This is a genomic window from Rheinheimera maricola (genome assembly GCF_016918075.2).
In the GTDB taxonomy this organism is placed as follows: Bacteria; Pseudomonadota; Gammaproteobacteria; order Enterobacterales; family Alteromonadaceae; genus Alishewanella; species Alishewanella maricola_A.
Map to the genome: position 1 here is coordinate 114865 of NZ_JAERPS020000007.1, position 115343 is coordinate 230207.

Annotated in this window: 101 protein-coding genes and 1 tRNA gene (2 of these 102 only partly in view); 61 read left to right on the plus strand and 41 right to left on the minus strand. The window is 46.6% G+C overall.

Going from position 1 to position 115343, the window contains the following annotated elements; all coding sequences use genetic code 11:
* The 8 genes in view from tssA to I4W93_RS17630 are tightly spaced (at most 44 nt apart) and all read left to right on the plus strand, a layout consistent with a single transcriptional unit that may run on beyond the window.
* Positions 1-820: the 3' portion of a type VI secretion system protein TssA gene (gene tssA, locus I4W93_RS17595; protein WP_205312154.1), read on the plus strand. Its footprint begins 764 nt before the window's first position; only the last 820 of its 1584 coding nucleotides appear in the window; the start codon falls outside the window, past its left edge; the stop codon is at positions 818-820.
* Positions 821-833: 13 nt separating this feature from the next.
* Entirely contained in the window at positions 834-1322 is a 489-nt protein-coding gene (gene tssB / locus I4W93_RS17600) for a type VI secretion system contractile sheath small subunit (protein ID WP_205312153.1), read from the plus strand.
* A gap of 12 nt (positions 1323-1334) precedes the next feature.
* On the plus strand, positions 1335-2816 hold the full coding sequence (gene tssC, locus I4W93_RS17605) for a type VI secretion system contractile sheath large subunit (RefSeq protein WP_205312152.1): 1482 nt from the start codon (positions 1335-1337) through the stop codon (positions 2814-2816).
* Positions 2817-2824: 8 nt separating this feature from the next.
* Entirely contained in the window at positions 2825-3256 is a 432-nt protein-coding gene (gene tssE / locus I4W93_RS17610; protein ID WP_205312151.1) for a type VI secretion system baseplate subunit TssE, read from the plus strand.
* 4 nt (positions 3257-3260) lie between these two features.
* Complete coding sequence (gene tssF / locus I4W93_RS17615) at positions 3261-5045, plus strand: type VI secretion system baseplate subunit TssF (RefSeq protein WP_205312150.1); 1785 nt, start codon at positions 3261-3263, stop codon at positions 5043-5045.
* Positions 5009-6289: a type VI secretion system baseplate subunit TssG gene (locus I4W93_RS17620; RefSeq protein WP_205312149.1), complete on the plus strand. Its 1281-nt coding sequence runs from the start codon at positions 5009-5011 to the stop codon at positions 6287-6289. The genes tssF and I4W93_RS17620 overlap by 37 nt, the downstream gene beginning before the upstream one ends.
* 31 nt (positions 6290-6320) lie before the next feature.
* Positions 6321-8945, plus strand: a complete 2625-nt coding sequence (tssH, locus tag I4W93_RS17625) for a type VI secretion system ATPase TssH (RefSeq protein ID WP_205312148.1) — start codon at positions 6321-6323, stop codon at positions 8943-8945.
* Between the two features lie 44 nt (positions 8946-8989).
* A complete protein-coding gene (locus I4W93_RS17630; RefSeq protein ID WP_205312147.1) occupies positions 8990-10624 on the plus strand; it encodes a sigma-54-dependent Fis family transcriptional regulator in 1635 nt (544 codons plus the stop codon).
* 6 nt (positions 10625-10630) lie between these two features.
* Here the strand turns inward: I4W93_RS17630 and I4W93_RS17635 are convergent, their stop codons facing one another.
* The gene (locus I4W93_RS17635; RefSeq protein WP_205312146.1) at positions 10631-10870 is read right to left on the minus strand and encodes a hypothetical protein; all 240 of its coding nucleotides are present in this window, start codon (positions 10868-10870) and stop codon (positions 10631-10633) included.
* A 304-nt stretch (positions 10871-11174) separates the two neighbouring features.
* On the opposite strand from I4W93_RS17635, the gene I4W93_RS17640 reads away from it, so the two are divergent.
* From I4W93_RS17640 to I4W93_RS17690, 11 genes are all read left to right on the plus strand, one after another.
* Complete coding sequence (locus I4W93_RS17640; RefSeq protein WP_205312145.1) at positions 11175-11690, plus strand: Hcp family type VI secretion system effector; 516 nt, start codon at positions 11175-11177, stop codon at positions 11688-11690.
* Positions 11691-11910: 220 nt separating this feature from the next.
* Complete coding sequence (locus I4W93_RS17645; RefSeq protein WP_205312144.1) at positions 11911-14133, plus strand: type VI secretion system Vgr family protein; 2223 nt, start codon at positions 11911-11913, stop codon at positions 14131-14133.
* Between the two features lies 1 nt (position 14134).
* On the plus strand, positions 14135-14707 hold the full coding sequence (locus tag I4W93_RS17650; protein ID WP_205312143.1) for a DUF4123 domain-containing protein: 573 nt from the start codon (positions 14135-14137) through the stop codon (positions 14705-14707).
* On the plus strand, positions 14682-15071 hold the full coding sequence (locus I4W93_RS17655; protein ID WP_205312142.1) for a hypothetical protein: 390 nt from the start codon (positions 14682-14684) through the stop codon (positions 15069-15071). Before I4W93_RS17650 ends, I4W93_RS17655 begins: the two co-directional genes overlap by 26 nt.
* Positions 15072-16394, plus strand: coding sequence for a Tle-like phospholipase domain-containing protein (locus tag I4W93_RS17660; RefSeq protein ID WP_205312141.1), 1323 nt, complete (start codon positions 15072-15074; stop codon positions 16392-16394).
* Positions 16395-16400: 6 nt separating this feature from the next.
* Entirely contained in the window at positions 16401-17183 is a 783-nt protein-coding gene (locus tag I4W93_RS17665) for an ankyrin repeat domain-containing protein (RefSeq protein WP_205312140.1), read from the plus strand.
* Positions 17184-17196: 13 nt separating this feature from the next.
* A complete protein-coding gene (locus I4W93_RS17670) occupies positions 17197-17586 on the plus strand; it encodes a hypothetical protein (protein WP_205312139.1) in 390 nt (129 codons plus the stop codon).
* A 3-nt stretch (positions 17587-17589) separates the two neighbouring features.
* Positions 17590-18978, plus strand: a complete 1389-nt coding sequence (locus I4W93_RS17675) for a hypothetical protein (protein WP_205312138.1) — start codon at positions 17590-17592, stop codon at positions 18976-18978.
* Positions 18979-18985: 7 nt separating this feature from the next.
* Positions 18986-19756: a hypothetical protein gene (locus I4W93_RS17680; protein WP_205312137.1), complete on the plus strand. Its 771-nt coding sequence runs from the start codon at positions 18986-18988 to the stop codon at positions 19754-19756.
* A gap of 1 nt (position 19757) precedes the next feature.
* The gene (locus I4W93_RS17685) at positions 19758-20519 is read left to right on the plus strand and encodes a hypothetical protein (RefSeq protein WP_205312136.1); all 762 of its coding nucleotides are present in this window, start codon (positions 19758-19760) and stop codon (positions 20517-20519) included.
* Positions 20516-20986: a hypothetical protein gene (locus I4W93_RS17690; protein WP_224673533.1), complete on the plus strand. Its 471-nt coding sequence runs from the start codon at positions 20516-20518 to the stop codon at positions 20984-20986. Before I4W93_RS17685 ends, I4W93_RS17690 begins: the two co-directional genes overlap by 4 nt.
* An 80-nt stretch (positions 20987-21066) precedes the next feature.
* On the opposite strand, the gene I4W93_RS17695 is transcribed toward I4W93_RS17690, so the two are convergent.
* The 3 genes from I4W93_RS17695 to I4W93_RS17705 all read right to left on the minus strand — a co-directional run bounded on the left by I4W93_RS17695 (position 21067) and on the right by I4W93_RS17705 (position 23127).
* Positions 21067-21834, minus strand: coding sequence for a hypothetical protein (locus tag I4W93_RS17695; protein ID WP_205312134.1), 768 nt, complete (start codon positions 21832-21834; stop codon positions 21067-21069).
* Between the two features lie 31 nt (positions 21835-21865).
* Positions 21866-22612 carry a hypothetical protein gene (locus I4W93_RS17700; protein ID WP_205312133.1) on the minus strand — a complete coding sequence of 249 codons (747 nt, stop codon included), beginning with the start codon at positions 22610-22612 and terminating at the stop codon, positions 21866-21868.
* A 215-nt stretch (positions 22613-22827) separates the two neighbouring features.
* The gene (locus I4W93_RS17705) at positions 22828-23127 is read right to left on the minus strand and encodes a PAAR domain-containing protein (RefSeq protein WP_205312132.1); all 300 of its coding nucleotides are present in this window, start codon (positions 23125-23127) and stop codon (positions 22828-22830) included.
* Between the two features lie 192 nt (positions 23128-23319).
* On the opposite strand from I4W93_RS17705, the gene tssJ reads away from it, so the two are divergent.
* From tssJ to I4W93_RS17745, 8 genes are read left to right on the plus strand one after another with little or no spacing between them, the layout of a single operon-like run.
* Complete coding sequence (tssJ, locus tag I4W93_RS17710) at positions 23320-23823, plus strand: type VI secretion system lipoprotein TssJ (RefSeq protein ID WP_205312131.1); 504 nt, start codon at positions 23320-23322, stop codon at positions 23821-23823.
* Positions 23824-23843: 20 nt separating this feature from the next.
* A complete protein-coding gene (gene tssK, locus I4W93_RS17715; protein WP_205312130.1) occupies positions 23844-25187 on the plus strand; it encodes a type VI secretion system baseplate subunit TssK in 1344 nt (447 codons plus the stop codon).
* Between the two features lie 31 nt (positions 25188-25218).
* On the plus strand, positions 25219-26616 hold the full coding sequence (icmH, locus tag I4W93_RS17720; protein WP_205312129.1) for a type IVB secretion system protein IcmH/DotU: 1398 nt from the start codon (positions 25219-25221) through the stop codon (positions 26614-26616).
* 15 nt (positions 26617-26631) lie between these two features.
* Positions 26632-30189 carry a type VI secretion system membrane subunit TssM gene (gene tssM, locus I4W93_RS17725; RefSeq protein WP_205312128.1) on the plus strand — a complete coding sequence of 1186 codons (3558 nt, stop codon included), beginning with the start codon at positions 26632-26634 and terminating at the stop codon, positions 30187-30189.
* Between the two features lie 2 nt (positions 30190-30191).
* The gene (tagF, locus tag I4W93_RS17730; RefSeq protein ID WP_205312127.1) at positions 30192-30998 is read left to right on the plus strand and encodes a type VI secretion system-associated protein TagF; all 807 of its coding nucleotides are present in this window, start codon (positions 30192-30194) and stop codon (positions 30996-30998) included.
* Positions 30995-31768: a PP2C family protein-serine/threonine phosphatase gene (locus I4W93_RS17735; protein ID WP_205312126.1), complete on the plus strand. Its 774-nt coding sequence runs from the start codon at positions 30995-30997 to the stop codon at positions 31766-31768. Before tagF ends, I4W93_RS17735 begins: the two co-directional genes overlap by 4 nt.
* A gap of 8 nt (positions 31769-31776) precedes the next feature.
* On the plus strand, positions 31777-36162 hold the full coding sequence (locus I4W93_RS17740; RefSeq protein ID WP_205312125.1) for a protein kinase domain-containing protein: 4386 nt from the start codon (positions 31777-31779) through the stop codon (positions 36160-36162).
* A 1-nt stretch (position 36163) separates the two neighbouring features.
* The gene (locus I4W93_RS17745; protein WP_205312124.1) at positions 36164-36787 is read left to right on the plus strand and encodes a hypothetical protein; all 624 of its coding nucleotides are present in this window, start codon (positions 36164-36166) and stop codon (positions 36785-36787) included.
* Here I4W93_RS17745 and tagH read toward each other — a convergent pair whose 3' ends face one another.
* Positions 36788-38053, minus strand: a complete 1266-nt coding sequence (tagH, locus tag I4W93_RS17750) for a type VI secretion system-associated FHA domain protein TagH (RefSeq protein ID WP_205312123.1) — start codon at positions 38051-38053, stop codon at positions 36788-36790.
* A 61-nt stretch (positions 38054-38114) separates the two neighbouring features.
* A complete protein-coding gene (locus I4W93_RS17755) occupies positions 38115-38330 on the minus strand; it encodes a DUF4102 domain-containing protein (protein WP_205312122.1) in 216 nt (71 codons plus the stop codon).
* A gap of 260 nt (positions 38331-38590) precedes the next feature.
* Between I4W93_RS17755 and I4W93_RS17760 the strand changes: the two genes are divergently transcribed.
* From I4W93_RS17760 to I4W93_RS17775, 4 genes are all read left to right on the plus strand, one after another.
* The gene (locus I4W93_RS17760; protein WP_205312121.1) at positions 38591-40357 is read left to right on the plus strand and encodes a coiled-coil domain-containing protein; all 1767 of its coding nucleotides are present in this window, start codon (positions 38591-38593) and stop codon (positions 40355-40357) included.
* Positions 40347-40931 carry a hypothetical protein gene (locus I4W93_RS17765; RefSeq protein WP_205312120.1) on the plus strand — a complete coding sequence of 195 codons (585 nt, stop codon included), beginning with the start codon at positions 40347-40349 and terminating at the stop codon, positions 40929-40931. The genes I4W93_RS17760 and I4W93_RS17765 overlap by 11 nt, the downstream gene beginning before the upstream one ends.
* 462 nt (positions 40932-41393) lie before the next feature.
* Positions 41394-41807, plus strand: coding sequence for a hypothetical protein (locus tag I4W93_RS17770; RefSeq protein ID WP_205312119.1), 414 nt, complete (start codon positions 41394-41396; stop codon positions 41805-41807).
* A gap of 26 nt (positions 41808-41833) precedes the next feature.
* Positions 41834-42232: a hypothetical protein gene (locus tag I4W93_RS17775; protein WP_205312118.1), complete on the plus strand. Its 399-nt coding sequence runs from the start codon at positions 41834-41836 to the stop codon at positions 42230-42232.
* A 92-nt stretch (positions 42233-42324) separates the two neighbouring features.
* On the opposite strand, the gene I4W93_RS17780 is transcribed toward I4W93_RS17775, so the two are convergent.
* From I4W93_RS17780 to I4W93_RS17790, 3 genes are all read right to left on the minus strand, one after another.
* Entirely contained in the window at positions 42325-42498 is a 174-nt protein-coding gene (locus tag I4W93_RS17780; RefSeq protein ID WP_224673536.1) for a DUF4113 domain-containing protein, read from the minus strand.
* Between the two features lie 177 nt (positions 42499-42675).
* Complete coding sequence (locus I4W93_RS17785; RefSeq protein ID WP_205312117.1) at positions 42676-43422, minus strand: PEP-CTERM sorting domain-containing protein; 747 nt, start codon at positions 43420-43422, stop codon at positions 42676-42678.
* Positions 43423-44408: 986 nt separating this feature from the next.
* Positions 44409-44495, minus strand: a tRNA-Leu gene (locus I4W93_RS17790).
* Between the two features lie 253 nt (positions 44496-44748).
* Between I4W93_RS17790 and I4W93_RS17795 the strand changes: the two genes are divergently transcribed.
* From I4W93_RS17795 to I4W93_RS20460, 8 genes are all read left to right on the plus strand, one after another.
* On the plus strand, positions 44749-46683 hold the full coding sequence (locus I4W93_RS17795) for a methyl-accepting chemotaxis protein (protein WP_205312116.1): 1935 nt from the start codon (positions 44749-44751) through the stop codon (positions 46681-46683).
* Positions 46684-46686: 3 nt separating this feature from the next.
* The gene (locus I4W93_RS17800) at positions 46687-47409 is read left to right on the plus strand and encodes an outer membrane protein OmpK (RefSeq protein WP_205312115.1); all 723 of its coding nucleotides are present in this window, start codon (positions 46687-46689) and stop codon (positions 47407-47409) included.
* 288 nt (positions 47410-47697) lie between these two features.
* The gene (gene leuA / locus I4W93_RS17805; RefSeq protein ID WP_205312114.1) at positions 47698-49275 is read left to right on the plus strand and encodes a 2-isopropylmalate synthase; all 1578 of its coding nucleotides are present in this window, start codon (positions 47698-47700) and stop codon (positions 49273-49275) included.
* Between the two features lie 2 nt (positions 49276-49277).
* A complete protein-coding gene (gene leuB / locus I4W93_RS17810) occupies positions 49278-50366 on the plus strand; it encodes a 3-isopropylmalate dehydrogenase (RefSeq protein WP_205312113.1) in 1089 nt (362 codons plus the stop codon).
* Complete coding sequence (gene leuC, locus I4W93_RS17815; protein ID WP_205312112.1) at positions 50366-51811, plus strand: 3-isopropylmalate dehydratase large subunit; 1446 nt, start codon at positions 50366-50368, stop codon at positions 51809-51811. The genes leuB and leuC overlap by 1 nt, the downstream gene beginning before the upstream one ends.
* Positions 51808-52410: a 3-isopropylmalate dehydratase small subunit gene (gene leuD, locus I4W93_RS17820; protein WP_205312111.1), complete on the plus strand. Its 603-nt coding sequence runs from the start codon at positions 51808-51810 to the stop codon at positions 52408-52410. The genes leuC and leuD overlap by 4 nt, the downstream gene beginning before the upstream one ends.
* Before the next feature lie 59 nt (positions 52411-52469).
* Positions 52470-52841 (plus strand): gamma-glutamylcyclotransferase family protein, encoded by a 372-nt coding sequence (locus I4W93_RS17825; RefSeq protein ID WP_205312110.1) that lies wholly within the window; start codon positions 52470-52472, stop codon positions 52839-52841.
* Positions 52842-52968: 127 nt separating this feature from the next.
* On the plus strand, positions 52969-54531 hold the full coding sequence (locus I4W93_RS20460; protein WP_205312109.1) for an HD domain-containing phosphohydrolase: 1563 nt from the start codon (positions 52969-52971) through the stop codon (positions 54529-54531).
* Here the strand turns inward: I4W93_RS20460 and cpdA are convergent.
* Complete coding sequence (gene cpdA, locus I4W93_RS17840; protein ID WP_224673538.1) at positions 54528-55325, minus strand: 3',5'-cyclic-AMP phosphodiesterase; 798 nt, start codon at positions 55323-55325, stop codon at positions 54528-54530. The two genes, I4W93_RS20460 and cpdA, sit on opposite strands and share 4 nt — an antisense overlap.
* A gap of 33 nt (positions 55326-55358) precedes the next feature.
* Positions 55359-56309 carry an aq_1923 C-terminal domain gene (locus I4W93_RS17845; protein WP_205312107.1) on the minus strand — a complete coding sequence of 317 codons (951 nt, stop codon included), beginning with the start codon at positions 56307-56309 and terminating at the stop codon, positions 55359-55361.
* A 162-nt stretch (positions 56310-56471) separates the two neighbouring features.
* Here I4W93_RS17845 and I4W93_RS17850 point away from each other — a divergent pair, with 162 nt between their 5' ends.
* Complete coding sequence (locus I4W93_RS17850; RefSeq protein ID WP_205312106.1) at positions 56472-57104, plus strand: trimeric intracellular cation channel family protein; 633 nt, start codon at positions 56472-56474, stop codon at positions 57102-57104.
* A gap of 18 nt (positions 57105-57122) precedes the next feature.
* Here I4W93_RS17850 and I4W93_RS17855 read toward each other — a convergent pair whose 3' ends face one another.
* From I4W93_RS17855 to I4W93_RS17880, 6 genes are all read right to left on the minus strand, one after another.
* Positions 57123-57833, minus strand: coding sequence for a response regulator (locus I4W93_RS17855; protein WP_205312105.1), 711 nt, complete (start codon positions 57831-57833; stop codon positions 57123-57125).
* A complete protein-coding gene (locus I4W93_RS17860) occupies positions 57830-59428 on the minus strand; it encodes an ATP-binding protein (RefSeq protein WP_205312104.1) in 1599 nt (532 codons plus the stop codon). The genes I4W93_RS17855 and I4W93_RS17860 overlap by 4 nt, the downstream gene beginning before the upstream one ends.
* Positions 59429-59515: 87 nt before the next feature.
* Complete coding sequence (locus tag I4W93_RS17865; RefSeq protein WP_205312103.1) at positions 59516-61018, minus strand: tripartite tricarboxylate transporter permease; 1503 nt, start codon at positions 61016-61018, stop codon at positions 59516-59518.
* Between the two features lie 3 nt (positions 61019-61021).
* Positions 61022-61492 (minus strand): tripartite tricarboxylate transporter TctB family protein, encoded by a 471-nt coding sequence (locus I4W93_RS17870; protein ID WP_205312102.1) that lies wholly within the window; start codon positions 61490-61492, stop codon positions 61022-61024.
* Positions 61493-61507: 15 nt separating this feature from the next.
* The gene (locus I4W93_RS17875) at positions 61508-62473 is read right to left on the minus strand and encodes a tripartite tricarboxylate transporter substrate binding protein (protein ID WP_205312101.1); all 966 of its coding nucleotides are present in this window, start codon (positions 62471-62473) and stop codon (positions 61508-61510) included.
* A gap of 11 nt (positions 62474-62484) precedes the next feature.
* Positions 62485-63729 carry an OprO/OprP family phosphate-selective porin gene (locus I4W93_RS17880; RefSeq protein ID WP_205312100.1) on the minus strand — a complete coding sequence of 415 codons (1245 nt, stop codon included), beginning with the start codon at positions 63727-63729 and terminating at the stop codon, positions 62485-62487.
* A 291-nt stretch (positions 63730-64020) separates the two neighbouring features.
* Here I4W93_RS17880 and I4W93_RS17885 point away from each other — a divergent pair, with 291 nt between their 5' ends.
* From I4W93_RS17885 to I4W93_RS17910, 6 genes are all read left to right on the plus strand, one after another.
* Positions 64021-67686, plus strand: coding sequence for an ATP-binding protein (locus I4W93_RS17885; RefSeq protein WP_205312099.1), 3666 nt, complete (start codon positions 64021-64023; stop codon positions 67684-67686).
* Positions 67686-68306, plus strand: a complete 621-nt coding sequence (locus I4W93_RS17890) for a condensin complex protein MksE (RefSeq protein WP_205312098.1) — start codon at positions 67686-67688, stop codon at positions 68304-68306. The genes I4W93_RS17885 and I4W93_RS17890 overlap by 1 nt, the downstream gene beginning before the upstream one ends.
* Positions 68306-69553, plus strand: a complete 1248-nt coding sequence (locus I4W93_RS17895; RefSeq protein ID WP_205312097.1) for a hypothetical protein — start codon at positions 68306-68308, stop codon at positions 69551-69553. The genes I4W93_RS17890 and I4W93_RS17895 overlap by 1 nt, the downstream gene beginning before the upstream one ends.
* Complete coding sequence (locus tag I4W93_RS17900) at positions 69553-70419, plus strand: DUF7281 domain-containing protein (RefSeq protein ID WP_205312096.1); 867 nt, start codon at positions 69553-69555, stop codon at positions 70417-70419. The genes I4W93_RS17895 and I4W93_RS17900 overlap by 1 nt, the downstream gene beginning before the upstream one ends.
* A 146-nt stretch (positions 70420-70565) precedes the next feature.
* Positions 70566-71255, plus strand: a complete 690-nt coding sequence (locus I4W93_RS17905) for a hypothetical protein (protein WP_205312095.1) — start codon at positions 70566-70568, stop codon at positions 71253-71255.
* A gap of 127 nt (positions 71256-71382) precedes the next feature.
* A complete protein-coding gene (locus tag I4W93_RS17910; protein WP_205312094.1) occupies positions 71383-71955 on the plus strand; it encodes a hypothetical protein in 573 nt (190 codons plus the stop codon).
* 31 nt (positions 71956-71986) lie between these two features.
* On the opposite strand, the gene I4W93_RS17915 is transcribed toward I4W93_RS17910, so the two are convergent.
* Entirely contained in the window at positions 71987-72310 is a 324-nt protein-coding gene (locus I4W93_RS17915; RefSeq protein ID WP_205312093.1) for a YceK/YidQ family lipoprotein, read from the minus strand.
* A gap of 386 nt (positions 72311-72696) precedes the next feature.
* Between I4W93_RS17915 and I4W93_RS17920 the strand changes: the two genes are divergently transcribed.
* The 3 genes from I4W93_RS17920 (at position 72697) to I4W93_RS17930 (ending at position 75280) form a co-directional block, all read left to right on the plus strand.
* Positions 72697-73731, plus strand: coding sequence for an alpha/beta fold hydrolase (locus tag I4W93_RS17920; RefSeq protein WP_205312092.1), 1035 nt, complete (start codon positions 72697-72699; stop codon positions 73729-73731).
* Between the two features lie 206 nt (positions 73732-73937).
* Entirely contained in the window at positions 73938-74462 is a 525-nt protein-coding gene (locus I4W93_RS17925; RefSeq protein WP_205312091.1) for a helix-turn-helix domain-containing protein, read from the plus strand.
* 107 nt (positions 74463-74569) lie between these two features.
* Positions 74570-75280 carry a polysaccharide deacetylase family protein gene (locus I4W93_RS17930; protein ID WP_205312090.1) on the plus strand — a complete coding sequence of 237 codons (711 nt, stop codon included), beginning with the start codon at positions 74570-74572 and terminating at the stop codon, positions 75278-75280.
* Here the strand turns inward: I4W93_RS17930 and I4W93_RS17935 are convergent.
* A complete protein-coding gene (locus I4W93_RS17935) occupies positions 75246-76463 on the minus strand; it encodes an acyltransferase family protein (protein ID WP_205312089.1) in 1218 nt (405 codons plus the stop codon). The two genes, I4W93_RS17930 and I4W93_RS17935, sit on opposite strands and share 35 nt — an antisense overlap.
* 111 nt (positions 76464-76574) lie before the next feature.
* Here I4W93_RS17935 and I4W93_RS17940 point away from each other — a divergent pair, with 111 nt between their 5' ends.
* Positions 76575-77462, plus strand: a complete 888-nt coding sequence (locus tag I4W93_RS17940; RefSeq protein WP_224673539.1) for a LytR/AlgR family response regulator transcription factor — start codon at positions 76575-76577, stop codon at positions 77460-77462.
* 23 nt (positions 77463-77485) lie between these two features.
* On the opposite strand, the gene I4W93_RS17945 is transcribed toward I4W93_RS17940, so the two are convergent.
* Positions 77486-80680, minus strand: a complete 3195-nt coding sequence (locus I4W93_RS17945; RefSeq protein ID WP_205312087.1) for a M1 family aminopeptidase — start codon at positions 80678-80680, stop codon at positions 77486-77488.
* Positions 80667-81533, minus strand: coding sequence for an ABC transporter ATP-binding protein (locus I4W93_RS17950; protein ID WP_205312086.1), 867 nt, complete (start codon positions 81531-81533; stop codon positions 80667-80669). Before I4W93_RS17950 ends, I4W93_RS17945 begins: the two co-directional genes overlap by 14 nt.
* Positions 81534-81753: 220 nt before the next feature.
* Here I4W93_RS17950 and I4W93_RS17955 point away from each other — a divergent pair, with 220 nt between their 5' ends.
* Positions 81754-83268 (plus strand): sensor histidine kinase, encoded by a 1515-nt coding sequence (locus I4W93_RS17955; protein ID WP_205312085.1) that lies wholly within the window; start codon positions 81754-81756, stop codon positions 83266-83268.
* Positions 83262-83939, plus strand: a complete 678-nt coding sequence (locus tag I4W93_RS17960) for a LytR/AlgR family response regulator transcription factor (protein WP_205312084.1) — start codon at positions 83262-83264, stop codon at positions 83937-83939. Before I4W93_RS17955 ends, I4W93_RS17960 begins: the two co-directional genes overlap by 7 nt.
* Before the next feature lie 21 nt (positions 83940-83960).
* Here I4W93_RS17960 and I4W93_RS17965 read toward each other — a convergent pair whose 3' ends face one another.
* The 4 genes from I4W93_RS17965 to I4W93_RS17980 all read right to left on the minus strand — a co-directional run bounded on the left by I4W93_RS17965 (position 83961) and on the right by I4W93_RS17980 (position 87664).
* Entirely contained in the window at positions 83961-84761 is an 801-nt protein-coding gene (locus tag I4W93_RS17965) for a substrate-binding periplasmic protein (RefSeq protein ID WP_205312083.1), read from the minus strand.
* 96 nt (positions 84762-84857) lie between these two features.
* Positions 84858-85691: a hypothetical protein gene (locus I4W93_RS17970; protein WP_205312082.1), complete on the minus strand. Its 834-nt coding sequence runs from the start codon at positions 85689-85691 to the stop codon at positions 84858-84860.
* A 260-nt stretch (positions 85692-85951) separates the two neighbouring features.
* Complete coding sequence (locus tag I4W93_RS17975) at positions 85952-86614, minus strand: DUF4097 family beta strand repeat-containing protein (RefSeq protein ID WP_205312081.1); 663 nt, start codon at positions 86612-86614, stop codon at positions 85952-85954.
* A gap of 192 nt (positions 86615-86806) precedes the next feature.
* On the minus strand, positions 86807-87664 hold the full coding sequence (locus I4W93_RS17980) for a PA4780 family RIO1-like protein kinase (protein ID WP_205312080.1): 858 nt from the start codon (positions 87662-87664) through the stop codon (positions 86807-86809).
* 172 nt (positions 87665-87836) lie between these two features.
* Between I4W93_RS17980 and I4W93_RS17985 the strand changes: the two genes are divergently transcribed.
* Complete coding sequence (locus I4W93_RS17985; protein ID WP_205312079.1) at positions 87837-89894, plus strand: tetratricopeptide repeat-containing diguanylate cyclase; 2058 nt, start codon at positions 87837-87839, stop codon at positions 89892-89894.
* Between the two features lie 8 nt (positions 89895-89902).
* Here the strand turns inward: I4W93_RS17985 and I4W93_RS17990 are convergent, their stop codons facing one another.
* Positions 89903-90295: an MAPEG family protein gene (locus I4W93_RS17990; RefSeq protein ID WP_205312078.1), complete on the minus strand. Its 393-nt coding sequence runs from the start codon at positions 90293-90295 to the stop codon at positions 89903-89905.
* Between the two features lie 204 nt (positions 90296-90499).
* On the opposite strand from I4W93_RS17990, the gene I4W93_RS17995 reads away from it, so the two are divergent.
* The gene (locus tag I4W93_RS17995; protein ID WP_205312077.1) at positions 90500-91243 is read left to right on the plus strand and encodes a substrate-binding periplasmic protein; all 744 of its coding nucleotides are present in this window, start codon (positions 90500-90502) and stop codon (positions 91241-91243) included.
* A 79-nt stretch (positions 91244-91322) separates the two neighbouring features.
* Here the strand turns inward: I4W93_RS17995 and I4W93_RS18000 are convergent, their stop codons facing one another.
* The 3 genes from I4W93_RS18000 to I4W93_RS18010 form a co-directional block, all read right to left on the minus strand.
* The gene (locus I4W93_RS18000; protein WP_205312076.1) at positions 91323-91550 is read right to left on the minus strand and encodes a hypothetical protein; all 228 of its coding nucleotides are present in this window, start codon (positions 91548-91550) and stop codon (positions 91323-91325) included.
* Positions 91551-91716: 166 nt separating this feature from the next.
* A complete protein-coding gene (locus tag I4W93_RS18005) occupies positions 91717-92454 on the minus strand; it encodes an endonuclease (RefSeq protein WP_205312075.1) in 738 nt (245 codons plus the stop codon).
* A 71-nt stretch (positions 92455-92525) separates the two neighbouring features.
* Positions 92526-93026, minus strand: a complete 501-nt coding sequence (locus I4W93_RS18010; protein ID WP_205312074.1) for an Mpo1 family 2-hydroxy fatty acid dioxygenase — start codon at positions 93024-93026, stop codon at positions 92526-92528.
* Positions 93027-93285: 259 nt separating this feature from the next.
* Here I4W93_RS18010 and I4W93_RS18015 point away from each other — a divergent pair, with 259 nt between their 5' ends.
* On the plus strand, positions 93286-94710 hold the full coding sequence (locus I4W93_RS18015) for an alpha-amylase family glycosyl hydrolase (RefSeq protein ID WP_205312073.1): 1425 nt from the start codon (positions 93286-93288) through the stop codon (positions 94708-94710).
* Between the two features lie 16 nt (positions 94711-94726).
* Here the strand turns inward: I4W93_RS18015 and I4W93_RS18020 are convergent, their stop codons facing one another.
* A complete protein-coding gene (locus I4W93_RS18020; protein WP_205312072.1) occupies positions 94727-97930 on the minus strand; it encodes a DEAD/DEAH box helicase in 3204 nt (1067 codons plus the stop codon).
* Positions 97931-98030: 100 nt separating this feature from the next.
* Positions 98031-98783, minus strand: a complete 753-nt coding sequence (locus I4W93_RS18025) for a DUF4097 family beta strand repeat-containing protein (RefSeq protein WP_205312071.1) — start codon at positions 98781-98783, stop codon at positions 98031-98033.
* Positions 98784-99062: 279 nt separating this feature from the next.
* On the opposite strand from I4W93_RS18025, the gene I4W93_RS18030 reads away from it, so the two are divergent.
* Positions 99063-99629 (plus strand): SRPBCC family protein, encoded by a 567-nt coding sequence (locus tag I4W93_RS18030; protein WP_205312070.1) that lies wholly within the window; start codon positions 99063-99065, stop codon positions 99627-99629.
* Positions 99630-99631: 2 nt separating this feature from the next.
* Here the strand turns inward: I4W93_RS18030 and I4W93_RS18035 are convergent, their stop codons facing one another.
* From I4W93_RS18035 to I4W93_RS18045, 3 genes are read right to left on the minus strand one after another with little or no spacing between them, the layout of a single operon-like run.
* A complete protein-coding gene (locus tag I4W93_RS18035; RefSeq protein WP_224673541.1) occupies positions 99632-101296 on the minus strand; it encodes a type IV pilus assembly protein FimV in 1665 nt (554 codons plus the stop codon).
* Positions 101297-101311: 15 nt separating this feature from the next.
* Positions 101312-102097, minus strand: coding sequence for an outer membrane lipoprotein-sorting protein (locus I4W93_RS18040; protein ID WP_205312068.1), 786 nt, complete (start codon positions 102095-102097; stop codon positions 101312-101314).
* Positions 102090-104384 (minus strand): efflux RND transporter permease subunit, encoded by a 2295-nt coding sequence (locus I4W93_RS18045; protein ID WP_205312067.1) that lies wholly within the window; start codon positions 104382-104384, stop codon positions 102090-102092. The genes I4W93_RS18040 and I4W93_RS18045 overlap by 8 nt, the downstream gene beginning before the upstream one ends.
* Positions 104385-104567: 183 nt before the next feature.
* Between I4W93_RS18045 and I4W93_RS18050 the strand changes: the two genes are divergently transcribed.
* Entirely contained in the window at positions 104568-106070 is a 1503-nt protein-coding gene (locus I4W93_RS18050) for a YifB family Mg chelatase-like AAA ATPase (RefSeq protein WP_205312066.1), read from the plus strand.
* Here the strand turns inward: I4W93_RS18050 and pyrC are convergent.
* Positions 106067-107098 carry a dihydroorotase gene (gene pyrC, locus I4W93_RS18055; protein WP_205312065.1) on the minus strand — a complete coding sequence of 344 codons (1032 nt, stop codon included), beginning with the start codon at positions 107096-107098 and terminating at the stop codon, positions 106067-106069. The two genes, I4W93_RS18050 and pyrC, sit on opposite strands and share 4 nt — an antisense overlap.
* A gap of 141 nt (positions 107099-107239) precedes the next feature.
* Here pyrC and I4W93_RS18060 point away from each other — a divergent pair, with 141 nt between their 5' ends.
* Complete coding sequence (locus I4W93_RS18060; protein WP_205312064.1) at positions 107240-107392, plus strand: hypothetical protein; 153 nt, start codon at positions 107240-107242, stop codon at positions 107390-107392.
* On the opposite strand, the gene I4W93_RS18065 is transcribed toward I4W93_RS18060, so the two are convergent.
* Entirely contained in the window at positions 107389-108579 is a 1191-nt protein-coding gene (locus I4W93_RS18065) for a Bcr/CflA family multidrug efflux MFS transporter (protein WP_205312063.1), read from the minus strand. The two genes, I4W93_RS18060 and I4W93_RS18065, sit on opposite strands and share 4 nt — an antisense overlap.
* Before the next feature lie 215 nt (positions 108580-108794).
* Here I4W93_RS18065 and I4W93_RS18070 point away from each other — a divergent pair, with 215 nt between their 5' ends.
* Together I4W93_RS18070 and I4W93_RS18075 are read left to right on the plus strand one after the other, a co-directional pair.
* Positions 108795-109499 (plus strand): substrate-binding periplasmic protein, encoded by a 705-nt coding sequence (locus I4W93_RS18070; RefSeq protein ID WP_205312062.1) that lies wholly within the window; start codon positions 108795-108797, stop codon positions 109497-109499.
* A 56-nt stretch (positions 109500-109555) separates the two neighbouring features.
* The gene (locus I4W93_RS18075) at positions 109556-110230 is read left to right on the plus strand and encodes a DUF3334 family protein (protein ID WP_205312061.1); all 675 of its coding nucleotides are present in this window, start codon (positions 109556-109558) and stop codon (positions 110228-110230) included.
* On the opposite strand, the gene I4W93_RS18080 is transcribed toward I4W93_RS18075, so the two are convergent.
* From I4W93_RS18080 to I4W93_RS18095, 4 genes are read right to left on the minus strand one after another with little or no spacing between them, the layout of a single operon-like run.
* Complete coding sequence (locus I4W93_RS18080; protein WP_205312060.1) at positions 110225-111451, minus strand: ATP-binding protein; 1227 nt, start codon at positions 111449-111451, stop codon at positions 110225-110227. The two genes, I4W93_RS18075 and I4W93_RS18080, sit on opposite strands and share 6 nt — an antisense overlap.
* 14 nt (positions 111452-111465) lie before the next feature.
* Positions 111466-112155 carry a winged helix-turn-helix domain-containing protein gene (locus I4W93_RS18085; protein ID WP_280848287.1) on the minus strand — a complete coding sequence of 230 codons (690 nt, stop codon included), beginning with the start codon at positions 112153-112155 and terminating at the stop codon, positions 111466-111468.
* The gene (locus tag I4W93_RS18090) at positions 112155-112508 is read right to left on the minus strand and encodes a DUF3019 domain-containing protein (RefSeq protein ID WP_205312058.1); all 354 of its coding nucleotides are present in this window, start codon (positions 112506-112508) and stop codon (positions 112155-112157) included. The genes I4W93_RS18085 and I4W93_RS18090 overlap by 1 nt, the downstream gene beginning before the upstream one ends.
* Positions 112509-112534: 26 nt before the next feature.
* Positions 112535-113386 (minus strand): MipA/OmpV family protein, encoded by an 852-nt coding sequence (locus I4W93_RS18095; protein ID WP_224673544.1) that lies wholly within the window; start codon positions 113384-113386, stop codon positions 112535-112537.
* A gap of 262 nt (positions 113387-113648) precedes the next feature.
* Here I4W93_RS18095 and I4W93_RS18100 point away from each other — a divergent pair, with 262 nt between their 5' ends.
* The gene (locus tag I4W93_RS18100) at positions 113649-114677 is read left to right on the plus strand and encodes a LacI family DNA-binding transcriptional regulator (protein ID WP_205312057.1); all 1029 of its coding nucleotides are present in this window, start codon (positions 113649-113651) and stop codon (positions 114675-114677) included.
* On the opposite strand, the gene dauA is transcribed toward I4W93_RS18100, so the two are convergent.
* Positions 114653-115343 carry the final stretch of a C4-dicarboxylic acid transporter DauA gene (dauA, locus tag I4W93_RS18105; protein ID WP_205312056.1) on the minus strand. Its footprint extends 1043 nt past the window's final position, so 691 of the gene's 1734 nt are visible here — the last part of the coding sequence; the start codon falls outside the window, past its right edge; the stop codon is at positions 114653-114655. The two genes, I4W93_RS18100 and dauA, sit on opposite strands and share 25 nt — an antisense overlap.

A 115343-nucleotide genomic window follows, 5' to 3' on the forward strand; every position in this document is an offset into this window, starting at 1 on the left:
TGTTTTATATTTAAACCGCACAGCGAAGTGGATTTTAATACAGCAACTACCTGGCGCTGGTGTGTTAGAGCAGCAACCTAATGAGCAAGTACTTAACAAGCTAGCTTCACTTGAATCGAACAAAAACTACGCTGAGCTTTTTGATGCTGCTGAACGTGAATTCAACAATGGAGCAATATTCTGTCTATTACTACATAGATACGTCTATAATGCTCTAGTTGCACTTAATCAAGAATTGTGTGCAAAGGTCGTACTCACAACAACTACAAACTTCATTTCTCGTTTTCCCGATATTTTTGATGCTAAGTTTAGAAACGGTCAGCCTTTTATTGATGATTTAACAAGGACCTGGTTGGAGTCTAAGTCAACTAAAGATTCATCATCTAGTGATGAAGATAGTGTCGACTCTGCTTTAACACCGTGGCTTGACGCAAGTTTTAAAGCTACATCTCTTTTAGCAGAAGGAAAATTGCAAGAAGCGTTTAAGCTATTCCAAAGTGGTTTAGATCAGGCAAAAGGAGTACGCGATTCATTGTATTGGCGCTATGAAATGGCAGCTTTAGTAGCAAAAACTGGTCACGACGATGTTGTGTTGCTTAAACTTAACCATATTTACCAGCTATTAAACGACACGAAAGTTTTAATTTGGCAGCCCGAACTTTCAATTAAGGTTCTTAAGTTGATGCTGACCTGCCATAAAAAAATACAGCAAAAAGTTAAATATGATCCCCCCATGCTTGAGTTAGTTAATATGTTGAAGCATGACTTAATAAAGTTGGCCCCTTCTGAGGCTTTAGCATTAATCGAATCTAAAACTTAAATGAGAGAATTATATGAGTAAAAGTAGCTCAATTGCTCCAAAGGAGCGTGTCAACATAACTTACACTGCCCATATCGGTGACGCGAAGCAAGAAGTCGAATTACCAAATAAGCTGCTTGTTGTTGGTGATTTTACGATGCGCGAAGACGAAGATGGGATTCAAGAAAGAGATACTGTCGAGGTTAACAAAAATAACTTTAATGACGTAATGGCAAAACAAAATTTGAAAGTCAGTATGGTAGTCGAAAATAAACTGACTGATGCCGAAGGTATTGATATGAATGTATCATTAGACTTTAGAAACATAAAAGATTTCGAGCCAGGAAATATAGTAAAGAAAGTACCTGAGCTCAATAGTTTACTAGAGTTAAGGGATGCATTAACCTTTTTGAAAGGGCCGTTAGGTAATATACCTGCGTTTAAAAAACAGCTTGAAAGACTACTTAATGACGAAGGCACGCGTGCTAAGCTAATGAATGAACTTGGCATAGATAAAGAGTAAGGTGTGATAAATATGACTAATGAAGAGAAAAAAATTCAGTCTGCTGAAGCCGTCCTCGAAGAAAGCGTGTCGTTGTTAGACCAAATTATGGAACACGCAAACATAGCTAAATCCGATGAGTCATATGATGTCGCAGCAAAAGGCGTACAAGCTTTCATGGCTGCTATGTTGAAAGCTGATAAGAAAGATGAGCGAGTTCGAAAAGCACTAATTGATGAAATGATTTCTGAGGTAGATAAGAAACTCAGTGTTCAGCTTGATACAATTCTCCATAATGGAGACTTTCAAAAATTGGAGTCTGCGTGGCGTGGGCTTCACTTTCTAGTTCAGCGCACTGATTTTAGAGAGAACAATAAAATTCATATCTTAAATGCTTCCAAAGAAGATTTGGCAATGGATTTTGAAGACGCTGCTGAAATCTCAGAGTCGGGATTTTATAAGAAAGTATATACTAGTGGCTACGGTACTTTTGGCGGAGAGCCTTACAGTAGTATTATTGCCAATTATGAATTTGATCACAGTTCTCCGGACATTAGTCTCATGCAGTCAATGTCTAGTGTCGGGGCAATGTCTCATGCCCCAGTTATTGCTGCTGCGAGTCCAAAATTTTTTGGCTGTGATGATATTCAAGACCTGGCAAAGTTAAATGATATCGCCTCCATTTTTGAAGGTCCCCAATATGCGAAATGGCGATCTCTTCGTGAATCAGAGGACTCTCGTTATCTCGGTTTAACTATGCCGCGATTTTTATTGCGCCTGCCTTATGACAGTAAGGAAAATCCGATTAAGGCATTCGATTACAATGAGTCTATTGAAGAAGACCACAACAGATATTGCTGGGGTAATACCGCTTTTGCGATGGCAACAAGATTAAATGACAGCTTTGCTAGCTATCGTTGGTGTCCAAATATCATCGGCCCGCAAAGTGGTGGTGCCATGACGGACCTACCTCTACATCATTACGAAACAATGGGGCAGCTTGAAACAAAAATACCTACAGAGGTATTGATTTCAGATCGGCGCGAGTTTGAGCTTGCAGAGGCTGGATTTATTCCATTAACCTTTAGGAAAGGTAGTGATAATGCAGCCTTTTTCTCAGCTAACTCGATACAAAAGCCGAAGACATTTGGCTTGAGTAAAGAAGGCAAGGCTGCGGAAACTAACTATAAACTGGGCACGCAACTTCCATATATGTATGTTGTGAACAGACTGGCCCATTACATTAAGGTTTTACAGCGTGAGAACGTTGGTACAACACTTGAGAGGCTTGATATTCAAGACCAACTGAACGTTTGGATACGCCAGTATGTTGCCGATCAGGACGGAGCAAGTGCTGACGTTAGGGCTCGCAGGCCTTTGCGGTCCGCCTCTATTACAGTTGATGACATAGAAGGCGAGCCGGGCTTCTATAAGGTTGGTATGCAGGTTAGGCCTCATTTTAAATACATGGGTGCCGATTTTACACTGTCTTTAATCGGTAAACTTGATAAGTAGTACCAAGCATGAGTAAAGTGCAAAAAAAAGAAAGTTATTTGATGCGGAGAGTCAAAACTGGGGTTGACGGTAAAACAACCAGCGTTGAGTTTGACCATCACGTATATAAACAAACGGTTTTTTTGCATCTACAGAAAATATTCAATATACGTCAGGGTAGCTGCTTAGCTAACCCTGACTATGGCCTTCCGGATTTCAACGATCTCGATATGAAGTACGGATTTAGTATTGCTGTAAAAGAAGTAGTAAAAGCTATTAAGGAGAATATTGAAAAATATGAATCAGGTTTGAAGCGAGTCCGTGTAAATTTTGTCAGGGATGAAACCAAGCCGCTTGAGCTTAGGTTTGAAATTGTCGGCGTTTTAACCGCAAGAGGTCTCTCTGAACGTGTTCGTCTTGAAACTAGAAAGTCTTCTTCCGGGATTTTAGAGGTAGTCTAATTACATGGCTCAAAATAAGTTTTTTCAAGACGAACTTAACTATTTACGCGAGCTTGGAGCTGCTTTTGCTGAACAGAACCCCAGCCTTGCCAATTTGCTCTCAGAAGAAGGTGAAGATCCCGATGTAGAGCGATTGTTTGAAGGCTTCGCATTCCTCACCGGGAGGATCCGCCAAAAGCTAGAGGATGAAATTCCGGAAATTTCACATTCGTTGATAGAGTTGCTCTGGCCAAATTATCTCCGGCCGGTGCCGGCGATGAGCATATTAGCTTTTACTCCAAGACTACATGTTTTATCAGAGCAAACCAAAATAGCTAAAGGTGCAGTTGTACAATCTGCAGAGGTTGACGGCACTGCCTGTATATTCAGAACCTGTTACGACGTAGATGTTAGCCCCATAGCTATAAGTGATGCGAAAATTACTCATAAAACTGATAGTACTGAGTTGAGTCTCCATTTTAGTCTTGAGTCTGGCGTTGCTAGTGCAGATTTAGGGCTGAAAAAAATCAGACTATTTCTTCATGATGAGCAGAAAATCCAAGTTGCTACCGTTCTATACTTGCATTTTTTTAGATACTTGCAGAATTTCGATGTAGCGTTGAATTTTTATGACGGAACGGTAAAGCTAGTCCAGGGGTTGTCAAAAGAATATGTTCATCCTGTTGGGTTCGCTGATAGCGAAAGCCTCTTACCAGCAGATAGCAGCATGTTCTCGGGTTATAGACTATTGCAAGAGTACTTTCAGTTTCAGAAGAAATTTCTTTTTATTGATATTAAAGGAATAGGAAATTTAATTTCTCTTCCGGATATAGAATCATTTTCTTTGAAATTTAGGTTTTCAAAATTTGATATTGATTCAATAAAGAAAGAGAATTTTCGTCTTTTTTGCACGCCGATAGTGAATCTTTTTGAGCATGATGGGTCGCCAATTCGAGTCAATAACCAGCGAATTGAATATTTTTTAAGACCAGACACTAAGTTTAGTAGCCACATAGAAATTTTCTCCGTCGACAGTGTTGAAGGAAAGGTCAAAGGTAAAATAGATCAAAATACCTACACAGCGTATGAAACATTCCAGCATCATGATCTACAATTATCAACGAGTAATTCTTTCTTTTACAAGTTAAGAAAAGTCCCTGCTACCATTTCTGATGGTGTTGATCATTACTTATACCTGCATAATAGCAGCGCTAATGAGTTTGCAGATCATGAAGAGATTATAAGTACAAGGTTAACCTGCACAAACAGAAATTTAGCTAGTGCGTTACAAGTTGGTCAAGTGGCTTATTATAGTGGTAACTCTCCAGATATAGTAACGTTCAAAAATATTATAAACACAACTGAAGCACTTCCGCCACCTTTCGAACGAAAGCTTCACTGGCGTCTAATCTCAAATTTAGCAATACAATACAACAGTCTGGCTTCGATAGACTCTTTAAGATTACTAATTAAGTACTATGACTTTGCAGCAATAGGCAATCGTCAGAAACAACGTTCTAATCAACAAATGCACGAAGGTATTGAATTTATAAACACAAGCACGTACGAAAGAATTGTTAAAGGACTACCAGTGTCAGGGTTGAAAACTACGCTACATTTAAGAGAAAGTAAATTCGGTGCAAAAGGGCTAATTGGTGAAGCCAATATGTTTATTTTTGCGTCAGTTCTAAACATTTTCTTTTCGCAGTATGCTCGCACAAACTCGTTTCACATTTTGGAAGTTATTGCTGTTGAATCTGGTGAGAATTATCAATGGAACATGCATCACGGAAAACGCGCCTTGTTTTAACTAGGAAATTAGTTCAGGAACCAAAGAAATACACCTTCTCTAAGGCGGCAGAACTTATTGAACGAGATTTTGAAAATGGTATCTCCAGTCTTAAGTCCGTTAATAGTGAGCCTTTTTTGTTCAGGGCTAATCCAAGTTTTGCGTTTCCATCGTCAGACATAGATGATATCTATCAATTGGATGACGGGCGTTTCGAAGTAGTCGTAAACTTTATGGGGCTCTACGGCCCTGCTTCTCCATTGCCTGATTATTTTACTCAAGAAGTTATTGATGAATTAGTTGAAGTAGAATCAGTCGAATTGTCTACATTTTATATTCATTCTCTCTCTGAATTAAAAGCCTATCAGGAGAAGCGATTGGATATGCTTAATGTTAGAAAACGTCTGAATCAAGATACTAAAGACATTGGGTCTAATATAGTAAAAAAAATTGTGCTTTCTCAACAACAAATCACTGCGATACAGAAAGGCGAAACTATAGATAAGGTTCTAACTAACCTGCAATATAATGAGTTGTTTGAAAAAAAAGCCTATCTACAAATGCATCACAGACTGAGCGCTAACCAACGTGATTTTTTAGATGTTTTCAATCATCGTCTCATCTATCTTTATTTGCAAGCAACTCGGAAATATCATCCTTATCGAACATCAAATTTAACGAACGACTATAATCTGAATATATTATACAGCCTTATTGGTGCGCCATCTGAGGCTGATCGCTTAGAGTCACCCGTTAAATGGCATAAGCTTTTGAAATTTTCAGGACTGTTGTCGCTCAAGCAAGGATCTGCCGAAGTAATTAAAAAAGTTATAGCCGGTTATTTTGATGTGTATTTGGAGAACGTTGAAGTTGAAGAATGTGTTTTCCGTGAAATTTCTATACCTTTAGATCAGGTCAGTTATCTGGGTTTCGCTAATAATGGACTAGGAGAAAGTTTCCTTTGTGGCCAACGTATTGGTGATTGCCAAGGTAAGTTCAGGGTTCATCTTTTTGGATTAGATGATGATACTTACTTTAGATTTATTCCAGAAAAAATAGGTCAACTAGTCGACAGTCATTATTACTTTGAATTAAAGGCACTGTTAGAGTTCCTAAAATCGCCGGAACAAATTGCAGACGTTGGATTGCACTTAGATAATAAGAGCAGATTGCAATTTAATCTTGATCCTGTTTCGCCAACTATATTGGGTTATTCTAGTTGGTTGAACCCATCAGACACACAATCACGTCATGTCGTTATTTGACTAAAGCTCATATATAAAGGAAGCAAGAACGATGGATAAGATAAAATTGAAGGCTTTTGTTGGAAAGCTAAATTCTCAGTGTACTCAGGCATTGGAAGGTGCTGCTGGCTTGTGTGTCACGAATGGGAATTATGAAATAAATGTTGAGCACCTCATTTTAAAGCTCCTTGAACAGCCTGGCGATTTTGCGTTGATATTGGCACACTATGATGTAAATATCATAAAATTTGTGAAAGTACTTCAAACTGCCATTGAAAGTGAAAGAAGTGGTAATACTCAGAAACCAGTTTTCTCAAAGACGCTTGTTGGATTGCTTGAAGATGCTTGGTTAATAGCATCATTAGAGCAAAACTTCGGTAGTATCAGGTCCGGGTCTATTCTTTTGGCGATTTTGGCTAATTCCCGTAGACATGGGTTATCGAGTTATATTGACGAGATTGAATGTATCCCTTATGACGAGCTCAAGCAGCAGTTTGATAAAGTGGTTATTGATTCAAAAGAAAGTAAAACTTCTCAAGATCCGGGAGGTTTAGGAACTGATACGCTGCCAACCAATACCGAACAAAGCCAAGCGCTTGAGAAATATTGTGTGAATTTTACGCAGCAAGCGCGCGATGGAAAAATTGACCCGGTCTTTTGCCGTGACAGAGAAATTAGGCAAATGGTCGATATTTTGGCCAGACGCCGCAAGAATAACCCAATTTGTGTTGGCGAGGCAGGTGTAGGCAAGACCTCAGTAGTTGAAGGGTTGGCACTCAAAATTGTAGAAGGAGATGTGCCATCAATTCTAAAAGACGTAGAAATATACGGCTTGGATCTTAGCTTGCTGCAAGCTGGGGCGTCGGTCAAAGGCGAGTTTGAAAAGCGTTTGACGGGTGTAATAGACGGCGTAAAACAATCCCCTAGATCAATAATATTATTCATAGACGAGGCCCATACCCTAATAGGTGCTGGCGGTGCTGCGGGAAGCGGCGATGCAGCAAATTTACTCAAGCCAGCCTTAGCGCGAGGTGAACTCAGAACTATAGCTGCGACAACTTGGTCTGAGTACAAGAAGTATTTTGAAAAAGACCCTGCGTTAGCGCGCCGTTTTCAATTGGTAAAACTTGATGAACCATCGCCCGAGCAAGCCGCAACTATTATTCGAGGATTAAGTTCTATTTACGAAAAATCACATGGTGTTTATATTCGTGACGATGCTGTTGTTGCGGCTGCACAAATGTCTGCCCGCTATATTAATGGCCGTCAGCTACCTGACAAAGCAGTTGATGTTTTAGATACTGCCGCCGCTAGGGTAAAGATTAGTATCGGTTCTAAACCTGAAGTTATTGATAATGTAGAACGCGATGTGAAAACTTTGCAGCGGGAACGCGCAGCGATCCAACGCGATGTTAAGGCTGACATCGTGGAAGAAGGCGATGCGCTTGTCAATCTTGATACTAAAATAGCTGAGTTAGAGAGTCTACATGCTGAACTTAGTAAAAAATGGCACGACGAAACTGCACTGGTTTCCCAGATTATTCAGTTACGCCAGTCACTTGCAGATGTTTCAGACGCTGATATCGAAATGCAAACCAAGGCGACTATTATAAAGCTCAAATCTGAATTGACAGAATTGCAAGCAGACGAGCCCCTAGTACATTATGAAGTGTCACCACAAGTAGTTGGTGAAGTTATCTCCAATTGGACGGGAATTCCGGTTGGCAAAATGGTTAAGGACGAAGCTTCAGCAGTGTTAACATTCAGGGAGGAGCTCGGCAAACGGATAAAAGGGCAGGATCATGCTATTGCGGCAATAGATAAAGGTATACGTGCTTCCAAGGCGGGTATCAACAATCCAGATACCCCGATGGGTGTTTTTTTATTCGTCGGCCCCAGTGGTGTAGGTAAAACAGAAACCTGTATCGGTGTTGCTGATTTATTATTTGGTGGTGAGCGCTATCTTACCTCGGTAAATATGTCAGAATTTCAGGAGAAGCATTCCGTCTCACGTCTTATTGGTTCTCCTCCTGGATATGTTGGCTTTGGTGAAGGCGGTATGTTGACAGAAGCGGTAAGACAAAAGCCTTACTCCGTTGTCTTGCTTGACGAGGTTGAAAAGGCAGATCTTGAAGTTCTTAACCTGTTTTATCAAGTGTTTGATAAAGGTGTGCTGTCAGACGGCGAAGGTCAACTAGTTGATTTTAAGAATACGATGATGTTTCTAACCAGCAATCTTGCTACAGATATAATAACTGATTTATATCTAAACAATGAAAAAATGCCATCAATCGAAGAAATATCAACAGCTATTCGTCCTGTATTGAGTGCTCACTTTAAGCCAGCGTTACTCGCCAGAATGCAAATTGTGCCATTTTTGCCTTTGAAGGCAAATGTGATTGAAGAAATTGTCAGATTGAAACTGAATAAAGTGAAACAACGTTTGGCACATAGTCAAAAATTAACGTTGGTATTTTCCGACAATGTTGTTGAAACTATCACTGCGAGATGTACCGATGTGGACTCCGGCGCTCGTAATGTCGACCACATATTGAATGGCTCGATTTTACCTGTGATTGCAACTGCCATACTGGAAACACTCAGTGATGAGGAAGAATATTCACAGATAGAGCTTAAAATAAACGCCGAAGGTAATTTTGAGACTGAATTTTCATAGCTAAAATAGTAGCCTTGAGAGTGAATGAACCAGGGAGAAGGTACATGAACAGCTTAGAAAATCCTTTGCTAACACTGGTTGATGTACTAAATGTCAGCCAGGCTATTGCCAAAACGCGCGATTTAGATTCGCAACTAAATATTATTGTCGAAACTGCACAAAAGCTAGCTTCCGCTGAGGCTAGTTGTATCTACTTATTAGATAAAACCCAACGCTTTCTTGTGCCTAAGGTTTGGCAGGGCAGCCTGCTAAATCATCCCAAAATCATGATGAGTAATATTCCACTAACGAGTTCTAGCCGAGATCATTTAACTGAAATCAGCGCCTACTGTGCTGTAACCGGGCAATTGGTTAGTGTGGAAGATATCTATAGTTATTCGGGTTTCAACTTTAAAGAGTTTTATAATAATGATTGCATTACAAACTTGCATACAAAATCTATTTTGGCGGTCCCATTAACTGATCGTGAGGGGATCAGCACAGGTGTGATGATGCTTTTCAATCATACTTTACGTGGCCCCGACCAAGTGGAAGGATTCCCGGTAGATCTTGAAAATCTGGTCCGAGGGGTTGCTGCAATTGCTGCTATTTCTATCTCTAACTCGCTACTACTCAACGAAAAGCAAACTTTACTTCGCCAACAAGATGAGCTTAATGCTTCACTTATTGTTGAAAATAAAGAGCTTAAAGGCAGAATTTCTAAGTCTTTACAGTCAGATCAGATTATTGGCCGAAGCCATGCCATGCAAACGGTATTTGCTTTAATTGAAAAAGTAGCTAGCTCAACAGCAACGGTGTTACTCAGTGGAGAAACAGGAACCGGCAAAGAATTATTTGCAGTGACGATTCATCAAAACAGCCCGGTAAAAAAGGGGAAGTTTATAGCACAAAATTGCGCGGCATTTCCTGCCGATTTACTTGAAAGTGAAATGTTTGGTTATCACAAAGGCGCCTTTAGTGGAGCAACTTGTAATAAAAAAGGACTATTTGAAGAAGCGCATAATGGTACTTTGTTTTTGGATGAGATTGGTGAGATGCCAATGTCGCTTCAATCTAAATTATTACGCGTGCTTCAGGAGGGAGAGGTTAGACCATTAGGTAGTACTACGACAGTAAAAGTTAATGTGAGAATTATTGCTGCCACTAATCGAGCACTACTTGATATGGTCAAAGAAGGCACGTTCCGAGAGGATTTGTACTATAGATTAAATGTTTTTCCAATCCGGTTACCAAGCTTGAGAGAGCGCGTGACGGATATTCCTACGTTAACCTATTACTTTGTAGATAAGTACGCGAAGCAGTATGGTAAAAAAATTAAACAAATTGAACCTAAAGTGTTGGATTTTTTACAGTCATATCCATTTCCGGGTAATGTTCGTGAATTGCAGAATGTTATAGAACGCGCAGTGATCCTCGCGGGTGACCGATGTGTTATTGCATTTGATAGTCTTCCAGTTGAGCTTAAGGAACGAAAGCCGGTAGAAAAGTTTGATAGTGCTATTAACTTAGAGAATAAAACATTGAAGGACGTAGTAGGTCAGTATGAAGCCGACATTTTAAGAAAAAAATTAGCGGAGAATAAGGGCAATCAGACAATAACAGCCAATCAACTGGGCCTTTCAAGACGCACATTAGTCGAAAAGCTTAGCCGTTATAGTCTTAGACGGTTAGATGATTAAAGAATATTAAAACTGAGATTTTATCAAATCATCAAGTCCAAATTTATCACATGCCTTATAAGAGACTGAACCTATGACAGCGCCTGCAACAGGTCCAAACGGTCCAAGGCCATAAGGAGGGGGGGCAGCCAAGGCATACCCACTAAGCGTACCTGTAAGAATTGCCAACCCCCCACAAAACTGATTTTCAAATACTTTACCGGATAGATTTACGGCATCTGATTTAAATTCCTCTATAACATCCATATTGGTTCCCCTTTCGGCTATTGTAACGAACTGGAAAATAGTAGTTACACTTTAAATTCCTGTCAAACCAGAGCATTCGTCTAACTCAACGCCGTTAGCTGGGAGATTTATTGCTCACCTGCGCAGCAATATGCATGCAGAAAATTACTCATACCACTTTGTATAGAATTAAAAGACTAGGCTTGTTTTTTACTTGATTGATTTCTATGTTATTTTTCGATTTTTTAAAGTTGGCATGTATTATGGATATTAAGTGCTGCAGGCCAAGCTTAGCTTTTATTAACTAGCATAAAGGAAAATTACTATGCCAACAGTTGCATACATTTCAATCGAAGGAACAAAATCAGGCAACCTTACTGAAGGTGCAAACACCGTCGAATCAATGGGTAATGCTTATCAGACCGATCATACTGATGAGGCAACAGTACAAGCGTTTAAACACGAAGTTATTATTCCGCGGGATCCACAAAGCGGTCAGCCAAGTGGTCAGCGAGTGCATCAGCCTTTTATACTAACCAAAGTTTATGACAAATCATCACCTAAGTTATTTGATGCACTGTGTAGCGGTGAGCGGTTAACCAAAGTTGTTTTGAAATGGTACCGTACGTCAATGACTGGCGTGCAGGAGCACTATTTTACACACGAATTAGAAGATGCGGTGATTGTTGATATTAAATCATATATGCCAAATGCACAGGATCCAGCTATGGCGCACTTTTCGCATATGGAAGATGTTGCGCTGACTTATCGTCGCATTACCTGGACCCACGAAGTTGCCGGAACTACGGGTTCTGATGACTGGAGAGCCCCTCGCGCCTAGTGAAGCTGCGTTAATTATGAAAGAAATGCTGCCGGTGCAGCATTTCTTTTAGTATGGTAGACAGGCTTTAATCTCTAACTGAATGTGTTTATGTATTTTGGGGTTGGTTTATCGAGTTAAGCTAGTATCTAAACATATTCGGCCAGATATATTATCCATGCGTTTTCGCTGTACAGCTATTATGTACTTGGAAAACAACAATGAATCTAGGGAGTAAGGGATGGGGTTTCACGCTAACGAGGAGTTTATGTTCTTCGAAATGGCAGATAAGACCATTGATTTCAGCGTTGCAAAACTCAACGGAGAAGAACAAATATCTGGGCTCTATAGTTTCAATCTGGAATTGTTGTCAGAAGACGCAGATATTACTTTTGAAGATATGGTAGGAAGAGCTTGCGTTATCACCATTCAAAGCATAAACCATCAGGAGGATGTTAACGCATTTTCTGACGAGCTTATCTATGATCGTTTTATTCACGGAGTTATTGCGGGATTCGAACTGGCTGATGAGGGCGAGAAATTTAGTACTTACAATGCAAGCGTTGTTCCTAAAATATGGCCAATGCTGCATCGCGTAAACAGTCGAATTTTTCAGTTAAAATCAGTGAAAGACATCATTACAGAACTGCTGGACGAATTAGGCATGGAAGGCGATGAATATCGCTGGACCTGTAGAGGCAGTTATTCGCCAATTGAATACTGTGTACAGTATCAAGAGTCCGATTTTGAATTTATATCCCGATTAATGGAGCATGAAGGGATATTTTATTACTTTGAGCACGATGACAATAAGCACGTTTTAGTTTTTAGTGATGATTCTTCAATCTGCGAAAAAATTGAAGAAGACTCCGTAGTTCCCTATGTTTCTGATTCAAAGGGGCTTGTGTCAAATCAGCAAATTAAGAAATTTGTTGTCAGGCAATCGCTGAAACCAGGTAAGGTCACACTTAGGGATTATAACTTTCTTAAGCCATCATTAAATCTTCAATCAGAGAAACAAGATGATCACGACAAAGAGCGTGAAATCTTTCAATACCCGGGTCTGTTTGATGCAAATTCACGCGGTGATACGTTAGCTAAAATAAAGCTTGAATCAATTAACACATTTCGCACCATTGGGGGCGGTTCTGGCAATGTTAATCGCCTGATTCCAGGATATGTATTTACACTCGACGATCAACGACGGGGTAGTTTCTCTGGTGACTACTTAGTCACGTCTATCTCTCATAAAGCCTCTCAAGCTCAAGCATATCAACAGTACGCTACTTTGGAAGGTAACAGCTATAACAACTCTTTTAATGTTATTCCTGTTGATACGCCCTATAGACCTCAGGCTGTAACCAGAAAACCTAAAGTATATGGCACGCAAACTGCCATCGTCAGTGGCCCACAAGGGGAAGAAATTTATACCGATGAACATGGGCGTATTAAAGTGCAGTTTCATTGGGATCGATACGGCAAAGCGGATGAAAATAGTTCTTGCTGGATCCGTGTCAGCCAGCTTTGGGCAGGGCAGGGATATGGTGGCTTTTCACTACCCCGGGTTGGCCAAGAGGTTATTATCGATTTTATTGATGGCAACCCAGATATGCCAATTGTTACTGGTCGTGTGCATCATGGTGACAACCGTAGTCCTTATAAATTGCCAGCAAAAAAAACCATCAGTACACTTAAAACCAATTCATCTAAAGGTGGTGAAGGTTTCAATGAGCTAAGATTTGAAGATAAAAAAGGCAAGGAACAGGTTTTTATCCACGCAGAGCGTAATAAAGACATTCGGGTTAAAAACGATGCTTTCGAATTTATTGGTAACGACAGTCATCAAAAAGTGCTTAACGACCAATTCAGTTCTATTGGTAACAATCAACATAGAATTGTTGGCAACGATGCCTTTACACACATAAAAGGCGACAGGCAGATCCTGGTCGATGGTGACTTAAACCAAGAAACCAAAGGGGCAGAAAGTTACACTGTCAGCGGAGATCGTAAAACAAAAATCAGTGCATCTGAAAACCTGAAAGCCAGTATGGATATTAAGCTGGAAGCGGGAATGAATTTTGGCCTTAAAAGTAGTATGAGTGTTGACATAAAGTCTGGCATGACTATTAACCTGCAGGCCGGTGCTACCATAAACCTTAAAGCCGGCCCCAGCTTTATTAGTATCGGGCCTGCAGGCGTGCAGATTTCTGGTCCAATGGTCATGATAAATAGTGGCGGGGCCGCTGCACCCGCTTCTCCAGCTGCGCCGGCACAGCCAGCCAGGGTAGCCAAGCCGATTGAGGCAAAAGAAGCCGATAAGGCAGAAGCTGGCAAAGTCGAAACTATCAAAGATAGATCAATACCTATACGACCTTCAAGCTACGGCCCCCAAGCACAAGCTATGAAACATGCAGCTGCATCCGGTACGCCATTCTGTGAACAATGTGAGGCGGCGAAGAAATAAAATGTTGACCACAAATCAAACCAATAATATTCAAGATATATTGTTTAGTGATGAAGAGCAGTATGTTTACGCGGTTGTAGACGGTGCTGCATGCCCTGAATTGCGTTTCAAACTTTACGAGTGGCAACCCTTCAGCAGCTGTTTGTGGAGTGGCACCCTTGAACCAGACCTGGAAGAAGTTGCCCCTTATATGGTAGTGCTGGAACGCGACAGTGCCTTTACTCTATGGCTAATAAAAGAGGGTTGGGACAACCACTGGAATATTTTCGTGCAGTCACCGCTGGAGCCAAAATCCTTTCGAAAACAAATTCGCAAGCTGCAACTGGTGAGATCGCCAGAGGCGAAGACTTTGATGTTTCGCTTTTACGATCCAAGGGTGATGCATGTTTTTTTACCGACCTGTGATTCAGAACAAAATCAAGAGCTATTCTCTGGTGTTAGCAGTTTGTATTATCCCCTAGCTCAGAATGGAGTTATAAAACAAGCGAGATTAAAGTCAGAAGACTTTACAGTCAGGTTCAACGATTGGATTGTAGAAGCCGAACCTGGTGAAAAAAACAATGTTGAAGCTTGATAGCTCGCAGTTAGCCAATATTTCGAAGCAGCTATATGCGACAAGAATGCGGGAATATCTTAATAGTGTTTTCGCAGAGAGCGTTGAAGTTGCCGATAGTGAGTTAGAAGCTGCGATATTAGCTCTTACCGATAGAGCTAGCTTATATAACATAACTGCAGAGTCTGATTTAGCGGCTTATATCACCTGTGCATGGTTAATGGGAAAAGACTTTGACGATAAGTTTGATGCCGCCAGAAACCTGCTTGACGACACTGCATTATCAGGTTTGGAAAAGGCTGAAGGCCTCTGGCTGTTTATTGAACAGAGCTTTGCAGTATTAGCGGAGGATGAACCGGAATTGCTAAAATTGGAGCAGGAATAAATGTTTGGTTCTGCCTTACAAAGCGCTTATGAGCAAGCGACTGATTCCGCAACGTCAGTCTTCGCTAATATTACCCAAGCAGCTGAGTCAGTTGGTCAGGCTTTTAAAGAAGGTGTGAGCGATGTCGCTTCAGCTTCGCAAAAGGCGGCAAGGAATGTTGCCACAAATGTTGTTATTCAGGTACACAAAGCTAAACAGAGCGTTAGTAAGTTTCTGGGTCCCAAGGCGGCGGGTGAAAAAATTCAGTTCTGCCCTAATCGTAGTAAAAAGGAGCGGGTGGCTTACCGACAAAATAAGATTGCCGCCGCTCAGGAGCATGCCAAAGATATGCCTCACGGGCCAGAGCGAGCTGCGCTTGAAAAAGCCACGGAGCGGTTTGAGTTCAATAATCGTGCAGTCGAACGTGCTCGACTGGCAAACGATGCTTACGGGATTGGTCAAAACAAACCTCCCGAAGGCTGGATTCGTCCAAGCGCAGATGAGCTCGTCGATTTGGGTCTGGATCCTCAAAGCTTTCCGGCACTGGAGCCGGACTTTAACCCCGACGAAAACCAAGATGGTTTTTTTGTGGATATTTATAAAACCGATCCGGACGTTTTTGGCGAAGAAAAGTATGTTATTTCTTATCGAGGCACTCAAGGTAAAGAAGATTGGAAAGTTAATGCAGTGCAGTCTGCGGGGGGAGAAACTGAACACTATTCTAAAGCGATGAACATCGCCCGTGATGCAAGCAAAGCATTAGGAGCACAATTGGAAGTCACTGGGCATTCACTTGGTGGCGGATTGGCTACGGCAGCGGGGATTGTTAGTGGTAGTAAAACTTATGCTTTCAATCCGGCGGGCGTGCATCCTGATACCTTGGAGCGAATGGGTGACTTCTCTCGGAATATTGCCATGACGACGATTGATGGCAAACCCTTAGTCGACAATGTTGTGGTGCCTGGCGATCCAGTGACTGGTTTACAAAACACCGCTATGCAAAGGGCTGTTGTGGCTGGAGGCATTGTAGCTGGAAACGCAATTGCTGGTCCACTAGGCGTGCTAGGTGCGAGCACACTAGCAATGCAAAACAGAGCCACTTCAGAGCAAGGTACCTTGACTTACGGCATGGCAGGTAAAAAGCATATTGTACCATTCATAGAAAATTCTAAGGAAGTAACTGAGGCCACGGCAAATGGGAAATCGATTCAGGCAATGGTACCTGGACCGCTTGCATCGATTGATCCGCGCACGTTGTTAGCCAGACACAGTATGGAGTCCGTAATAGCCGGAATAGAACAGCAAAAAACGGATGATCTAGGGCAGCTTGAACAACACGTATGAAACAGAATGAAATTATGGATATTATTTATCTTGGCCTACTTGATTCCTATTACCGGCTGCAGCGAGGGGGAAGTTACTTTGGACGATAGAGACTATCTTCAATACTTTAGTGAGCCGCATGAGCAGGCGGTGATAGCTGCCATTCTTGCCGAAGATAGTGGCAAGTTAAAGAGTCTGGCTGCCAGTGGGGTGGATCTCAATGCAACCGGTAAATTTGAAAACACTCCGTTGAGAGTGGCAATAAAAGTCGCGAAACCCGATATGCTTGAAACCTTGCTAACATTGGGCGCTAATCCTAATTTTCGCACATCTAAAGGTGTAGTTGCCGCAAAGTCTGCAGCAGAAGACGAGGATCCGATTTATATAAATATCTTGCTTGAAAGTGGATTAGATCCCAATTTACTGCATGACAAGCGACCAATACTGTTTTACGCATTGGAAAATGAAAGATGGGAGCAGTTTGATGCGCTGATAAAGGCAGGTGCCGAAGTTCTGACGACTAAAACTAGCAACAATACTACTATAGCGATCATGCTTGCGTCGATGTTCCAGTACGACCGATTAATGGCACATATTCAGGCAGGCGGAGATTATAAAACCGGTTCCAAAGCTGGAGTGTCCGTATTAGATATTCTAGCCGATGATCAGAAAAAATTTGGCGGCGACCCCGAACAAGATGCTTATCAGAAGCGGGGGGCGTTATTGCACCTGTTAAGGGCAAAAGGTCAGGAACTTCCCGACGGCATTCCAGGGGTAGATTATCCCAACCAGCAAATTGATACACATTAAACCGGGTGGCAAAGTGTTAATAATTGACTCCAGTCAAGAAAAAGTTGTCGAGCAACATAATTTCCAGTCCTATATAAAACGATTGGAAGCGTTCTTTTATGCCCATATAGAGTTTTCATATTTCACCAGTCAAATTTCTGCACAGCAGTTTAACCAGTTTATTTATGATGCTATACAGATCGCACAATCACAGGGATTTATTAGCGAACAAGATATTTTTAAATACATAGTTTCAACCATGATATTAGGTAGTGATTTCGAGCTATCACCTGAACATAAATTATTATCTAATAAATACAATGAACCTGAAGTACCTAACTACGAGAAGTTTGTTTTTACTTTTCATTATATTCATACTGTGCAATCGACGCCTGAGTCGATAGTTGAGTGGTTGTTGGAATAAATTATGTCTGAGACAACGATAAAACAGCTTTCAACTGCTGCAGTTAAAGCCGCAGATGAAAAATTTTTCGCAATGTACCCTGAAATGGTTGGCAAAAGCATTCGTCCGAACGATCCAAGCCACCGACAATATGTCCAAGCTTGGAATACATACTATCGTGCCGCTAACGCAGCTGAGGAAGCAAAAAAAGCAGCTATAATGAAAGCATTGGCTTTGAAACCTGTTACCACCAAAAAGTCTTCTGGTTTTACAGAAAAAGTAGCGGGCGCTACTGTGCAACCTTGTCCAAACGCTAAAGCCATCGTATCAGAACCAAAAAAACCTGAGCCTAAACAACCGCCGTGTAACCAAAACGTAAAACATTGTAAACCTAAAACCACTATTCAATGCCAACATGGTCGTACTGCATCTTCAAGCAATCAGCTAGAAGTAGTACCAGAACCTACCAGTAGTGAAAAACTGACATTAAGTGCAGATATTGATGGGGGATGCGGCGAGCCCGTTGAATGGGTAGTAAGTGGCTTTACAAATAAAACCATCAAAGGTAACAAGAGTATACTTGAAATTAAACCGCTAGCATTCAGACATGCAGCGATTAGTCCGCTGGGCCGATGGGCTATGAAGGCTGCACCAAATGTCTATCGTATCTCCCCACGAATTAAATGTGGTTCAGTTAGCTCACCTTTTACGATTAAGGTTTACCCTGGTGAACAGTGCAGCATAAAAATCAGCCCAGCTAGCTGGTCATTTTATAAAAAGCTAGAAGAGGGTATGAACACATTGTGCGATTTTGTCTTTGGCAAGAACCGCTTAAACTTCTTATTCCCTAAAGGAGAAATTTCAATTGCTGCGCAATGGAAAGAACATACTGATCATACAGCTTTTTATCAATATGACATTCAAATTGGCTTAAATCCTTTGTTTGGTTTAGAAAGCCGTATTCCTTTATTAGACGCTCTTCGTTCTCTTGCTGTACCAGCAAAAGTAGTCGACTGGACTAGGCGTTACTTAGGAGACATTTTATATATAGCGGCTCAAGGCAAACTAAGCACAAACGGCAATCTGACCAGAGTCGCGCCAGATCGCTATACTCATTGGACTGCCAGCGCAAATGGTGAGATAAGCATTGTGCTTGGTGCCGAGCTTGGTAGGTCAAAAGGAGTTTTAGCCTTTGAAGCAAGCGGTGAGTCAGGGGTAGCACTTAAAATGGTATTGGATCCAAAACCTCAAGACCCATCTAACAAAGTGTTTAAAGCTGATTTATTATTCTCTGGCTTAAAATCAAAAATAAGTATTAAAGTCGCCGGTGGCTTCTTGTCATTTGATGAGGAGTATCAAATTATTAGTAGTAAGCCACTTTTATCCAATCACCAGCTTTCAATATTCGATTAAGTTAACTATGAAAAAATATGCTATCTTGCTGGGAGCTAAAAATATTTTCGCTGCGATTAAGATAAATGATTTAGTCGTTTCCCAAATATACGATGCAGCCCCTACCTCGAAAAACCTTGATGTCACACAGCTGCTTATATCTGGTAATAATAATATAGTGATTGAGGTTTACCAAGACAAAGAAACCAAACAACAGCTCGTCATCCCCAACCTAAAGGTTAAAGTGGTTGAATCTACCGATAGCGATGTAGAAGGCCCTGCTATTTTTTCCTTTACTCTCAACCCGCAAGAAGTGAACATCGTAAATGAACGATTAATCGTTTGCAACGAAGGTTTTGATATACAACAAGATATGCCGGTCTGGTCCTGGCAACAGGCAAAACCCGCTGAGCTCACTCCGGCGAATAAAAAAAAGCTAGTTGAATTTGCGTATAAGCTTTACCAAAGTTTCCGTAATAAAGATACCCAATTGCTGATCGCTATACAGAAACCAAAGCTCAATGATATCGCGGTGCTAACCGAGCAAGAGTTAGCTGAAGTTGAGGAAGATGTCGAATGGCTCTATGGTTTCCTGTTTAATGATGACTGGGCGCTAAGAGAGCTCAACATGGCCGATATAAAAGTAGTAGCAAGTGGACATGGCAGAGTTTTTTCAGTGGTGAGGCTTGATAACTCCCCGTTAATTCGCACCATTCCACCAGCTCAGTCTTTCCATTTTGAAATCAATGTTAGTTTTTTTGGCTCAGCTTATGAGCATGAAATAGCGATTGTACTTTAAGATGAATGAGTTGAAAGTTATTGTATTATCCATCCATTGCAATTTAGCAAGCATCAACATTGTTGTGAATGATATTCCTATATACCAGTCGTCACTTTTAGAACATAAGCTATATGAATATTTTGTGTTGACTCCTCACCTGAAGAAAAATCGAAACAGTGTGTCATTGACTGTAAAAAACGACTGGAGCAAGCCTGAGCGATTAAACGCATTTTGCGATATAAAAGTAATAGAAAAAAATAATCATGCTTCTAAAACAATTGAAGCATGGCGTTGGGATGAGCGCACAACCCCAATTTATTTTAAACCATACACTAAGCATTTCACGTTCTCTTCAGATGCTGAGATTAATTTTGTCCAGCTCGAAAGCACACCATCAACAAGCATTAATGCCTTATTAGCCAACCTTGTATCAGCAATACAAAGCAGAGATATTGACTTACTTTTGAATGGGTACCTTATAACCGGACTCCATAAAAAATATCTTCACTCTGGCTTGCCGCCCTCAGAATGGATGGCAGTGGAAGCAGCTTTATGGCAACGATGGCTAAGCGAGCCCTTTGGCCTTGTTCAGACCCGAGATACCAGACTTGAATTCTCGCATGGCCATTACACCTGGGTTTCAGGCAAGCAAGGCCAAGCGCCGATTGCCATCGAGTTTGATTGGGGGCAAGTTGAGTTGGGATTTATTGTTACTATTCAGGATAATGGCTACCATATCATTCACGTTGATTACGCCGTCACAGAGGCCTGGCATAAATGACGACAAAATCACTAGCACTCATATTTTTAATAGTTATTATACTATTCGGTCTATATTATTGGGTGAATGCGAAAAGAAATGCGGTTGTGAACCTGGATGACTACAGCAAAACAAGCGCTATCATTATTTCCGCGAAGTTATATCAAGAAGCCATTCAGAATCGGCTTCGAGCTTTTAACAGTGGTATGGAGCAAGTCTCAACAACAAAGCATTGGAAGCTAACTGTAACTTATTCGTACAACGTCAACGGTGAGATTTTTTTCACAGTCAAAACCATAATGGCTAATGAGTTAACCAATGATTTGTTTAAAAAACTGCTGGGAAAACCTGATATTCAAGATCTACAGCAACTGATGTTGGAATATACACCGGGTTCAACAACTCGCATACACTATAGATCAAGCCGCATCGAAGAGTCTTATCTGCCGGGGATGGGGAAGCCCTCGTTAGCTAAAAATGTTACGTAGAGGCACAGAGAATTTTCTGTGCCTATATCTACTGAACCAACATTGCAAACTTGGTTAGCATGATTCGACAATAGTTTGCTCTAAAACACCCTTGAAACCCCCAACCTAATCGCTGATTCCTTTTCCGTCATTTTTACATCAATACCTGCATTCGAGGCTAAATCTGTTTGGTATCTATATTGATCAATAGAGATAGAATAACGTACGGTATCAGATAAAAAAGCTTGCCAAGCGACACCGTATTTTAAGCCGTTGCCATCACCATCTGCCGAAGGCAGCATACTGCCAAATAAGGTTTCGCTTAGGCTAGCATCGAGAAGTGCATAAGCGATATTGAAACTAATTACGCCGGTGTCTGTAACGGGGATTCCGTAGTTCGCTCCAACGTAAAAGCCGTCACTTTTAAACGCAAAATTCGAATTTAACTGGCCATCTGCCTTAAGCTCACCACTGCGATAGCCGGCGAAAACTGAACCTGACTCGAAAAGTTGGTAGCCAACTGTAATATTGATCTCTTCTCTGTCACCTGTCCATTTCTCCAATGCATCAAATTCCGGAATTAACTGAATGTCTGAGAAGTCACTGCTTACTGAACCGAGAATATCAAGGTAAAAGTCAGCATAGGCGATGGTAAGTCCGCCTCTGTAAATGAATACATTGTCACCCAGCTGCGACGAAACCTGCAATGCATTACCTGATGCATCTAACGGAACTATGCCATCGAATTTGAGCGAATAGGATGAAAACCCTGCTTCAGCTCTGGGGATAATAGCCACATCTTCCGCACAGACGGTTGAAGTAAAGACTGAAGTTAAACAAGCACCTGCAAACCATAGTTTATTGTTCATAGCTCTATTTCCTTTTTGTCCATGATTAGGTTTAAAACGAACCAATAAGTCGCTTTTTCTTTTTAGGCTTTTCAATCAAACTCTCATCGTACATCAGAGAAACCTTATATTGCATTGCAAGCTGTTGTATTTTGCTTTGAACCTCAGCTTGTAATTGTTGCTCAAGATTTTGCGTCAGTTTTTGCAGATCTTCATCCGATGGTATTTTCGTCAGTGCTCCTGAGACGCGCAACAGGTACATAACTGCGCCATCTTCGGAAAAAGACACGTCATAATTTGCCGTATACTTTAATTTCTGAAACTTTGTAAGAGTGAGACTGCCACTCTCAGGTATCTGAGTTGGCAGTTCAGGGATTTGATCTGCATTATCGACAAAAGCTAATATGGCCTTTTTAACAACAGTTAGAATTCCCCTTGTTAAACAATTTTCAAGGTCTTCATTTAACTGGCATTTATGTTTTAAATCATCATTAAAAGCGAATGTTTCGGTAAGATTATCAGCTTTAGATAAAAGATCTGAGGAGCTCTTTGCATTTATATCGGCTCGCAACGTACTGTACAACTTAGCCTTATCTAACTCTAGTTGCTTCAGTTTTTCATGAGTCAATTCTTTATCATTGTATGAAGTTTCGGCGAGATGATAGTGGCGAACCTGGATTTCTGCCTCAATTGCCGCAATCGCTTCGATCAACCGAGCGGAATTTTGACAGTAAGCTGCCGAGCAAAACAACCAGAACAGCAGGCAAAGTAGCAGCCATGCAATTTTAGGTTTTTTCATTTAAAAATCCGTTTAATGACAGGAAAAATATATTGTCATGGTCCCCTAAGAACGAGGTTTAAGTAAACATTATACGTTTGTGTTTTGCAAACTTTCCTAATGAATAAATCCCATTTGGTAATTAATCCGGGTGTTGTTGAAGTTCAACTAAAGTTTATCCAGCAACGCTCTTGTCGACCCCGTTTGGTCTCAGGGTTGCTATTATGGCTATAAATCTATCCACCGATCATGACTGTCGGTAGTCCCGAAACAACAACGCCACCATGCGCAGTATTGTCGCCCATCCTAACTGCGGGTTTGCCACCGATGATAACAGTTGAAGATCCTTTAACGATAGTATCTGACGGGCCGACACATACACACATATCACCGACTGTTGCGGCTGGCAATCCTCCCAATATAACTGTTGGAACGCATGGGCCTGAAACAGGTCCTCCAACATGTGGAATTGGTGGGGTACCCGGTGTAACCATTGGGCATGTGTGCATATCGCTAAGGCGTGCTGCTGGCGGCATAGTATTTCTCTATTTGCTTAACTTATGTACTTTTAGCATAATAATTCGGAAAATCAACACTGCTAATTGTTATTTGTTTGCGGCATATCGATAATATGCTAGGGTTTAATTCTACCGATAAAATCCTTTTACCAAGAACATTTCACAGTTAGAGACATATAAATGGTCTGAATATTCAAAGGAGTGTGCGCATTGGCCAGGTTGATACACGTAAAACACGTTCTGTTTATCTTATGTTGTGGATTCGCATTTTCAGGCTGTTCCAGCAATCCGCAGTTTGGTGCAGTGTTGGCTGAAGCGATTAGTACAGACTCATATGAAATAAAAGTATTTATTGATGTTGCTAACGATCTGAATCCGACTCACGATAGCCGCCCTTCCCCGTTAGTGTTAAAAATATTTCAGCTGAATGACGACGCAAAGTTTGTAAATTTGAGTATCGACGAATTGTTAGTATCCACCGAGGCAGTGTTGGGCGGCGAACTTGTAGGTATAGATCAGGCAATGATGTTTCCTGGTAAAAATCAAGAGCTTAAACTAGTCATTAATAAAGGCGCAGTATTCTTAGGTGTCATAGCGGCATTTCAAAAAGAAGACGGTGTAGCCAAAAGAGTTATTCCAATTAAAGGCCGATGGTCACGAGATATTTGTATTGAAATATCGAGTATATCCCTAACCAAAGCCGAACGTTGTTAGACAAAAAGCAGGACGTTAGCATGGACAACCAAGTCATATGGAAACAAGGGATTTTAGTACTGCCGCAACACTTTCAGCAGCAAGAGCGACATAATGCTGCCGAGTTGTTGCATAATACTCGCCAGATACAACCCCACTATTGGGGATTTAGTCAAATTCAAATCTCTACATCCGATTTAGCTTTTGGTAGTTTTTCACTATTGCAGTGCGCAGGCAGTTTTCAAGACGGGACTAGTTTTAACGCACCGCAAAACAACAATTTGCCAAAGTCGATCAAGTTAGAGGATGGTTTAACAAATGTTTTAATCTATCTGGTATTGCCTCAGCGACAAATCAATGTGAATGACGTTAATTTTGATTCGAGTGATGTAAATGTCATCACGCGTCTCAAACCAAGAGAATTAAACGTTAAAGACGTTGCGAGCTCTAATCATACTGTTTCCACAATCATAGTCGGCGATATCGACTATCGTATAATGATTAGTTCGGATAAAGCTGGCATTCCGGATGGAATGTTGAAGCTTGCAATCGCCCGGGTAAAAGAAGTGAGTAGTGGTCGGATTATTTTGTGTGAAGAGTTTATCCCAAACTTGGTAAATGCACTTGTATCGCCCAGATTAATGCGTTTTCTAACAGAGCTTCGCGGCATGTTAAGTGCGCGCGGAGATGCGCTTTCCACACAAGCGACAAATTCAGGTCGTACAACCGGCGTAACCGAATATTCTGATTTTTTGTTGCTTCAGTTAATAAATCGTTTAGAACCTTTGGTAAATCAATATATTGCAAACCCAATTATGCATCCCAGTGACTTGTACTTCAGTATGTTATCTGTCGCTGGTGAGCTATCCACATTTATGAAAAGCAACCGAAGACCTGCCAGCTTTCCATTGTATAATCATGATAATTTAACGTCGTGTTTTGAGGCCCTTATAAATGATATTGACAGTTCATTTAACGTCGTACTTGAACAAATAGCGAGTCAAATAGAGTTATCAAAGCCTAAAAATAATATTCGTGCAGCTAGATTATCTCATAAGGCCTTACTTGAAAACGGGGTCTTAATTTTAGCAGTCGCCGCAAATATCCCAGAAGAAACGCTCCGAACTGAGTTGCCTGCACAAATAAAAATTGGACCTGGTGAAAAAATATTCACTCTTGTTCAAAGTGCATTACCAGGAATTCCTATTCGTTTGTTGTCCCATGTTCCTTCAGAGATTCCATACAGATCAGGTTATTGCTATTTTGAGTTGGATAAGATGAGTTCATTATGGCCTGAGCTCCAACAATCAAAGGGACTAGCGCTTCATGTAAGTGGTAATCATCCGGGGCTGACAATGGAATTATGGGCAATAAATCGTAAATAGGGAGATTTATGAATACTCTGAGGCGCTGCATATGAATGATAGAACTATGATTCGGCCTGGAGGAAGCAGGGGCCGGGGTAATAAAGTTGAAAATGATGTCACGCAAATTGGTTATGAAGAGCGTAAAGTTCGAAGTAGAGTGAACCTTGCTAGCTTAGCCAGAGAGCAGAGCCGGCAGAATAAGGATGGCTTAACCAAAAATGCAGGAATAACAACGAGCGAAGGTAGCTTTCAAGCTGATAGAAATGTACTTTTTTCAATTTTGTCGCCCATTATTTTATTGGCTTCGAAAGTAAAAGCGTCGTCTTTTAATATGGATTTGGATGATCTTAAAAATCGTATAAAAGAGCAAATAGATTATTGTAGAAGCATTAATTTTGGCATGAACAGCAGCTTTACGTCCGCGGACAAAGTAAGTTATGGACTGTGCTGTTTGATAGATGAAATGGTTTTAAACACGCCTTGGGGAGCTAAAAGTAGTTGGGCTAATGAGAGTTTGCTAGTGATTTTTCATAAAGAGGCTTGGGGAGGTGAAAGGGTTTTTGAGATACTTGCAAGTATGAGTCTTAATCCTGCGGCCTACATCCATGTTATTGAATTTTACTACGCAATGTTGGAGCTGGGGTTTGAAGGTAAATACCGACATATGAACGATGGAATGCGAGCCCACCAAACTATAAAGAATAATACCTATTTATTGATTGAAAATTACAATAACTTTGACGCTATGCCATTGTCAGATAACTGGCAAAGTAACGTTGAACAAAAAAACTCACTGCTTAAAGTCTTGCCTCAGTGGGTGATATGGTCAGTCACCTTAGCGATGCTTGTTGTTACGTACTTCATTTTCAGTTTAATGCTCAGCAGTCAGGCTGACCCAATAAAGCGTAAGTTAGTTAATTTAAGGAGCGTTAGCCAAATTAGCCTGCCACAGCATAAATCTTTTGGACTACTCAACGCAGCGCCTAAGCAAGACGATTTGCGAAATAACATTAGTTCGTTATACCCGATCCTTACTTCAACTCTTGCCAATGAAATTGAACAAAACTTGGTTGTTGTAGAGCAGCAAAACTCTGTCGTCTCGGTCAGACTTACTAATGCGAATTTGTTTCGGTCAGGAAGCGACTCGTTGTCAGGACAATATATTGAGTTGGTCGACAAGATTGGGCTGGCACTATCTAAATTCAGAGTTGCAATTAATGTTACAGGTCATTCCGATGATATCCCTATACGAACAATTAAGTATGCAGATAATTGGGCGCTGTCAGAGGCTAGAGCAATCAGCGTAAAGAGAATCATTGAACAGAATTTAAGACCGGATAGTCAGGTGTTTGCCCGGGGGTTAGCCGATACCGTGAACCTAGTTCCAAACACTAGCGCAGCTAACCGAGCATTAAATCGACGAGTTGAAATACTTGTTAAAAGCTAGACAAAGGACTGTTGAATGAACTTTGCAAAAACTAAAAAAATAATCATGAGCAAATATTTCTTCCAGGCACTTGGAATATTTGTAATATCAACATTAGTTTGGTTTGTTGGTCCAGCAATTGCTATATCAGATTCATATATCCTTGAAACAATCTCCAGTCGTTTATTGACTATTTTTGTACTTATAGTTGGTTGGGTTAGTTATCAAGCAGCTAAAAATTACTTCGCTCGAAAAAATGATGCTCAATTTGCAGAAAATTTAACGTTGTTAAACGCCAAGCAAGACGAAGTAAATGCTATACAGGAGCGATTTAATAATGCAATTTCTACTTTAAAAACAGCAGGTTCAAAAAAAGGAGCGCTGCTTTTAAATTCTTTACCTTGGTATATTATCATTGGTCCTCCAGGGTCAGGCAAAACTACTGCTTTGGTCAATTCGGGGTTAGAGTTTCCGTTAAAAGATAAATTGGGGTCAGAGGCTGTGAAAGGTATTGGCGGCACGCGGCATTGTGACTGGTGGTTCACAAATGAAGCTGTGCTAATTGATACTGCAGGCCGTTTTACAACGCAAGATAGCGACGCTGAGATTGACAAAGTTGCATGGCAGAGCTTTATGCGAATGCTTAAAAAGCATCGTTCACAACGTCCAATAAATGGCGCTATTGTCACCATGAGCTTGTCAGACATGCTAGTCCTTTCTGAAGATGAATTGTCATTTTATGCAAAGACAATACGCCGGCGAATTGATGAGTTATCAGAGCAACTAGGCGTTAAATTTCCAGTCTATTTTATGTTTACTAAATGCGATCTGATTAGTGGCTTTGTACCTTTTTTTAATAATTTGTCATCAAAACAACGTAACCAGGTGTGGGGGGAGACATTCGAACTTAATAAGGACGGACAATCAGCTGTCGACATAAGCGACTATGATTTGCACTTTGATAAATTGCTTAACAGATTGCAATCTATTTTGCTGATGCATTTACATCAGCAAAATGACCCAACCAAAAAAGCTGATATGCTGACCTTCCCAGCTCAAATGGAATCAATGAAAGGATCTATCCATAATTTTTTAATAAATATTTTTGGCGAGAATAGTTTTCAAGATTCAGCCCTGTTGCGGGGGGTTTATTTTACATCGGGAACTCAGCAAGGAAGCCCATTTGACAGCTTGTTAGGATCAATTGCCCTGGATATGGGAATTTCACTTGACGATGATGTCAATTTCAGTGGGCGTGGGAAAAGTTTTTTTATCAATGACCTGCTGTCTAAAGTCATATTTTCAGAGTCAAACATTGCTGGCATGGATAGAAAACGTCAACGCTGGCTTAAGCGCCTGCAAATGGCCAGCGTTTCTGCGGCTGTCTGTGTGTTTTTTTTGGTTTCGAGCATTTGGTATCTAAGTTATCTCGACAATGTTGCACATATTCAAAGCTTAGAAGAATCAGTCGACAGCCGACAAGCTCTAATTTCTGCTAGTAACGAACACTATTCTGATTTTGAGAGTATATTGACTGAGTTAAATGAAGCGCGTAATGCTCGCAACATTTTTGAACAAAAAACATTTACTGATAATTTTGGTTTGAGTCAGAAAAATAGTTTCGACAGCCATGTTAACGCTGCCTACCTGTCAGCATTAGAGACCCGTTTGCTGCCTATGATAGCGCACAGAATTGAGGCGATAATGCTCACAATTTTGCGTGACGGAAATAAAGCAGATCTCTATAGCTTTCTCAAAGCTTATCTGATGTATTCAGGCCAACATACTGTTGCAGATGCCCCCTTTGAATCTGACTGGCTTAAAGCCTTGTCGCTGGCAGATTGGCAGACAACTTATCCTGGTAAACCTGAAGTTGTCGAGGCGCTAAGCGCACATTTAGACTACTTATTAACTCACAGTTTTACATATATAACCCCAGATGAATCACTTGTCGCACAAGCTCGAAACGGATTGAAGCAATTACCCTTGGAAGAACAGGTATATGCAAGTATTCGAGACTCACTTTTGGCATCACACCAGTATGACATGCTGTTCTCCGAAATTGTTGGAGCAAATGGAATACTCGCGTTCACAAGCCGTGACGGTCAACCTCTTGATAATCTGACAGTGCCAGGTATGTATACGAAGCAGGGGTTTATAAAAAGTTTCATGGTAAAAGCTTCTGTGATTTCCGACGAATATCTTGCAAACACGTGGATTATGGGGCCACAAAATAAGCTTGATAACTTACCCTCCAAGTCAGAATTACACGGTAAAGTATATAATTTGTATTATCGGGAATACATTAACACTTGGATGAGCTTTCTTCGCGGTTTGTCGTTGAAGACTGCCGGTGATTTGTCGCAGGGTGTATTTATGCTAAGGGCTTTTGCAGATACTAGTAGCCCATTAGATTTGTTAATTCGGAACGTATCTGAGCAAACAAACTTAGCAGAAATCGCTGGGGTTACACATGCTGTTCAAAGCGCAGCGGAAGTCGGCAGTGTCGTAAGCACACAAGCTCAACGTGTAATCAGTCAAACAAACCGTGCTGCAAGAGTGGCACAGAAATCAGGACTAATGGATCTGTCAGGTAAATTGGTGACGGATCAATTTGCTGCTTTTCATCGTTTAGTCTCTAATGAAACCGGTGATGCCCGTCTAGTACAATTAAATGCAAACATTGCTCAATATATTGATTTTTTGAATAAAATCTTGTCAGATTCTTTTTCAGAAACACCTGCATTTGATGCAGCATTAAATCGGATTAACAACGGAAGCCATTCCGACTTTGGCCGATTAGCGCTTAACAATATTGGCAATCCCCCAGAAGTTACAGCCATCCTCAATCAACTTTCCAACCTAGGCTGGCAACTTATCTTGTTCAAAGCGCATACTGAGATTCAACAGGCGTGGCGAAGGCAAGTTCTGAATGTATATCAAATGTCTATGTTAGGCCGATATCCATTTGACCGGAATGCTTCCGCTGAAGTTGAGTTGGCTGATTTTGCTCATTTTTTTGCGCCACAAGGTGTATTAAATAGCTTTATAACAAAATATGTTACGCCATTCATTGATACCTCAGGGTTTTGGCGGGCTAAATCTTATGGTGGAGTAGAATTAGCATTTAACGCGACAGCTCTGCAAAAACTTCAGCGTGGACGTAAAATAACAGAGAGTTTTTTTGCCAATAACGCGACTATGCCAAGCCTGAAGTTTTCACTTTTACCAGAATCGTTAAATACAAATGCAGCAAAATTTGTAATGACGTTGGGAACGCAGAAAATTGAATATGCGCATGGACCTCGAAGATATGCTAGCTTAAGTTGGCCTTCCGCTCTGACAAATGAAATTACAAAATTGGAGTTTATTCATCACGACGGCTCCTCCAGCTCAGTTTCTGAAATGGGGCCTTGGTCGCTTTTTAGAATTTTAGACGCACAAGTGATAAAAGCAAACCCTGGAAGTTCTAATTTCAGTGCTGTTTTTGCAGTTAATGAGCAATCTATAAACTATGAGCTCAGAGCAAGCAGCGAGTCTAATCCTATTGGTATCAAGCTTTTGCAAAATTTTACTTTGCCAGAGGAGCTATAGAAATGGCTGGTTATTATGGAAAGATAACTAAAAAAGGTGACTTTATTTCAAAGGGGTTGTCACATGCAACTATTAATACCTTGCATGATTTTTTTAGCGGTGGGCTAGAAAACTCGATTGATGAGCTTGGTAGTAAATGGCTTGAGCGCTACTCTGTAGCACCTGTTTGGTATTTTTATTTGCAGGCCGGTATTTTAGGTGACAGTCCGTTTATTGGTATCTGGGTATCAAGTGTCGATAGGGTTGGCAGGCATTTCCCAATGACTATATTGCAGCCCCTGCAACATGAAATCGTAAAGATCTCTGAACTGACAAAATATAAGGATTGGTATTGCGATGCGGAAAATTTGTTGTTTGATACATTAAACCCCTCTATTGACGAAAAAAACACTCTTGATGCGATAGAAGCCCTTAGTATTTACAATGTTGGCAACGTGAAAGGTATTGAAATTTTATTAAATTGCGATGGCATTACGGAGTTGCCGAAACCTCAGCCATCTACAGCATTAGAAAAATATTTATTAGAAAAAATTGCAGAGCTTGAGGGTGATGTCCTTGCACTAAAAATTAAAGTTGAAGAATTATCTCACCCTTTACAAAATGAATCCGTACCAGCAATTCTCTCTATTAATACTAACTATGCTTTAAAAGCAGAAAAAATTAATAATTTCAATTTTGCCGAAAGCTTTAATGGACATAGTATCTGGTTTAGTAGGGGGAACGATGACATAACATCTCAGCTCTTCTTTCAGCGTGGCTTTCCAGAAAGTAAATTGTTTACTCACTTCCTAACAGGGTGTCCAGCATGAAGGGATTCAACTCTAATGCGCTTATAGACAGCGCTTTCGGTTGGCGTTCGATAAGTGTAAGTAACACTGGAAAAGTTCGGAAGATAAACGAAGACAGCTGCATGGAGAATAAAGAGCAAGCGCATTGGGCTGTTGCCGATGGGATGGGCGGGCACCATGCAGGTGATTTAGCCAGCCAGATGATTATCAACAATCTTAGCTCATTGAGGCAATCTGCAGATTTAGCAAGTTTTATTGATCAGATTGAAGACACGTTACTTGGAGTAAATGAAAATTTATATCAGCTAGCAAAGTCGCGTAATACGGTTATAGGCTCTACTATAGTCGGCGCGGTTTTAAACAAGGCGCATATTCTGCTTTATTGGGCGGGTGATAGTCGGGGTTATGTTTTTAGAAATATGCATTTATCACAACTAACTAGAGACCATACACTGGTTCAGGACTTGCTCGATGAAAATAAAATCTCTTTAGAACAGGCTAGAAATCATCCAGAAAAAAATGTAATCACACGTGCGGTTGGTTCACATCAGAACTTATTTGTCGACTGTTACATGATGCCAATTAAAGAAGGCGATATTTTTATTATCTGCAGTGACGGTATAGAAAAAGAAATTGATGACATGAAACTTGAATCGATATTAAAGAATAGTCGAAGTTTAAAACAATCTGCAGAGGATATTCTTGACAACGTTCTCAACGCCGGTGCAAGAGATAACGTTTCATTTGTGTTGATTGAGCCCGTTTCACTGAATGAAATTACAAGACAGTAGAGGCCGCAATGCAGCTAAAAAATTTGGAAGCGTCTCTTGCGAATTACATAAGTAAGAAAGGTGAACTGGCTAATGTCGAAGCTGATATCAGTAGATGTATTTCTGAAGACGCCGAGTTGTCAAAGGCAGTGTTCACTTTGCTCAAAGATTATCTCGATAATAGCTTAATTGATGTCCAAATATTTACTCATTTGGCACAGTTTACGCGTGCACAAATTCAGAAAGAAGATATAAAAACGGATTATGATGACGACAGAACGGTAATTGATGCCTTGTTAGATGATGACAGGACCATAATTCAGACAATAACGCCTTCGGGCGACGAAAGTGAAGATGCTCAATCAGTTCCCAATATATCCGCGTCAACTACATCTCCAACGAATTCCACGTCAAACTCTTGGAGCCAACCTTTTGTAGAAGATGCAAAAGAAATCCAGCTTCAAGTTGGTTCAGTAATCAAAGAAAGGTTTAAGCTAATACAATTTATTGGCCATGGAGGGATGGGCGACGTTTATAAAGCTGAAGATCTTAGGCGGTTGGATGCAGGGGATATAGAATCTTATGTGGCTATTAAAGTGCTAAATAAGGAGTTTAGAGAGCATCCCGATTCGTTAAGAGCACTCCAGCGTGAGGCACGTAAGACGCAGGGATTAGCTCATCCTCACATTGTTAACGTTTATGATTTTGATAGGGATAATTTCCACGTGTTCATGACGATGGAATTTATGATAGGGCGCCCTTTGAATGAGGTATTACGAGAACATAAAACCGGCTTTGACTATTCCTTTGCAATTAAGTACGTTTCTGAGCTATGTGATGCCTTGCACTATGCCCATCGGAGGGGGGTCGTTCATTCTGATCTTAAACCAAATAATGTCTTTTTAACGACTAATAATGAGATAAAGATATTCGATTTTGGTATTGCACGAGCCGCAGGTATTGCAACAAATAGCACGCAGCAAATGGATACGTTTGATGCTGGTGTTATAGGCGCATTGACTCCAGCTTACGCCAGCCCAGAGATGTTAGATGAAGAGAACGAAGCTGATGTACGCGATGATATTTATGCTTTGGGTTGTATTGTGTATGAGGTTTTTACAGGTAGCCATCCGTTTGTTCTAAAAGGTAAGAAAATTCCCGGAAATATTGCCAAGCAAAATGGTATGCAACCAGGGCGGATAAAAGGATTGTCAAAGCGGCAGCAATCAGCTGTTGAGAAATGTTTGGTTTTTGATAGAAACAACAGGATGAAAAGCGTCACAGAGTTTAAGAACGCTTTTTTCAATATGTATCCTTTGGTGACAACCCGTAAATTGATCTCTGCGTTTGTGGGTTTTGGGGTTATAACTTCGGTATTAATTTATGCGGTTAATTATTACAGTAATAAGGATATAAACAATCTAATCGCACTAATTGAGAGTCGTCAGTTAAATGACGTTCATGCTGAAGTTTCCAATCTGCTAAAGCAAGATAAGGCTAAGCAAGCCAGAGTGTTTGAGGATAGTAAGTTAAAAATAATACTACGTGACTACTTAAGGGACGTTGCAATTGAGCAAGCCGAGCGTGAAGAATTTAACCATGCTTTGAAGACCTTGAAGTTGGCTGCTGAAATTTATTCCGATTCAATTGAGATAAACACACTTGAAAGCCAGGTTGCTGCACAGCGCAATGCGAGAGTAATTGAGATATATGAAGAGCTTGATAGTATCCTTGCTGATCGTGAGAGTGTTATCAAAAACCATGGCAAGATATTTCCTATCCTTACATCACTTGCTAAAGTAGATGATGTAAATAAGCGTCTTGAGAACACTCAACCGCTTTTTAAATTACAAGAAGCTATTAGTTATGCTATTGATAGCGGTAACTTCATCTTGGCTGAAGACATTGCAAAGTCTCTAATTTTGGTTGTTGAATCCCGTGATGCGTTTGATACTTTTAGACCACAAATGCTTGCTCAGAATGCTCGAATCGATGAATTAAAACTTCTTAAATTAAACCAACAAAGAGTACATGAGTTACTAAAAAACACTGTAATGAGTAAAGACTCCTCTTTGGAGAACTTTATAAGTTATCAAGATAATTTGAAGCAATTGGTAACTCTGGCTCCTGATAATCCAGACGTAATATTACTTCAAGACCAACTGTTTGAACTACTAAATAGCCGAGTCAATCAGTTGATTACAACCAAAGACTGGCAAACGGCAACAGCACTAACGGAGAAGTTAAACCACCTTGTGAGTGACAGTAAGTTAAGCGCAATTCAGATGGAAATTGAAAAGCAGCGCTCCAGCTATGCTACTGGTCTAACTAAAATGATGCAAGATATTCAGGATTTCGCTCGGAACGAGCAGCCTGAAAAGGCTGCTCTTCTGCTCAGGAGTCTTGATGTTACGCAGTTGGATTATACAGTAATCCGGGACTTAAATGATGCTGTAGCTACTTCTTGGCTTTTGGCTGCAAGGCAAGGCAAAACTCTAAACCAATGGACAAACGCACAGCAATTCCTAGCAAATGCCAGTGAGCTTGATACTTCGGCAGCTATTAAACAACAGTTAGCAGACGAACAGGGCAGTATTAAACAAGCGCAATTGGTTTATGCTCAGCAAACGAAAGAGCAGGAAGAGAGACTTGCGTTAGACGCTAGGCAGCGAGAAATAGAAAAGTATGTGAGTGATATTACAGATAAATTTCAACAGGATGATTTTTCAGTCGCTGAATTATCATCAATACGAAACAGCCTTGATAGGTTGACTGAAAAAAGCCCAGGCCATCCAATTTTAGAAACCGCTCCGAAGCAGTTTGTCGACAAGATACTAGCTCAGTTAGAACGGTTGGCTATAAATGATTTGAATGAAGCTTTATCCTTTGCAAAAGAGGCAAATAGCTATTTAGGCAATTCGGCTGACATCAACAATGCAATTGCAGATATTGATCTGCGTATATCTCGTCAACAGGTTGAAGAGAAGCAACGGCTGCTAGCGCATCAGGAAAAAAATATTATCGATAGTATTTCAGTAGCCGGTTCACTTCGAGACTTTGATAAGGTTAAAGCTCAAATAAGAGAGTACTCAGGTGTTCAGAGCGATCAGACTAAAGTAAATGACATTACCCAAAAAGCTCGCCTTAAGCTAATAGAGTTAGCGAATGTATATGCAACAGAACTGCGTTTTGAGCAAGCAAACAAATTGATTAAAGAGGCAGTCGAATTTGGCTTGTCGAGGTCAGAAGCTGCTCCACTATTTTCTAAAATAGAGAAACTTGAGCTGGCGCAAAAACGACAATTACAACAACAAGAGAAAGAAAGTCAAATAGAATCATTGACACAAAGTGCACTAGCATTTTTGCAAGTAGCAAACTTCTCTGGTGCAGATAAGATAAAGCAAGATTTAGTTAATCTCGGAGGGATATCTAATGATGTGACCCGAGTCATCGAAAATGCATACGGTAAGGCATACTTTAAGAAATCATCAGAGTCTTACAGCAAGCTCGATATTGATAGCGCAGAAAATTGGCTAGAGAAAGCTTTGCAGCATGATCCTGAAAATGCAACATTTATAGCAACTAAACCTCGATATAGGGCCGTTAGTGCAATCCTCAACGCACGGACTAGGAATCCCACCCTTGCACATAAATTGAAGCAGTCGGCAATCAAAATGTTTCCTAATGACAGTATTATCATGTCCATTGATATTGAGACTAAGCTAACTAGTACTTCAAGCACTAACCGCTCTACAGTTTCGCGCAATACAACGAATGCTGTTGTGCAACAAGACATCGCAAAGTCAGTGCCTTGCCGGCCAGATATGGCGGGAAAAGGCAATGTGTTTACTTGTAGGGATGTATTAACATCGGTATCTAGCGGGCCTTACTTGATTGTCTTACCAAGTTTCAACGGTAAGTCGCTTGCTATGACCAAATATGAAATTCGAATTGGGGAATTTAATATATTTTGCACAGAAACCAAAAGCTGTACTGCAATACGTGGAGATGAATTAGAGCCTGCTACCGGTTTATCAATTGCAGATATTGGCCGGTTTACTAACTGGCTAACACGCACTACGGGGAACCTGTATCGGTTGCCAACTGTTGCAGAGTGGCGTTATGCAGCTCAAGCGAATGGTGAACAGCCTACTGTTATTAATTGTAGAATTGACGGTGATGATAGAAAAATCCAGCCAGTAAATTTTGAGCGTTTAACTACATCAAATGGTTGGGGGCTGAGTAATTATCTAGGAAATGCTCAAGAGATAGCGACGGTACGAAATGGTCATGTTGCTTTGGGAGGTTACTATTTGGATGATATCTCACAATGCAATGTTAATTTCAGCAGATTCTTAACTCAGTATATTGATAACCTGACGGGATTCAGATTAGTGAGGGAGCTTAAGAATTAATATGAATGCATTGCACAAACTATCAACACAATATTTTAAGCGAGAAATTACTCAACAGGATTACAGAAATAGAAGGAAATTTCTTATTGAGTCAATTCTAGACGGTCAGTATGCTGAGCTGAATTCTATTACCAATGTTCCTTTTAAAGCCGAGCTGGAGATAACGCAGCAAGGCCAAGAGTTTAAAGTAGTGTTGGATGCGCAACCGAAAGCGAACATTCGGTCAAAGCAATCTACTTTCCGCTGCATTGCGGTTTTGGTTTTATCATTGTGCTTTTTAGGCTTCATTTATAGAGATATGTTGTTCCAAAAGCTAACTCAATATGCACCAGCGGTTGCAGAAGTCATTTCTGCTCTAAAATTGCAAGGAAGTGCAGAGCAAAATGCAGCATCCCAGATAACTTCTCTTACTGAATTATGGCAACAAGCTATAAGCACGAACCAATTGACTGAGAAAAACATCACCTTGATTACATCACTATGGCATCAGACATCGTTCAAAGAACGAGAAGAGTTTGCTGCGCTTCTTCGGCAATACGTTAAGCGCTGGGAGAGTGAATTTGATAAGGAAATCGAAGTGAGCTTGACCAACCGAATCATGCAAATACTTGATATTCAGCCTTAGTTACTTATTAAGCTTAGAAATTTGTTCTTCATAATGCTCCCTGAAGTGTTTGATAAAAATATTGCTTGAGTCTGATTGTGCATTTTCTGCTATTTTTTCATAAACTTGGCAGTAGATATCCCAATATTTCGCTTTTTTGCTCAGAGCGAACCCAACACTAAATTCTTCCTCTAGTGACTTGGGATCGAAAGACTCAATAGTCTGTTGTATTGCAGCATTCAGGCCGCTAATCATAGCTAACTGATGGGCTTTCGCATCATTCACTGCTTCTTTAGCTGCATTAACAGGATCTATATATCCGCTTTCTTGAGTGAGCATTTTGGCCAATGCATCTTCTGGCGTTCCTGAAAATTTGAATGCGTTGTTTTTTTCCTGACGAATTTTTGTTTGATCTAGACCAAGCTTTTCTTTCATTAAAGACCGAGCGTTTAGTACTCCCATCATGCCTTCGGTTAGTGTCTTGAGTAGAACACCTGCAACTCTGAGAACCTCCACTTTGTTTTGGCCTAATAACTGAGATGGCTCCATATTTAACTCTTTTAGAAACGCTCGCATCGCTATAGTATCCTGAGATAAATCGTTAACTAAGTCGTTGTCTTGAGATCTGTTCGGGTATGGAGACTCAAATGGTTGATAATGCATTGCTTGCTGCGATTGTGGAGCAACAACCTGGCTCCGTTGCTGCGGCTCCGGGGTTGTAGGCGTATCAGGTTCGTCGTCAAAAAAATCTTCAATGTTAAAGTTTAATGATTCAGGTGGGGAGGCGTTAATTTGGATGCTATTGTCAACTATAGGCTCAATTATAGCCTGTGTTTCAGGTTGAATATTCGGTTTGCTAACTGATTCAAATATTCCAACTATGGGGTCTTGCCGTTCGTTTGTAGCGTTGCGAGATAAAGATGGAGGTGCGATAAAGTCGGGCTTTAGGGAAACATCCAGATTTTGTAATTCGGTAATATCATCTACCAATAATACGCTTTCACCAATGCTTATTAAGTCACCTTTAGACAATAAAAACGTTTGGCCTTTTTTTAATGTGATTGTTTCGTTAATTATAGTGCCCGTTGAAGAGGTATCTCTAATAAACCAATTGCCCCCAATCTCATACACGCTAGCGTGATATCGAGAGACAAACTTACTTGGGTCGTGTAGCACGAAAGAATTGTCTGGAGCTCTGCCAATAGAGCTCTCTTGAGTCAGTTTTTCTGTCTGTTTATAGGGCGTATTTGCGTTTTTAAAGCTTTGCCAAGTCAACAGTATGGCCACTATAGATCCTTTGAGCGTGTGTTATCAGATTGCAAATAGTATATATCATACGCATTTCGGTTTACCAGACTAGATGTTTGGGCTTCATGGCAATACTGCACTTACGACCATGCAGTATGTAACGCAGTAAGAACCGTTTAGAGCCACTTTTACCCGACAGTAACTTCAGGCCAGATATTTCCGTATCAGAGTATTCAGACTTGGTTGAGCGTGAGCTGGCGGGGTTGGCAGGCAGTGCCGCTATGACGGTATTGGTAAATCGGAACCGTTTTAACATGCGTTCTCCATCATTAATTAATTCAGGAAATTAATATATGTTTGGATGCGGTAAGTTTACGGCTAAGGCATAGCGCTCGGTCGTTTTTCTCCAACCAGCTAAGGATGGTTGTGTGCTGACCAACAACAAATGTAACGCATTGACCGTAGTGTATTTGTTGCTTGCTTTTATGTTGAACTGGTAAAAAAAGAGCTAGATATGTTCCTGAAAATGCATATTATGGAATAAATTAGTTGTACTTTACATTCAGGAATTTACACATGGAAGTCAGCGCAGATAACTACACGGTAACTCCTCAGCGGCAAAAAATTAGTAAACAGCTCTATATTTTCGCTTGGGCGATAGAGATTTTTGCTGTCTTAATTGGACTTGCTATCGCTTTGATGCAAGGTATCACGTCTTTTAGTGAGTCCATGTCAAATAAAGGCAGTGTAGGATTTGCTGGAATCTCTAATATTACGATAGCAGTTTTGCCTTTTATCATGGTCGCAATAGTGGAACTGACCAAAATCCCCTTTGTCCAGGCTTTCTATCATTCAACTTTATGGCGTTGGAAGCTGATATTCGGTATCAGTCTTTGTTTTATTGCTTTCATAACTTTTGAATCCGCACTTAATGGCTTTGAACGTAACTTCAGCGGGATGATGTATGGAATTGACAAAAATAAGAAAGAATTAATAAGTCTAGAAGAATCAATGCTGCCACTAGAAGAACAACGCACGCGCCTAGAGTCATTAACCGCTGAGCAAATCGAAACTGATTACAGTAATCGTTTAAAGCAAATTTCAGCTGAACGTGATGAGGCATCACGCCTTATCAACCAACGAATTGCTGACATTAGAGGATCTGTGCAATCTGAGGTTACCAAAAGCCTCGAACAAAGTATTGCAGATAAGCGTAAGGAAGCAGAACAGCTTCGTAGTGAGTTAGCTTCTGAAATAGCCAGGATGTCTAAAGAGTTGGAAACTTCTCTTAGCTCTATTAGCGGAGATCTTCGAGTTCAACGTGAAAACCTTAATCGCCAGCTTAACGATGAAACAAGTTCACTTCGAGAATTAAAACAGCAAGTAAACAAAGAGATTGACGATGCAAATTTCTTAACTAGAGGAAAAGTTAAAGAAGACGGTGAGCGCCGCATATCTGAAAAAGAAAATTTGATTTCGGAAATTCGACAGCAGCTTAACAGCCTGACAATTGTCAATAAAGAACAGGCTATGACAAACAACTATCAAAACAATGTTGCGAAAATAAGGAATGACTTTAATCAGCGGCTTGCTGATATTGATGGCGAAATCCGCACCTTAACTGGTGAGCTGCAGCGGAGTCTCGGGCAGCGGCAAAGTGATGTTTCTGGGCAACTTAATGCACTTCAGCGTGAGCTAAATAGCTTAAATGAAACTTTTATACAGCAGCAAAAAGAAAATGAAGCTCGTAGAAACGAAGATTTATCTCTTTTGAGCGACAACAACGCAAGAATAGCCGCCATTACAGCGCAGTTAGAAGATAAAAAAATCAAACGCATTGCAGTTCGAGATGTCATCAACCAAAAGGTTGGAGATAATCAGATTTATCGAATGGCACAGTGGTTCTTTGATAAAGAGTCTGCGGCTGATTTAGATAGAAGCCAAGTTGCAGTTATTGCAATGATTTGGTTTGGCAGTCTCGCAGCTCTTATTGCATTCACAGGCATCATTTTAGCTCTAGCTTCATGCGCAATTAATGATCCGAAAAATGCTGGGGATAAGAGAGCACACCGGAATAGCTTATCACTTTTACTAATGTCGTTACGTCGATACTTTGTATCAAAGAGACGCCGTTACAAAGAGCCAATAATTCATGAAGTCCCTCGAGACGTGGTTAAAGAGGTCCCTGTGGATCGCGTCGTTAAAGTTGAAGTGCCCGTAGAAGTGGTAAAAAGAGAAATTGTGCATGTGCCCTTCTATACCAATGATAAATCGCTAATTGAAATCACTGAAGGCCACGATAAGTTCTTCAGGTTCAAAGGTGCGACAACTAATGGGCAATAAAAGCATAGGTTACCAAACTGAAAACTTTGGCCCGATTAATAGAGCAATTGATGCAGAAATAGCACGACAACATCAGCTTTCAGAAAGCTTACGTTCTCAAACAGAACTTAATAAGTCATTAATTGTGTTGAGATGGGCGGGTGTTGCTGCACTAATTATCATTTCAGTAAGTTTCGCCTTCTGGATTTTGACTGCAAAGCCTGAACCAAAATTGTATCGTGAACTAGATAGTTCGATCGATGTGCGACAAGCAGTTGAGCGTGTTTCTGAAAACACAAATACGTTAGATGCGATGATTAAGACGCAATTTACCGTTTTTGAAACGGTTACTACTGACACTGGTAAGAAAGTGGTAACAGGCCGCGTATATGAGCCCCTAAATTTGGATAAACCAACCTGGCAATATTGCTATCTTTCGGTAGAAATGGATACGGAATCCCCATTAATCGATACGTCAAACCAAGATATTCTGATGCGAACTCTCGCAAATAAACGAAGTGACGATGAAGTGGAAACTGTTACAAAAGATTTAAACAACATAAAGCTGGCAAAAGAGTACTGTCGCTTTGTTTGAACAGTCGCAACTATAAAGAAAGGGAATATCAATACCATCGCAGAACCGGGTTGACCCTTACGAGTGTCTGATCGCAGTAAAAGCAAAAGGTAATTTTCTTGGCATTAGTAGCATTTTGCATAACGACAACAAGGAAATAGTATCCCAGTACAACCATAAAACCAGGTGCACTGGATATCAAGTGGGAGATTTGTAGCTCTAACAGCTATTCAGAGTTGTTCCTTTTAGATGATGCTGTGGCATTTTCCCATTGCGCCCATTGCTATAAGTCGCGTGATAACGAATTTAAAGCATCCTGGATAGCGGCAAACGCTTTAGCACTTGATAACAAACTGTCTCAGCAACAGATAGATAATTTTCTGTATAAAGATCTGGCAACTAAGGGCGCGCCATTTTGCTTTTGCTTAATATAATATCTTAAGCTTAGAAATCAAAATTAACTAAATTACAAACGGTTTTTTAATGAAAGAATACGGTTTAGATAAGGGACATCCAATGGTTTTTTCTTCATTAGCAGAAGCTAAAAACTTTGCTTTAGCTAACCCAGGAAGTGTCATAGTCAGAAATCCGGATGGTGATGGTTTTATTATAAAAGGGTCTGTGAAATCGGATAAAAACTCATATCGTCACGTTCAGGATGCTCGAAAACGTGAAGATAATGAACGTCTTGGTCAGCCCAAAAATGCTGGAATTAGCTGGTATGACCGTGATATAGCAATTTTAATAAAACTTCACCAACAGCAGATAGCTGTAAATGATATAGCCAAACAACTTGAAAGGACTTCTGTAGCAATATCCGCTAAATTGCTTAGTTTGGAATTAATCAGCGAACTAGAACATCAGAATAACATGGAACTATACTTGCGTGGTTCGTAAATTTGAAAGATGAAGGGGAGCATACTATGAGCGATTGGGAGGGTTTGTGCGATAGCATGGGTTGGACAAATGATGAGCATGCTACCGATAAACTGATAGATTATATAAATCATCACAATGAAGAAGAACGCTATTCAAAGGAAGAAGAAAATTACCTCCTGGAAACTGGATATAAGACGGTCAAAGAATGGAGCGAAATTGGTCGTAGTGTGAAAAATGGAGTGCCAGGCACGTATTTACGTTACGCAAAAATTATGGTGTTCAGTGAATCAGATACGGTTGAAATTGGATTGAACAGTCATCATAACAGTTTATCAAATAAACTTCATTTTCAAACATTTGAAAAGGCGATTACATGGGCAAAGAGTAATCCCGGAAAAGTCATTACGCGATCTCCAACAGGAAACGGATATATAGAGAAATGAGATATTACACACACAAGAATTAGTTGATTTTTTTGCAAGTTAAGTAAGCAGTGACTAAAGCCATGGTGTATAAATCATAATTATAACGATGTTCACCTAACGATAGGCAGTTGCCGCCAGGATGTGGTGTAAGCTGGCGATAGCAACTCCCGCTTCATACTCCACTCTTGCTTAGTACCCTGGCTGGCAAACCACAGCGTTTTACCCTGTTTGGCGTTAAGGGTATCCATCAGTTGCATCAGTTTTTGGTCAGTTTCTTTTTGCACTATGGGTTCATCAAACAAGCCGGGCTGGTATACACCGGGGTCGTAAAAATGGGCTAGCGCAGCTTTATGAGCAAAAGAAAGGCCAGTCCAATCAACCAGCCTTGCTTGCCTCCTACCAACATCGTTGGCTGCAGTGGGTGTATGCAGGGTTAGAGCCCAGCATGCTGTGTCATGCCTTTATGCGGCGGTTTTACGACGACGCAACAGCAAACCGCATAAGCCTAAAGCGAATAAGCTAAGTGTCGCTGGGGCACTAACGGGGGTGGTAGGGTTGGTGGTGGTCCGCACGAGCAACGACCCGGTATATTGGCTGCCATACCAGCTTCCTTGATAGTACAAACTGTTGTTGCCGTGCGTTCTTAGCCCGCGTCCGTCTTCAAAATATCCGATCGTTTCTTGCTCAGGTCTATAGGATACTTCATTAATTTGGCTACGCACATTATAAGATGATCGCTCATACGCGAGACCTTGCTGAGTCCCTATAATGCCGCCGCACGTATACTGTATATCACTTATACATTCCCGCTGTTCTCCAAACATGAATATCGACCAGACCCTTTCGGCGCTTTGGTATGGTGCTCCGAACAGCGTCTGGAATGTACTGGCGCCATCATAATTATCGTGGGACCACCCGTCGTATGTCTCCCCCCATAACGAACCAAGTAAGGCTTCGGTTTCGCTACGTTTAGCATAACGCCAATCGCCTGCGTTCCAAACGCCACCGAAATTGTCGGTGAAACCGCCAACCGCTTCAACTTGATTACGTGACAAACCCACTGTGTAGGTAAGTGGCATCCACTCCAACCCCTGTAAATTGACAGCTTTACCACCCGCTGTGGTTTCAAGGCCAGAGATTAAACCGGCATGAGCAGACGTTGATAGACAAGCAGTCAAAAGTAATGCTGCGGCAAGGAGTTTTTTCATTATTGAACCTACTTAATTGGGGCCGTATTTGCCACTTTGAACAATATCCGGCGAAATTAGCAAGCTCTATGCCAAAATGTAAGCCTATGTCCAGGCGAGATATTACATTTATAGCATCATTGAACTGTAAAAATAACTGACGTATTTATCCCTGTATTTGTGGCTTTTGGATCTCAGGGGTGGTCAGCTGGGTAATGCCGACACTCGCTGAAATGCGAACGTTAGGCCCCATCAATTTTGCCAAACTAAACCCGCATCCAGACTTTGAAGAGTGTTATTGCTTAACATGGATTACGCTGTGTTTTTAGTTCATGCTGTTCAACACTCATGGGTTTGTTAAATGTCAGCAATTAAAGCGAAGCGCCCTTTGTTTTTTTCAAGAGAATCTTTTCTGAACGACTGCAACTCGCTCACAGCAGTCTGAGGGGGTAATAACACTTCAGCATTAAACTTAGCGTTCTTCTTTAACTCGCTCTTCCGACCGGAGCGGGACCAGAGCGTTATGCGTTTAATATCATGCTACTGCGCCAGCCTTTCGTTGCAGGCAATCAAATAACACTGGTAATGCGTGCTGGTGAAACTGTGTAAAAACTTGACGTTACAGAGGCGATTGGACCGGATAGCGACCGGGGCTTGCATAGAGTGATTATTCAACCACTACATAAGTCCTGATTAGACTTGGCCGCTAACCTCATATTCAGTAAAAGTCCGATTTTGGACTGCATTTCACTATAACTGTATAGAACTTGGCTATGCCACAGTCACTGTGCAGCCTATGGAACGGGTTCAGGACTAATCTGTAAGTAGAACATTACCTGATGCTGAAAATGTTTCTGAGCCCGTTTAGGCGAGGTAAACAGCATTTGGCAGCAATTAAGTAATTAGCAAAGGCAATATTGGCTACACATAAGCTACACATCAGCTTTGTATGACTATCGAAAACACATCGAGGTTAAGCGAAAAAAAATTTATAAAACATGGAGTTATGGTGCCCGGGGCCGGACTTGAACCGGCACGCCCTTTCGAGCGAGGGATTTTAAATCCCTTGTGTCTACCGATTTCACCACCCGGGCAGAGTTGCGTGCACTGAAAAGTGCTGGCAGAACGGCGCGCATAATAATGAACGCTGCCGGGATATGCAAGTTATTTTCTGCTTCGGGTATCAGTATTAACCATTAATACACTGTTTCTGTTACTTATATTTCAGAACTTTATTTGATTTTGGCTGCTATGCTTAGTTTTATTGGCAAGGCTTAAGTCGTTGCCATTTAACGTCGCTATACCGTAGTCACTTTGATATTGCTGCCTGCATATAACGGAGACAATATGCAAAAATTTAAGCTGCGCACCATATTTATTGCCTTTGTTGGCCTGGCGTTGGCGTTGCTGACGCTGGTGTCTACGCTGATTAATATTAATCAGTTTTCCAACCTGTACTACAAGCAGACCGAACAAGAATACCTGCCAAATAGCGTAGGTAAAATTGCTGAACAGGTGCGGTCGGAGTTAATGCATCCTATAACTTTGTCAGAAAACCTGGCGGCGAATAGCCTGTTGTACAACTGGATGCGTGAAGGCGAGGCCAATGCAGCTAACCATGCGCAGGTGCTGCAGTATTTTAAACAGCAGCAACAGGGGGCGGGGGCGTCGACACTGTTTTGGGTGTCGGACTTAAGTAAAACCTACTACACCGAAGCGGGTGTGTTTAAAGCTATTTCAGCCAGCGAGCCTCGCGACAGCTGGTTTTTCAGTTTTTTAAACAGCAACACTGCACGTGAGTTAGCCATTGATGCCGACGAGCGCACGGGCAAGCTCACCTTGTTTGTTAATGCCGCAGTGAAGCTGGATGGTAAGCGGGTTGGTGTGGCCGGGCTGGGTTATGACGTGTCGGCCATTTCCAGTTTGGTATCGGGCTACAAGCTGGGCCAGAACGGTTTTCTGTTTCTGGTTGATGCCAATGGCATGATAGTGGTGCATCGCGATTTGTCGCTGGCGCGGCAGAATATTCAACAACAGGCGCAGTATCAGGCTGTGGCCCAACAAATTTCGCAGCATAGCACCGGCTTTAGCCTGCAGCAGGCCAAGTTATATGATGAACAGGTGTATGTTGGCGTACAGGATATCCGCGATACTGGTTTAAAGCTGGTGGCGGTATTGCCCTCGGCAGAGATTAGCAGTGACATTAACAGCGTGATTTCGTTTTCTGTTATCGCCAGTATTGTGCTGGCGCTGGTATTTATTGCCCTTACCGTGGTGTTTGCCAATTCACTGAGTAATTCTATCCGCCAGGTGGGGGAGAACCTGCTGCAAATGTCGGGGGATGGTGGTGATTTAACCAAGCGGCTGGACGATAGCCATGACAACGAGCTGGGCCATCTGGCGAAAGGCTTTAATGCCATTATTGGCAAAATCCGTGAGCTGGTGGCTGAAATACAGCACACAGAAACCGCAATGAAAGCCGGTATTGAACAGCTGGCCCAACTGGCGAATGACACCTTTAATTCCACCGAGCTACAACGGGCGCAGACAGATCAGGTTGCCACCGCTATTACCCAAATGGGCCAGACGATCTCTGAGGTATCTGGCATTGCCCACCATACCGCCAGCGACACTGAAGCGGCGGTGCAGGACACCCACAGCACTAACGACAACATGGAGCTGACCTCCCGTACCATGCGGCAGTTAAATACGGTAATGGGGGACATTGAAAAAACCATTGCCGATTTTGCTGCGCAGGCCGGTGCTATCAATTCGGTAGTTGAAGTGATAAACGCCATTTCAGAACAAACTAATTTGCTGGCGCTAAATGCCGCCATTGAAGCGGCTCGTGCCGGTGAGCAAGGCCGGGGTTTTGCTGTGGTTGCCGATGAAGTGCGCAGTCTGGCCAAACGTACGCAGGAGTCGACGTTGGAAATTCGCGAGCAAATTACCCAATTGCAACACACGGCGCAGCAGTCTACTGCCGCAATTCAACAGGGCACGGCCAGTAGTAAAAAGGTTGTAGAGCATACCGAGCAGTCGGCAGCGGCACTATTAAGCATTAAACAAAAGTTTGAAGCCATTAGTGCCGGTAACCATCAGGTTGCAGCGGCCACTGAAGAGCAAGGTACAGTGGTAGAGCATATAAATGAGTCAGCGCATTTAATCTCCGACAGTGCCGCCAGTATTCACCACAATGCCGAACAGCAGTTAAAGGCGATTAGCTTATTACAGCAACGCGCCGAGCAGCTGCGCACTCTGGTAACCCAATTTAAGGTGTAATACATGAAAACACTAACTTTAGCAGTAATGTTTGCCTTAACAGCGCTGCCGGCTCAGGCTGAGGTGTTATGGCAGGATTTTAGCGTCAGCTATTTAAACGGCAGTAACTATCGGGTAGATGGCCCCGAACAACAAGTGCTAACCTTTGAGCATGTGGCGGGCACCAGTTGGGGCGACAGTTTCTTCTTTCTCGACCATCTGCGTGGCGATAACGGCAGCCGCAGCAATTATGCCGAATGGTCGCCCAGGCTAAGCTTAGGCAAATTGCGCGATAAACCCATGCAGTTTGGCCTGATCAAAGACGTACTATTTACCAGTACCGTAGAAATGTCGTCACTGAGTACGCACTTTTTATATGGTGTGGCTACCGATTTAACTGTGCCGGGCTTTAACTACCTTAACCTGAACTTTTACCGGCGCAATAACGATGGTGTAGCCGATAACTGGCAGCTAACTACCACCTGGGCCGTGCCGTTTACGCTGGGCAAGCAGCAATTTCTTTATGACGGCTTTTTAGACTGGAGTAGTGCTACGGCGGATCAAAGTGCCAGTATGAACATGACATCGCAGTTAAAGTGGGCGCTGCACCCGGTGTTTAACTTAAAAAACAGACTGTATGTTGGTGTGGAATATGTGTATTGGCGCAACAAATATGGCATTGCTGATAGCCCGCAATTTCGCACGTATGAGTCGAATATCAACCTGTTGGTCAAAGCGCATTTTTGATTATTTTTTCATTTAGCCATCTATACTGTTGCAGTTAAAAAATAACCATGCTATTACTATTGGCGTTTTGCTAACCAATGTAATCAATAGAGCAATCAATGAATTTTAACCGTAGCGTTTCTACAATTAGCCTCCTCGTGCTCCTCACCGGCGCGCGGGGTGCTGCTTATTGGTAAAAACGTAACGAACCGATAACGCTAAAACCCCGTGCCACTGGCCGGGGTTTTTTGCATTTAAGCCCCGCCACAAGTTGCCACCGATACCGACTAACGGAACAGGACACACAAGATGAGCGGCGATAATAAAATTTGGATCTTTGACACTACCTTACGCGACGGCGAGCAGGCGCTGCGTGCCAGCTTAAGCCAAAAGCAAAAAATTCAGCTGGCGCATGCTATAGCGCGGTTAAATGTTGACGTAATGGAGGTGGGCTTTCCGGTATCCAGCCCGGGCGACTTTGACTCGGTGCAGCGCATAGCCCGCGAAGTTAAAGGTCCGATCATTTGCGGCCTGGCCCGAGCCGTTAGCGCCGATATCGAAGCTTGTGGCGAAGCATTAAAAGACGCAGAACGGCGGCGTATTCATACCTTTATTGCCACCTCGCCGCTGCATTTGCAGTACAAATTGCGTAAAACGTTGGCACAGGCCAGCGAGCAGGCCGTTGCGGCGATTAAATTAGCCAGCCGCTATACCGACGATATTGAGTTCTCCTGTGAAGATGCCGGCCGCACCCCGATTGACGACTTATGTTGGATAGTCGAGCGCGCTATTGCCGCCGGTGCCACCACCATTAATATTCCCGATACTGTCGGTTACACCATCCCGAACGAGTTTGCGGCCATTATCAGCACTTTACGCAACAAGGTGCCGAATATCGACAAAGCGCGCTTAAGCGTGCATTGCCATAACGATTTAGGCTTGGCAGTAGCTAACAGCATCAGCGCTATTCAGGCCGGCGCGCGGCAAATTGAATGCACGGTAAACGGCATTGGTGAGCGCGCCGGTAACTGCTCGCTGGAAGAGGTGGCGATGATTATCAACACCCGCAAAGACGTGTTAGCGCCGTTGTATACCGATATTAAAACCACTGAGATTTACCGCAGCTCTCACTTAGTCAGTCAAATTTGTAATATGCCCATTCAGCCGAACAAAGCCATTGTCGGCGAAAACGCCTTTGCCCACAGCTCCGGCATTCATCAGGATGGCGTGTTAAAAGCGCAAAACACTTATGAAATTATGGCGCCGGAGCAGGTGGGTATTCGCCAGAATGAGCTGAATTTAACCTCGCGCTCGGGCCGGCATGTTATCCAGCACCGCTTAGCCGAATTAGGCTACACCGGCGGCGATTATGATTTAGAAGCCGTGTATAAAAGTTTTGTTGCACTGGCAGACCAAAAAGGCCGGGTATTTGATTACGACTTAGAAGCGCTGGTGTTTTTTGAAAACATGCAGGAGCAAAACGACTATTACGCGCTGGAGTTTTTAAGTTCATCGACCCATACCGGCCATGTCGCCAGCGCCACTGTCGGTTTGCGCTGCGGCGACAAGGTATTTACCGAAGCCGCCACCGGCAATGGCCCGGTAGAAGCAGCGTTTAGTGCTATTGCCCGCATCAGTAAACTGCAAATTAAAATGGTCGATTTTAACTTACAAGCCAAAGGCAGCGGCGAAGATGCGCTGGGGCAGGTCGACATTATTGCCGAACATGAAGGCCGCCGCTTTCATGGTGCCGGTTTGGCAACCGACATAGTGCGCAGCTCGGTGCTGGCCTATGTGCATGTGCTGAATATGATCCAGCGTGCGCAAACCATAGACGCACATAAGCACGCCCGTCAGAACACCAACAAAATTGCCGCAGGGGAATAGTAATGAGTACACAGAGCAAAAAGCACTACAAGGTTGCGGTATTAGCCGGTGATGGCATCGGGCCGGAGGTGATGGCCGAGGCAGAAAAAGTACTACAGCTGGTAGCGGATAAATTTCAGTTTGGCTTAACGCTAACGCCGGCTTTAGTCGGCGGTGCAGCCATCGACGCCACTGGCGAGCCCTTACCGGCGCAAACTTTGTCGGTATGTCAGCAAAGCGATGCCATTTTATTTGGCTCGGTTGGTGGCCCAAAATGGACCGGCTTAGCGCCGGATAAACAGCCCGAGCGTGGCTCGTTATTGCCACTTAGAAAAACCTTCGATTTATTCTGCAATTTGCGCCCCGGTCAAATTTACCCGGCGTTTGCTGATTTATCGCCACTGCACCCGCGGGTGAGCAGCTTAGGCATGGACGTATTGTGCGTACGCGAGCTGACCGGCGGCATTTATTTTGGCGAAAAAGGCCGTAGCGACACCGATGCCTTTGATACCCAGCGCTATAGCGTGGCAGAGATTGAACGTATAGCCAAAGTAGCGTTTGAGGCCGCACAAAAGCGTAGCAATAAAGTCACCTCAATTGATAAAGCCAATGTGCTGCAAACCAGTATTTTATGGCGCGAAACGGTAGAGCGGGTAGCCAAAGACTACCCGGGCGTGACGCTGGAGCATATGTATATTGATAACGCCGCTATGCAGCTGATCCGTAGCCCGCAGCAGTTTGATGTGTTGCTGTGTGACAATCTGTTCGGCGATATTTTATCTGACGAAATCGCGGCGATTGCTGGCTCATTAGGCCTGTTACCCTCAGCCAGTTTAAACGGCAGCGGCTTTGGTTTGTACGAGCCGGCCGGTGGCAGCGCACCGGATATCGCCGGCCAGGGCATTGCTAACCCGATAGCACAAATTTTAAGTGCCGCCTTAATGCTGCGCTACAGCTTTGGCGAAGAAGACGCGGCGCGCGCTATTGAGCAGGCTGTGCAGCACTGCTTAGCGCAGCATATTGTTACGCGCGATATTAACCCGAAATCTACTTACGGTACGGCAGCGGTTGGCGCCGCTATTGTTGCCACCTTGCGCCAGGAGAACCAGTAATGAGCCAGGCTACTTCTAAAGCTCAAACCTTGTATCACAAAATCTATGTCAGCCATGTGGTGGGTAAATTAAACCCCGGCACCGATTTATTGTATGTCGACCGGCATTTAATTCATGAAGTCACCTCGCCGCAGGCGTTTTCCGGTTTAAAACTGGCCAATCGCAAAGTGCGCCGGCCGGATTTAACCTTCGCCACCATGGATCATAACGTGTCGACCCAACGCCGCAGTATCGACGCCGCTGGCGAAACCTCGCGCAAACAATTAGAAGCCTTAGCCGCCAACTGCGAGGAAAACCGCATTCCGTTGCTTGACTTAACCCATCCCGACCAGGGCATAGTGCACGTTATTGGCCCGGAGCAGGGCTTAACCCAGCCGGGGATGATTATCGTTTGTGGTGACTCACACACCTCTACCCACGGCGCTTTTGGCGCCCTGGCCTTTGGCATCGGCACCTCAGAAGTCGAACACGTACTGGCAACGCAAACCCTGCCACAACAGAGGGCAAAAACGTTAAAAGTAGAGATAAATGGCGAATTAAGCGCCCATGTTACGCCAAAAGACGTGATTATGGCGGTAATAGGTAAGTTAGGTACTGCCGGTGGCAACGGCTGTGTGGCCGAGTTTAGCGGCAGTGCTATCCGCGCTATGAGCATGGAAGGGCGCATGACACTGTGCAATATGAGCATTGAAATGGGCGCCAAGGCCGGGCTGATAGCACCGGACCAAATCACCTTCGATTATATAAAAGGCAAAGCGCATGCCCCAAAGGCAGAGCACTGGGATGCGGCGGTGCAATACTGGCAAAGCCTGTATTCTGATGCCGATGCTGTGTTTGATCAGCTGGTTGAGATTGATGCTGCGGCTATTACGCCACAAATTAGCTGGGGCACTAACCCGGAGCAGGTGATTGCAGTGGATCAAAGCGTACCGGCACCGGACAGCTTTACCGATGCCACTAAGCGCGATGCCGCGATACGGGCGCTGGCCTATATGGGCTTAGAGCCGGGCCAAAAGCTGACCGATTGCAAAGTAGATGTGGTGTTTATCGGCAGTTGCACCAACAGCCGGATTGAAGATTTACGCGCCGCGGCCTCTGTGGTGCAGGGTCAAAAAGTCGCAGTCGGCGTGCGGGCTTTAGTGGTGCCTGGCTCAGGCGTGGTAAAACGCCAGGCCGAAGCCGAAGGCTTAGCCACTATCTTTAAAGACGCCGGTTTTGAATGGCGCGAACCGGGCTGCAGTATGTGCCTGGGTATGAATGATGACAGAGTAGAGGCCGGCCAGCGCTGTGCTTCAACCTCAAACCGTAACTTTGAAGGCCGCCAGGGCCGTGGCGCCCGCACGCATCTGGTTAGCCCGGCCATGGCCGCGGCGGCAGCTATTGCCGGTAAGTTTGTTAATATCGCAGCCACAGCAGCGGCAACAACGAATGGAGAGCAGGCATGAGTAAGATCTTTGCACAGGGCCTGGTGTGCCCACTGGACAAAAACAACGTTGATACCGACCAAATCATCCCAAAGCAGTTTTTAACCAGCGTTAGCCGCGATGGTTTTGCCGAAGCGATGTTTTACGACTGGCGTTACCTGGCCGATGGCAGCCCCAACCCGGATTTTGTCATCAATAAACCAGAATATCAGGGCGCCGGTATTTTGCTGACCCGGGCCAATTTTGGCTGCGGCTCCAGCCGCGAGCATGCGCCCTGGGCTATTCAGCAATATGGCTTTAACGTGATAATTGCTGAAAGCTTTGCCGATATTTTCTTTAATAACAGTGTAAACAACGCCATGTTGTTAATTCAGTTAAGTAAAACCAATATCGACTTATTGTTTAACCGCTGCCAGCAAGGCCCGCAACATTGGCAAATTGACTTAGCCAGCCAGGAGATCATGTTCGGTAATAATGCAGCAATGGGTTTTAATATCGACGCCGATATTAAGCAGCGGCTGTTATCCGGGTTAGATTTTATCGGCAGTAGCGAGCAGTTAAACCCGCAAATAGCCGACTACGAACAAAGCCGCAAAGCCAGCCAGCCCTGGCTAGGGTGAACTTTGTGTTGCCCCCTATTTGGGGGCAGAGCTCTCTGCTCTCGACAACAGAGGTGTTTATGCCGAAACTATTTTCTTACGGTACTTTGCAGCAAAAAAATGTGCAGTTGGCTAACTTTGGCCGCGAGCTAAGCGGCAATAAAGATATTCTGCAGGGCTATATTGTTGGCGAAGTAGAAATCACTGACGAGCGCGTACTGCGTGAAAGCGGCAAGGCATTGCATCCGATTTTGCGGCTTAGCGGTAATACTGCTGATGAAGTGTCTGGCACCGTATTTGAGCTAACCGATGCCGAGCTGGTGCAGGCCGATGACTATGAAGTCGATGCCTACGTGCGGCTAAAGACCGTACTAAAGTCAGGCACTGAGTGCTGGATTTATGCAGCGGCAGCTGTGACATGCACAAATAGTCAGCTAAGAGCTGAGCCTTAACACAGCTCGCGTAGTGGTATGAAGCGAGCATTTAACTTGTCTGACAAAGAAGGTTGCGGCAACGCTATAAAAAACTGCAGCTATACTTAACAACTTGGCTTAATTCTGCGAACTAGGGCTGGCGTAAATGGACAATATTGAGCAACTGGAGCACTTCGTCGCTGTTGGTTTAGCTTTAGCGCGGCAAGCCGATACCTCGCAACTATTGGAACAAATTCTACAGAGTGCTCAGCAAATTAGCGCCGCAGAGGGCGGAACGATATACCGCTGCGACGGCACAGAACTAACCTTTGCCACATTAATTAACCACCGGCTGGGTCTGCATCAAGGCGGTACATCAGCTGAAAATCCGAGTCAGCAGCCGATACCACTGCAGATCAATGGGCAAGCTAATGACGGTGCCGTGGTGGCAATGGCGGCAAACCAAAAATGTCCGATTGTGATTGACGATGTGTATCAAAGTGCGTTGGTTAATCAGCAAAAGGCGCGACAGTTCGACCAGCAGATGGGCTATAAAACCCAGTCAATGTTTACCGTGCCGTTGTTAGACCACCAAACTGAGGTGGTTGGTGTGCTGCAGCTGGTTAATTGTCTGGATGCGACTGGGCAGGTGCAAACGTTTCCTCTACCGGTGCAGCGCCAGGTCATTGCCATGGCTTCGCTTGCTGCTATGGTCATGACGAATAAGCAATTAGTACAAGACCTGGAGAACTTATTTGAAGCCCTGTCACGTTTACTAGCGAAAGCCATAGACGAAAAATCGCCCTACACCGGCGGCCATTGCCGGCGAGTACCAGCGTTAACCATGATGTTAGCTGAGGCGTGCAGCCAGACTAAAAGTGGCCCACTTGCTGATTTTATTATGACCGCCGCCGATCAGCATGAACTGTCGGTGGCGGGTTGGCTGCATGATTGTGGCAAAATTGCTACGCCAGAATATGTCATGGACAAAGCCACAAAGTTGCATGGTTTGCATGACAATATCGAACTGGTGGCCGCACGTTTTGAAATTGCAGCCCGCGATATTGAGTTCAATGTCCAACTAGATGTTGATAGCAAAACACAACAACTGGCGCAATTACGCGATGATATGTGCTTTTTGCGGGAAGTTAATATCGGTGGTGAATTTATGTCGCGTGACTTACAACAGCGAGTACAGGACATTGCCCAGCATTATCAAATAAGCATAGGCGGGGAAGAGCAGTCTGTTCTGACAGCGGCAGAGGCGACTAATCTGTGTGTGGCACGAGGCACATTGAATGATGATGAACGGCGAATTATAAATCGCCATATCGACATTACCATTGAAATGCTGGAATCTCTTCCATTCCCTAAACATCTGAAAAATGTGCCTGAGTATGCCGGTGGACACCATGAAAAGATGGATGGAACCGGTTATCCCCGAGGCCTTAAAAAAGAGCAAATGTCTGTCCAGGCCCGTATTATGGCGATAGCAGATGTTTTTGAGGCGTTAACGGCCAGTGACAGGCCCTATAAAAAAGCTAAAACATTGACTGAGTCGTTACGTATTCTGGGGTTTATGGCGCGTGACCAGCATATCGATGCAGACTTATTTCGGGTGTTTCTCGAACAAAAAGTCTATTTGCAATTTGCTCAGCAGTTTTTAAGCCCCGAGCAAATTGATGAGGTAGATATCACTCAGATCCCTGGCTGGCAGCTAAGCCACTAATAGCCTGTGCCGGCCAGATCTACGCTGAAGTCGATACCGGAAACTCTGCCAACACCGGTGTCGATGCTGCCATCGTCATGCAGGGTTAACCAACGATAGCCGGGGGGCTGGTTATCGAGAGCAAACTTTGCTGAGCTGGGTTTAAACTGCACGCAGGTAGATGGAGAAGATAAATAGCGCACGCCGTTTATATTCCGATCGCTGTGTTGATGTACATGCCCCCAAAGCACGCCGCGTACCTGCGGGTAACGTTGCACTATCGCATTGAATTCGGCGGCATTTTGTAAGCCGATATCATCAAGCCAGGCACTGCCCATTGGCAGTGGATGATGGTGCAAACTAATCAGAGTGTGCAGTTCAGGCTGCTGCTGTAATGCCTGTTCCAGCAACTGCAACTGGCTTTCATCCAGCTGGCCAAACACTGCACCGTCTACCTGAGAATTTAGCAAGATAAGTTGCCAGCGCCCCGCACAGACAACACGTTGCAGGTATCCTGCTGCAACTGCAACTTGCTGCATACTGGCTGGGTTGTCGTGATTGCCTTCAAACCAGAGTACCTTGCAGTTAAAGTGCTCCAGTGCTTGCTGCAAATGCCTATACGAAGCCACACTGCCATCTTGTGACAGATCACCACTGACCAACAGACAATCTATTTGCTTATGCTGCTGGCAAATAAGTTCGGTTACACAATGCAAGCTGTGTAGTGTGTTCATGCCTAATAAGCTGCCCTCAATCGCTGCAAAAAGATGTGGGTCGCTTATCTGGATCAATTTCAGGCTCAAACCCATCTCCATACTGACATCATGTAACCTTACCGGCTGGTTTACCTAATTGGCGTGCAGTTTTACGCTGGCAAACTTAATCATCGCTTCCGGGCTTACCATATGCTCGGCCAGTTCACCGCTTTGCACTTTGGCAAACTGCAGTGGTTCGGCAAAGCCAAAGCTTAAGGTTAGCTTTTCCGGCTTACTGATAAAATCGCTTAGGCTTTGTTTCATCTCTGCCGGTATTTGCTCAATGGTGGCGATATTCGCCAGCGCTATGCCTTGTGCCGTGGCAAAATCCGGCGTTTGGCCCATCTCGGCTGTCATTGCCAGCGTACGTTCAATAAAGCCGTTGTTTTCAATAGTAATGACACCGTCTTTTACTGCGCCGGTCGCCAGCTTTTCCAGTATATTGCTGATATAGGTTTCATCAGTAACCAATGCTTGTTGCTGCTCTGGTGGCAGCGCGCTTATCTCACGGGCGAATTGCCACAATTGTTGCATTTGGGCAAAGCTAAAACTGTAATTAAAGGCAAACTCATCGTTAATTCGGGTTTGCTGGGTAAACATCAACTCACCATTGTCGTTGTAGGCATAGTTGTATTCGCCGTGCAGTGCCAAACTCTGTAAATATGCGCTGGTGTTTGGCGGTAGCATTTGTAACAGTGCTGGCGCGGCTTTAATGCCGGTTACAGTAGCGCTGCCTTTATCTGACAGGCTTTGTGGCTTCAAACCTTTGGCCTGAATTAAGTCGATAGTTGCCACTGTACCCATTTCACCCAGGCTGAAAGACATGCCGCTGATACTGTAGCTGGACGTTAGCACATTAGCCGAGATGTCTGTATACGCCATGCTGATTTCTGGTGCGTCACCCAGTTCCGCCATGTCGCGGTAGCTTTGGTTGGCTTGTTCAAATTGTTGTTTAATGGCGTCTTCTGCCAAGGTGTTGGCATAGTAAACGCCACCTGCTGCAGCTGCACCAATGACCAACAGCGCTATCAGCGACTTTTTCATACTAATCCTTTATAAAAGTTTGTTAATAAAACGGCAAAATGCTAACACAACATCAAAACGCCGGATAGCTTAGCCCGCTTTTTTTTAAGTCATGGCTGCTAGTTTACCGTTGCGTCAAAGCCTGCTAACGTCAGCTGCAGTACTAGTTCAGAGGCAGGCATTATGGCGGACTATTTTCACTGGTTTGATTTACTTGGAATTGCCGTTTTTGCTATCTCCGGCACGTTGGCTGCCTGGCGCAACCAGATGGACGGCTTTGGCGTGATAGTGCTGGCCAGCGTTACCGCTATTGGCGGAGGTACGCTGCGCGATCTTATCCTCGATGTGCCGGTGATTTGGATTAACGATAATAGCTACTTTTACGCCATCTTTATTGCAGTGGTGGCCACTATTCTGCTGGTACGAAACCGGTTAACCATTCCGCACAACACGCTGCAATTTTTTGATGCGCTGGGGCTGGCGTTCTTTGTGGTTATGGGCACGCAGAAGTCGCTGGATCACGGCACTTCTACTATGGTGGCAATACTGCTGGGCACCATGAGTGGTGTCTGTGGTGGTATGATCCGCGATGTGTTATGCCGCGAGGTGCCAATGGTATTTCGCGGTGAGCTATACGCGGTAACCTGTATTTTCGGTGGTGTGGTGTATAGCGGCTTGCTGGCTTTGGGCGTAGCACAATTGCCAGCTATGTTAAGCGGGATGACGGCACTATTGCTGCTGCGTTTAGCGGCGATGAAGTGGCAACTCACCATACCGGTATTCAGTAAACACCATAACGAGCTGAACGAGCCGTAATCCGCTGATTTTGTCAGCTTAACGGCACTTGCGGTAGCTGCGCTCGGGCCGGCCAATGGCGCCGTAATTTTGGTCGACCATCAGCTCTGTGCTTTCCAGCAAATATTCCAGATACCGCCGTGCGGTAGAGCGGCTGATGCCCAGCTGCTCGCCAATGCGCTGGGCGGTATAGGCTTGCTCGGGAGTTGCATTGAACACCTGCCGTACTTTTTGCAGTGTCAGGCCATCAACGCCTTTGGGCAGGCGCCCGTTCGCGTTGTCTTTACCGCTATCAGCGGGGTTTAAAAACAGCGCATCTACCATCGATTGGGTCACTTCCTGCGCGGCAGACAGATGCTGTTGTTTTTCTTCAAACCGGCTTAATGCCTGGTCCAGCCTGGACAACATTATGGGCTTGACCAGAAAGTCACAAACGCCCAGTTGCATGGCTTTTTCCAGCACCTGTACTTCTTTGGCGGCGGTTAACAGCATAATTTCGCTGTTGGTATCGCGGGCGCGCAGCTCCGACAGCAAGGTAAGGCCGCTGCCATCGGGCAGATACACATCCAGCAGGATCAGCGCTGGGTTTAGTGCCGACAACACCGAGCGGGCCGTGGCCAGATCGCTGGCAATGCCCAATACCTGATAACGCGGTGCGTTAGCGCGCCTTTTATCCGGCGACATTAAGTACTGCGCCAGTAATTGCGCCACTTCTATTTCATCTTCCACTATCACAACGCTGTAGGTCATGCGTTTTGCCTGCCGTGTTTGGGGATAAACACACTGAGCCTGGCGCCGCCAAGATCAGACTTACCCACTTCCAGCGAGCCGTGGCAGGCGTCAAGATGGGTTTTTACCAGATACATACCGATACCGTGCCGGGCGTCGTTTTTTGAACTGTACTGCGGTGTGAAAATGGTGTCCAGATCGGCAGCCAGGCCAAAGCCGCTGTCTTCCACATCAAATATCAGGTTAGTGCCGACATCATCCAGCGTTACCCGCACCGCCGGTGCGCGAAAACGTACCGCATGTTGCGCCGCCTCCAGTGCGTTGTCGATCAGGTTACCCAATATAGATACCAACTCCGGCATGTCTTTGCGCTCTGTCGGTGCTAACTGGCTGTCGCTGCTGACTTCAAAACGAATATTCATTTCACGGGCTTTATGGTGTTTACCCAGCAACAACCCGGCAATCAAAGGCTCGCTGATATGCTCGAGCAGGTTATGGATTTGTGCCTGAAAGCCCTGCGACTCCTGGCCAATCAGCTCTATGGCTTTATCGTACGCGCCCATCTGGATTAATGCACCCAGAGTGTTGAGCTTATTGGCGTAGTCGTGGGTTTGCACCCGCAGCAACTCGGCGAATTCCTGTAACTTGGCCAGTTGCTGGCTTAAATATTCCAGCTCATCCACCGGGCGCATGCTTAGCAGCACACCGTCGGTCTGGCCCTGCACCTGCAACACCGAGCGGCCCATAACAATGCGTTTGCCGGCAGCAAATAACTCGAAGCCGCGAATAGGCAGGTGCTGATCGGCCAGCAAATAAGCGCTGTGGTCGGGCAGGACCTCATGCAGGCTGAGTTTGCCGTTATGCCGCGCCGGTGCTAACTCGAGTATTTCGCAGGCACGCTGGTTCAGCTTGCGGATGCAACCATCAGGGTCTACGGCAATAATGCCGGAGCGCACGGTGTTTAATATAGCTTCCTGTTCGGCAAATAAACGGCCGATTTCATCCGGTTGCAGGCCAAAAATAGCATGGCGCACCCGGCGGCTGATCCAGATAGAACTAAATATACTTAATGCCACCAGCAATAAGCCCAGTAGCAGTAACTGCAAGCCGTGGCTATAAAGCAGGGGTTTAATTGACTGTTCTAAATAGCCTACCGACACTAAACCAATAATAGCGCCGCTATCGCTTAGTACCGGCACCTTGCCACGGATAGATAAGCCTAAACTGCCAATAGCTTCAGAGATATAACGCTCACCGCTGAGCGCACGCTGGCTGTCATCGCCGACCATTGGCAGGCCAATTTTGTTGCTGTCCGGGTGCACCAGCCGCAGCTGGGCAGTATCGCCAATGACAATAAAGTCGGCGCCAGTATGCTGGCGCAATTGTTCTACAGTATTAAGCAGGTTGGCATCTGCCCGTTGTTGCAGCAGGGCGCGTTGCACATCGGGCCGGTTGGCCACGGCGTTGGCCAGGGTCAACGCCCGTTCACCGGTTTGCTGGTGCAGGTTCTCTGCTAGCAGCGCATACACTATGCTGCCAAATACCAGCAACTGCAGCAGGCACAGGCCGGTAACCCAGAGAATTAACCTTGTTTCGAGCTTTTTAGGTCGTTTCATGCTGCTCCTGCTGTATATCAGGGGGGAATTTAGAGAACCGTCTTACTCATGCTAACTCAGAGTAAGCCGGTTCTCCTTATCTTGCTGTTATATTGCCGCCTTACGTAAACGCAGAAAGCTTAGCAATGGCATGGCCAGTACTACTATAGCAAGCAGCATAATACCCAGTGTCAGTGGCTTATCCCAGAAGATACTCAGTGAGCCGTCTGATGTCATCATGGCGCGGCGGAAGTTACTTTCTATCATATCACCGAGGATAAACCCCAGCAGCAGCGGTGCCATCGGGAACGCCAACAGGCGCAGCACCAGCGCTACCAGCGCAAAGCCAATCATCATAAACAGGTCAAAGGTATTAAACGACACCAGATAAACGCCAATCAGGCTGAAAAACAGGATCATCATCGTCAGGATAGCTTTGGGCATAATCAGTACCCGCGCCAGATACGGGATCAGCGGCAGGTTAAGAATAAGCAGCACTATATTACCCAAATACATACTGATAATTACCGCCCAGAATACGTCGGGGTTGTCTTGCATCAGCATTGGCCCCGGCTGAATACCATAGGCGATTAAGGCACCCAGCATAATAGCCGTAGTGCCGGAGCCCGGAATACCCAGCGTGAGCAGCGGTACAAAAGAGCCGGTACAGGCGGCGTTATTAGCAGATTCCGGTGCGGCCAGGCCACGCAATGAACCTTTACCGAATTTTTCCTGTAAGGCTTTGGGCGCCAGATTACGCTCGGCAGCATAAGCCATAAAGCTGGCAATAGTGGCACCGGCACCGGGCAGTACGCCGATAATAAAGCCCAGTATTGATGAGCGGCCAATGGCCGGGCTGATTTCTTTAACTTCAGCTTTGCTTAAGCGGATAGAGCCAATTTGCATCGGTTGCTCGCCGGCGCTTTGTTTTACTTCCGGTTTTAACACATTGCTCAGGGCTTCGGCCAGTGCAAAGGTCGACATCGCAATCAGTAAAAACGAGATACCGTCCAGCAAGTCGGTATTGCCAAAAGTAAAGCGCTCGGTGCCTGAAGACGGGTCTATGCCGACGGTAGATAATGTCAGGCCGAACACTGTCATCATCATGGCTTTTAAAAAGGTACCTTTGTTAGAAAATGCTGCTATCGCGGTCAGGCCCAGGCACATCAGCGCGACATAGTCGGCCGACTGAAAGCTTAGCGAAACTTTGGCTAATGTAGGGGCGGCCAGCATCAGCAATAATGCACCGATAGTACCGCCGGTAAACGACGCCCAGGCAGCAATAGCCAGTGCTTTACCGGCCATACCTTGTTTGGCCAGCGGATAGCCGTCAAACGATGATGCTACTGTGCCGGCTACGCCGGGTGCGTTAATTAGAATAGACGAAGTAGAGCCGCCGAAAATAGCGCCGTAATAAACCCCTGCCATCAGGATCATGCCTGAGCTGGGGTCAATGCTGTAGGTAATGGGGATCATCAGCGCAATGGCGGTAATGGGCCCAAGGCCGGGCAGCATGCCGATAAAGGTGCCGACAAAGCAACCGGCAATAACATACAGCAGATTTTGCCACTGCAGGGCGGTCGACAGACCAAGTAAAATGCCATCTAACATAAGTTAACTCCACAGTTCGCCGGGTACCAGATAGATACCCAGCAACTTTGTCACAATAAGCCAGAACACCACAGCAACCGGCACCGAAGCCAGCAGCAATACGCGCCAGCGGCGTTCACCCATAATAAAAAAGCCGGCAGACAAAAACACAGAGGTTGCCAGCAAAAAGCCGATAGGTTCCAGTAAAGCGGTATAAACCCACATTAACAGCAGTAATACCGCGGTTTGGCCGATGCTTCTGCGGTTGATCTGTGGCCAACCATCGCCGCTGCTATGCTGGCGCTTAATAGCTTGTGCCAACAGCGCCAGCAGGCTGAACATCAGCCCCAGCACGGCATAAACTTTGGGGATAGACGCCGAATTAACGGCATCCATTTCTTCAAATGGCAGCAACGGAATTTGCCAGGCAAATACCGCATAAGCGGTAAAAAATGCCAGGAAAATCAGTGCGCCTAATGTATCGCGATTTAACATAGCGGCCTCTGGCAGTTAGTTGCGGATAAAACCCAGGTCCAGCATGACCTGCTTAAGTTCCTGCTCTTGTTCGGCCAGCGCCGCAGCAAACTCCTGTGGCCCCTGATACAGGTTGATCCAGCCGTTACGGGCACGCACAACTTCCCATTCCGGTGTTTGCAGCATTTTCTGCAGTGTGTCGTTATAGGCAGCTATTTGCTCTGGCGCAGTGCCGGGGGCGGCGAAAAAGCCACGCCAGTTAGTAAAACTCATGTCATAGCCCAGCGCCTGCAGCGTAGGGATCTCCGGGTAATCAGCTATCGGTTGCTCTGCGGTCATCGCTAGAATGCGGGCCTGGCCGCCGTTAGCCAGCTCCAGTGCTTCACTTAGCCCGGTAGACAGCAGCTCTACCTCACCCGACAGTAAGCCTGCTTTGGCCTGGCCGCCAGCGTCGTAAGGGATATAACGCAGTTGGCGGCCCGGAATACCGGCTGCAGCAATAGCTTGCGCAGCTACCAGATGATCCATACTGCCGCGCGCTGAACCGCCAGCAAACTTTAAACCGGACGGGTTGGTTTTCAGCTGTTCAATCACTTGCTGCCAGCTGGTTAGCGGCGAGTCGTTGCGCACTACAAAGGCGCCGTAGTCGGCTATCAGGTTAGCTACCGGGGTTAAGTCGCGGTGGCTGAACGGAATGGCACCCGACAAAGCGCGGATCACGATAGGGGTGGAGTTCACCATCAAAATGTCGTTTTTCTTGTTACCTATTTCAATCATATAGGCAATAGCGCGGCCACCACCGCCGCCAGACATATTCTGAAATGAAGTACGGCTTTCCAGGCCTGATTTCATCAGTGCTTCACCTACACTACGTGCTGTGGTGTCCCAGCCGCCGCCCGGGCCGCCGGGAATAATAATGTGCAGTTCGGCCAGTGCGCTGTGGCAAAAGCCCGCCAGTACCGCTGCAAGAACGGATTTTTTCAGTAAGCTGATCATCTTCATTGTAAGGTTTCCTAAAATAAGTACTGTACGCGGGCGGCAAAGCCGGTGCCGCTGTCTTCTTCGCCGCTAAGCGCCTGCTGGCCTGCGCCAGACACGCTGCTGTGCATCAGGTTGGCCATAAATTTTACTTTCGGGTTAAGGTAATAAGCGCCGCCAAGGGTGTAAGTGGTGACATCGGTACCCTGACCGGCGTTGGCAGTGTCAAGTTGGCTGACACGGGCGACCAGCTCCCAGGCATTGCGGATGTCTTTCGGCTGGCCAAACACGGCAGAGCCAGCACTGTAAGGGCGTTGCTGCCCGCCCGGAAAAAAGCTGACACTGAGGTGATAACCGCTGTGATCGGTGCCATCAAGCAGGCTGCTGTTATCAAAGGTCTTCAGTGTGCGCAGTGCGTATTCCGCTTCCACTGTCAGGCTGCGCAGCTGATAAGCCAGCTCCAATCCGGACTGGCGTAAACTGTCCAGCGCGACCACATCGCCACCGGCGGCATAATCAACCAGCCGTACTGCTGTTTCCCGCAGTTCGCCGCGGGCAACCCGTGCTGCCAGCTCATTACCGCCCATATCGCGCTCTGAATGCCAGGCACCCAGGTGCCATACCTGATCGGCAGAGGTTTTCGACCAGGTTAAGCGGCCGGTGTAGGCCAGCGCTAACTTGCCGCTGTCATCTTCGCCGTCTGAGCCAAAAGCATCATTTTTATATACCCCCAACGCCCAGCGCAGGCCGTTGTCTTTATTGTACTGATAGGCTGATGCGCCCCAGCGGAAGTAAGGTGAGAAGGTATCAGCCAAGCTGCTGCGTTCAATCAGGCTGATATTGTTGCTACTGGTGAGGGCATTAAGCGAGATATCCTCGCGCAATTTACCAAATTGCAGGCGCAGGCCATTGTCGAAACCGGAATAGCGCACCCGCGCCATAATAATTTCGGCGGTGCCTTCGGCAAATTCCAGCAGTAAGGTGTGGTCCCAGTGTTCAAATTCTGAATCTATTGCTGCCCGCACGCGGCGTGGAAATAAGTCACTGCCGCTGCTGCCGTTTTCATTAGCGTTATAGGCGCCGTTAAACCAGTTGTAATCCAGCTGTACGCGGCCGCTGAAACTAATGGCAGGGGAGTCAGCCTGTTTTTGCAGTTCAGCTACCTGTTCGCTGAGTTTGGCAACCTGTGCCGCTAAGTCTTGTTCGGTTTCATTGGCGTACGACGGTGCCGCCAGGCACGACAATGCGAGCACCGGCAAAAGTGTATTATATGGTTTCATCTATCCAGCCCTGTTGATCATAGTTTTATTTTTGTAGCGGCTGAACAGCAAATGAACTCAGGCCGCAACGCAAGCCTGGAAGCAAACAGGGTTTTGCTCAACATTGTGTGCTTAAGCTGCAATTAGAGCGTTTTGCTGATTTTGTTCATTTTGTTCATGCACATTAGTGGTGCGGTGGCTGGTTGTGCTGCCAGCGCTTTTCAAACTGGCATTTAGCCGCATTCCATGGATAATAAGCCGCATTAAAATATTGACTGCGGTGCGCATATTGCACCGCCGACAGGATGCGCTATGTCTCAATTACTCCGTATTGTGCTGCTGCACACTCATCTGCCGGGTGTGGTGGAATTACAACTGGATCAGCACACTAATATTTGCGGCACCAACGCCTCGGGCAAAACCACGCTACAGCGCCTGGTGCCGGTATTTTATGGTGAGCAGCCCAACCGCGTGGTACCAAAAACCCGCAAGAAATTTGATGAATTTTACCTGCCGTTTTCTAACAGCTACTTAATTTACGAATACCAGCGCGAAGACGGCGCGGTATGCCAGGTAGTGCTAACCCGTAAAAGCGACGGTGGTGTGGAATACCGCTTTGTTGGCGCGCCTTATCAAAGCGATTTTTATCTGAGCCAAAGCGAAGATGGCGTTAAAGCCATGAGCTACAGCGATTGGGCGGCAGCGATGCGCAGCCGGCCCGAGGTGCAGGTATCGGCCAAAATCAGTGCTACCAGTGAGTATCGCAGTATTATTCAAAACGACGCCGCTGCTCTGCGGGGTAACAACGCCGACAGCGTGAAGCTGCGCCGTTTAGCGGCCAGTTTTAGCCTGGTTGGCAGTGGCCATAAGTTGCGCCACATTGAAAAGCTGGTTAGCGCAGTGCACGCCAAAGAAGGCAAAATGGATACGCTAAAGGCGATGTTGGCGGCCATTTTTGAAGAAGACGGCGTAACGCTGCCTACCACGAAAGTAAAAAACACCAAGGCACGCGAATGGATCCAGCAGATGCGCCAGTCGATGCGGCTGGACAAACTGCAGCAGGATTTTGAGCGCTTAAACCAGTTAGCACAGCAGTTAGCCGGCAGCGAAGCACAATTAGCCGCACTGTTGCCGCTATTACAACAAGATGAAAGCACGCAAAAGTTGCGTAAAGCCGATGCCGAGCAGCAGGTTAATGCACTGCGCGGCCAGCTGCAAAGCCTAAAAGAGCAGTTTAGCCAGCAACAACTGGAGCTAAACAGCCAGTTGGCCAAAGCTGAAGCCGGTTTGCACGAAACCAGCGCGCGCTTAGATCAGCTGCAGCAACGTTATGACGATTACGACAGTAAAGACATGCCTAAGCTGCAGCGCGACAGCGATGCCTTACCACTGTGGCGCGAACAGCTGGAAGAAACCGTTGAGCAATATCAGCTGATGGTAGAGCAACACGGCGATTTAGAACGCCAGTTAGAGCAGCGTAAAATTAAGCTGGCTGAAGCTTTTAACCGCTTAAGCGAGCAGCATCGCGGCAAAGCCAGGCAATTACAGCAGCAAAAAGATGCCACCCGCGAGCAGCAAGACACCAAGCTGGCTGCGCTGGAGCAGGCATTTCAAAGCCGCTTGCAGCAAGCGCAGCAGCAATTTTCCGAGCAACTGACCGGTATTAGCAGTAGCATCGCCGTACTGCAAAGCCAGCTTAAAGCGTCCAGCCTCACCGAAGAAGAGCTAGAGCAACAGCGCAGCGCCGAGCTGCGGTTAGAGCAGGCACAACAACAAGCGCAGCAACAGGCACGTCAGCTGCAGCAATTAAATACGCAGTACCAGCAAGCCCGTACAGCGCGCGATAACGCTGATCAGCAACTGCAGCATAACCGCAAAGCGCTGCATCATGCCGAGCAACAACTGCAGCAGTTACACCGCCAGTTAACGCCTGAGCAGGGTAGTTTGCGCCATTATTTGCGCCTGCATTACCACGGTTGGGAGCAAAAGCTGGGCAAGGTGCTGGACGAGCGTTTATTAGAGCGGCAGGACTTACAACCGCATTTTACTGAGCTAAGCGATAGCCTGTATGGCTTGCAGCTGGAATTAGCCGCGATAGACACGCCAGACTATGCCCAGGATGAAGCGGCCATTCGCCACCGTATTGCCAGCGCCGAGCAGCAATTAACCCAGGCCATGGCTGATAAAGCCCAGGCCGAAAAAAACCTGCAACAGCTGCACGAGCAAGCCGAGCTAAGCCGCAGCCAGGTAGAACAGGCGCAGTGGCAGCTAACACAATATGAGCAAAATATTGATTACGCCCGCGATGCGCGTAACCGGCTGCAAGCAGCGCAGCGCGAACTGGCGGCTAAACGTCAGGCAGCGGTTAAAGCCGAGTTGGCGGCGCAGCAACAGCAGCAAGATCAGCTTAAACAACAGCAGCAAGCTGATTTGCAAGCTTTGCAAGCCGACCACAACAGCCAGAAGCTGGAGCATAAAGCCGATTGGCAGGCTGAGTTGCAGGTGTTTGACGAGCAGATAGCCGAGCTGGAACGCCAACTGGAACACAAGCGCGACGACAATAAAAGCCAGATTAAAGAGCTGCAGCAAGCGTTTAACGAAGAGCTGTCGGCTAAGGGTATCGATCCGCGGCGTTTAACCGAGCTAAAGCAAAAGCAAGACCAGCTAAAAACCGACATTAAAGCGGTAGAAGCCCGCCAGGATCAACTGAGTGCCTGGCAGAAGTTTATCGCGCTGGACTGGCAGCAGCTGCGGCCAGAGCTGCTGGGTAAAGAAACCGAGTTAAAACAGCAACTGCGTAGCCTAACCCAGGCACTGGCGCAGCAAAAAGCCGATTACAGCGCTAACCAGAAAAAACTCGACGAACAAAAGCGTCAGCAGCAAGAACTGATGCAGCAGGCCGATGTGCTACTACTGCAGTTAAAGCAGGTACTAGCCAGGTTTGGCGAGCTGTATTTAACTGACGTTAGCCCGGCTGAGCTTACGGCCTCAGCCGACAGCGTTGAGCGGCTGGCCCGGGTTAACGAAGCGCTGGAGCAGCGCAGCAAGCTGGACAGCGCATTAAAAACGGCGCTAGAGCAGTTTGAAAGCATGTTAAGCAAAGATGCCGGGCCAGAGTTTTTAGACCGGCTGCAGCACGAGCGGCGCCAACTGCCGGAGCACGCTGGCAAGCGGCAGCAATTGCCTATTTTGCACAGCTTGCTGCAAATTTTAAAAGATGCGCAGCAGCAACTGCTGGAAATGGGTGAAAACATTGGTGGCGACCTGAAAAAGTTTTTCACGGTGTTTAGCGATATTAACCGCCGTATTGCGCTGCAGAGCCGGCGCTTAAGCGAAGCCGTGGCCGATGATTTAGTGCTCGATGGTATCAGCCGCTCTGAGGTACGTATTTTATCCACTATCGACGAGCTGGGCTTCTGGCAGCCGTTAAAACATTTCGCCAAACTGTACGATGACTGGGGCGCCTCGGGCAAAGCCTTGCCCTCAGAGCAGTACTTAAACGCCTTAGCCGACGTGGTGGAATTACTGCGCAGTGATGAGCAATACAGCATTGAGTCGTTATTGCGCCTCGAGCTGCATTTAAGCGAGGGCGGCTCTGAGTTGGTGATTAAAAACGATCGCCAGCTGCTGGAGTCGTCCAGCCACGGTATGGCGTACTTAATTTTATGTAAGTACTTACTCGCCTTTACCCGCTTGTTGCGCGGTGCGGCTAAGGTAACCATTCACTGGCCGATAGATGAAATTGGCACGCTAGCCTATCACAACGTAGAAAAACTATTTGCCGCCTGCAGCAGCAACAACATTGTCATTGTTGGCGCCTTCCCGAATCCGGAGTCAGACGTATTAATGCTGTTTTCGCACCGTTATTTAATAGAGCCCAGCCAGCAAGACCCAAGCAAGCGGCAGTTAAAACGCATTCAACCGAAAGTTAGCCGCTTAGCCGAGCGTCTGGCCAGCAAACAGCAGGAGGCAAGCTGATGTTACAACACGGACCTTTACTCGAGCGCCTGCTGGCTGGTGAGTTTATTTGTCGTATTACCGACGAAGATGCGTTTCGGCATTTAAGCGCCGAGCAAACTCAGCATGAGATAAATCATTATTTGCGGCCGTTAAACCGGCGCTTAGTCGCTAATGATGATAACAGCGTGTTTTTTCTTGGCTACCACGAGCTAAGCAAAGACGCGCGCGAGCAGCTAAGCAGCCAGTTTGCGCTAACCGTGCAGTCGCTGTTGCCGCTGTTAGAGTGGCTGCAACTGGTACAGGAAACGCTGGGGCGCGACAGTGCGCTAACCGCCGGCGACACCATTAAACTACAGGAATTTGTGCTGCGCACCGAAGATAACCAAAGCCTGCGCCAGCGCCTGAATCAACTGGCCAGCGACCGCTTTTTTAACAGCCAAAGCGAGCAGCTGGATAACCAGGTAAAGCAGATCTTCCGCCGCTTAAAAGAGCACGGCTATCTGCTGCAACCGCATAACGACCGGCAGTACTATATTGTTACCGGTAAAATTGACTATTTAATTGATGTTATTCGCTTTATCCGTGATGAAGAACACTTGCCGGTAGACGATACGCCAACGCAGGAGGCATTAATCTGATGGCTCCGCTAGATAGCACAATTGCCTCTAACCTGTTTACTATCGGCGCCGAGCGCTTAGCCCTATTGGGCAAGCACCACAAAGCGCTGATGCAGGGCTATTTAGATGGCTTTATTGATGAAACCGCCTTTAGCGAAGCTGCGCTGAAAAAACTGATCGCAGCGCGAATTTTATGGCGGCCGGATGAGCAGCAAGCGCTGGCGCTGCGGCCGCTGGTCAGCGAGCTGATTGCTAGCATGGTAGCCGATGAAAACCGGCGGCAGATTAACGCCGATGTGGCCGAAAAGCTGGAGCAAATCCGCAACCGGGTGCAGGCCTATCGCGATGCCCAGTACAAAGGCGATTACAGCGTAGCCGAACTGCAGCTGCAGCGCCTAACCGAACAGGTGCATGATTTAAGCGGCCAGTTTGAAGAGGCGATAGACAGCCTGTGGCACCGGCTAAACAGCGACTTTGGCTTTGTTGCCAGCCTGGATGATAAAATTCGTGAGAACGAGCGGGCGCAAAAGCAATTGCGCCGCCTGCTCGATGGCCTGGACTTGCTCGATTTTAATGAGTTAATTGAGCTGGCCGAAGGTAACAGCCATTTGCGTAAGCTATTGGTAAGCCAGCTGCAAAGCCAGCTTAGCTCGCACCACAGTAGTTTATTAGAAGTGCAAAAGCGCTTAGTCGAATTACTGGCCAAATTCCGTCAACAGCAGGCGCGCTCGTTACTGATTACCAACATGGCGGCGTTTTTGCGCCAGCATCCAAAATATCAGCCAGCCGATTACCCTAATCGCAGCGAATTGCCGCCGTTGTTTAACCAGGCTGCTACCATAGTGCCCAAAGCGGCGATAGCGCTGGATAACGCCAGCGAGCGGCAAATCTTGGCCGAGTTAGTACGCAACCTGCCACGGCAGCAAGGGGTAATATTAACCGAGACGCCCAGCGCCAGTTTTAGTCAGCAATGGCAAGATGATGTTATCGCTGCGCGCCAGCAGGCACTGAAAACCGACGTGGAAAACTTCTACCTGCGCGTTATCGACCACGGCGGCAAGCTCAGTGCGCTGGATTATCTGCTGCAGCAGCAACTAGAGTGGGATAGTGAGATCTGGCTGTACCAAATAATCGCCGAGTATCAGGCACTGCCGGTAGACGAAAAGCAGATGTTTGCCATCAAACGTGATGAAGCGCCCGCCAGCAGTACCAACCAGTTGCTGCTTATTCGTGATATCAGCCTCAGCCTAAACGCACAGGCGGCCTGATGCAAACTGCACTTAGCCCCGCAGCCTGCCTTTTTCTGCGCCAACTGGCGCCCAAGGTAGCTGCAAAGGGCCGGGTGAAAAAAACGACCAGCCAAAAAGCGGTGCAGGAAGTGTTAAACTGGTGCCTGACCCAGCAGCTAAGCGGCGTCTCTGCCAGTTGCCTGCAGCGGCCGGAATTCTACTTTGAATCAGCTTTACTGCAGCAAATCGCCAGCGTGCAACAAGCACTGGGCCAGCCAGATTTTCGCATCGATATTAGTAGCCTAAGCCGCACCGACGCGGCCATTATCAGCACGTTTGAGCAAAAAAGTATTGGTATCAAGCCGCGCCAACAGCGGGTGTTAGTGAGTCTGGCTCAGCCACAGCTTGTTGCCGGAATAGCTGTGCAAGTGCTGGATACCGACTGGCAACAACTACCACTGGCGCAATTTGACGCGCTGTTGGTGGTAGAAAACCTCGATTGTTTCTATCAGCTGCACGCCTTTACGCTGGCGCTACCTTGCAAGCAGCCACTGATCATCTATCGCGGCGACAAGCTCTACAGCAAAGGCTGCAAGGCACTAAAAACTGCCTGGCTAAAGCAAAACAAACCGGCGTTGTACTTTGGGGATTTCGACGCCAAAGGCGTAAGCATTGCTCTAAACGAAGGCTACAGCGCCATGCTGCTGCCAGAATTTGCCGCACTGCAACAACACGCCAGCCCGGCTATGTTGCCAGACAAGCAGCTTAGCTTTATCGCCGCTATCAAAGCTAAGCCAGTAGCCCACGAATTTCAGCCTTACCAGCAGCTGCTGTGCCAGCAGTTACAGGGGCTAAGACAGCAGAATATGCAGGGTATGGCTCTTACCTTTATCTCATTAGGTTAACCATCTAAGAATAACTGTAAGATTCGATTCTCAAATAAGTAACGATATTGTATCTTTGCGCCTTTAGTTTTGCGTGTCTGCTCAAGTAGTATTTGTGCGCACCGCTAAAGTGATTTGTAGCAGCTAAGTTAGTAAGGGAATAAAGTGTGTCGTTAAAGGAGCATAAAGTCAGAAAAGTATACCCCAAGTTCACCTGTGCCTGTGGACCTAAGAGCGCGGTGCTTTTTATACTTGTACATACTGCAATCATCATGCTGCTGTTTCAGTATGGTTTAATTTACTTTCCAGATGAATATGTAGAAATCGGCTTGAAACGGTTTTCTGATATCGACAAGCTTATATTTGCAGGATTAGCATCGTTGCTTGGCTACGTGCTACTGGAGTTGTTGTTAACGGTTTTTTTTATAAAGAAAATCAGTAAACCTCTGGTTTTAACTAATGACTATCTGATTATTCCCGAGTGGGCGATCCGAAACTCTGCTGTCGGCAGAACTAAACAACGGCTGAGAATTGCAGTTGATGATATCTCTGATATAAAAACGCGTTTTTCTGATGCGTCAAAACTGCCATTATTGCGACATGTTATGCCTGCTCCGATGCTTTTAACCTTGGCAATGGGCGACAGTAGCGTAACACTGGACCTAAAACATGTCGGGTTCTTTGCGCCCATTCATGGTTGGCTCAAAAATATAAGTGTTCCGGTAGATGTAAGTGCATCAAATAAGGAGCCTCATCTGAAACGAGGCAATTTTAATAGTGTGACGTTAGCCTGTGTTAGCCTTTCTCTAATGATGGCTTTTTTTATGCCGCTATTGCTGTGGTCATTTAGCCCATAGCCATTTGCCAAGCTGGTGCAGTATTGATACCGATGGCGCGCTGGCGGGCATGAGAATAATAAGCGCATGGTTTAGACAGATGAACTGCTGCATCACCGATACTCTGCTGCTAACCAATGGAACCCCAGTGGAAACTTTCTATTTTAAAATCAGGAAAATATTTATACCGTTTCTGATTACCTCAGCCCTGGTAATTGTCGGTTTTTATGCAGTGGTTTGGTTATCAGTTACAAAGCTCCAGTTGCCTGAGAGTTTTTATGAGGACTATTTGTTACTTGTCAGCTTTGTGCTTCCAGTTGCGGTTAATGTGCTGCTGTTCCGGCCGCGGTTTTGGATATTGCAAAAATCATATGCTGGTTATGCCAGTAATTACACGTTGTATAATATTTTTATGTTTGGGGCAATTGCTCTGCCAATGATACTTATCGGCGCTTATTTTGAGGAAAATAATTTCGGATTCATTCAGCTGGCACTGATTTTTTATGGTGTCTATGCAGGGATTATTGTTCTGATGCTCATGTTCAGTAAATTGCATGCGGGTTATGCAAGCGTCGTTCCCACCACATTGACCAGTTACATGGCTTCATTGCTTCAGCGTTGTCAACAATACAGGAAGCCTGCACAGTTGCCCGAGCAGGTAACTTTGGCAAAATGGAAACACCGAAACAGAAAGAGCCCGAGAAAACACAGAGGTCTTTAAATAACTCAAATCAATAGCTACAAAACAGGACTTAATTTACGTCAATACTGCCATGTTTGCTTTGGGTATACAGGGTGTAAGGCAAGGCCACCGTATCGGCAACTAAGGAAAAACCGCCGTCGATAATAAAAAACGGCACATTGTTAAAACTGTCGCCAAGGTTTTCCTGCCGGCTGGGCTCGCCGTGCAGCTTGCACAAGTTGTAAGAAAAACCACTATAAATGCGCGGGATGCTCTGGCAGTAGCTACGCTTGCCATGATGCTCAATATTTACATGGCTGGTACTTGGCGGTAGCGTTTTAACCGTAGCGCAGGCTGTCAGGCTTAGTATCATAGTGAGTAAAACGAGTTTCATTGTTCGATATCGCCACTGTCAAAATTTAGCCAGAGTGTAAATTACTGTATCAATAAAGTAAACGGGGCGGTTAGTGCTGATTGGGCTATGTGCAAGTGGATTGCTAGGGCGCGGAGTTCCGCGCCAGCATGGTGGCCGGTTGTGTGAGTGGCAGCGCGATAACAGCTAACTTTCTCATCATTGTTCCTTCATGATTATATGCAAATAAAAGCAGCGGATAATACGCTAGAAATTATTGTTCAGGTGAAATTTTTAATACTAAGGATCAGAGCCAACAGTCGCGCTGGCTGGGAGTTAGTTTGTATGGAATGATGGTATTAAGTTTTTCACCTCAGTAATAAATGCTGTTGGTGTTATAACAGACTGGTATCAACAGGAGATTATCATTGAATAGGTTATTCCAGACATTGTGTCATGTGGCTATATGGGCGGGTTCATTAGTCGTGTTGACAGGTTGTCAGCCGTCATCCGCACGCCAACAAGCGATAGAAAATTATTCAATCGACCAGAACCACTATGCTAAATTCGTGAATGAGGATCCAGAAACCCTCAATACTGAACAGCTCTATAATCGTGCACTTACGCTTTGGGGAGACGACTATACAGAGCTGCGGGTGCCGACATCTTTTGGGGTGGCGCAAGTTGTAGTTTCCGGCCCTGCCGATGGTTATCCGCTTGTACTGCTGCATGGTATGAATACAAACTCTACTATGTGGTACCCAAATGTTCCTTGGTTTGCTCGCGATTATCAGGTCTATGCCATTGATTACCTATTAGGCAGTGGCAAGTCTGAACCAAGCAAAACCATCGATGACGTTGCGCAGGTGATAGCTTGGTATGATGAAATATTCAACACCTTAGCGCTGGAACAGTTTGCCTTGGTTGGCGCATCACAAGGTGGCTGGTTCGCTACCCAATTTGCCCTGAAGGAGCCAAAAAAAGTTGGCCAGTTAGTGTTGTTAAGTCCGGCCCAAACTTTTGGCTGGATAAAACCCAGCTTAGATGTTTTTAAAAATGTGTACTTCGCACTTAACCCTGACAGAAGTCAGCTAAGAGACGTGCTGCAAACTATGTCGACAAACATTGATAACATTGACCAGCTGTACATCGACCAGTTTTATCGCTATGCAACCACCAATACGTCGTTGCCAGACTTGTTGAGCCAGATGACGCCCTTTGATGATGATTTACTCCGCGGTTTAGCGATACCAACGCTGGTGCTAGTTGGCGATCAAGATATTATCAACTCGCCGGAAAGCCTGGAACAAGCCCAGCAGATTTTACCCTGTGTTGAAACAGCTACTGTTGCTAATGCTGGCCACTTCCTTAGCGTCGATAATGCGCATAGTGTGAACAAAAGAGTGCTTCAGTTTATCAGCGCGAGAAGAAAGGAACATGGCTGCAAAATGCCAAACAAATAACCCGCTTGATAGCACTGGAGCGCTAAGTGTCGGAATATGGTGGTTGAGCGCATTTCAACTAATTAGCGACGCCACTTTTTTTCTGCCTTCATTGGGGCTGGTGAGAGTCAGCGCTCAGTAGTGTGATGCCTAACCAGATAAACCAAATAAGCTGAGTAATACCAAAAGCATCTTTCAGATAAGGCAGGGTATGCAGTACGGTGAGGATGCCTAAGCTGCCGACGACCAGCCCCAGCAGATGCAGTGGCCCGTTACTCTTTAGTGCTTTTCCAGACTTAAGCTTTATTTATATTGCCAGTTTGCCGATAACCGCTGCCCCTGACGAGCTAGTAGCAACAACCGATAATGCTAAGTATCAGCGCTCTGCCTTAGGTGAAACCCAGGCACAACGCATTGCTGCTAAGGTGCAACAGGCAGTGCACAGCGGGCAGCTGTATTTAGATCCGGCGCTAACTTTATACAAATTGGCAGAGCATATTGGCGTGTCGGCGCAATACTTGTCGCAAACACTAAACCAGACTCTGCAACAATCATTCTACGACTATATTAACGAAGCCAGAATTGCTGCCGCTATGCAGCAGCTGCAGCAAACCGATGACAGCGTGCTCACCATTGCGATGGCCGTTGGCTTCAATGCCCGCTCTTCATTCTACAAAGCCTTTAAAAACTGCACCGGCCTGACACCCGCAGAATACCGGGCACAGCGATCAATGCCAGGAAGGGCACGATAAAGCCAAGCCAACAGCAGCCAGTGCCATCAGCTTGTGGGTGTGACTAAGCCACGGTTCAGTTTGTGGTCTTTAGTATCAGACAATGATCAATAACCCCTTGCTATATAATGAAAAAATTTCTAATTATTATCGTTGCTGTGTTGGCGGTGCTCTATGGTTTGTGGCAGCTGTCGTCTGCCCGCAGCTATCAGCTGTTTGGCGAGCTGGTACATCGGGTAGAAATCGGCGACAAAGTAATAGCCCTGACTTTTGACGATGGCCCGTCTAAACGCTATACCGATGAAGTGTTGACAATACTGGCGGCAGAGCAAGTGAGGGCGACCTTTTTTGTTACCGGTAAAGAAACCAAGCAAAATCTGGCCCAGGCCCGGCAACTGCTGGCTGCTGGACATCAGCTTGGGAATCACAGCTATAGCCATCCGCGGATGCTGTTTATGTCGCGAGCGACTGTTGCCAGTGAGATTGAGCAAACCGACGCGGCTATCCGCGCGGCGGGTTATCAGGGCGATATTCTGTTTCGACCGCCTTACGGTAAGAAACTTTTAATGCTACCTTGGTATCTGGCACAGCAAAACCGGCTGACCATTATGTGGGATCTGGAACCGGAAACCGACCCCAAGTTTGCCAAAGATGCTCAGGCGATGGCCGACTATGTGATAAACAATGCCAGACCCGGCAGCATAGTTTTGTTGCATGTGATGTACCAAAGCCGGCAGACCTCGCGTGAGGCACTGCCGTTGATTATCAGAGGGTTAAAGTTGCAGGGTTATCGTTTTGCCACTGTCAGCGAGTTACTGACGATGCGCGCTCAGAGTTAACCACTGGCAGCTTTACCTTTAAACCAAATAGCCAGCGGCTGAGCCAGAAGCGTTTTACTATCTCATAGCCGACCCAGCAGCCGGCGCAGGTCAGCGCAATAAGCAATACCGCTTCAATCGCTACCGGTAACGCCAGTGCTTTTAGCCATGCTGCAAACACGACAATTAATGTTTGGTGTAGCATATACCAGGGCAAGATAGCGTTATTACAGTAGTGCAGCAGGCTGCCGTCTTTGTCCAGCTTATTGGTTGGCTGGTTCAGGTAACGGCCGGCGTAGCCGATTAAGGCTAAGATCCAGCCCCAGTGGTTTAGGGCCAGTACCACGCCAACAATCAATCTGCCGCTAACGGACTCGGCAAAGCTGGCCGGAATACTGTCTAGCAGACCGTTGCGATCGGCAATAATCAGGCTGTAGCAAAGCATGGCGGCCAGCATAAACCAACGCCGATACACTATTACTTTTTGCCACCAGTTGCCTTGCAGCGCAAACAGGTAACCGGCAATAAACACACTGAAATATTTAGCATGGTTATACCAGTCATCTACTAAGGCATGGCTAGATGGATAGGCTTGGCGCAGGAAATACCAGGCACAGATAAGTGTCGCCATTGCCGTCAGCAGGGCAACTTTACCCGGCAGTCGTTGCAATTGCTTCGCCAGCATATTTAAGACTGGCGAGGCAAGCAGCGCCAGTACGCTGTAGCACCATAAGTAGGGTATAAACCACAAGTGATTCCAGGTTAACAAGCCGATGGGGCTGTGGTGCTCTGGCAATAATGCAGTATTCGGGTTGATATAATGCCACCAGAAGTTGATAAAGCCAGGCTCAATTAACTGCTGTGATAAGGCTTCATAATATACTTGCGGCACCACCACGATAAACATTCCACACAGTAAAGGTATTAGTAGCCGGTTTGAGCGCAGGCCAAACAGCTTAAGCGCCTGGCTGCGGCGCTGGGCAAGTGCCAGCGCCATAGCAGAAATAAAAAAGATTAAAGACATACGCCACGGGTTGGTTAAGATCATCAGGTTTTGCAGCGTTTCGCTGGTGTGGTCACTTTTAATATGCCAGCCCCAGTCGGCGACATAATACATACCAATGTGATACAAAATCAGCAGACCAAAAGCCAGCGTGCGCAGCCAGTCCAGGTCGTAGCGACGATTATCCGTAGTGAATGTCATAGTAAAACTCCGTCGTTGCAGTTGCGTTTTCATTTGTGTAATAGTGCGCTGCTGACCTGGCATGAGACACAGTAGAATGGCCGCACGGCGGCAAACAGGGATAACAGGTGGATGGGTGTGACGAACGATAAGACAACAAGCCTATTTGAGCGCTTTGACCAGCGCCCCACGCTATACAGCTATCTGCTGTTGGCGCTGTATTTTTTTATTAATGCCGCCATTAACGCCAGTTCTGTGTGGATGGAGCACAGCCGCGATAGCGGCAGCGGCTTGCAGTTGTGGGAGCCCATCGTCTGGGAATACAGCAGCGCCATCAGCACTTTGTTACTTTTTCCGCTGCTGTTCTGGTGGTTTAACCGCTATCCGTTGCAACTAAGTAGCATTCGCCGGCAGTTGTTGGCGCATTTGCTGGGTAGCCTGCTGTTTTCAGTGCTTCATGTCAGCCTGATGGTTGCCATGCGCGAACTGGTTTACCACTGGCAGGGCGGCAACTATAACTTTGGCCCCGTAATGCGCGAGTTTTTTTACGAATACCGCAAAGATGCCTGGGGCTATTTGTCGTTTCTACTTGGTTATCAGCTGGTGCTGTTTGTCTACAGCCGGATAAAAGGTGAGGCGCATCAGCTTGATAACGCCGAAGATAGCGGCACTATGCCGCTGGGCAAGGCACCGGAGCATTTTTTGGTAAAGAAGCTGGATAAAGAGTTTTTGATCCGCACCGATGACATCGAATGGCTGGAGGCCAGTGGCAATTACGTTAACCTGCACAGTAAAGGCCGCATTTATCCGCTGCGCGCTACCTTAAGTAATACCCTGACGCAACTCAGCAGCAAAGGCTTTAGCCGCATTCACCGCAGCCTGGCGGTAAACCATCATGTCATTGACAGCATCAGCTATGACAGCAGCGGTGATGGCGACATTTTACTAAAAAGCGGCCAGCAGCTCGCACTGTCGCGCCGCTATAAAGACGCGTTCAGGGCAGCTTTGCAGCCAGACTAACAGTTGTCGTCTGGCGGCAGGTTTTACGGTTTGCTGCTGTCTTCCAACAACAGGCTTAGATCTGTGCCCAAGAATAAGTCTGTCACCAGTTGCTGCTGATGCGGGCTAACCTGTGCCTGCAATGCCCGGACAAAATCCATCGAAGTGGCCGGTGTTTGCGGATAAGCGTTTTGCTGCCATAACTGCCGCAGTGCCTGGCTGATGACGGCATCGCCCAATTGCTGGCGCAAGATGGCAAACACCAGTGTTGCGCGGGAGTAGAGATCATGGTTTGCCGTGGCATCGATGAGCGCGGGTGTTTGCTGGCTGCTGCGCCTGACTGCCAGCGCAAAACGTTCACGCTCATACTTTACCAGTGCCTGCATGGCTTTTGTACCGTAGCGCTGTTCCAACAATACCAGCTCTATATATTTTGCTAAGGGTTCGATTAAAAAGGCGCTGTCTTCTAACACCCCGTTGCCAATATCATGGCCAAACCATTGGTGCGCGGTTTCGTGCACGGCGCGGCGATAACGCTGATCAAAGCCGGCGTCGGCAGCAGGTTCAGCGCGAAAGCCGACCCGGTGGTTAATCATCATGATCTGTGGCAGGGCATAGCCGGTGGCGCCCATATCGGGTGTGGCCAGCAAACTGAGCTGGCTGCCGCGATAGGGCGCGATATGCTGCGTCATCCAGTCCAGTGTGTCCTGCATCGCTTGCATATTCAGCTTAGCCGCCGCATTTAGCTGCGGGCTGTACACAGTTAGCCTGACATCGCCGTGCTGTTGGCTTAGCACGTCGCCGGCTAATGAATACCACACTGGCAAGTTACGCATGGCTGTACTGGTGTGATACTCGGCATAATTGCGGCCCTGCTGCTGCCACTGTCGCACCGCCTTACCCTGTGCTAACGGCGTTTGCCCACTGTCGGTAGACACCACTGAGCGCAAGGTTACCCAGTCGTAACTGGCCGCTGTTAGCTGAGGTGTGGCAAACAGCACGGATGGCTTAAGCAGATTAAGCGGCGCCAGACCATATTGCCGGCGCTGTTGTTCATCTCGTAGCTGATACTCCATCTGAAAGCCGATACTCGGTATTAACGGCATGCCGCGCAAATAGCTAAACGACGGTTTCACAAATTGCGGCATTACCGCGGGCCAGTGTTTGGGCTGTTTAAAGGTCAGCTTGCTGTGCAGCTGCAATGTTTCTCCCGGCATCATGGCGTTGGCTAATAGCAGCGTATGCTGCCCCAGTTGTTGATCCACGCTGGCAGTATGCGCGACGGACAGCTTAAGCTCGCTTATTACCGTGGCAGAGTAATTGCCCACTAATAGCTTAGTAATGGGCTGCGTCGTGTGGTTTTGCAGCGTGTAATTTAACGCAAAAGCCGCTTCGCCCTGCTTTGGATAAATATCTACCTGCGCCTCAATATGCGTTAGCGTCGGCTGGGCGATGGTGGCCCAGTTGGCATAACGTTGTTCGTAATCTGCCCGCCATTGTTCGCGTAAATCTGAGCTCATTAGTGGCCGTTCGGCAATAATATTAAGGTGTAAGTTAACCCCACTGTACACCGCCAATGCCAGCAACAGGCCAGAGCTCAGCGTTAGCTTGCCGCGCTTTGGATTAGTAAAACTGCCGGTACGGTGCGACCATTGTGCGGCTAGCCACAGTAAAGCAAAGGTTAGTAGCAGCCAAAAGCTCATAAATGGCCAGTATACCGATTGGCTTTGCTCAAAATGCCAAAAGGCATCGGCCGGTTGCAGTGGTGAGCCGGCAATATTCCACAGGGTGTGCGTTAGGCCTAATTTGCCGCTAAGCGGCGTGTACTTCATCAGGAAAATACCGCAGCACCAGGCCGCAGCCATTAACGGTGAGCGGCAAATGGCATGCAATACACTAAACAGCGCACCGAGTAGCCATAACGATAGCGCCACTTTGCCCAGTATCTCAGGATAGTACTGCAGTTGGACATCGCTGTACGCCAGCCATTCTGCCGCCAGGCAGCCCAAAGCACCCAGCAGCATCAGCAACAAAATAAGTGCCGTTAACGCCAGTGTATGGCTTGCCATCAGTATGCCAGAGCCTACGGGTGTTGCGGCAATCAGCTCGGCCATGGCAGTGTGGCGGTTACGCCAGCTCAGCTGCCAGGTCCAGAGTAACACCAGCAAACCACCGACTAATGGCAGCACGTCATCGGCAATGCGATTAAGCGCATCCAGGCTAGTGGGGCTAAGCACTGCCAGCGGCTCGGCATAGTTGATGCCAGACAGTACCTCGTTAAACATCAGCAACACCCAGCCCAGCAAGAACAGTTGGTTTAGCCGTTGCTGCAGCAAGGTGAGTAGTGCTGTGCGGGTAAGTTGCCATAGCTGCAGTGCTGCTTTGGGGGCGGTGGTCACCGCCTGATAAGCGGGGGGCGGATTGGTGTCGTGGCTTATTTCGCTATGCCAGGGTTTTGCGGCGCTGTTGTGTGGTTTAAGCCGCAACGTGATAAAAAACAGCCCGTCAGCCAGCAGGCAAAACAGTAGCCGGTTCAGGTAAAAAATCAGGTCGCCATACAGCTGAGGTGCGCTGTGCTGATATAAGGCGATTAGGGCGGTATTGCCGAATGGGTCGAGCAGGCGCATAGCATTAAACAGCCAGTCGTAGCGGATAGAACTGCCGGCTAGCATTGGTGCACCGGTCAGGCTGGCCAGTATCAGATAGCCTAACCACAGGCAACCAAACAGCGCATACAGCAGCACGCTAGAGTTAAAACGTTGAGCTAAACACCCGGCCAATGCGGTGTAAAACGCGCAAGCCGGCACAGCCAACAGCGCAAAGTCCCATAGGCTGATTGCCAGCAGCGAGGGCTGAAAACCGAATTCGCGGCCAAGCATAAAGTAGATAATCATAAAGCCTGCCAGCATTAGGCCGGCACATAGCACAAACATCAGCGCTAAGCGGGAAAATAAGCGCTGCGGCGGACTTAGCGGTGTGGCTAAAATCAGCTCTGTCATGCTGTAGTGTTGATCACGCAACAACACCAAGGGTGCCAGTGCACCACACAATAGCGGCAGACTGAACATCAGCAAAGTCATCTGTAACGCTTGCAGCCGTTTGTCGGCCAGGGTGTCAATGCCGCCAATGCCGGTGGCAAAGATATAGGCGGTAACCGGCAGCAGTAGCAACGCCAGCCACAGCAGCGGTTGTCGGCGCAGATAGCGCCATTCATTATTCAGCAAGTTAAGCTGCAACATAGGCCGCCTTATCTGACAATTCAAAAAAATAGCGATCTTGCAAAGTGGCGGTGACCGGCACTGCCGCTGCGCAAGGTTGCAGCTGACTTAACAGCCGGTAGGTAGGCACACCAAAACGGTAGCTGGCACTGAGCAGGGTGCTGCTGTTATCAGGTCGCAGCGGGCTTTGCCAAACTAGCCCCTGCAGCGGCGCTAGCAAGCCCGGCACGGCACCGCTTTGCACAATCTGGCCCTGATTAATCAGCGCGACAAAAGGACAGAGGTTTTCAATGTCTTCGACAATATGCGTTGAGAGTAAAATAAGTTTGTCGCGGCTGATCTGCACCAGCAGCGCGTGCAAGCGCTCGCGCTCGGCCGGATCCAGCCCGGCGGTGGGTTCATCCAGTATTAATAACTTAGGGTTGCCCAACAAGGCCTGGGCAATACCAAAGCGCTGGCGCATACCGCCGGAAAAGGTCGCGACACTTTTATTGGCCACTGCACTGAGGTTGGTTAGCTGGAGCAGTGCATCAATTTGTTGTTTTTGTTCGGTTTTGTCGCGTATGCCCTTCAAAACAGCCATATGCAGCAACAAAGCATAGCAGCTCATATGCGGGTAAACGCCAAAATGCTGTGGTAAGTAGCCCAGTTGCTGGCGCAGTGCTTGCGGCTGATGCAGCACATTAATACCGGCAAATTCGATCTGGCCGCTATCCGGTGGCTGCAGGCAAGCAAGGGCGCGCATTAGAGTCGACTTACCGGCGCCATTGGGGCCTAATAAACCCACCATGCCAGTGGGTAACTGCAGATTAATGTCACGCAGGGCTTGGGTGCCATCGGCATAGGTAACAGAAAGTTGGCGTATGGTCAGCATGGGCTATTCCTGTAATAAATTCAGCAACAGCCTAGGTATTGCAAGTGTTGGCAACAAGCTCGCGATGACAAAGTGGCGGATTAGCATGACAAAACAGCTTAATGGCGGAATTTGGCTGGCAAATTTACTTTCGTCAGTAAAAACGCTAACTTCGTCATCCATTAGCTGACGGCTGGCGCAGCTTGCGCCACGCTAAGCAAAACAGTTGCAGGACATCAGCATGCTAAAGCGGGCCACCGCCAAACTTAACTCAGGCTTGAACGCCATTGCGGAAAATCAACTAGCCTTGATGGCGGCACTGTTGCTGGAAGCGTTAATCAGACACTTTTCTTTGCACAGCCAGAGTGCAGTGGCGTTTTCGCTGCTGTGGCTACAATTGATGATTGAAAGCTCGCCTTTGCTGCTGGCACATTATTTTGCCGCACAGTTTATTAAGCAGCAGCGGCGCTGGCATGCGGGGTTAGTGTGGGGCAGCGGCTTTGTATTATACCCGTTATTCCTGTTTTGGCTGGGAGCGCAGTGGCAGGCCTATGCCAGCTGGAGCTTATTCTCAGTACAGGGCTGGCTATTATTAATGCTGGCTAGCGGCGGTTATGGCCTGAGTCGCACCTTAGCGCAGCGCCACACTGGGGCCGGCGTTCAGTTGATCACCCGCTTGTTTTCACTTAATGCTGTGTCGCTGTTGTTGATGAGTGCCTGGGCCGTGGTGATAGCGGCTATCTTCGCCTCTACTGACGACCCGGTGCGTAATCAACCGCTTAAGGCCGTCATCAATAGCCATACTGTTATCGTTAATTTTGAGTTTTTCCTGCACTACCTTTGGCAATTCTGGTTGATGGGCTGTTGTGTGTTACTGATCTGCTGGCTAAACCGCTATCTGCTGATCCGTCAGCTACTTGCCCGCAACGGTGTGTTTGCCTATATCGCCGGCTGCCTGATCAGCATCATCTTGCTTACACCGCTGTTGTCCGCGTTAGTGTTATTGTTGCCGCTAAATATTGCTGAATTTACCTTTTTGCCATCGCAGGACTACAACATCTTTGACCCGGATAATTTTCGCTTTTGCTTTGTGGTGTTACTGATCAGTACGCCAGTTATTCTGGCGTTTGAACGCCAGCAGCAAGAAAAGGCGCTGGTAGAAGTAGCGCAGCGCCAAAGCCAGACCGAGCTACAGCTGTTACAACAACAGGTTAATCCACACTTTTTATTTAATACGCTAAATAATTTGTATGCGCTGACCTTAGCTGGCTCTAAAGCCGCGCCTGATATGGTAATGCAACTTGCCAACCTGCTACGCTATACCGTGTACGAAGGGCAAAACGCCCGGGTAAGCCTGGCGCAGGAAATTCAGTATTTGCAGGATTTTCTGGCCCTGCAAACCATTCGCAGTGGCGACAAATGCCAGCTTTGCCTATCCTGGCCCGAAGATGCAACAAGGTGGCAAATTGCGCCGTTGCTGTTAATTATTCTGTTGGAGAACGCCTTCAAACATGGTGTAGAGCCAAGCCAGTCGCGCTGCAGCATCGAGCTGAGCATTAGCATCGACAATGGCTGGTTGCAGATGCGTTGTGCTAACAGTGTGCCCGACACCGGCGTGCAACACCGGGCAGGCATTGGGCTGGATAATTTGCGCCGGCGCCTGCAGTTGTTGTATGGCGGCAAACACCGTTTTAGCGCACAACAGCAAGCGGGTGTATGGTGCGCCGAGCTAACGCTGGAGCTGGAGCCGTGTTAAAGACGCTAATCATTGATGATGAGCCACTGGCGCATCAGGTTATTAAACATCATTTGCAAAGTTACGACGATATCAGCGTGCTGGCCAGCTGTTACAATGCGACAGAGGCATTGCGCTATCTGGCGCAGCAGTCGGTCGATCTGCTTTTGCTGGATATTAATATGCCGGCACTAAGTGGAATTGAACTGTTAAAGGTGCTGCATAACCGGCCGGCGGTAGTTATTATCAGTGCATATAAAGAATTTGCCATTGAAGGCTTTGAGCTGGACGTGGTGGATTATCTGCTAAAACCGGTTAGTGCACCGCGCTTGTTTAGCGCGCTGGACAAAGTGCGCCGGCGTGCAGCCGCAGTGACACCGCCGGTACTCAGTTACATTGTGCTGAAGGTTGACCGCGAACAGCGTAAGTTTCAGTTGCATGACATCAGCCTGCTCGAAGCCTACGGCAATTATGTAAAGCTATGGCAAGGAGAACAAATGACACTGGTCAGCAGCACCTTAAAGCAGCTGCTACAACAGCTACCGCCGTCGCAGTTTGTGCAAGTGCACAAATCATTTATTGTAAATAGAAACAATATCATAGCTGTAGACAGTGCCCAAATTCGTCTGCAGGGTAATCAGTTGGTTAAAGTAGGCAAATTATATCGGCCTGGGCTGGCTGGCTTGTTGTAATGGTCTGGCTGTTTTAAGCCGCTACTGATATCCGCCCTCTGCCAGGCGGTCAAAATAGCTTTGATAGCGCCCGCTATGTCTGAACAATTGTAACTGCTGATTAAACGCTTGCAGCAGCTGCGCACTGTCAGGGCTATTTTGCGGAAATAGCAAAAAACTCTGGTTAATTAGCAGCGGCTTTGGATGATGGCTAATCAGGCCTGCCAGTTCTGGCAACTGATGGTTTAGCGTGTGATACCCCACACTAATTTCTTCGGCGAATACATCAATACGGCCGGCGGCCAGCCGCCGAAAATTTTGCTCGGTGCTGCCAACGCGTGACATTTTAAACACCTTGTTGTGCAGTGCATCGTCAAACGCCGGGCCATAACTGTAGCCCAGGCCACCACCTAGCAGCATACCGCGTAAGTCAGTCAATTGCTGCCAGTCAAAATGGCGTTGTTTTAAGTGAAACAACACAAATTGTTCGCTTAATACCGCTTCGCTATACAGAAAGTCTTTGGTTCTGTCCTCCGCTAGCATCCACACCGCAGTGGCAGCATATTTGCCATTGGCCGTGTCATGATAAGCCCGCGCCCAGGGTAAGAAACTAAAGCTAACCTGATAGCCTGCCTCGGCAAAAATATCGCGAATTAAATGTGCCACCACGCCTTGATGGGGTAGTGCCTCACTCAGAAATGGCGGCCATTCTCCGGCGCTGAGCGTCAGTGTTGTTACGCTGGCCTGCCCGCTAGTTGGTGTCGTGGCAGCCTTGCAGCTGTCATATGGTAACAGCTGCAAGGCGAACAGCAATAAATAGTGCGCTAAGCGCAATGGCTGCATGTTGATACCTGTGTTGAGTCAGTCAATATGGTCGTATCACTGTTAACTTTGTTTGGCATAGTATTACCTTAACCGGTAAGGCTTGACCAGCAGGCTTTAAGGTACAGAGGTTAATGCTTGTAGCCAGGTTTGCAACGCCAGTGGTCGATTTTGCTCTGCAATACCTTGTAAAACCAGTTGCTGATAATCTGGCAGCTGGCTTTTAGCCACTATGGTTTGATTAAGTAAGTTGATAATACGTTGGCCGCGCTCACCTTTAGAGCAGGCAAAGTGCACCAGATTCACTGGCTGGGCTTCAAGTAATGGGTAAAAACGTAAAGTGGGATCGGTGCGCAGCGCTATTTTGCGATATTCCAATGTGGCATCAATAAAGCCACGTTGTAACATGGGCAACATACTGCCAGTTTGCTGGCTGGATGTAGTTCGGGTATAAATTGACCAGCTATTCTTGCGATGCGACAGCAGTTGATCCAACGCTTCACCATAGCTGCGGTTTAATTCTACGCCGATTAACGGGCTGGGTTTGACGCTAAGCAAATGCACCAGCGATATCTGTTGGTTCTGCCGCATTACATTTTCCAGCGCACCGTGCCATTTAGATTCTGCTGTTAACACCAGTTGCAGCGCATCTTCTGCCATGTAGGGCACGCTGAATAAAAAATCCTGTTCACGGGCTGCGGTTTTTCTTAACCATGGAATACAAGCATTGTTGGCCGCTTTTACCCACTCGCGTGCGCGGTTTCGGCTGATATCTTCAATAGTGTACGCAGCAGGGTAGGCAGCAAGCAGTTGCTGCAGAATGTTAGTTTCATTGCCGCGTTGCGCTTGCAGCAGCGCAACGGCATCAACAATAATAACAGGCTCCGCCCGGGGCAGACCGAACACACAAAGCAACAACAGTGTGCAGTAGCGCAAATAGCACAGCTTCATATAACCTTAACTGTTAACGCTCTTTTCGAGCACTATGTATGACTACAGTATAGGCGGCTTGTCGAATGTTATAACGCCAGACCGCTATATTTAGTGGCGTTGCGACTTACCGTTGCCGACTGCATCTTGCCAAAATATAGTGAATGCCGCTACTTTAGCGCAAGCTCAGACGCTGGCAGAGCAGCGTTTCGGTCATTATCAATAAAATGCCGCCAAGACCTTAGCGGGTCGTGGCGGCTACATTGCGCTAAAAATGCGGCTTATTGGCCGTTGTTAATGTCGTACACCACTTTAGCTTGCATTGCCGGGTTATCCAGCTGCAGTTCTACTTCCTGCTGCAGCAAAATACGGCCTTCCACTGCGGCATCAGCAGTAATATGCAATTTGGGTTTGCTGCTATTGCTCCAACCAAAAAACGATTTTTTCTTACCGCGGGGTTTATACACCAAATCCCCTTTCACTACGGTATTACCACTAAGCGTAATATCACCATTTACCGTACTGATATCTTTAGCTATTTCGCTACTGTGCAACAATATATCGCCATTAACGGTATCTACATTGCCGCCGATCACCGCCTGACTACCAGGGTGGATCTTGCCATTTACCGTTTCCAAATTAGTAGCAACCTGCAGGCCGCTGCCGCTTTCGATGCTGCCATTAACGGTAGACGCGCTGTTTAATCGAATATTGTCACGCAATTTAATGCTGCCGTTTACCACCGATACATCATGAGCACTGCTATCACTGGCCATTTTTACACTGCCATTGACCAGTGATATATCGCCATAATGCTGCTGGCTGCCGACGACTGCAGAGCCTAATACTTTATCAATGGTAGTGTTGTCAGCATGAGCAACGCTGATAAAACAGCCTGAAGCAATAACCAAACCGAAAGCCGCCGCAAGTTGAGATAATTTCATTTTATTGTCCTTGTTGTGTTTTGCTTAGCACTTACTGTGCAAAGGCTTTGCCAACTTTAATCTATTGAATTATCTGTACTTGTTGGTGGATAGGCTGAGGCGGTATTGTCATTTATACTAGTTTTTCGCGAAAATGACTAAAGTATTATGTGTTGCTGTGCGTGCGGCAGCGGCTTGAATCTGTATGCAGGGTTAGTTATCGTCATCGGTGTCAAGCGCGCGTGCTTTACGCTCTTCAGCTTCGGCAAAGGCGGCTTTAATTTGCTCAAGTACTGCGTCAACATCTGTCTCGCTGGTATCTGCTATAAACTCACCCGTTAACTCTACTTCCGGATGTAGTTCACCAGCTTCGTATAGTGCCCAAATTTCTTCAGCGTATTGTGTGCTGAGCAATTGCGGCGCATACAAGCCATAGTAGTCGCGCATATTATTCACATCGCGGCAAAACATCCACTTAGCGTTATTGTTAGCAGCAGCATCTACTGCCTGTGGTAAATCAATCACTACCGGGCCATGGTCGTCTACCAACACATTAAATTCAGATAAATCGCCGTGCACTAAGCCTTCGCATAACATAATAACGATGTATTGCAACATGGTGGCATGGTCAGCCAGAGCTAAGTCAGCATCCATAGCGACATCGGCTAAGCGCGGTGCAACCATGCCCTCGTCGTCACACACCAGTTCCATCAATAGCACACCGTCGTAGCAGCCAAATGGCTCCGGCACGCGAACGCCGGCCTTGGCCAGTTTGAACAGGGCGTCTACTTCGGCATTTTGCCAACTTTCTTCTTGCTGCTTGCGGCCGAATTTAGAACCTTTTTCCATTGCTCTGGCGCGGCGGCTGCTACGTACCTTCCGGCCTTCCTGGTACAACACCGCTTGTTTGAAGCTGCGTTTGTCGGCTTCTTTATACACTTTGGCGCAGCGTATATCCTCGCCACAACGGACGATATACACAGAGGCTTCTTTGCCGCTCATTAACGGACGGATGACTTCATCCACCAAACCTTCGTCGACCAGTGGCTGAATACGTTTCGGTATTTTCATTGCGCCGTTATACCTTAGTTGACGGTGCATATAAATAGCCCGGGAGTTGTCAGCAGTGAAAATAACCCGCGAAGCAGTAGTACTAAAATATTTGGCACAAAAATGTGCATAAAGTGTACGTATCCGGTATGTTGGGCTAAAAATAATAAAACCTTCTCAGGTAGCCCAGTTTATGTCAACGTTGAGTTCAATCTCTTGCCGCATTTTTATCTTATTAAGCCTGTTTATGACAACTCTGACGTTGCAGGCGGAAGAGGTGGATGCTGTATTAGAAGCAGAGCTAGACCGTTACATTTTGCTACTGCAACAAGACCAGCCAGCCGGCGAGCAGCTATTGCTGCAACTCGAAGCAAAGTATAGCGACACGGCGGCCATAGGTAGCCGGGTGCGCCTGCTCAGCTACATTATTGGCCATACACTGTCAGTGCAAGATATGGAAAAACAGCAACAGTTGATGCAACAACTGTTGGCCATGGCGCAGTACAGCGAGCATCCTGATACGTTAAGTGAAATACTGGCGTCAGAGTTAGAGCAGCTGATGTATCAGAACAAGCTTGATGACGCGATTATTAAAGCGGATAAGTTGCAGGACCAGCTTAGCAAAGTCTCGTCGCCACGCATCCGATACTACAGCAACAATGTGCTTGGCCGGCTGTTTATGGCAGATGGCCAATATGAAATGGCGTTGCAGCACCTTGTATCAGCACTGGATGCCCTGGCAGAGACCGATGATGCGTTAACCCTAAGACGGCGGGCGTTTTTGAACTTTAATATTGCCAACGTACATACTGAACTAAAAAATTGGCCGCAAGCCAGACAGTTAACTGAAGCGGCAATAAATGAGGCGCTGAAATACAACCACACTAATTTTTTGCCAGATTTGTATTTGCTGTTGGGCTATATCGTCAGTTATCAAGATCAGCACGCAGAGGCAATTAAAATAAACCAGAAAGCACTAGAGTTCACGCTGAATAATGAGCTTGAAGGTTTTGCGCTGATTTTTGAAAACAATCTGGGTGCGAGTTATATCGAACTAGAGGATTATCCGGCGGCAAAGGCGGTGCTAACTCAGGCTCAGGTGCGGGCTGAGCGGTTAAAAGATGACGCAAGCGCGCAACTAATAAACATGAATCTGGGCTATATACGGGTGATGGAAGGTGAACACGACGCTGGCCTGGCACAAATGCAGGAAAATATGGCGTTGCTAAGCAAAATAACGCCTAAAGCCCAGTTTGAGCCTTACTACGAGCATTTGGCTAAAGCTTACGCTAAGGCCGGTCGTTATCAACAGCAAGCTGACACCCTGCTGGAGCAAATGGCCATGCGCGAGGATATTCGCTCGACGGATCGTGAAGCCCGTCTAAACGAATTGCAAAACCGCTACGATACTAAAGCAAAAATGCAGCAAATCACTATTCTGGAACAGGAAAATAACCTGAAGGCCCAGTTGCTGGAAAACCAACGTTTGCAACAACAATTAATCTGGTTGGTGGTAGTGATAGCGGTATTTGCTGCCATCATGTTACTGCAGCTTTATCGCAAAGTGCGGCGTTCTAACAAAAAGCTATATGAATCGAATAAACAACTAGCCTATCAGTCGCAACGCGATGTGTTAACCGGATTATATAACCGACGCGCCTTACAAGAATATTTACAAAAACGTGCTTTGCGGCGCAGGGATGGTGATCAGGCTACTGCAGTCACCGGTTTTTTGCTGCTCGACATCGATTTTTTCAAACGTATTAATGATAACCACGGCCATGCCGGCGGTGATGTAGTGTTGCAAGATATCGCTGGCAGATTGCAAGACACTTGTCGCGATAAAGACTTGGTAGTGCGCTGGGGTGGAGAAGAAATATTGCTGGTACTGGATAATATTGACCCGGCACATGTCAGCACCTTTGTGCAAAGAGTGCTGCATGCAATTGGGGATAAACCGGTGCAATTTGAAAACCAGCATATAGCTGTAACTGCGAGTGGCGGTTTTGTGCACTTACCTTTTGCCGGCATTAGTGAAGACAAATTAGACTGGGAAAAGGTGCTGCAAATTGCCGATATGGCATTGTATTTAAGTAAGACCAATGGCCGCAACCAAACCTGTTTAGTTGAGGGCTTGAATGTAAGCTTCGCAGAAGTGGAGCCGCAATTGTATAGCGATTTGGCCAGCGCTATCCGCGCGGGCCATGTCAAAGTGACTACGGTCACCGGGCCAGGCGGTAACGTTAGTTAACGCTTAAATTAGATTGCTGTTTTCAACAGCTGTAAAACCAAAATGGCTATGGCTGACAGCAGCAGCACAGCAAAGGTTAGCAGCATACCGAACACGCGAAATTTGAGCGGTTCTTTGATTTGTTGCACGCCGAAGGCGTGGCTTAAACGACCCACTAACAGCACAATACCCAATATGTGCAAATATACCGGCGCCAGGCCGCTGTATTCTGCTAAAAACATCAACAGCAGGGCGAAGGGTACGTATTCGGCAAAATTGCCATGTACCCGTATGGCTCGCTCCAGCATTAGCTCGCCGTTGCTACCAATACCGACCTGAAAACGGCGGCGCTGCTTAATCACCTTAATACTTAACACAACAAACATCAGCCCGAGCAGGGCGGCATACAGTGCAGTGGTCATAATGATCCTCAATAACAACCAAGAAAGAAATAGCTTGCAGCATAAATTGGCTTTGCCGGTTTTAACAGCGTTTTTATTGTAACCAGCGCGTGGACAGCAAACTTTAGGTGTTGTCTTCGTTCAACGGTAAAATGTTAACAAAGCGCTTGCCTGAGGCTCTGCAAGCGCCTAGGATTTGCTTAACTAAAGGTAAGAACTTATATCATGCAACGGTTTTTAGTATTTCTCTTGATGTTGTGGCATGTTGCGTTCAACGCAACCGCTAACACTGTGGTGTCGTTATACACTGAGCATATGCCACCCTATAACTATCAGCAGGATAATAAGGTAGAAGGCATAAATGCAGAGCTGATACGGCAACTGTGTCAGCGGGTGCAGTTAGATTGCCAGATGGTAGTGTTGCCGTGGCGGCGCGCCTTCGAGAACGCTCAGCAACAACAGATGAGCGGGGTGTTTTCTACCGCCCGTAGCGAGCAGCGCGAAAGCTTATTCCGCTGGGTGGGGCCGATAGCGTCGGACTGGGGTTACGTATTTCGCTTAAAAGGCCGCACGGAGGTTAACCCGGTTAATTTGGAACAGGCAAAAAATTTCAAGCTAGCAGTAGCACGTGCTGATGTGTATGAAAGTTATTTCCGCTACCATGGTTTTGAATACGGCCGTAATATGGTCGATTTTGCCACTAAGTCAGAACCTTTACCGCTGTTTATGGCAAAGCGCATTGATTTGCTCGTCGGCTCAAAACGCTCATTGCGTAGCTGGTTGCGTGACAACGAATTACCTGAGGATAGCGCCGAGCCACTGTTCCAATTACACGATGTGGGTGACAACTACCTGGCGCTTAACCTGGATTTTCCTGCCGATTTGGCGTTTCAGCTACAGCAAGAGTTAGAGTTGATGCGACAGCAGGGTGTTATTGAGGCGCTTATTCAGCAATATACAGCACAATAGGTGTAACTTGTTGCCAGGCCGGAGTTGCATACTCTGTTTAGCACCGCAGGTAACGCTCATTGTGCTGCTTTGCCTGTTATTAAGCGCCTTCCGTACTTACTGCCGCCGTTAAGCTTATGTCTTTTTTAAGCACTAAAACCGCCAGATAAATCAGGCCCAGTGGTGGGATCAACGTTAATAGCATACCAAGCAGACCTGCCAATATTGGCGTGTGGGTTTTACGGCGACCAACGCAGTAACATACTACGCCCATGATTAAGGCGAATAAGGCGATGAGCTCGCCTAAAACGGTACCATTAATATTCAAACGAACTCTCCCTGTTTTGTACCTAGGTAATTGAATAAACAACTTGATGGTGGTTAACCCTGCAAGTTGCCAAAGTGTGTTTAGTCTAGTCTGTTAGTTGTTTGTAAATCAAGCGGTTTAATAAAGTAGCAAATAGCGATATATACCCAGCTTAGCCGGCGAATTACTACCGCGCTGATAAACCATATCCTGTTGGCCGATAGCCTAAATTCCATTCCCGCACGCCGCTAACAAAGGGGTTGTCGTGGCCCATATGCTGTTGGATGCGCTGGTTTAGCTCTTGCTCTGTCTCAGTTACCGGGTCTTGCTTCTGCCAGGCGATAAACAGCTGCTGCTGGGCGCGCGACAGCGACAGGTTGTATTTGTCGGCCATGTAAAAGTAGATGCGAGCAATATCGCCGCGTACATTAGGCGCCGGCTCGAACACTTGTTGTTTAAAATCGACTTTTACCGGACAGGCGCCGTGTTGTGCCGGCGTGGCTGGCAATACACCAAAGCGATAATTGCTGCGATCGCCGTTTACTTCACCAATGGCGGGTACCAGGTTATATAAATCGGCTTCCATGGCACGAAACACCGCATCAGTTTTCACGCAGTTTTTGCGGCCGCCATGTTGCCAGCACTGTCGCTGATGGCCAAAGTGATGCGCCGGTACCACGTGTTCCCATTCAATCCGGCTGGCACGCGGGCCGTTTTTACGTACCTGATAACCACAGCCGGCTAAATCGGGGATGCCTTTTTTGCCTTGCCAGCGAATGTCGCAATCACAATAAAAGCTGTTCGCTTCCGGGGCATGAATACGCTGAGCTAAGCGCTTGGCCTGGTCGAAGTTAGCGGGGGCAGCTACGGCAAATACAGAGCACAGCAGCAGAGCGCTGGCGCTAATTAACGTTAAACATTTCATTCACTACCACTTATTTCAGTGAAAACAGCGTTGTCGCACAGCTTACTTAAGCAGGCTGAACCATAACTGATTTAATGCGTTTTACCGGCAGCTTGCTCGATATCGTGCTGCAGCGGTTTACGCAGGCCCAGCTTAAAAGCCAGTTCGGCGATGATAAACAGCGGGCCAACAAATAGCCCGATAATATCATCAACAAAGGCCGGCTTTTTGCCCTCGTAGTAATGGCCGACAAACTGCAGCACCCAGCCGACAACAAATAATGCGACCGAACTGCCGAGCCAAATCCAGAGCGGCAAACCAGCCAGTTTAGCCGCCAGCAACAGACACAAACCTGTGAAGGCAAACATTGCCAGCGCAAAGCGTAAATCAAGCCGCAGGTAAAAGGCCATGCCGCCAATAAACAACAATAACGCCGGTGTAATAACCAGGTTCGCCAAACTGAATAACGGCCAGTACAACAGTGCAAATACGGCAATGACAATGAGTGGAATGCCAACATAATGCGTGAGGATATTCCGCTCATCACGATGGTACAGCGCATACTGGCTTAAGTGTTCGGTCAGGGTTTTCATCGGCCGCCTGCTGATTAAATGTTGCTATGCGCTAAGCCTAAATCCACCGCCCTGCAGGGTCAATGAGACACTTTGTTCCTAATGTAGCAAAGCTGTAAATTTGGCGTGTATGAGCAATAAATATACAGACGAAAGGCGTAGTTTAAGCCGGTGTTAACGGAGCTTGTAGTCACTAACACTTCAGTTGTACTGCAGTTGCAGCATGGCTGGCCGCTCACGGATGACTTGCATAAACCAATGAAAATAAAAGGATAGATAGATGCAAGTAATCAGTACTTTGATAAAACGTCAGTTAATACGGCTGATATTGCTAGTTACTCCGCTGCTGTGTAGCACAGGCGCCTATGCCGATGCGATTCTGCATGCCTTCGACTGGCACTATAACGAGGTGGCCGCTAAAGCCACCGAAATTAAAAATCTTGGCTACAAAGCCGTGCTGGTAGCACCGCCGCTAAAATCTAATGCAGGCAACTGTGCCTGGTGGCAGCGTTATCAACCGCAGGATATTCGCGTGATAGACCACTGCAAAGGCAATAAGCAGTCTTTTGTGAATATGATCAATGCGCTGAACGACAGTAACCCGGCACGTAAAGTGGAGGTATACGCCGATATCGTGTTAAACCACATGGCTAATGAGCGCTATGGCGCAACCGATTTCCCCGGCCAGGTGGCAGTAAATAATTACGGTAGCAATAGCGGCTACTGGAACAATCAGCGCTTGTTCGGCAATTTAACCCAGGGCATTTTTAGCCCGGACGATTTCAACCCCAGCAATTGCATTAGCAATTATAACGATGTCTGGCAGGTGCAAAATTATCGCTTATGCGGCGGTAACGGTGACACTGGCTTGCCGGACCTTAATCCCAATAGCTGGGTGGTACAGCAGCAGCGCGCCTATCTAACTGCGCTTAAAGCGCTAGGCGTTAAAGGCTTTCGCGTAGATGCAGCTAAACATATGACTATTTGGCATATCAACCAAATTTTTACCAGCAGCATTAAAAGCGGCATGTATCTATTTGGCGAAATAATTACCAGTGGCGGTGCTGGCAATAATGAATACGACAGCTTTTTAGCACCATACCTGAATTACACCGATCACAAAGCCTATGACTTCCCGCTGTTCAGTACGATGCGCAGTGCTTTTGGTATGGGGGGCAGCTTAAGCCAGCTGGTAAATCCGGGAGCCTATGGCCAGGCGTTGCAAAACAGCCGTGCGGTCACTTTTACCGTTACGCATGACATTCCCACCAATGATGGTTTTCGTTATTTGATTATGGACCCGACAGATGAGTATCTGGCTTACGCTTATGTGATGGGCCGCGATGGCGGTAAGCCGCTAATTTTCAGTGACAGTACTGGTACTGATAATGGCCGCTGGGTAAATGCCTATAAAGCTGGCCATATTAATAAGATGCTGAACTTTCATAATCGTATGCAGGGCCAAAGTATGGAAATGCTAGCCTGGAATGACTGCGCCATTTTATTCCGTCGTGGCCAGGAAGGCGTGGTTGGTATCAATAAGTGTGGCAGCAACCAAAGTTTCAATGTTAACACCCATGGCCGGTTTTACTGGTACCGCAACTATCGTGACGTGTTAAGCGGCGGCAACCTGGTGTATATCAACGGTGGTAGCTACAACTTTAGCCTGCCAGCCCGACAGGCGAGAATGTGGTACGCCGATTAAAGCATAGTGATTAAACTTATTCGGCACTGAACAGCGACATTAAATCATCGGCATTGCCTTGCCACGGCTGGCCTTTGCCGCCGGCAAACATTTGGTCGGCTAGCTGGCGTTTATGTTGCTGTAAAAGCTGAACTTTTTGCTCTACCGTATTGCTGGCAATCAGCTTGTAAACAAACACGGCTTTTTGCTGGCCAATGCGGTGGGCGCGGTCCGTAGCCTGTGCCTCTGCTGCGGGATTCCACCAGGGGTCATAGTGAATAACGGTGTCGGCCGCAGTCAGGTTTAGGCCGGTGCCGCCGGCTTTTAAGCTAATTAAAAATACCCGTGTCTCACCGTTTTGAAAGGCATCAATTTGCTGCTGGCGGTGTTTTGTTTGGCCGGTTAGCTTACTGTAACTAATGCCCAGGGCATTAAGTTCATCCTCAATCAGGGTAAGCATGCTGGCGAATTGGCTAAACAGTAAAATATTGCGGCCTTCTTCCAGCATTTCTGGCAAGGTGTCACGTAGCCATTGCAGTTTGGCATTGCTTTGCACTGAGCGGGCATGCTCAACCGGTACTAAACGGGCATCACAGCAAGCCTGGCGCAGTTTTAACAGCGCGTCTAAAAATTGGATCTGGCTGGCCGCTACCCCTTTTTGCACAAACAGCTCACGCACCTTGGTTTCCATCACCAGGCGGATACTTTCGTACAGGTTTCGTTGATCACTTTCCAGTTCCAGTAGCTGCACCATCTCGGTTTTATCAGGCAACTCGCTGGCAACCTGCGCTTTGGTGCGGCGCAGTATAAAAGGCGCAATGCGGGCTTTAAGGGCGTGAGCACGCTCAATATCGCCGTGCTTTTCTATCGGTTTACGGTATACCTGATTAAAGTGGGCGTCATTGCCCAGTAAGCCCGGCAGCACAAAGTCGAAAATAGATTTAAGTTCACCAAGGTGATTTTCCAGCGGTGTGCCAGACAGTGCCAGCTTAAAGTCGGCTTTTAGCAGGCGTACTGCTTTAGCCGCCTGGCTGCCAGCATTTTTAATGTGCTGGGCTTCATCGAGAATAACCGCACTTAATGGCTGGCTTTGATAATACTTATGGTCGCGCACCACTAACGGGTAACTGGTAACAATGACATCATAATCGGCCAGGGTGTTAAACAACGGTTGGCGCTTATTGCCATGAATTTGCAATACGCGCAGTTGCGGCGTAAAGCGCGCGGCCTCCGCCAGCCAGTTACCCAGTAAACTGGTTGGGCAAATGATCAGTGCCGGCTGCTTAAGTTCGCCATGCTGTTTTTGCGCCAGCAGCAAGCTCAGTGTTTGCAGTGTTTTACCCAGGCCCATATCGTCGGCCAAAATGCCGCCTAGGCCAAATTCGCGTAAAAAACGCAGCCAGCTTACGCCTTGTAATTGATAATCACGTAGCTGCGCCTGCAAGCCTTGTGGCACCTCGCAAGGGCTAATACCACTGAAGTTATGCAACAAGCTGCTTAAGCGCTGCATCCGTTGTGCATTCAAAAATTGAATATCTTTGGCTGTTTCTGGCGGCAGCAAGGCAGCTTTAAATGCGGGTAAGTCCAAACTGAATTGCGGTTTGTTTGGATTTAATAATTCGATAATGGTGTCAATAAATGGCTGGATAAGTGCCAGCGGTAACGCCAGCTTGCCTTGCGGCAGCGATAACCAAATGGGTTTATCTGCATCGGGTAAACCGTGTTGGCGCAGCCATTGGCTGATTAGTGGCAGTAGCGGTACCTGAGTACCATCAATATCTACCTGGATTGCCAGCGCAAAGCCACCTACGGCATTGTCCTGCACTTGTAGGTATGGGTTGCCACTTAGAATGTCCAGATTAAAGTTGTCGTCGCGTGCTATATGCCAACCTTGCTGCTCAAGTGCCGGCAATGCATCTAATAATGGTTGCCATAGCAGAGGGTTATCTGGCCCTTCACCCACGCCAAAAGCGCTGTGTTCCGTGTAGGGTGCTGGCAAAGCGGGCAGTTGCAATAGCTCTAACTGCAGTAGTTGCTCCAGCGCATCCGTTTCGCCAGCGCGGTCGCGTTTAATAAACACGGTATTGCCATTATCGGTTAGTTCAGTTTGCGCCTGTTGCAAGTTAAGCGGCAACAGGTAAGCGCCGTACTGAAACTGCAATACGGCAGTGGGTTCGTTACGGCCGCGGGCCTTATGCGGCAGCATTTTTAATTGCAATACCGCTTTGGCGACAGTGGCTATTTGTTTAATACCGGCGGCACTGGGTAGTGGTAAGCTGGTTTGGCTAAACAGTTGCTGCAGACGGCTTAAACTGGGCGCCAGTGACTGCTGCGGAATAGGCGGCATTTTATTTAACAGTTTGAGCTGGGCGCTGTTTAGAGCCGTGTCCAATAGGCCAATCTGGTGGTAGCTGGTGTCGAGGTAACAAGGTGGGTCGGTGTATACCAGCTCAAAGTCACGGTCGCTGTCGTCCAGCTGCCAGTTTAACTGCTGGCCAGCTGCAGTGTCGAGCCAACTAAAGCTGAGAGAACGATTCGGCCCTTGCTCAACCGCATAGCGGGCTTCAGAGAAAAAGCAGCGGCCACTTTGCAGCAATTGTTGCAGCAGCTGGTAGCCCCAGTCGCCTTCTAGCACTGGCAAATCGCGTAGGCTTTGGGCGCGAAAATAACTTAGCAGGCGGTAATCTTGTTCGTCAATCCAATAAGGTATTGCAGGGCTAACCAGATCATACTTGCCTATGGCGACCCCTTTGGTATAACCCCCTTTTTTGCTGGCTCTTACCCGGCGTGGGCTAAGCTGCAAACCGGCCTGTCCGTACGACAGCAGATACAGCACAATATCTTTATCTTGCACGCTTGGCGTCAGTGACTGCTCTACCTGTTCAAACCATTGATTCAGCTGCCTTAACGGCTGTTGTTCCAATTGCAACTTGTGTTGCTGAAAATCGCGTTGCAAGCGCAGCAATACCGCCAATACATGCTTGCAGTTAGCTCCCACCGGGCAGGTGCAGCGGTTTTGCATGCGCCAGCCATCGCTGCTGCGTTGCAAATTAATAAATTGCCGATACGGCGTGAAGGCTGCGCCCCATACCTGGGCGCTAATCTCGGAGAGATCACTGTTGTATTCCAGTTTGACGACTTTACCGGCTTGCAAGTAGGCTTGCGCCCGGTGAAAGGTCACTGCATCGAACCAGTGTTCCAGTTGCTGCTGACTAAGAGGAAATGCCGTGTCGGTTATCATAACGCCTGAGGGTTAAACACAAAGGCGTAATGCTACCGCAGTTTTGCCTTAAGCCAAATGCGGTAGCGTGAAATAAACAAAATTTGTCTAGTTTATCCGCTTAATCGTTAATTTTTACCGGACCGTTAATCGCATTCAGCTTTAAACCACCAGAGCCGCTGTCGAGAATGGTAAGGCCGCCGGCACCATCAACGTTAATATCGCCAGAGCCGTCATCAATAGTGACGATACCGCCCACCGCGCTGACGAAAATATCGCCTGAACCATCTTCTATCATGACATCAGCGGCAACCTGGCGGATAGTCAGATCACCGGAGCCATCGTCTACCGTTAGTTTGCCGCTAACCTGTTCAATCAGCAGATTGCCCGAACCATCTTCTACCTTTACATTAGCGCCGCCACTGATGCGTAAATCGCCGGATCCATCTACTAGCTGCAAATTGCCCTGCAGGCCAACGATTTCGCTGTCGCCGGAGCCGTCATCCAGCGTTAGGCCGAAGTGTGCAGGGACTTTAACAACCACGTCGATATAGGGGCTGTTGCCGTTATAAAAGTCTTTATCGAACCCGGCTTCTAATACCGCATTGTTGCCGCGGCTTGTCAGGCTCAGACGAATATCGTCAGCCCTGTAGTAATAAATGTTGGCGACCATTTCTATTTCGCTGCGGTCTGCCTCACCTATAATATCCAATTTTCCGGCGCCGGTGTCTGCCACCAGCTGGCTCAGATTGGCGGCATTGAGCGTCAGTTTACGCTCTTCATGCTGCATGTCGTTCGCATTACTGCTTCCAATATAGACAACACAACCACTAAGTAAGGTGGCAGCGGCAATGCTAAGAAAGCGGGTTTTCATAAAAAGTCCTTCTAAGTTGTTTATTCGACATAATATCAGCTGCTGATTTAGCAAATTCAATGCCGTTTATTATAGTCTTTTAATATCAATAACATATAAATTTTTTTCTGGCTGGTGTTGGCAAAATCACTATTAGCTGGGGTTTTTAACCAACACTGGTGGTTGTTTTAACTGTTGGTGACAGAATTGGAGGCCTAGGCAAAAGCCAGCTATGTTTAAGCGGTAATTGGCTGGTGTATGAAATACTAGGGCATCTTACCCGGATAAGGACTAAGCAGAATGATAAAAAAAATAGTGCTGTTTGTTGTGCTCCTATTGGCCGTGCCATTGTTGGCCGCCTTGTTTATTAAACAGGATTACCAGGTAAAGGCTGCTGTTGTAATTAATCAGCCAAAGCTGCTGGTGTTTGACTATATTCGGTTTCTAACTAATCAGGACAACTTTAGTGTCTGGGCGGCAATGGACCCTAACATGCAAAAGACATCGCAAGGTGTCGATGGCACCATTGGCTATATTGCTGGCTGGCATAGCGAAAACACGGATGTTGGCACCGGTGAGCAGGAGATCATCGCCATAACCGAAGGCGAGCGGATTGACTTCGAGCTGCGTTTTTATCAGCCGTTTTCAGCAGTATCCCCAGCCTATATGCAAACTGAAGCGCTGACTGAGCAACAAACCCGCGTAACCTGGGGTTTTGCCGGCCATATGCCGTATCCAATGAACCTGATGTTAGTGTTTATGGATGTCGAGGGTATGATTGCGGCCGATTTGCAGCAGGGCTTGGATAATTTGAAACTGATATTGGAAACGCAGCCGGCCGAACCCGCCGAATTACCTGCTAGCTAATGCTAGAAATAGTAATCCAGGCTCAGCTGAACAAAGTCATCACGGCGGATATAGTATAAAGGTTCCGCTGTGTGCTGGCTGCGGAAGAACCAGGCATCCAACTGCAGGCGTAAATTGTTACTTAAACGCGTTGATGCTTCCAGCTTGCCACTTTGACTGCCGCTATGATCTAAATCTTGCACTATACCGAGCAGAAGCTCGGTCCCGGCGGCATCATTGGCGGCAAAACGGCCTCCAACAAACACATCGTTCTGGCCTGGTACCGGCGCATAGCGACCACGGCTGTCGTACTGATATTCAGCTATCCAGCCTAAGTCCCAATCACTGTCAAACAGGCCGACCTGAGTATACTCAAAGCCCAGTGTGGCGGCGGCAAAATCATCTATGCGTGTTTTGCGGTACAGGCTTTCTAACTTCCAAATCCAGCTACCACTAATAAGTTGGCCTTCAATACCCAGCTGTTGCATCTGCAAATATAGCGGTTCTAGCTTGCCTTCAGCTGTGGAGTTAAACATTGGGTCGCGGTTATTACCTTCAAAATAGCTTAAGGCAATGTCGATAGCCCCGAACTGGCGGCTCCAGCGCAAGGCAAAATCCAGGTTGTTTTGCTGCTGTGCCGACTCATAAAGTGGATGTGTTGTGTCTACTGGCAAGGGCAGTCGCAAGCGGCCATCAATACCGGCAAAGGTACGTTCGCGAAAGTAGGGTAACAAATACAGCGAAAAGGTACCGCCATCGCCGTATAGGTTCCAGTTTAGCATTGGCTGACCGAGTTTGGCTTCACCGTCGACACTGGCGACCAGATCGGTCTGGTTTATTACATCGACCAGGTGTTGTGATTCAGTTACGCCCCAAAACACAATATCTACGCCGGCTTTAATGTCAAAACCGCTGCCGGCGTATTGCCAATAAGCCTGGCGTAGGTCAATTAAATTACGCTCGTTATCACGTTGGTCCCAACGCACAAAAGGTTGCAACACCACCTGGTGCGCGCGGTTATCGCTTTGCCAGGCCCATTCTGCAGTTAATTCGGCACTGCTATGCTTGCTGGCTTGCTGTTGCAGACCAGACTGTGGATAGTAACGCTGTTGTAATGTCAGGCTGTAATCGGCACTGAGGTTTTCTGTCCAGCTGGACGGGCGCTGTGCATCGTGCACCGGCGGCGTGTTTGTTGCAGCAAGGCTGCCTGCAACCCTGGCATGTTGCATCGCCTGGTCGGTTACTGGTGGCGGTGAAGTAGTTTCTGTCGGGGCATCAGCCGGCATTTGCACTACGTTAGTTGCAGCAGGGGTGAGTAGATTGGCGGGCTCAGCTAAAGGGCTGGGAGTTGTTTGCGCGACAGCCTGAGGCTGCAATGGTTTGCGGGTTATAGCCTGATAATACCATTGCCTGGTCGTGCTGACCGGTGTCGCCAGCATTTGTGCCCTAGCGGGGATCTGTAACTGGCTGCCCTCTAGTAAGTAATTGATATCATTGTCTCTAAACGCGCCCGGGTTGGCTTGCCACAGAGCATAAACCACCTGCACCATTGCAACCTCGTTATCTGGCCGCGCTGCTGTAGCTAGCTTCCATAAGGTGTCAGAAGGCTGCACCGGCCCAAGCTGAGCTGCCCAGCTGCTTGCCAGCGGGCTGCATATCAGTAATACCGCGCTGATCAGACGTTGCATAACATACATCCAGCTTTAGCGTACACGTTGTAGCGCATTGGTGTCGAAATCTGCTGCAGTGCGGCCGGTATTAAAGCTAATGTCGTGGATTAGCAGGTCGGTACTTTTGCCGGTTTGATGGTTTTGCATAGTGAGCTTGTGCGGCCGCCAGAACTTATCCAGGTACAGTTTATAATCGTGCAGCGTCAGAGTTTTTAATAGTGCGGCTTTACGATCGTAATACTCGGCCTTGTGCAGCCGATAATGTTGTTGGTCAACCCAAACGATGGTTTTGCTGTAACCAGAAAATTCGTCGGTGGGTGTCTGTTGCAGCACAAAACAGCTTTGCTCCGCACAGGCGCCATCGCGTAGATACTCAAAGCGGTATTTTTCTATTTCAAATGAGCTTAAATCCTCGTAGGCAAATTCACTACCCATAAACGGGCCGGATTTGTTGCGCGATGCTATGCGTTTTACCCGCTTAATTGCTGGCAGATACAACCATTGGTCATCTTCAGCGGTTGGATGCGAATGATTTAAAAACGCGGTACCGCGCACGTCGCGTGGCTCATCAAAAATGGTTAAGCCTTTATCGCCGTCGCCTTGTACTTCCAATGCCGCAGTGCGGATCTCGCGTCGGCTTTCGTCGCCGTTAGCATTGCGCAATACCATAGTAGTACGGCTTTCACTATCGCCCCAGCCAGCATCGCGGGCTTTGCGCTCTTTAGCAATCGTCAGGCCCTTTACTTCATCGGCAGCACCAGTGCCGCTAAATAGCAGGGCCGTAACGCTTAGCAGTACAGTGCAGAGTAATCTAGGCATCCGTTTTACTTTCCTTGGTATCAAATTTCAGTAAAAACGCCGGCAAGAATAAAAAGTCGATTACCAGCGCGGTAAGAATAATAATAGCCGTTAATAGCCCCATGTCCGAATTTAACCGGAAACCGGATAGCATCAGCACGCTAAAACCAATTGCCAGTACAGCGGTGGTTATCCATAGCGCCCGGCCAACGCTGTGAAAGGCATAGCGCACAGCGGCTTCAGCATTACGGCCCTCGTGCCTGGCGTGTTGATATTTCGCCAGAAAATGCACGGTGTCATCAACAATAATACCCAGGCTGATACCGGCGACTACCGACAAACCCAGATTAATTTCACCACTGTACAAACCCCAGATGCCAAAGCCAATCGCCGCTGGCGCAATATTGGGCAGCAAGCTGATTAGCCCCATGCGCCACGAACGCAGGCTAAATACCAGTAACAGCGAAATAAGCACTAAAGCCAGCGGCAGGGTCTGCAGCATAGAGGCCATATTGCGTTCGCCAATATGGGCAAACATTAACGCGGTGCTGGCAGCCGCTGCGGCATACTGAGGATACTGGCTGGCCAGATAACCCAGGGCTTTTTGCTCAAAAGCGGTAATCTCTTTACTGCCCATATTCTGTAAAGATGCCGTAATACGGCTGGCACTTTTATCCAGGTTAAGCTGATTGTTTAAGTCCAGACCATAGGGCAGCGACATCTCGTACATTAACAGATACTGCGCCGCCTCGTCTTGCTGCTGCGGTACGCGGTAGTACGCCGGGTCGTCGCCGTGCATATTTTTGTTTAACCGTTTAAACACATCGCTGATGCTATTAACGTGTGTCACTTCGGGTTGCTGGCGCAGCCACTGGCTAAAGGTTTCTATTGCAGTAATAAATTCCGGCTGGTTTACGCCACTGCTTTGGCCACTTTGCAGCACAAAATCCATCGACATAGAAGCCGCTAGATTTTGATCGAGAAAATCCATCGCCTGACGAAACTCGGTTTTTGGTGAGAAGTACTTTACCGCCTCATCATTCACTTTATTCAGGCTGATAAAGCTGGCAAAACCCACCATTAACAACAGCGTCACCGGCAGCAGTAAACGGTGGCGCGCAATAACAAAGTTGGCCATTTTGTCCATCGCGTTGCTACTATGCTGCTGCGCTTTACCCGGGCGTAAGGGTAATACCGCCAGCAATGCCGGCAGCGTAACAATGCTAAATAAGCAGGCGAGCATCACTCCAACAGCAGTCATATTGCCCAGGTCGGCTAAAATCGGTACTTCTGAAAAGTTAAGCGTTAAAAAACCGATAGCAGTCGTCGCGCTGGTAATAAATACCGGCATGACATTGCGCTGCATACTGTAAACGATGGCGCTGGTTTTATCATCGCCACGGTTCAGCGCAAATTGCATGGAGGCAATGACATGCACGCCGTCTGCCACCGCCAATGTCATTAAAATGGTGGGTACATTAACGGTAGCGGTGCTAAGAAAAATACCGGCCCAGCCAGCTAAGCCCAAAGCACTGCTGATGGTAATAATAATAATAATAACCGTGGCCAGGGCGCCAAGTACTGAACGCAGTAGCAGTGCCAGCATTAACACAATAACGGCAAACATTACTGGGATCAGAGTTTGCGCATCGTGTTCAGCTTCGTAAGCAAAGGAGTGGTTCATGGCAATAACACCTGCCAGATGAAACTCAACATCCGGATAGCGCTGGCTGAAGTCAGCTTTTAGTTGCTGAGCAAAACCAAAGGCATCGAAGACTTCTTTATTTTTATCTAATTCTGGCAACTGCACAGTAATATTGATCGCAGCCACCGCGCCGGATGCGGAAACCAACCGGTTTAATAGTGCCGGTTCAGCTAAGGCCACCGCGCGGATTTTCGCCACCTTGTTACTGTCCAGCAAGCTAGTATCCAGCAGTAGGTCTTCTACCAATAAATCGTCAGCCTCGGCCTCTGTGTGTTGGAAGTTACTTATTGAGTCGACCCGAATAGAGTAGGGCGTTTGCCAGGCGGCATCGGTGAGTTGCTTTATCAGTGTCAGGTTCGCCACGCTGAAAATTGCACCGTCTTTTGGTGCAACGCCAATAAGAATGTTATCGCTTTTATTAAATTCATCCTGCATTTGCTCAAAGGCCAGCAATTGCGGGTTGTCGTCGGCAAAAAATACCCGGTAGTCACCACGAAAATATAGCTTGCTAAGGCCGGCACTCATCAGCACCACTAGCAACAAGGTGCTAAGCAATACCTGCCACGGATGTTTCAACACCCAGTTAAGCCAAAGCTGCTTCATGTATTACTCTCCAGGCTAATTATTCAATCTGACCAACAGCTTGCATCCTTTATCGCATGGCTGCTGCGGTGTTAGTCAGTTTAGCTGATTTCACTGTCGGCTTAGCATAATATTTAATCTTGCTTAAATGTAACACTGTGCTAAACATTAATTTATCTTTTATTTTCACTCACAGGAGACAGGATGTCACTGGCCGTAGTTTATAGCCGCGCCCGCCATGGTTTGGATGCGCCCTTAGTTACCGTTGAAGTGCATATTAGCAATGGCTTGCCGGCATTTCAGTTGGTAGGTTTGCCGGAAACGTCTGTTAAGGAATCACGTGACCGGGTGCGTAGCGCCATGGTTAATAGCGGTTTTGCTTTTCCGGATCGTAAAATTACCGTCAATCTGGCACCGGCCGATTTACCCAAAGAGGGCGGCCGTTTTGACCTGCCGATCGCGCTGGGTATTATTGTTGCCTCTGGCCAGTTGGCAGAGAAAAGCCTGCAAGGTTATGAATTTTGTGGCGAATTGGCATTGTCTGGCGAAATTAGAACTATTGTAGGTGAAATTCCGGTGGCGATAGCCTGCCGTGATGCTGGCCGCGAAGTGGTGTTGCCGATGTTAAACGCACAGCAGGCGCAGCAAGTGCCGAAAGTGGCGGTGCACGGTGCCGAGCATTTACTACAGGTACACAGTTTTTTACTGGCGCAACAACCATTACCGGCTATACCAGCGTTACCACCGCGTGAGCAGCAACATCTGCCAGATCTGGCCGATGTTAAAGGTCAGGCCCACGCCAAGCGGGTGTTGGAAATTTGCGCCGCCGGCGAGCACAACTTACTTATGCTGGGCCCGGCGGGCACCGGAAAATCGATGCTGGCGCAGCGTTTGCCTGGTATTATGCCGCCGCTTACCGAGCCAGAAGCGCTGGCAACCGCGGCGATTTATTCGATAGCCGGTTTAAAACGCAATTTACACGATTGGCAGCAGCGGCCATTTCGGTCGCCACATCATACCAGCTCTGCCGTCGCCCTCGTGGGGGGCGGTTCAGTGCCAAGGCCGGGCGAAATTTCGTTATCGCACCACGGCATTCTGTTTTTAGATGAACTACCCGAGTTTCCACGCAAAGTGTTGGATGTGCTACGTGAACCACTTGAAACCGGCGTGGTACATATTAGCCGCGCGGCGCGGCAAGCCGAATTTCCGGCGCAGTTTCAGCTGGTAGCTGCACTTAACCCCAGCCCCACCGGGCACCATCAGGATGGCCGAGCCACGCCCGAACAGGTAATGCGCTATTTAAACCGCTTATCTGGGCCTTTTATTGACCGCATAGAACTGCAAATTGAAGTGCCGCTGCTGCCCAAAGGCATGTTAAGCCAGCATACGCAGGAAGAGAGCAGCGCCAGTGTGCGCGAGCGTGTGCTGGCGGCGCGGCAGATACAGCTTAACCGTCAGGGCAAAGCCAATGCGCGCTTAAGTGGCAGCGAAATCGCCGATTTTTGCCCGTTGCAACGCGCCGATGCCCAGTTTTTAGAAGACACCATTCACCGCTTTAAGCTATCTGCCCGTACGTACCATAAAATTATTAAAGTCGCGCGCAGCATTGCCGACTTGCAGCAGCAAGCGCAAATCAGCCGCGCGCACTTAATGGAGGCACTTAGCTACCGCGCGTTAGAGCGGCTGCTAAGTTATCTGAAAAACTAAACTAATTTCCAGTTGAGGGTTTCACCGGCGAAAAACGGCACTATTGGGTTGCCGTTGGGCAGGGTTATTTCTGTAGGCACCTGCCACTGCTGTTTAACTAAAGTTACTGTGCCGCTATTGCGTGGCAGGCCGTAGAAATCGGCGCCATAGTGGCTGGCAAAGCCTTCAAGTTTATCCAGGCAGCCCAGTTCATCAAACACCTGCGCATACAGCTCTATTGCGCTATGGGCGCTGTAACAGCCGGCGCAGCCACAGGCTGATTCTTTACGGTGTTTCTCGTGCGGTGCTGAATCAGTACCGAGGAAAAATTTAGCGGAGCCACTGGCCACCGCAGCGCGCAACGCTTCCTGGTGAGTGCGGCGTTTTAATACTGGCAGGCAGTAGTTATGTGGCCTTACACCGCCAACCAGCAAGTCATTGCGGTTTAGCAGTAAGTGCTGTGGTGTGATAGTGGCAGCAACATTTGCTGAGGCTTCGGCAACAAAGCTGGCAGCATCGGCAGTGGTAATGTGTTCGAACACTACTTTTAATTGCGGGATACGGGCGACAATATGCTGCAGGTGGCGGTCGATAAACACTTTTTCCCGGTCAAAAATATCAATTTCGTGTTCGGTTACTTCGCCGTGAATAAGCAGCAACATACCTTGCTCGGCCATCACTTCAAACACCGGATACAAGGCATCCAGCGCGCCAACGCCCTGGCTGGAATTCGTGGTAGCGCCGGTTGGATATAATTTTGCCGCAACCACACCGGCTGCTTTGGCTTCGATAATATCTTGTGCTGTGGTTTTATCGGTCAGGTATAAGGTGACCAGAGGCTCAAACGCACTACCCTGAGGCCGCGCGGCCAGAATACGCTCGCGATAGGCCATAGCCATGGCCGCGTTGGTCACCGGCGGCACTAAGTTAGGCATTACAATAGCGCGGGCAAATTGCCGGGCTGTGGCAGGCACGGTTTCGCGCAGCATGTCGCCGTCACGAAAGTGTAAATGCCAGTCATCCGGGGTTTGAATGGTTAAACTTGTCATGCGGTGGCTCCTGCGGCGGTATGGCGAAAACTGGGCCATATTCTAGCAAGTTCAGCAAGCAGGCGCATCGGTTAAATCTGCTTTAGCAGGTTGGAAGCTTTTGCTACACTGCGTGAGTTAACTTAACCGGGAGCATAGCGAATGTCGGATTTAGAATTTGATCTAGACCACCTGGATTTTGACCAGGCCGAGCAAAATGTTGAGCAACAGCAGCTGGCTCAATTAGAACGTGCCGCCGAACCACAATTTGGCGATGACGATGATGAATGCAGTGGTGGTGCCTGTAAAATTTAATCAGCGTCGCTGGCAGCATGTTGCTCAAACGGTTGCTGCCAAAGCTGGCTAAGCGAGATACATAACACACCAACCAGCATCAGAATGGCAAACGGCAGTGGTGTGGCATTGTAAAATAACGCCAGCAATGGCCCTGCCAGTGCACCTATACCAAACCTAAGCGTGCCGATAACGGCTGTGGCAGTGCCGCTATTGTCAGGAAATTTCATCAAGATCATCGCATCGGCGTTGGTAGCAATCAGGCTTAGGCTTGCCATTAAAGGCGCTATACTCAGCACAGTAAATACTAAACCTAACTGCCAGAAGTTAAACAATGTCAGTGCGCTGGCGCTGGCAAGCGCCACAGCCAAACCGGCTCTTAGCATGCGCTGCGGCCCAAGACGACTGACCATCCTGCTGTTAATAAAGTTAGCTAGCATTAGCATCACTACATTAAAACCAAACAACAGACTGAATTGTTGTTCATCCACGCCAAAGTATTTGATATAAACAAAGGGCACAGCAGTTAAAAAACAAAAAAATGAAAATGAGGCAAACATCGAAGTTGCTATGTCGGGCCGTGCCGACACCCGGCTAAACACCACTTTGTAGCCAGCAAAAAAAGCTAACCGCTGTTGGGTGCCGGCAGGGCGAATTTCTGGCAAGTAGCGCCAACACAGCAACAAGATCAGCAGGCCATAAGCCGCTAGCGTGACAAATATCATTTGCCAGTTGGCTAGCCATAACACACCACTGCCAATAGCGGGTGCCAGCAACGGTGCCAGCATCATGATCATCGATACGTACGACATGCCTTTAGCGGTGTGTTCCTGATAAATATGCCGTACTATACCGGGTACTACTACGGTGGCTGCGGCACCACATAGTGCTTGTAGCGCACGCCAAAATAAAAACCACTCAATACTACTTACCAGGCTTAGCGCTATACTGGCTAAAACAAAACCGGTTAAACCAAAGATTGCCAGTGGTCGCCTGCCGAAGCTGTCGGCTAGCGGGCCACAAATCAGCATGCTAATACCAAAAAAGGCCAGAAAAATACTCAATGACTGCTGCACCATGCCGATAGAGGTATCCAATTGTTGCGCCATTAATGGCATAGCGGGGAGATACATATCTATTGCCAATGGTGTTGTGGCAACAACAGCAGCCAGCAAAATAATAATCCAGCCAGCAGGTTTATGTGACATCAGGCCTTAACTCGTAATAGGGCAGCACTGCATAATACGCGGTTTTGGCTAAGGCGGCTAACCGTGGAATGTAAAAATAGGTAAACAGATATGTCAGCATGTGCTGCTGTGGATTGCAATTTGCCCCGCAAAGCTTTGTAATAGTGATTACCAACATAAACAGTTGTAACCCACCTATGCTATTACGTTCCTTTTGGATCTACTGCTGTTGGCTATTGAGCAGTTTCACGCTGCTGGCTGCAGAGCCAATTCGTGTGGGGTTACATTTGTCAGCGCCCTGGTCGTTTTATAATGCCAATAGTGAGTTGGATGGTATTGAATATCGGTTAGTGTCGCGCATTTTTCAGCTTGCCGCAGTTCCGGTAGTGTATGAGCTACATAGCTATAGTCGGTTACTGAAGCAGTTCAATGATAAAAAGCTCGACTGTGCTTCGCCGGTAGCTATGGCAATAGAAGGCGCTTTTTATACTGAAGCCTATTTACCATTTCAAGATGTGGTTGCAAGCAAGCACGACGCACCGTTTAATATTGCCCAACTTGCTGATTTAAAACATAAACGCATCGTGGCGTACCAACAAGCCAGCCAGGTTTTGGGGGCTGAGTTTCGTGAGGCTATTAGTACAGCCAACTACATTGAGCTGGCAGAGCGTGAAGTGCAATTGGAGTTATTATTCAGTGACCGCGTTGACCTGGTTGTGGGTGAACGGCGTGTGCTGCAATACTTGGCTGCAACGTTGGCACCTGCGTATAGCCTGCGCACCTATGCCTTATTTGCAGAGAAAAGTTACCCGGCAGCCTGCTGGCAGCCGGAGCTGGTGCAGTTGTTTAACCGTGAACTGCTAAAGATGCAGCAAAGTGGTGAGCTGGCAGCCATTTTACAGCGCTTTGATGAAATACCTCTGGCGATCGGTACAAAATAGCCTTACGCCGCACAATACGTTTATACTGATTAAAATAAGACTGTCGGGTAGGCATAATGAAAAAAACTAAAATAATTACAACGGATGAAATCCTGCTGACATTATGTCAGTCGGTAACGAAAGTGTTATCTGGTGCGGGCAACAGTAATGTGGCGTATTCGCCAATGGTGCAAAAGATTCAAAAAACCTGCCTGCGTCCTGATCTTGGTTGCTTTGTGCTGTTTGATGGTGGTTTTTCCGGGCTGGTAATCATTAACTTTACCGCTCAGGCGGCGATGGAGATTTATAAAAAGTATCTGATGAGCATGGGAATGCCTGAGTCAGAGCTGGCACAGTTTCACACGTCCGATGAAGTGGGCAATGTGATGGGTGAACTGATGAACCAAATTGTTGGCGACTTCACCAATACTGTGCGTTACGACCTGCAAACCTCAATCAATCAAAGCCAGCCGAAAATGATGGCAATTAATAAACAAGTACAAATTTTAATCAACACCCAGTTAGACCAGCCGCAGGCGCGTCGGGTTACGTTTAGCACACCAGAGCACAATATCTTTTATCTTGAGTTGGCAATGGATAAAACTGAATTTATTCAGTTGCATGACTTCGAAAAAGTAGAGCAAGAGCATCCAGACGATATTCTGGCCAATGCTCAGCAATATACCCCTGAAAATACGGTTAGTGCCGACATGGAAGTTGACGACGATTTTCTGAAGAACCTGGGATTATAATGGCGGTTGTTGCATCGGTAAGCGCAGGCTAAAGCAGGCGCCACCGAGGCCCGACTCGCTTACGCGGATACTGCCATGATGCCACTGCATCACGCGTTGCACTATAGCTAGGCCTAAACCGTATCCCCCCCCTTGCTTATTGCGACTGGCTTCCAACCGAAAAAATGGCTTGAGTATATCGTGGCGCACTGCTACCGGAATGCCTGGGCCATCGTCCTCAACGCTTATAATCCAGTGCTGTTGCTGCGACTGTAATGTCAGGCTGATTTGTTGCCTGGCGTATTTTTTGGCGTTAACCAGCAGGTTTTGCAGCGCCCGTTCGAGATAATGTGCATCAGCGAATAGCATTGCCTGTGTTGGCAAATGCAACGCAATTGTCGCGCCGGGCAAAGGTGCTAGCTTTTCCTGTACATTGTTTATCAGCTCATTTAAATCAATGTACTGTAGTTGTAACGGTAATTGGCCGGTTTCCAGCCTGGCGTAATCCAAAATCTCATCGACCAGTTGTTGCAGCTCGCGCACGTCAGCTGACATTAATTTACGCTCATCGTCCGTTAGTCCGCCGGCCATTTCCAGCGCAAAGTTTAGTCTGGCAATTGGCGTGCGCAGTTCGTGTGATACCGCATGTGTCATTTCACGTTGCAAGTTAAGTAGCGCGCGGATCTGCTCGCGCATCTGTTCAAAACTTGTGGCAATGGGCGCAATAAAGGAGCGGGCGGGTAAGACGATGTTGCTGTCACGATTTGCAGCAAACTGCACTAAACCACGCTGCAAGCTGCGAATATCACGGGCAACCGGCCATAGCCATAAAGCTAAGGCTACGGCCAGCAGTAAGAAAAATAACAGGGTAAACCAAATAGTATCGGCTTGTTGTTGTAGCTCCAACGGCCCGATACGCCACAATTGCTGTTGCTGCTGGTAATAAAAGTACACTGTATCGGCTTCAAAAAGATTAATTATTTGGCCACTGTCGAGTTGTTGCTGCTCAGACGGCAGCCAGCTAATGCTGTCAGCCGGTACAGCGATGTAGGGCAAGGTCAAGGTTTGCTGCCACTTGGCAGGCGGGTGTTGCAATTGTTGTTGTAATAAGTTTACGTAGCTGGATAACCAAGGCGGTGGCGTTTCGGGTTGCCATTGTTGCCATAGTTGTTCTACCGCCCAACCAATACCGAGCAGCACCAGAAAAATAAACAGATAAAAATGCCAGAATAAACGCTGCATGGAGTTTCGCCGGCTTACCAGGCGTCTGCAACAAACAAATAGCCTTTACCCCAAACCGTTTTAATCCGAAATGGTGTTTCAGCATTGTCGCCCAGTTTGCGACGTAAGTGAGAGATCCGTACATCTACGGTACGGTCCAGCCCATCATATTCCCGACCAATAATCTGTTGATGGATGGCTTCACGTTTTACGGTTTGGCCTGCATGGCGTGCCAACATCCAGAGTAAATCAAATTCGTAACTTGTCAGTTCAACGCGCTCGTTGTTGTACCAGGCTTCGCGTGCGCGTTGTTTTAGCATTAAGTCACCAAATTGCAGCTCTTGTTGTTCAGCGGGGGCCGGCGTTTTTGTGCGGCGCAGCAGGGCGTTAATCCTGGCGACCAGTACACGCGGCTCCACGGGTTTTATCACGTAATCGTCTGCCCCCAACTCCAGTCCCAGCACTTGGTCAATGTCACTTTGCTTTGCAGTAAGAATCAAAATAGGGCCTTTGTACCAAGGCCGTACCTGACGGCATACGCCAAAGCCGTCTAAGCCGGGTAACATTAAATCCAGCACTATAAGATCGGGTTGAAACTGGCGGCAGTGATCGGCAACCGCGTCGCCCTGGCTTTGTAGCTGCACGATAAAGCCATGTTGCGTCAGGTAACTTTGTACTAAGGACGCCAGACGTGAATCGTCTTCGACTAACAGGATACGGGCCATTAAAAAATACTCCATGGGCTGGCGATACGTCGTCGCATAGGTTTGCGGCTAAGTACTTTCAGTTCAGTTTGCAACAGTAAGGTGTCGTTAAACTGGCGTAAGCTTAAAGTGGAATTTTGCCAGTTAAGTTGCTGTTGCCATTGCCCAATAGTGGCATCCTGCCAGCATTGCAGCTGGTTTTGGGCAACATAAAGACACAGGCTTTGTGGTGTAGTGCTAACCCAGTGCACCGTTAGTATGGCACTGCAGTCCTGATCAGGCTGTTCAACCAGACAGATTTGCGGGCTAATATTCCAGCAAAGCGCAGCTTCACAGGGGGCAGGGGCGCCCTGTGCTGCAGTGATTCCGTTCATTGCCAGCATCAACCATAAACCGAACATTAATAAAACCGGTAACTCACGCCTAAAAACCAGGTTGTTACCTTATCAGACCGCACCAGCGGGCTTTGTGTCATAGCATCATCCAGATGTAGATAGCGGACAAAAGCCAATAATGAAACACGCTCAGAAAGGGGCTTTTGCCAATTTAACCGCAGCTCGGGCTGCCAGCTAGGTTTGCCATTATAGCGTGGCAGGAATAGCGCTTCATTATCATCAATGCCGTAGTAAGTATCAATAAGTTTGGCGCTTTTCCAATATAACCGCAGGCTTAACTGCCAACTGCTGCTAAATTTTTGCCAACCACGATTCAGGCTGATACTGGCATGCTGGCCGTTATAGCTATTACTGATGTCCTGCCACAGCGCAGCCTGAGCTTGCCAGGTGTCGCTAAACCAGTCTAGCTGTACACCAAGATCGAACGCGGTAGGCCTTTTATTAACTTGTTGCAATGTAATATCGGCCCTGCTGACGAATGCGGTTTCAAGTGCCGGCCCCACCGTCGCTGTGTTAAATTGCAATACATTGCCACTAAACCATTTTTTGAAATAGCCTTTTTCCTGATTCAGCTGGCCTAACACACTCAGTTGCACATTGTCTGATAACGCCATGCTGCTGCCGAGGATGCCGTTATCGAAAAACCAATGTTCGCTGTAATAATAGATCTCTGGCAGAACAACCAAGGAGAGTTCTTTGCCACCATGCAATGGATTACTACGCTGGCCATAACCCAGCGCCATGCTCAGATGCAGTTGTTGTTGAGCCACGCACTGCGGCCCTTCAGTGCAGGGTTCAGTATTGCTGGCGCTGCTTTGCCAGCTATGTAACATGAACAGTAAAAGCAGATATCGCAATCTTCACCTGTCGTCGATTATTTCTATACCATCGCTAGTCTAGCAACTAGTTTGCTGCGTTATAAGCAGGCATAACAATGTTTCACAATTCAGCCGTACTAAGCGGGCTTAGCAACAGTGAATTTTAGCCTGCAGATGAAAATTGAATCCCCTGGCAATACCCTCTATGATAAGGCCAGAATAATACTAATATATCCAGCGTAAGCGATTGCAGCTGGTATTAATATCCGCAGTAATTTCGCTGTAATAGCAGAGCATTTTGATGAAAGACAAAGCTACTTCCTTCGACATAGCTTATATGGCTGGTGTATCGCAGTCTACGGTTTCACGTGCACTGCGCAACAGCCCGCAAGTAAATAAAGAAACGCGAGATAAAGTGCAGGCGATTGCGCGGCAGTTAAATTACAAAGTAGACAAAAACGCCAGCAATTTGCGCCAACAGCGCAGCAGCACGCTGGCGCTGTTATTGTTTGAAGACCCCACTACGGATGAATCATTGATAAATCCGTTTTTCTTGTCGATGTTAGGCAGTATTACCCGCGCCTGCGCCAAACGCGGCCAGGATTTGCTGGTGTCGTTTCAGCAACTTAGCGATGACTGGCACGCCGACTATGAAGACAGTAATAAAGCCGATGGCATTATTCTGCTTGGTTACGGCGACTACAAAGATTACGAGGAAAAACTGGCTAAGTTATTAGCCCAGGAAACACATTTTGTCTGCTGGGGCGCTGAAGTACTAGGCCATCCGGAGTTTACCTTGCGTAGCAATAACCGCGAAGGTGGCCGGTTAGCTGGCGAGCACTTGCTGGCGACTGGGCATAAAAAATTCGCCTTTGTTGGCAATGCTTCCGAAGGTAGCCCGGAATTTAGTGAGCGTTATCTCGGCTTTATTGCCGCGTTAGAAACTGCCGGTATTAATGCCGAGCAAGTACCGCATTTTGATGCGATAACGACGGAGAGTGCTGGCGACGCGGCTACCGAGCAATTATTGGCCGCCGGACATCAGTTAGACGCCATCTTCTGCGCCAGTGATTTAATAGCCATTGGCGTGATGCGTTGCCTGAAGCGGCGTAATTTGCGCGTACCAGAAGATATTGCGGTAATGGGCTTTGATGATATTCCGGTGGCGTCTTTTGCTACGCCGGCACTGAGCACTATTCAGCAAGATACCACCCAGGCCGGTGAATTGCTGGTCAACAACCTGCTACAGCTAATCAACAATCAACCTATCACCATCAGCCAGATAGAACCCAAGCTGATTATCCGTCAGTCTTGTGGTGCGCGCGAATAAAGCTGCTCCAATGCTTCACGCAGGGTTGGGTAAAAGCTTAACACGCCAGGTAGGGGTTGTACGCCTGCGCGGGCTAGTGTTTTAAGCGGTTGAAACTGTAAGTCGGTAATGAGCAGCTCAGTGTTATTTTTGCTGCATTTACTGAGCAGTTTATTCAGCGCGGCCAGACCACCGGCGTCTAACAGCGGCACACCATCCATATACAACACTATGCCGCGGCTGTGTCCGGTGAGCTGAGCGATATCAGCAAAAATGCGCTCGGCGGCGGCAAAAAACAATGGGCCGCTAATTTTCAGTACTTGCCAGCCGTCGGGTATCGGTTGCTCTACCTGTTTGCGATTGCTGCTGATATCGGTAACTCTGCTCATTTCGGCAATTTCTTTTACAAAAAGCAAAGCGGCGAGCAGGATGCCGGTGGTAATGGCGATCACCATATCAAACAGCACGGTGAGGCTAAAACAGGTAATAAACACCCAAATATCGCTGCGTGGTGCGGTTTTCAGTAAACGCACTGCTTTGGGCGCTTCGCTCATATTCCACGCCACTATAATAAGTAACGCCGCCAGTGCAGCCATTGGCAGATAAGACAGCAGTTGCGCCAACAATACTAAGCCGAGCAACAGCACCAACGCATGCACCATCGCCGCAAAGGGTGATTGCGCCCCG

Coding starts and splice junctions, on each gene's coding strand:
- tssB (WP_205312153.1), top strand. CDS start 834: ATGAGTAAAAGTAGCTCAATTGCTCCAAAGGAGCGTGTCAACATAACT.
- tssC (WP_205312152.1), top strand. CDS start 1,335: ATGACTAATGAAGAGAAAAAAATTCAGTCTGCTGAAGCCGTCCTCGAA.
- tssE (WP_205312151.1), top strand. CDS start 2,825: ATGAGTAAAGTGCAAAAAAAAGAAAGTTATTTGATGCGGAGAGTCAAA.
- tssF (WP_205312150.1), top strand. CDS start 3,261: ATGGCTCAAAATAAGTTTTTTCAAGACGAACTTAACTATTTACGCGAG.
- I4W93_RS17620 (WP_205312149.1), top strand. CDS start 5,009: ATGGAACATGCATCACGGAAAACGCGCCTTGTTTTAACTAGGAAATTA.
- tssH (WP_205312148.1), top strand. CDS start 6,321: ATGGATAAGATAAAATTGAAGGCTTTTGTTGGAAAGCTAAATTCTCAG.
- I4W93_RS17630 (WP_205312147.1), top strand. CDS start 8,990: ATGAACAGCTTAGAAAATCCTTTGCTAACACTGGTTGATGTACTAAAT.
- I4W93_RS17635 (WP_205312146.1), bottom strand. CDS start 10,870: ATGGATGTTATAGAGGAATTTAAATCAGATGCCGTAAATCTATCCGGT.
- I4W93_RS17640 (WP_205312145.1), top strand. CDS start 11,175: ATGCCAACAGTTGCATACATTTCAATCGAAGGAACAAAATCAGGCAAC.
- I4W93_RS17645 (WP_205312144.1), top strand. CDS start 11,911: ATGGGGTTTCACGCTAACGAGGAGTTTATGTTCTTCGAAATGGCAGAT.
- I4W93_RS17650 (WP_205312143.1), top strand. CDS start 14,135: ATGTTGACCACAAATCAAACCAATAATATTCAAGATATATTGTTTAGT.
- I4W93_RS17660 (WP_205312141.1), top strand. CDS start 15,072: ATGTTTGGTTCTGCCTTACAAAGCGCTTATGAGCAAGCGACTGATTCC.
- I4W93_RS17665 (WP_205312140.1), top strand. CDS start 16,401: ATGAAATTATGGATATTATTTATCTTGGCCTACTTGATTCCTATTACC.
- I4W93_RS17675 (WP_205312138.1), top strand. CDS start 17,590: ATGTCTGAGACAACGATAAAACAGCTTTCAACTGCTGCAGTTAAAGCC.
- I4W93_RS17680 (WP_205312137.1), top strand. CDS start 18,986: ATGAAAAAATATGCTATCTTGCTGGGAGCTAAAAATATTTTCGCTGCG.
- I4W93_RS17685 (WP_205312136.1), top strand. CDS start 19,758: ATGAATGAGTTGAAAGTTATTGTATTATCCATCCATTGCAATTTAGCA.
- I4W93_RS17690 (WP_224673533.1), top strand. CDS start 20,516: ATGACGACAAAATCACTAGCACTCATATTTTTAATAGTTATTATACTA.
- I4W93_RS17695 (WP_205312134.1), bottom strand. CDS start 21,834: ATGAACAATAAACTATGGTTTGCAGGTGCTTGTTTAACTTCAGTCTTT.
- I4W93_RS17700 (WP_205312133.1), bottom strand. CDS start 22,612: ATGAAAAAACCTAAAATTGCATGGCTGCTACTTTGCCTGCTGTTCTGG.
- I4W93_RS17705 (WP_205312132.1), bottom strand. CDS start 23,127: ATGCCGCCAGCAGCACGCCTTAGCGATATGCACACATGCCCAATGGTT.
- tssK (WP_205312130.1), top strand. CDS start 23,844: ATGGACAACCAAGTCATATGGAAACAAGGGATTTTAGTACTGCCGCAA.
- icmH (WP_205312129.1), top strand. CDS start 25,219: ATGAATGATAGAACTATGATTCGGCCTGGAGGAAGCAGGGGCCGGGGT.
- tssM (WP_205312128.1), top strand. CDS start 26,632: ATGAACTTTGCAAAAACTAAAAAAATAATCATGAGCAAATATTTCTTC.
- tagF (WP_205312127.1), top strand. CDS start 30,192: ATGGCTGGTTATTATGGAAAGATAACTAAAAAAGGTGACTTTATTTCA.
- I4W93_RS17735 (WP_205312126.1), top strand. CDS start 30,995: ATGAAGGGATTCAACTCTAATGCGCTTATAGACAGCGCTTTCGGTTGG.
- I4W93_RS17740 (WP_205312125.1), top strand. CDS start 31,777: ATGCAGCTAAAAAATTTGGAAGCGTCTCTTGCGAATTACATAAGTAAG.
- I4W93_RS17745 (WP_205312124.1), top strand. CDS start 36,164: ATGAATGCATTGCACAAACTATCAACACAATATTTTAAGCGAGAAATT.
- I4W93_RS17755 (WP_205312122.1), bottom strand. CDS start 38,330: ATGTTAAAACGGTTCCGATTTACCAATACCGTCATAGCGGCACTGCCT.
- I4W93_RS17760 (WP_205312121.1), top strand. CDS start 38,591: ATGGAAGTCAGCGCAGATAACTACACGGTAACTCCTCAGCGGCAAAAA.
- I4W93_RS17765 (WP_205312120.1), top strand. CDS start 40,347: ATGGGCAATAAAAGCATAGGTTACCAAACTGAAAACTTTGGCCCGATT.
- I4W93_RS17770 (WP_205312119.1), top strand. CDS start 41,394: ATGAAAGAATACGGTTTAGATAAGGGACATCCAATGGTTTTTTCTTCA.
- I4W93_RS17775 (WP_205312118.1), top strand. CDS start 41,834: ATGAGCGATTGGGAGGGTTTGTGCGATAGCATGGGTTGGACAAATGAT.
- I4W93_RS17785 (WP_205312117.1), bottom strand. CDS start 43,422: ATGAAAAAACTCCTTGCCGCAGCATTACTTTTGACTGCTTGTCTATCA.
- I4W93_RS17795 (WP_205312116.1), top strand. CDS start 44,749: ATGCAAAAATTTAAGCTGCGCACCATATTTATTGCCTTTGTTGGCCTG.
- I4W93_RS17800 (WP_205312115.1), top strand. CDS start 46,687: ATGAAAACACTAACTTTAGCAGTAATGTTTGCCTTAACAGCGCTGCCG.
- leuA (WP_205312114.1), top strand. CDS start 47,698: ATGAGCGGCGATAATAAAATTTGGATCTTTGACACTACCTTACGCGAC.
- leuB (WP_205312113.1), top strand. CDS start 49,278: ATGAGTACACAGAGCAAAAAGCACTACAAGGTTGCGGTATTAGCCGGT.
- leuC (WP_205312112.1), top strand. CDS start 50,366: ATGAGCCAGGCTACTTCTAAAGCTCAAACCTTGTATCACAAAATCTAT.
- leuD (WP_205312111.1), top strand. CDS start 51,808: ATGAGTAAGATCTTTGCACAGGGCCTGGTGTGCCCACTGGACAAAAAC.
- I4W93_RS17825 (WP_205312110.1), top strand. CDS start 52,470: ATGCCGAAACTATTTTCTTACGGTACTTTGCAGCAAAAAAATGTGCAG.
- I4W93_RS20460 (WP_205312109.1), top strand. CDS start 52,969: ATGGACAATATTGAGCAACTGGAGCACTTCGTCGCTGTTGGTTTAGCT.
- cpdA (WP_224673538.1), bottom strand. CDS start 55,325: ATGGAGATGGGTTTGAGCCTGAAATTGATCCAGATAAGCGACCCACAT.
- I4W93_RS17845 (WP_205312107.1), bottom strand. CDS start 56,309: ATGAAAAAGTCGCTGATAGCGCTGTTGGTCATTGGTGCAGCTGCAGCA.
- I4W93_RS17850 (WP_205312106.1), top strand. CDS start 56,472: ATGGCGGACTATTTTCACTGGTTTGATTTACTTGGAATTGCCGTTTTT.
- I4W93_RS17855 (WP_205312105.1), bottom strand. CDS start 57,833: ATGACCTACAGCGTTGTGATAGTGGAAGATGAAATAGAAGTGGCGCAA.
- I4W93_RS17860 (WP_205312104.1), bottom strand. CDS start 59,428: ATGAAACGACCTAAAAAGCTCGAAACAAGGTTAATTCTCTGGGTTACC.
- I4W93_RS17865 (WP_205312103.1), bottom strand. CDS start 61,018: ATGTTAGATGGCATTTTACTTGGTCTGTCGACCGCCCTGCAGTGGCAA.
- I4W93_RS17870 (WP_205312102.1), bottom strand. CDS start 61,492: ATGTTAAATCGCGATACATTAGGCGCACTGATTTTCCTGGCATTTTTT.
- I4W93_RS17875 (WP_205312101.1), bottom strand. CDS start 62,473: ATGAAGATGATCAGCTTACTGAAAAAATCCGTTCTTGCAGCGGTACTG.
- I4W93_RS17880 (WP_205312100.1), bottom strand. CDS start 63,729: ATGAAACCATATAATACACTTTTGCCGGTGCTCGCATTGTCGTGCCTG.
- I4W93_RS17885 (WP_205312099.1), top strand. CDS start 64,021: ATGTCTCAATTACTCCGTATTGTGCTGCTGCACACTCATCTGCCGGGT.
- I4W93_RS17890 (WP_205312098.1), top strand. CDS start 67,686: ATGTTACAACACGGACCTTTACTCGAGCGCCTGCTGGCTGGTGAGTTT.
- I4W93_RS17895 (WP_205312097.1), top strand. CDS start 68,306: ATGGCTCCGCTAGATAGCACAATTGCCTCTAACCTGTTTACTATCGGC.
- I4W93_RS17900 (WP_205312096.1), top strand. CDS start 69,553: ATGCAAACTGCACTTAGCCCCGCAGCCTGCCTTTTTCTGCGCCAACTG.
- I4W93_RS17915 (WP_205312093.1), bottom strand. CDS start 72,310: ATGAAACTCGTTTTACTCACTATGATACTAAGCCTGACAGCCTGCGCT.
- I4W93_RS17925 (WP_205312091.1), top strand. CDS start 73,938: ATGCCTAAGCTGCCGACGACCAGCCCCAGCAGATGCAGTGGCCCGTTA.
- I4W93_RS17930 (WP_205312090.1), top strand. CDS start 74,570: ATGAAAAAATTTCTAATTATTATCGTTGCTGTGTTGGCGGTGCTCTAT.
- I4W93_RS17935 (WP_205312089.1), bottom strand. CDS start 76,463: ATGACATTCACTACGGATAATCGTCGCTACGACCTGGACTGGCTGCGC.
- I4W93_RS17940 (WP_224673539.1), top strand. CDS start 76,575: ATGGGTGTGACGAACGATAAGACAACAAGCCTATTTGAGCGCTTTGAC.
- I4W93_RS17945 (WP_205312087.1), bottom strand. CDS start 80,680: ATGTTGCAGCTTAACTTGCTGAATAATGAATGGCGCTATCTGCGCCGA.
- I4W93_RS17950 (WP_205312086.1), bottom strand. CDS start 81,533: ATGCTGACCATACGCCAACTTTCTGTTACCTATGCCGATGGCACCCAA.
- I4W93_RS17955 (WP_205312085.1), top strand. CDS start 81,754: ATGCTAAAGCGGGCCACCGCCAAACTTAACTCAGGCTTGAACGCCATT.
- I4W93_RS17965 (WP_205312083.1), bottom strand. CDS start 84,761: ATGCAGCCATTGCGCTTAGCGCACTATTTATTGCTGTTCGCCTTGCAG.
- I4W93_RS17970 (WP_205312082.1), bottom strand. CDS start 85,691: ATGAAGCTGTGCTATTTGCGCTACTGCACACTGTTGTTGCTTTGTGTG.
- I4W93_RS17975 (WP_205312081.1), bottom strand. CDS start 86,614: ATGAAATTATCTCAACTTGCGGCGGCTTTCGGTTTGGTTATTGCTTCA.
- I4W93_RS17980 (WP_205312080.1), bottom strand. CDS start 87,664: ATGAAAATACCGAAACGTATTCAGCCACTGGTCGACGAAGGTTTGGTG.
- I4W93_RS17985 (WP_205312079.1), top strand. CDS start 87,837: ATGTCAACGTTGAGTTCAATCTCTTGCCGCATTTTTATCTTATTAAGC.
- I4W93_RS17990 (WP_205312078.1), bottom strand. CDS start 90,295: ATGACCACTGCACTGTATGCCGCCCTGCTCGGGCTGATGTTTGTTGTG.
- I4W93_RS17995 (WP_205312077.1), top strand. CDS start 90,500: ATGCAACGGTTTTTAGTATTTCTCTTGATGTTGTGGCATGTTGCGTTC.
- I4W93_RS18005 (WP_205312075.1), bottom strand. CDS start 92,454: ATGAAATGTTTAACGTTAATTAGCGCCAGCGCTCTGCTGCTGTGCTCT.
- I4W93_RS18010 (WP_205312074.1), bottom strand. CDS start 93,026: ATGAAAACCCTGACCGAACACTTAAGCCAGTATGCGCTGTACCATCGT.
- I4W93_RS18015 (WP_205312073.1), top strand. CDS start 93,286: ATGCAAGTAATCAGTACTTTGATAAAACGTCAGTTAATACGGCTGATA.
- I4W93_RS18020 (WP_205312072.1), bottom strand. CDS start 97,930: ATGATAACCGACACGGCATTTCCTCTTAGTCAGCAGCAACTGGAACAC.
- I4W93_RS18025 (WP_205312071.1), bottom strand. CDS start 98,783: ATGAAAACCCGCTTTCTTAGCATTGCCGCTGCCACCTTACTTAGTGGT.
- I4W93_RS18030 (WP_205312070.1), top strand. CDS start 99,063: ATGATAAAAAAAATAGTGCTGTTTGTTGTGCTCCTATTGGCCGTGCCA.
- I4W93_RS18035 (WP_224673541.1), bottom strand. CDS start 101,296: ATGCAACGTCTGATCAGCGCGGTATTACTGATATGCAGCCCGCTGGCA.
- I4W93_RS18040 (WP_205312068.1), bottom strand. CDS start 102,097: ATGCCTAGATTACTCTGCACTGTACTGCTAAGCGTTACGGCCCTGCTA.
- I4W93_RS18045 (WP_205312067.1), bottom strand. CDS start 104,384: ATGAAGCAGCTTTGGCTTAACTGGGTGTTGAAACATCCGTGGCAGGTA.
- I4W93_RS18050 (WP_205312066.1), top strand. CDS start 104,568: ATGTCACTGGCCGTAGTTTATAGCCGCGCCCGCCATGGTTTGGATGCG.
- pyrC (WP_205312065.1), bottom strand. CDS start 107,098: ATGACAAGTTTAACCATTCAAACCCCGGATGACTGGCATTTACACTTT.
- I4W93_RS18060 (WP_205312064.1), top strand. CDS start 107,240: ATGTCGGATTTAGAATTTGATCTAGACCACCTGGATTTTGACCAGGCC.
- I4W93_RS18065 (WP_205312063.1), bottom strand. CDS start 108,579: ATGTCACATAAACCTGCTGGCTGGATTATTATTTTGCTGGCTGCTGTT.
- I4W93_RS18075 (WP_205312061.1), top strand. CDS start 109,556: ATGAAAAAAACTAAAATAATTACAACGGATGAAATCCTGCTGACATTA.
- I4W93_RS18080 (WP_205312060.1), bottom strand. CDS start 111,451: ATGCAGCGTTTATTCTGGCATTTTTATCTGTTTATTTTTCTGGTGCTG.
- I4W93_RS18085 (WP_280848287.1), bottom strand. CDS start 112,155: ATGGCCCGTATCCTGTTAGTCGAAGACGATTCACGTCTGGCGTCCTTA.
- I4W93_RS18090 (WP_205312058.1), bottom strand. CDS start 112,508: ATGAACGGAATCACTGCAGCACAGGGCGCCCCTGCCCCCTGTGAAGCT.
- I4W93_RS18100 (WP_205312057.1), top strand. CDS start 113,649: ATGAAAGACAAAGCTACTTCCTTCGACATAGCTTATATGGCTGGTGTA.